Source organism: Variovorax nitratireducens (assembly GCF_051216545.1).
GTDB lineage: Bacteria > Pseudomonadota > Gammaproteobacteria > Burkholderiales > Burkholderiaceae_C > Variovorax.
Window position 1 is genome coordinate 1,008,541 of record NZ_JBPJZO010000001.1, and the last position, 96,022, is coordinate 1,104,562.

The window sequence follows — 96,022 nt, forward strand, 5'->3', positions numbered from 1 at the left end:
AAGTCGACTACTGCAGCTTTTTCGGGCCGAGCACCAAGGGCTTCGCCAAGCGCGTCGAGCGCATCGACGATGCCAATCGCATTCCCGAGTACGTGGCACGCGCCTTCGCAACCGCGATGAACGGCCGGCCCGGCCCGGTGGTGCTGGTGCTGCCCGAGGACATGTTGCGTTCGCTGACCGACGCGCAACCGCTGCCGCGCGTCGAGGCCGTGCAGCCGTGGAGCGATCCGGGCGCCCTGCGCACGCTGCGCGAACTGCTGCTCAAGGCGCAGCGCCCTTTCGTGATCGCGGGAGGTGGCGGCTGGACGCCGCAGGCCGCACAGGCGCTGCAGCGCTTCGCGGAGAACTGGCGCCTGCCGGTCGGCAATGCCTTTCGCTACCAGGACACGTTCGACAACCACCACCCGCTCTATGCAGGCGACGTGGGCATCGCGATCAATCCGAAGCTGGCCCGGCGCGTGAAGGAGAGCGACCTGATCATCGCGATCGGCCCGCGCCTCGGCGAAATGACCACGGGCGGCTACACGCTGCTCGAAGCGCCGAAAGCAAAGCAGACACTGGTGCACATCCATGCGAGCGCGGAAGAGCTCAACCGCGTCTACCAGGCGGATCTTGCGATCAATGCCGGCATGAGCGCCGCGGCGCGCAGCCTCGAGGTGCTGACCGCGCCGCCCGAGCTGCCATGGGAAGCCTGGACGGCCGCCGCGAACGCCGACTACCTCGACAACCTCCAGCCGCAACCACTGCCCGGCCTGCCCGCCGACGCGCCGCGCGGCGCGGTCGACATGGCCGAGGTGGTGGCTTTGCTGCAGAAGCATCTGCCGCACGACGCGGCCATCACCAACGGGGCCGGCAACTTCGCGAGCTGGGTGCATCGCTTCTTCCGCTACCACGGCCTCGCCAAGGGCCACAAGACGCAGCTGGCACCGACCAGTGGCGCGATGGGCTATGGCGTGCCGGCCGGCATTGCAGCCAACATCGTGAGCGGGCGCGTCGCGTTCACGATCGCCGGCGACGGCGACTTCCTCATGAACGGCCAGGAACTCGCAACGGCCGCGCAGCATGGCGGCAAGAGCATCATCGTGCTGCTCAACAACGGCATGTTCGGCACCATCCGCATGCACCAGGAGCGCGAATATCCGAACAACGTGAGCGGCACTTCATTGCGCAATCCGGACTTCTGCGCGCTGGCCCAGGCGTATGGCTACGCGGCCGAGCGCGTGACGGCCACTGCGCAGTTCGAAGCGGCGCTGCTGCGCGCGCTGGCGGCCGATACCGGCACGCTGATCGAGATTCCGTTGGACCCCGAGGTGATCACCACGCGCGGCACGCTGGCGTCGATCACACGTGCGGCGCAGCAGGCGCGCGGCTGAGCTTTCAGCAAGCGACGGCTTTGCAGCGGACAAAAAAAAGCCGGCGACAGCCGGCTTTCCGAGCGGGTGCGCGAGGCGCCCGAATGCTTACTTGACGTGCTTGCCGATCAGCGAAGCGAGCTCGAACATCGACACTTGCGGCTTGCCGAAGATTTCCTTCAGCTTGGCGTCGGCGTTGATGTTGCGCTTGTTGGCCTTGTCTTGAAGGTTGTGCTTCTTGATGTAGTCCCACAGCTTGCTCACCACAGCCGTGCGCGGCAGCGGCGTCGAGCCGACCACGGCAGCCAGTGCCGGGCTCGGCGTCAGGGCCTTCATGAACGCAGCGTTGGGGGTGCGCTTCTTGGCGGGCGCAGCCTTCTTCGCAGCAGCCTTCTTGGCCGGAGCAGCCTTCTTTGCGGGAGCGGCCTTCTTCGCCGGTGCAGCCTTCTTTGCCGGAGCTGCCGCCTTCTTGGCCGGAGCGGCCTTCTTCGCGGGAGCCTTTTTGGCCGGAGCCTTCTTTGCAGTTGCCATGATTGATTTCCTTTTTTTGGATTGGACATTCACCAATGAAAAACCGCGTCTCCACTGGCACTGCGGATGCTAAAGGAGAAAAAACGCGTTTCCAAGGGAAAAAGAGACTTTTTCATTGGGAGTTGTTGTTTTTTCAGAGGGAAGAAGCGCCTCTTTTCAGGTGCGGCGCGCGGGCCACGTCGCAAGCACGACACCGAGCAGCGCCAGAGCGAAGGCCAACACCTGCATGCCGGAGAGCGATTCGCCGAGCACGAGCACGCCCACCAATGCCGCGCTGACCGGCAGCATCACGGTGAATACGCCCGCTTGCGCAGCCGGCACATGGCGCAAACCGGTCATCCAGAGCCACACCGTCCAGATGCTCGCGGCCATCGCGTAAACCACCAGCAGCAGCCAGATGCCGCCATGCACCGCGCCAAAGTCGAACTGCAGGGCAAACCAGATGCCGAAGGGCGTCGAGAGCACGAAGCCCCAGAGGTTGATCAGCGACGAAATGCGCTTGGGCCCCAGCCGGCCCGTGAGCGATTTGCCGATCACTGCGTAAGCCGCTTCGCAAAGCACCGCGCAGAACACCAGCAGGTTGCCGAGCCATGGCATCGCCACGCGCGGCGTGCCGGGTGCTGCCGCATGCGCGGGCACGAGGGCGAGCAGTCCGATGCCGAGCGCAGCACAGCCTATGGCCATCGCTATGCGCAGGGTGATCCGCTCGCGCAGAAAAAGCCAGCTCATCACTGCGACCACCGCGGGGATCGACGCCATGATCACGCCGGCCGAGACCGCGCTGGTCATGCTCACGCCGAACAGCATGCAGACCGAGAACATGAAGTTGCCGAGAAAGGATTCGAGGAACACCAGGCCGCGCGTACGCGGCGTCATGGCCGGCTCGTCGACCGGGCGCTTGAGCCAGTGCGGCATCGCGAGCGCCGCAATGCCGAAGCGCAGCCAGGCCAGCAGCAGCACCGGAAAGGTTGCGACGAGCGGTTTGGAGAGAGCCACATAGCTGCCCACGAGCGACATGCTGAGGGCGAGGCAACCATAGGCCAGCATGCGCTGGGTGGTGGTGCGGACGGGGTTCAATAGACTGCGAGCCGTTCAAACAAAACGGATTCGATGATGCCGCATCACGCCAGCGCACCGCGTCATGTGTTCGTCTACGGCACCCTGCGCGCGGGCGGCAGCAACGACATCGCGCGCTTCCGGCCGCCGCCCGAGCGCGTCGGCGATGGTGCGATTGCGGGCACTCTCTACGACCTGGGCGCCTATCCGGGCGCGGTGCTCGGCGGCGCGGGACGGGTGCACGGCGAGATCTATCGCATCACGCCGGAAGTCGAGGACGCACTCGATCGGCTCGAAGAGGTGGCGGACGACGGCAGCGGGGAATACATCAAGCGCGAGCTGCTGGTCGCGGTGAATGCAGTTCAGTTGCGATGCCTTGTGTATGAAGTCCATCCTGACCGCGTGCACGACCGGCCCGTGATCGCCAGCGGCGATTGGTTCCGGCGCGAGTTTCATGGCTGAGAAGTGCATTGCGCATCATGAAAAACGCCTCTGCTGCGGCGCAATATTTTTTCTCAATATAAGAAAAATAATTTCGCATTGAGAAAATATCACGTAAGTCGTTGATTTTGTTCAGCGAAAAATATGTCTTCTATAAGACATAAGAGTTCGGGATTTGGCTACAGTAAAGACCAAGGCCGCAGCGCCTAACCCTCAACCAACTCCGGAGTGACCATGCCCCAAGACTTCACCGAACAGCTCAGCCGTGAACAACAAATCGCAGCCCTTGAAAAGGACTGGGCCACCAACCCGCGCTGGAAGGGCATCAAGCGTGGCTACAGCGCGGCCGACGTCGTGCGGCTGCGCGGCTCGTTCCCGATCGAGCACACCCTGGCCCGCCGCGGCGCCGAAAAGCTGTGGAGCCTCGTGAACACCGAGCCCTACGTCAACTGCCTCGGCGCGCTGACTGGCGGCCAGGCAATGCAGCAGGTCAAGGCCGGCGTCAAGGCGATCTACCTGTCGGGCTGGCAAGTCGCTGCCGACAACAACAGCTACGCATCGATGTACCCCGACCAGTCGCTGTACCCGGTGGACTCGGTGCCGACCGTTGTCGAGCGCATCAACAACACCTTCCGCCGTGCCGACGAGATCCAGTGGTCGAAGGGCACCAACCCCGGCGACAAGGGCTACATCGACTATTTCGCTCCGATCGTGGCCGATGCCGAAGCCGGCTTCGGCGGCGTGCTGAACGCCTTCGAGCTGATGAAGGCCATGATCAACGCCGGCGCGGGCGGCGTGCACTTCGAAGACCAGCTCGCTTCGGTCAAGAAGTGCGGCCACATGGGCGGCAAGGTGCTGGTGCCCACCACCGAAGCCGTGCAGAAGCTCATCGCCGCGCGCATGGCAGCCGACGTCTGCGGCACGCCGACGCTCGTGATCGCCCGCACCGATGCGGAAGCTGCTGACCTGATCACCAGCGACTACGACGAGAACGACAAGCCCTTCATCACCGGCGAGCGCACCGCCGAAGGCTTCTATCGCACGAAGAAGGGCATCGACCAGGCCATCAGCCGCGCCATCGCCTATGCCCACTATGCCGACCTGGTGTGGTGCGAAACCGGCACGCCGGATCTCGCGTTCGCCAAGAAGTTCGCCGATGCCGTGCACAAGGTGCACCCGGGCAAGATGCTCGCGTACAACTGCTCGCCTTCATTCAACTGGAAGAAGAACCTCGACGACGCGACCATTGCCAAGTTCCAGAAGGAACTCGGTGCCATGGGCTACAAGTACCAGTTCATCACGCTGGCCGGCATCCACTCGATGTGGTTCAACATGTTCGACCTCGCGCAGGACTATGTGGCCCGCGGCATGTCGGCCTATGTCGAGAAGGTGCAGGAGCCCGAGTTCGCTGCGCGCGACCGCGGCTACACCTTCGTGTCGCATCAGCAGGAAGTCGGCACCGGCTACTTCGACGAAGTGACCACGGTGATCCAGGGCGGCAAGTCCAGCGTCACGGCGCTGACCGGCTCGACCGAAGAAGAACAGTTCCACTGAACGGTTTCGCTGTCACTTTCAGCCCGGCCGCGTGCCGGGCTTTTTTGTGGGCGCCTGATTCCCCGGCCGGGTGGAGCGCCATGGCCGCGGTGACTGCGCGGCTAGAATCCAGGCTTCCACCGTCAACAAGGGCGAGAAAGGCAATCTGGTTATGACACCGCGAACTACACCGCAAGGATTTCAGGGCCGAATCGGCCGGTAGCGCGCGTGGGCTGGACCTATCCAGCTATCAAAACCATTGCAAAGCGCGGTACCGACCGCGCTTTTTGTTTTTCTCCCGAGGTTTTTCCCATGATCCAGATCACGCTCCCCGACAACTCGCAGCGCGAGTTTCCCGGCCCGGTTTCGGTGGCCGAAGTGGCCCAGTCCATCGGCCCCGGCCTGGCCAAGATGACGCTGGCCGGCAAGGTCGATGGCGTCCTGGTCGATGCCAGCGACATCATCGACCGAAGCGCCAGGCTGCAGATCATCACGCCGCGCGACGATGAGGGGCTGGAGATCATTCGCCACTCGACGGCGCATCTGGTCGGCCACGCGGTGAAACAGCTCTACCCGACGGCCCGGATGGTGATCGGCCCGGTGATCGAGGAGGGCTTCTACTACGACATCGCGTACGAGCGCCCGTTCACGCCGGAAGACATGGCGGCCATCGAGGCGCGCATGCGCGAGCTGATCGCGCAGGACTACGACGTGGTCAAGAAGATGACGCCGCGCGCCGAAGTAATCGAGGTGTTCAAGTCACGCGGCGAAGAGTACAAGCTGCGTTTGGTCGAGGACATGCCCGACGAGCAGGCCATGGGTCTCTACTACCACCAGGAATACGTCGACATGTGCCGCGGCCCGCACGTGCCGAACACACGCTTCCTGAAGGTGTTCAAGCTCACCAAGCTGGCGGGCGCCTACTGGCGCGGCGATGCCAAGAACGAGCAACTGCAGCGCGTCTACGGCACGGCCTGGGCCGACAAGAAGCAGCTCGACCAGTACATCCAGCGCATCGAGGAAGCGGAAAAGCGCGACCACCGCAAGCTCGGCAAGGAACTCGACCTGTTCCACATCGACGAGGTGGCGCCCGGCATGGTGTTCTGGCACCCCAAGGGGTGGGCCATCTGGCAGGCGGTCGAGCAGTACATGCGTGGCGTCTACCGCGACACGGGCTACGAGGAAGTAAAGGGCCCGCAGATTCTGGACCGGAGCCTCTGGGAGAAAACGGGCCACTGGCAGAACTACCGGGAAAGCATGTTCACGACGGAGTCGGAAAAGCGCGACTACGCGATCAAGCCGATGAACTGCCCCGGCCACGTGCTGATCTTCAAGAGCGATCTGCGCAGCTATCGCGACCTGCCGATCCGCTATGGAGAGTTTGGCCAGTGCCATCGCAACGAGCCTTCGGGCGCACTGCACGGCATCATGCGCGTGCGTGGTTTCACGCAGGACGACGGGCATGTGTTCTGCACCGAAGACCAGATCCTCGACGAGTGCGTTGCCTACACGACCAAATTGCAGAAGGTCTACGCCGACTTCGGCTTTGCCGACATCCTCTACAAGGTGGCAACGCGGCCCGACAACCGGGTCGGCTCCGACGCCTTCTGGGACAAGGCCGAGCACGCCTGCATGGAGGCACTGCGCCGCTCCGGCGTCGACTTCGTGGTCTCGCCGGGCGACGGCGCGTTCTACGGCCCGAAGATCGAATACACGCTGCGCGATGCCATCGGCCGGCAGTGGCAGTGCGGCACCATGCAGGTCGACTTCAACACGGCCGAGCGCCTGGGCGGCGAATACGTGACAGAAACCAGTGGCCGCGCCTACCCGGTGATGCTGCACCGCGCGATCGTCGGCAGCCTGGAGCGATTTATCGGCATGCTGATCGAACATCACGCCGGCGCCATGCCCGCTTGGCTCGCGCCGGTGCACGTGGCGGTGCTCAATATCAGCGAAGGACAGGCCGATTACGCTGCTGAAGTTGCAAAAACGCTGCGGAATCAAGGGCTTAGGGTTCAGCTCGACCTTCACAACGAGAAGATTACGTATAAAATACGGAAGCATTCGTTGCAAAAGCTCCCTTACATCCTCGTCGTAGGCGACAAGGAAAAGGAAGCAGGTGCCGTCGCAGTGCGCGCCCGGGGCAATCAAGACCTCGGTGCAATGTCCCTCGAATCGTTCGTGCAACGGCTCGTCCAGGATATTGCTGACAAGCGTTGATTTGTCTCCGGAACACCCCCATATGTTTCCTTGCCAAATCACACCGCTTGTCCGCGAGGACTGCCCGGCGTTCGCTACAGATTTTGTAGCAAGTTTTGAAGGATTCTGACCATCGCTACTGCATTTCGCGACCGCCGCCACCGCGAGGAACGCCAACACCGCCTGAACCGGGAAATCATGGCCCCGGAAGTCCGCCTAGTCGGCCCGGAAAACGAGCCGTTGGGTGTCATGAGTCTCTCCGAGGCCCTGCGCCTGGCAGGTGAGGCCGACGTGGATCTGGTGGAGGTCGTTGCGGCGGCAAATCCTCCGGTCTGCCGCCTGATCGAGTACGGCAAGTTCAAGTACCACGAGCAGAAGAAGGCAGCCGAGGCGAAGTCGAAGCAGAAGGTCATCGAGGTCAAGGAAATCAAGTTCCGGCCCGGTACCGACGATGGCGACTACAACATCAAGATGCGCAACATCAAGCGCTTTCTTGAAGAGGGCGACAAATGCAAGATCACGCTGCGCTTTCGCGGCCGCGAGATCACGCACCAGGAGCTCGGTCTGGCACTGCTGCAGCGCATTCGCGACGAGTTGGTCGACCTGATCGTCGTCGAGCAGTTTCCGAAGCTCGAAGGCCGGCAAATGATCATGATGATCGCGCCGGGCCGCAAGAAGGCCGGCGGGGCGGCGCCGAAGCCGACGACGGAGCCGGCAGCGGCCTGATCCGGCGGTAGTAGAAGGTTTTGAAGGGATTTCGCGGCGGCTTGCAAAAGCCGCCGCGGGATAAAGAAGTGTCTCGGGGCCAACAAGCCCGTGGAACATCCGCGGCGCCTCACGAGCACAATTTAAAGGAGCATGTACATGCCCAAAATGAAGACCAAGAGCAGCGCGAAAAAACGTTTCCGCGTTCGTCCCGGTGGCACCGTCAAGCGCGGTCAAGCCTTCAAGCGTCACATCCTGACCAAGAAGACCACCAAGAACAAGCGCCATCTGCGCGGTGCAGTGACGGTTCACGAAACCAACATGGTTTCGATGGCCGCCATGATGCCCGGCCGTGGCATTTAATCCCGACGAACAAGGAGTACACACATGCCTCGCGTCAAACGTGGTGTAACGGCTCGCGCCCGCCACAAGAAAGTTCTCGCACTCGCCAAGGGTTTCCGCGGTCGCCGCGGCAATGTCTTCCGCGTCGCCAAACAGGCGGTGATGAAGGCAGGCCAATATGCCTACCGTGACCGCCGCACCAAGAAGCGTGTTTTCCGTCAACTGTGGATCGCGCGTATCAACGCAGCCTCGCGTGAACTGGGCCTGACCTACAGCCAGTTCGCCAACGGCATCCGCAAGGCGGGCATCGAGATCGACCGCAAGATGCTTGCGGACATCGCGGTGCACGACAAGGCCGCTTTTGCCGGCATCGTGGAGCAGGTCAAGGCCAAGCTGGCTGCTTGATCCCGCAGAGCAGGCCGCTGTCTTCTGGATGGCTGCCTGCGCCCACGGCATGAGGGCTGGCGCTTGAAAAGGCTCCAGCCCTTTTTTATTTCTCTCTCCGAATTCCTATGAACGAGTTGGACTCCCTGATCGACACCGCACGCGCTGACTTCGCCCTCGCGAAAGCGCCCGCGGATCTGGAGAACGCCAAGGCCCGGTTCCTCGGCAAGGCCGGTCGCATCACCGAGCTCATGAAGGGTATGGCGGCCCTCAGCGTCGACGAGAAGAAGTCGCGTGGCGCCGCCATCAACGTTGCCAAGCAGGCGATCGAGGCCGCGCTCAACCATCGCCGCCAGGCACTGGCCGACGAAGAGCTCGAAGTGCAGCTGCGCGCCGAGGCGCTCGACGTCACGCTGCCCGGCCGCCGCCGCGTGGGTGGTGGCCTGCATCCGGTCAGCCGCACGATGGAGCGCATCGAAGCGATCTTCTCGAGCATGGGCTTCGACGTGGCCGATGGCCCCGAGGTCGAGAGCGACTGGCACAGCTTCACCTCGCTCAACAACCCGCCGAACCATCCGGCGCGTTCGATGCAGGACACCTTCTACGTCGACATCGACGGCGAGGACGGCATCCCCTACAACCTGCGCCCGCACACCAGCCCGATGCAGGTGCGCTATGCGCATCAGCACATCAAGAAGCACGCGGCCGCGTTCGAGGCCGCAGCGGCCGATGCCACCGGCGCCACGCGCGCACCCGAGATCCGCGTGATCGCCCCGGGCCGCACCTACCGCGTCGACAGCGACGCCACGCATTCGCCGATGTTCCACCAGTGCGAGGGCCTGTGGCTGGGCGAGAACGTGAGCTTCAAGGACCTGAAGGTCGTCTTCACCGATTTCTGCCGCACCTTCTTCGAAAGCGACGACCTGGTGCTGCGCTTTCGCCCGAGCTTCTTTCCGTTTACCGAGCCAAGTGCCGAGATCGACATCCAGTTCCAGAGCGGCCCGCTGGCCGGCCGCTGGCTCGAAGTCGCGGGCTCGGGCCAGGTGCATCCGAACGTGGTGCGCAACATGGGCCTCGACCCCGAGCGCTACATTGGCTTCGCGTTCGGCATGGGCCCGGATCGGCTCACCATGCTGCGCTATGGCGTGAACGATCTGCGCCTGTTCTTCGACGGCGACCTTCGCTTTCTGAGCCAGTTCCAGTAATCCGACAAGAACGAGAACAACGAGATGCAATTCCCCGAGTCCTGGTTGCGAGAGTTCTGCAACCCGCCGCTGTCGAGCGAACAACTGGCCGAAACGCTCACCATGGGCGGTTTCGAGGTCGAAGAACGCCGCCCCGTGGCGCCGCCCTTCAGCAAGATCGTGGTCGGCGAAATCAAGGAAGCCGTGCAGCACCCGAACGCCGATCGCCTGCGCGTGTGCCTGGTCGATGCGGGGCAGGGCGCCTTGCTCAACATCGTCTGCGGTGCGCCCAACGCGCGCGTCGGCATGAAGGTGCCTTGCGCATTGGTCGGCGCAGAACTCCCGCCCGGCGAAGACGGAAAACCCTTCCTCATCAAACTCGGCAAGCTGCGCGGCGTCGAGAGCCAGGGCATGCTTTGCTCGGCGCGCGAACTGCAACTCAGCGAAGACCACGGCGGCCTGCTCGAACTCGCGGCCGATGTGCCGGTGGGTGCCGACGTGCGGGATGTGCTCAAGCTCGACGACGCACTGCTCACGCTCAAGCTCACGCCGAACCTGGCCCATGGCCTGAGCGTCTACGGCATTGCACGCGAACTGGCCGCCTTGACGGGTGCGCCCCTCAAGACACCGCCCGCGCCGGCGATCACTGCATCGTTTGCCGACGTGCTGCCTGTCAAGGTCGACGCGCCCGAACTCTGCGGCCGTTTCTCGGGCCGCATCGTGCGTGGCGTGAACACGCAGGCGGCTACGCCGGCCTGGATGGTCGAGCGTCTGTCGCGCTGCGGGCAGCGCAGCGTGACGGCGCTGGTCGACATCTCGAACTACGTGATGTTCGAGCTGGGCCAGCCTTCGCACATCTTCGACCTTGACAAGCTCCACGGCGGCCTCACGGTGCGTTGGGGCAAGGCGGGCGAGCAGCTCAAGCTGCTGAATGGCAACATCGTCACGGTCGATGAAAAAGTCGGCGTGATCTCGGACGAGCGCGAGGTCGAGTCGCTCGCCGGCATCATGGGCGGCGACGCCACTTCGGTGACCGACGACACGAAAAACATCTATGTCGAGGCCGCGTTCTGGTGGCCCGAAGCGATCCAGGGGCGCTCGCGCCGTTTCAACTTCTCGACCGATGCGGGCCACCGCTTCGAGCGCGGCGTCGATCCGAGCCGCACCGTCGAGGTCATCGAACGCATCACGCAACTGGTGCTCGAGATCTGTGGCGGCGAGGCGGGTGCGATGGACGACCAGACGCTGAAGCTGCCCGAGGCCAAGCCTGTCACCTTGCGTGTGGCCCGTGCCGCGCGCGTGATCGGCATGCCGTTGACCCAGGCCCAGTGCGTCGATGCCCTGGGCCGGCTCGGCCTGCCGATCGAGGAGGGCGATGGCACGCTGCGCGTGACTCCGCCGCCGCACCGCTTCGACCTCTTGATTGAGGAAGACCTGATCGAAGAAGTTGCACGCCTCGTCGGCTACAACAACCTGCCGACCACGCCGCCGCTCGCGCCGATCACCGCACGCGTGAGGCCCGAAGTGCAACGCGGCTCTTTCGCGCTGCGCCATCGCGTCGCCGCGCTCGGCTACCAGGAAACCATCAACTTCAGCTTTGTCGAAGCGCACTGGGAGCAAGACCTTGCAGGCAATGCCAACCCGGTCAAGCTGCTGAACCCGATTGCGAGCCAGATGAGCGTGATGCGCTCGTCGCTGCTCGGCTCGCTGTTGCAGGTGCTCAAGTTCAACCTCGACCGCAAGGCGCCGCGCGTGCGTGTGTTCGAGGTGGGCCGCGTGTTCGTGCGCGACGACAGCGTGGTCACGACCGACAGCACCGTCAAGGGCGTCCGCCAGCCGATGCGCGTGGCCGGCCTTGCGTGGGGCGACGCCGACGAGTCCCGCTGGGACGGCAAGCCACAGCGCACCGACTTCTTCGACATCAAGGGCGATGTCGAGGCGCTGCTGGCGCCGCTGCTGCCCACATTCGAGCCGACCGACCACCCCGCGCTGCACCCGGGACGTGCGGCGCGCGTGCGTGTCGACGGCTGCGACATCGGCGTGGTCGGCGAGCTGCACCCGCGCTGGCGCCAGAAGTGGGAGCTGGCGCAGGCGCCGGTACTGTTCGAGCTGGATCTCGATGCGGTCAATGCGCGGCCCGTGCCGGTCGCGCAGCCGGTGCCGCGCCACCAGGCCGTCGAGCGCGACATTGCCGTGGTGGTGGCCGAAGCGGTCACGCACGACGCGTTGATGGAAACGATCGAGGCCGCCTCGGCCGATGCCGGCCTGCTTCAGGGCGCGACCCTGTTCGACATCTACCGCCCGCAGCCGGCGCGCGATGGCGCTGCGGCTTCATCGGCAGGTTTGGCGCAGGGCGAGAAGAGCATGGCGGTGCGCCTGAGCTTTCAGAGCGAAGCCGCCACGCTGACCGACGAGCAGATCGAACCGGCCGTGCGCGCCATCATCGACCAGCTCGGTGCCCGGCTCGGCGCCCGGCTGCGTGGATAACAGAGGACGATGACCATGGAATTCACGCTCGAAGCCCTCGAAACGCCGGCCCTCACCAAGGCGCATCTGGCCGACCTGCTGTTCGAGCAGATCGGCCTGAACAAGCGCGAGTCCAAAGACATGGTCGAAGCGTTCTTCGACCTTATCGCCACCAGCCTGATCGAAGGCACCGACGTCAAGATCTCGGGCTTCGGCAATTTCCAGATCCGCACCAAGGCCCCGCGTCCGGGGCGCAATCCGCGCACTGGCGAAGCCATTCCGATCGGTGCACGCCGCGTTGCCACGTTCCATGCAAGCGCCAAGCTTAAGGAACAGATTCACGGAAACATCACCGAAGATGGCTCGCAAGAGGTCGAGTGGAGCATTGGCGCTGAATAGTGCTTGGCGCCCGGAAGGTGCGTAGAGTAACCTCTCAGGTTTCGCGCGCACTGTCTTGATTTCAATGGAGAAAACGCTCCCCCCGATTCCCGTCAAACGCTACTTCACCATCGGTGAGGTGGGCGAGCTTTGCGGCGTCAAGCCGCATGTGCTGCGCTACTGGGAGCAGGAGTTCACACAACTGCGCCCGATGAAGCGGCGCGGCAACCGGCGCTACTACCAGCACCATGAAGTGCTCATGATCCGCCGCATCCGCGACCTGCTGTACGACCAGGGCTTCACCATCAGCGGCGCGCGCAACAAGCTGCAGGAACTGGTGCAGCACGAACGCGACCGCCGCAAGGCCGGCGAGGTGCCGCTGGAAGGCGTCGAGGCCATCGAGATCGATCAGGAAGAGTTCGACGCGGCGGTGCAGGACGAAGAACTGCACATGCATGCCGCATCGTCGCAACGCCTCGACCCATCGCTGCTGGCCCAGCTGCGCCGCGAACTCTTCGAAATCCGCGAGCTGCTCGGCGCAGGACACTGAAATCTGCCCGCTATAATTGCGGGCTTCGGTGTGTGGCGCAGCCTGGTAGCGCACTTGCATGGGGTGCAAGGGGTCGAAGGTTCGAATCCTTTCACACCGACCAGAGATAGTTCCGACAACAGCCAAGGTTGTCCAGAAAGCCCTAAGTGAATCAACCACTTAGGGCTTTTTTGTTTCCTACATCTTCCAGCGTTGAGGCTACGGGAGGGATCGCTGGGGCAATTCGATTGCGGCTATTCCGAGGGGGCGCGTGCGCCGAACTCCGCGGGTTTCGGCCAACGGATGGAAGGGCCTGCGAACATCGATTTGCGGCTCTGGTTCATGCCGAAGGACGGCGGTGCGTTGGGACCGAGCCGAAAAGGTGTGGCGATCGATGCCGTGAAGGTCGATGCTTTACTTGATGCCCTCACCGTCGCAAAGAACACCTTCGCTAGCCGGCCGGGACTCCTGGGAGCTAGCGCGGCTACAGTCGCCCAATGCTGAAATCGCTTGCCAAAACCATACTTCGTCCGCTTTGGGAGCCAATTCGTCGTCGCGTTGAGTTCGTTGTTCGGAATGAACTTGATCGCCGGCCCATGCCAGCAGTCACTTCTACGCTGTGCAAGCAGAGTGACTTTTCGACGGAGTGGTACTTGAGGTGGAAGCAGATCATTGCTGATGCCGCACCGGAGCTAGATGTCTCGCAAGCTGCGGTCTGGGGAAAGGTCTGGGATGGAATGGAGGGGAAATGGCTGCACCGCAAACTCTGGGAGTGGTGTGCCGTCGCTCAGGCCCTAGAAGAACGCGGGATGCTCGAACCCAGACGTACCGGTATCGGTTTTGCCGTGGGACAGGAGCCACTGCCATCCCTGTTCGCGAAGCGCGGCGTCGATCTCGTAGCTTCTGATTTTCATGGGGACGGCGCAGAGCCAACTTGGGCAACGACAGGCCAACTTGGACAGTCGCTGGACGCTATCCACTGGCCCGGCGTGCTCTCCGCTGCGGAATTTGGTGCCCGCGCGACCTATCAAAACATCGACATGCGGAATCTGAGCGCGCTCCCGAGATCAGCGTTCGACTTCAGCTGGAGCTCTTGCTCTTTCGAGCACCTCGGCAGCCTCGATGCAGGCTTGCAGTTTCTGGTTGACTCCCTCGAATGTCTCAAGCCCGGCGGCATTGCAGTGCACACGACCGAGTTCAACATCTCCTCGAACGACACGACAGTAGAGGAGGGGAGCAGCGTCATCTACAGGCGCAAGGACATCGAGTCGTTCGAGATGAGGCTGCGCAACCTTAGTTGCGCGATCGAAGCGCTGAACTTTGACGCAGGATCGGAGCAACATGACATTGCCTACGACTACCCACCGTACTACACCCACGGGCGGCAGCATCTGAAGCTTCAGCTAGACGGCTACATCAGTACGTCGTTGCTTTTGATTATTCGCAAGGCGGCCTAGCCGAAAGGCGCTTCCCCGCGCCCTCGCGCATTTACGGATCAGCCAGGCCGAGGCGTCGAGCATGCATGGATTGCCGCTGCGACCGGATCGGCGACACTTGGCCAGATGCCTAGACTGCTACTCGAACATCGAGGCGTCGCCAGATATTTGGCGTCCCTCAGCGTAACTCACGATGGTTCCATCAAGCTCGTGCTGGTACGCGATGGAATCAGCACCGAGGGATTTAGCTGGATGGGCGGGCCAAGTTTGGGCCCGCTCCAGGAGCGTGACGAACACCAGCCCCGGTCGAAATCCATTTCGATTCACACCAGCGGTCGCGTGAACTATTACTTTGGGAACCGGGACGCCTATTACTTGCCTTGCCTCCTTGATCTGGAGCGTTCGGAGCCTATAGTCCTCTACACAGTGCCGAGCGTTGATCGGCTGGACGAGGTTGTTGCCTTGCGGCAAGACGACAATGTTGCCAAGGTGGCCGACGAGTGGGAGGGCCCGATCACCTTCAGGTTCGACGTACTTCCAGCCGTTCTCCCCGCTGAGCCATGGGAGATTGGTCGCTTTGGCGTTGAGGGGTTGTACGCGCTCGCGTGGGGCGGCGAGTTCGGCAATGCTGGACTCACTCGAGATGGAGTTCCAGCGGAGGCCTTCGTTACCACGCGTCCACACGGAGGCGCAGGGAAACAAAGCATTCCTGAAGAGATTGCATATCTGCGCTTCAGGCGGGCGATGTATGCAAACGACGTGGCTAGGGCTGCAGCCAGCTTACCGAACTCTGCGGAGATTCCGGCCGCCGAGATCGAAGCCGCAATTGCTGTTGGGCCCGGCCTGTTCCCGCCCAACGTCGATGGTGTTTGGCTGATCGTGACCTCTGTCCCTATGCGCATAGCACCTGAATTGGTCGTTGAGTTCGAGGACGGCCGATACCGCGCGGAGACGGTTGATCTGAGCCCCGGCGACACTCGCCTCTCAACTGTTCGAGTGCGCTTCAAGGTCTTCGACACAATCAGGAATGCCTATGTGAAGAAGCGCGTCGCGATCCGCAAGTGGGCGCTCCCCGCTGAACTTTGACGCAATAGGTCGCGCTCCCTTGCGCCCGCGCGCGCATTTTCACATGTAAGGCGGGAGTGCCAGCAGATTGGTGGCAAGCACCGCACATGGCACGCACAATGCGCCTATGGAACACGATGCGTTGAATCGCGAAGGCACCGATCTGGCTGGGCGTGCCTGCGCCCTTCTCGCGCAAGTTTTGCAGGTACAGGAAGTGCGATCTGACGACAAGTTGCGTGTCGCCATGCTCGCGCATGCCATGCGCATGCTGCGGTATGGCCAAGCGGTTGTCACGTTGGCCAATGCAGGGCTCTGGGAGCCGATGTGTGCGGTTGGTCGCACGGTTCTCGAAATGGGATGGGTGATGACAGCTGTGCAGACCGATCCCCGAAAACTGCAAGAGTGGGTTGCCCAGGCCAAGGGCGAAGCAATTAAATCCATCCGCAGATTGAAGATGCTTGGAGAGCACGAGCGGCCGGCAACGATGAGCAACGCGGAAATCGACGCTGCGATTGCGACTATGCCGCCTGGCAAGAACTTCAATCTGAGGGAGTGGGCCGAAAGTGCGGGCGTCCCTGCGTCTTATCCCACCCTCTATCAGCAGCTCTCAGAATGCGCGCACGCTGAGTTCCAAGCCTCGATGGCCTACACGCATTGGGATGTTGTGGCAGACGCGCCGGCAGGCTTTCGGGATGCTGATCTTGCCGAACTTCCTGCCGACTGCCTGAACGTTACTACGGCCTTGCTGCTCGACGCTATTCGCTTCGTTGCTGCTGATTCGATGTCAGCAGATCAGCTGCGCGAGGTGCGTAGGCTGGAATCGCAACGACTTGTCAATACACGGCAAGTGGATGAAGCTCGCATCGCGAATTGCACTTAGTGGTCAGTTGGTCTGCACGCAGGGCAACAGCCTCCCCCGATAGCCGTCGATCTGCGTTCTGCCAATGCCGGATGCTCGCGGCTGGCATGACGAAGTCCCTCACTGAGTTTCAATATCTAGGGCGAAGTGGGCAGCTATTTCGCTCAGGGTTCCCTCGAACTCGCCAGATACGACTTCAGAGCGAGTCGCGGCCACAACCTTGCGCTGGTGCAGCCGCCCCATGACACGAGCAAGGCTTTCTCGTGAGAGGTTATCTACTGTCAGTCGCACTACTGAGTCATGCTTCAGAAGGGCCGACTGGGGGAGGACAGTTCCGGGTGCAAAAACGCGTGTAAGCGTTTTTCCATCCTTTCCAAGAGCTGTCATCGTGATGGTCTCAGATTCCTCTGCACTTCGGTCTGATTCCCTAAGCGGGACGTCGGCGGTGCCGCACCACATCCATTGCTCCGTGCAATCGCTCGAACAAACTGCCCCGCAAGCCCCAGCGCACTCGATACTGGCTCCACAACAACCACATCTCGACATGATCGGCTCCGATATTTCGAAGGCGCCAGACTAACGGGGACGTTTGGTGGGTGCAATCGAGCAAACGGAGTACGGCCGGCAGGCCTCCTGCTATCCAACGCCGCGATGCAAAAGCGCCGCCTGCGCCTGCCGGCGGAGGCTCCAGCCGCTGGCAAGCAGCACGCCGAACATCTGAAGCCATGCGGCCCACTCGCCCAACTGGTCGCTTGGAGACCCATCCGCCCGCTACGAGGCCAATTTGGCGACGGTGAGCGCCCGCCTGACCAGCAACTTGAGTAGACAACGGCCGGAGACGCCGGTAGCCGAGGCAGAAGAATCTACGCTTTGCCCTTTCCGATGAGCCCACTCCTTGCGACCAGCGATAAGTCCTTCTGGCATGGATTTACCAGCTTCTATGACAAGCACTTTCCGGAGCGTGTGGACGGCGCCATCATTGAGTTTGGGGTGTTCAAGGGCAACTCGATCCGCTGGCTGCTGACGCAGTTTCCCGATGCAAGGATCTTCGGCGCAGACATCCTGCCGACTCAGCCTGAGTGGCCCATCGATCCTCGTGTCATCTATGTTGAACTCGATCAGGGGCGCGACGAGCAGGTCGCCGCCCTTGTCAATGGCGTCGATCGGCTGCAGTTGATCATTGAGGACGGTTCGCACATCCCGCGGCATCAGTCGAACTGCCTGAAGCACGGCCTTTCCGCTTTGCAGCCGGGTGGCATGTACGTAAGGGGCGACCCGGACAATTCGGCGGAAGCGGAGCCTGTTCGTGGATGCCTAGTACATGCACTACACTCGTCTGCTGATGGTATATTTGCTGGTATGTGGGGCGTCGAATGGAGACAAAAGTGAGCAACCATGCGGGTTGCAGCCGATCATTCGGATGCTTTCACAATAAAGACAAGGGCCGCTAGGAACATACACCTAGCGGCCTTTTTCATTGGCGAAATCAGTGAGTTAGCGTACAAGGGTGGACAGGGCGCTGCATTGACTGCGAGCGCCTCGCGGGGGTTCAGACGGGGGTACAGGGGGTAGTTTGAAAAGCAACTGGCGCTGGGCCGGTACCCGGATGTGAGCCTGACTGCTGCGCGCAAGGCCCGTGACGTCGCCAAGCTGCAAGAAGCCGAAGGCCGCGACCCGGTGCAGGCGCGCAAGATGGCGAAGCTCAAGGCCAAGGTGGTGGAATCCGACACCTTTAGGGCTACCGTGCTCGAATGGTTTGGTAAGCACCTGTCGCGCTGGAGCACCCACTACGCCATCCGCGAAAAGCGCAACCTGGAGGCATGTGAGGCTGGTCAGTTCGTTCCTTACGGTGCCTCGGCCGCCGGCAGTAGCGGAGATCTGGAAGCGATCATCTCTACTGCTTCGCGCGGAATGATTCGAGCACGCTGCAACTGCGCGTCGAAGATCGCGATGTGCGAAGGCGAGCTGTCCAGCAGAAACCCTGAGCCGAGTGCCTCGCCGCCCTTCTTCAACTCGACGCACATGTACTTGGACTTCGCGCAGCCCTTCTTGAACTCGGTAGCCTCGCGCTCAGCGTGCGCTTTGCCATCGGCCTCACCCATCGCGGCCGGAGTCACCATCACTGCCGTCCATACGAGGAGGAGGACCGGGACGACCGTCGCGACCAGGAAGGCGCCCACCATGGAACGCGCGAGGCGCTGACACCACCGAGCCCGTTGGGCCAACCATTTCGGCAGAGCGCCCGAACCAGCGCCCGCTGGCGATAGCAAGACGAAGAGATAGAGCGCCATTGCGACGGCAGCCGCAGCTCACCAGCCGAGTTGCCACCGATCGCGCGGAGGATGAGGGCCGACCGATTCACCAACCCGTAATAGCCGTTGATCAGCAACCAGTCGGTGGACCTCGGAAACGCACCTGTGTCGACGTGATGTGCACAACCCGTCGGGCGAATAAATCCACAGAACGTGCAGATTCATCCTTTGTTCTGCGGTGCGGCGATGCTGATGAAATACGGCAAGGTTCCTTGATCCGGTCCACCAGCGAATCGCTCCCGCGCTCCTGCTCTTCGGTCCGGTGCGTCTGCTTATCGGTTCTGTGCTCCCCCTCTTCAAGCACGCGCAACGTCTGCGCCCAAAACCGGATCGCGTCGCAGCGCAATTTTTCACATTCTTCGATACGTTCTTCCCCAGTTTGCCGATTACATCCCATTACGATCCTTCAGCTTGGCGCGCAAGGCGCGGGCGTTTCACAATAACGAAGGATCAGATATGAAGTGGTTCGTGATGGCGGTGGGAACGGTGGCACTCGCCAGTAGTCTGGTGGGTTGCGGCGGCGGTGGGGGAGGATCGGGGGGGGGCTTCTTGCCGATCGCACCTGTCGCCCCGACAACCCCGGCCGCCCCATTGACGGTCAGCGTCTCGGTCAACGGCGCCGCAGCCACAGCCGATGCAAATGGGCAATACAGCGTCAAGGCAGGCGACACCATTGCGATCACGCCAAGCCAGGCAGCAGAGTGGACAACCAGTCCGGCGGCCAGTGCCGCCAGCGCCATCACCCCGATCAGCGCGGACGTCAGTTCGGCTAAATGGTCGGCGCAGTTGATTAACACGACCACGGCGGCCAGTACCTACACGGTCAGCGCCAAGGCAACTTCCAACAGTGCGCTAACCAAGGACACCGTGCTCAACGTCGCTGGGGGGGATGCACGCAACGGCACCTACAAAGTGTTTGCCACCAACGGAACTAAACAGACGCTCGCCATCAACTTTGACACGATGTCGTACACCATGACGGACTCTGCAGGTGTCGCGATCTCGGATGCCATCAAGGCGGACCCTACGCGCGCCGGCAGCTATCTGTTCGCGAGCGCCCGCAACATCGCCGTAACGAACAATGCGCGATTCCGAGTGACGACCGATGCCATCGTCGGCTCGTTCCCGTTTGCCCTATCGAGTTCGCCATCGAATTTTGGCGTACAGGCGTTCGTGGCAGCACGTACGTTCATCACCACGCAAGCCCAGCTCGACGGAACCTTTACCCGGCTGGGCATCAACCTGACCGCGACAACACGCGACTCCAACATCCGTCAGGCCAAGATCACGGGGGGTGGCACGGTGTTCCTGTTGTGCAATGAGGTCGCGATTACTGCCGTTGACTCCTGCCCGACTGTGTCGCTGCTGACCTACAACGTAACCCCGGGCGCCTCGTCCGACCTGTGGCGCATCGAGAACGTCATCGACCCGTCCGACACAGGCAGCTTTTCCATTGCGCAGATAGGTGGCCAGCCCGCCTATTTTGCAGCCGGCCCTGTTGCCAACACGCCCACCATGAATGTCTTTCGGATCGGTCTGGCTGCTTCCGCCACCTGGGCGATCACCGCCTCCACAGGCGGTGATACCAGCGGAACTTGGGGCTCCGTGAATTTCGATGCAACGACGTACGGATCCACGGTCACGAGGGGCGACGGCACTATTGGGAGCCTGGCATATCCACTGAACTTCTCGACCCTTCCGCCAGGACTGGCAGGAATCAACTTTGCTGGACCGGACAGGTACTTTGGTGCGCAGAACGGAGTGCTCTCCGCCGTTGTTGGAGCACGCACAGGTCCGGTCGCCGGCTACATGCAGATTGGACTGGTGGACTGACAGGGTAGCGCTTGAAGGGACTGCAAGACTGCGATCAGGCTTTGGCCATGGAAGTAGTTGCGGCTCCTTTGAGCGTGTAGTTTTAGCGCGAGGTTAAATCTGAGTCACTGCACTGAAGCGGAGCTACATCTTCAGCAAACGGGCCAAAAGCTGAAACTCGATATAGGCGCAAGGTTCTCGGACTTCAGCATGAGGAGGATCAGGTATGACCCTCCCCAACGTCGGCTGGCGGCGCATGATCCTACCCGAAAAGAATCGCTCAGAAGTGCGTCGATTCGACCAAGACCTGCTCGCCCGGCGGGGTGCTACGTGCAACTCGTTCGGCGACTGGCGCAATGGTGTTCAGGTTGCTCAGGAGAACCGCCACTGCCGTGTCTTTCGTAGCGCCGAAGTGATCCTCGAGCGCCTCTCGGCTAATCCCGCAGATCTTCTTTCCGCCCTCCATTTCGATGGAGAACTCAATGATGTCGTAGGTGTCGAGGAACTTCGCCGTTGCCATGTCTTACTCCGTGGTTTGGGGAGGCGCGGGGTTCGCAGCTTGGTAGTTGCTAACCACTTTGTCATTTCTGAGGCGGAGGTTCAGGCCCCCTGCACTGCGGCATTCGCATGACACTGCCGTCGCAGCGCACGGCCAGCCTTTCAGCCCCCCGGCATATGGGGCGGGCGCAGCTCCACCGGCTTGGCCGACTTCTTACGCATCCTGATGTTGAGCATCTCCACTGCCACGGAGAAGGCCATGGCGAAGTACACATAGCCCTTGGGCACGTGATGGTCGAAGCCCTCCGCGACCAGAACCACGCCCACCACCACCAGGAAGGCCAGGGCCAGCATCTTGATGGTGGGGTGGTTGGAGACGAAGCGGCCGATCGGGCCGGCGAACAGCATCATCAGGAGCACCGAGGTGATCACCGCAGCGATCATGACCCGCACGTCATCCACCATCCCGACGGCCGTGATGATCGAGTCCAGCGAGAACACGAGGTCGATCAGCATGATCTGGAGGATGACGGAAGAGAAGCTGGCCTTGACGGCACTGGACTTCTGCTCGTGCCCGCCTTCCAGCGATTGGTGAACCTCGCTCGTGCTCTTCCAGATCAGGAACAGTCCACCCAGGATCAGGATCAAGTCGCGGCCGGAGATCTCCTGGTCGAGCACCGAGAAGAGCGGGGCCACCAGGCCGACGATCCAGGCCAGTACCAGCAGCAGGCCGATGCGCATGAACATGGCCATGAACAGCCCGATCCGGCGTGCGAATTCGCGCCGGTCAGGAGGCAGCTTGTCGACCAGGATGGCGATGAAGATGATGTTGTCGATGCCCAGGACGAGCTCCAGCGCGGTCAGCGTGGCGAAGGCGATCCAGACTTGAGGATCGGTCAGGAGTTCGAGCATTGAAGTTCTTTCAGCAGGGAAGAGTCGAGAAGGGCCGGTCAGAAGGAGGCGCAGAGAATGCCGCACGACTTCTTGATGAGCTTCTCCAACTCCGGTGCTGCATCGCGTGTGCGATACAGGACTTCATTCTTCCGTCCCGCCATGAATGCCGCCTGACGCACACATGAATATTGGATGAATCGAGCCGCCTTGGCCCGGCGCGGCATTGGCGCCGCTGGGCGCGCTTGCGCTACAGCAACTCTTCGGCCACGAACGGGGAGAGCAGCCAGTTCTTGCTCTTGATGAACCAACTGGTCTCCGGTTCGTCCTCGTGAACGGCCGTCGTCGTGCCGTTGCTGTCCTGCTCGACCCACTCAACGCCACCCGTAGCCCCTATTCGCACCAGGTACGCGCTGGTATATCGATCGATCGATATGATGCGATTGATGTCTGCGGCGATCTCGGGACTGTCTATCACCAGGCCGATCTCGGTGTTAAGGCTGGCAGAGCGCCCATCCAGGTTCATCGATCCTACGAATACCCGCTTGTCGTCGATAACGGCCGTCTTGCCATGCAGACGTCCCGTGGTTTTGCCGAATTCGCCCAATCGTCCCGAGCGCTGACTCAGCATGGGACTGAGTTCGTAGATGACGACCCCCAGCTTCAATATTTCCTTGCGATAGCGGGCGTAACCGGCATCACCTGCTCGCTGTTCCAGTAGAGGTCGAATGCGGCGGACTGCTCGAGCACCACCGGCCCACTGGCCAGCACATCCATGTCGATAAAGTTGGCCTGCCCGTCCTGCATGAAGTATTCGTCGGCTATGTTGCGGCCACCCGAGACGGAAAAGCTGTTGTCGACGATGAACAGCTTGTTATGCATGCGATGGTTGATGCGGCCAAACTCGTGCAGCGAGAAAACGATGCGCGACAGCAATGAACCCGATCGCGCCGGCAATGGATTGAACAGGCGCACCTCCACGTTGGGGTAAGCCGCCAGCGAGCTGAACAGCTCATCTGCGTCAGACATGTGCAGGTCATCCACCAGCAGTCGCACCCGCACGCCACGCAGCGAGGCATCGCGCAGATCACGCAGGAACTGCCGGCCCACGCCATCGTTGCGCAGTTCGTAGTACTGCGCGTCTATCGACTTCTCAGCACGGCTTGCCAGGGCAATGCGTGCATTGAACGAGAAGGGCGCCTCCGGCAGCAAGCGGAACCCCGAAAGCTCTGCAGCACCAGGGAGAGTGTTTTGCTTTGCGATGCGCGCAAGCCGTGTTGAAGCTACATCCTGAACGGCATAGGTGGGTGGCACCGGCCTGGGCGCCTGCAGCGACGCGCAACCTCCCAGAAGCGCCGCCACAATCAACAGGCAACAAAGTCCGAAGAAGCTGGCGTGCCTCTTCAGGACCACGGCGCACAGCGTGGTGTGAGCGCGTGGATCGGGCCGCAGCAGTGCGCGGGTGCCGGCCTTGACGATCTGCACCTGAGCACCTCGCGGGAAGAGCCTTCCCTCGGCCTGCGTGTCCTGAAGAAGCTGCATCATCGAACGCGGAGCGCCGCGAACTCATGCGCGATTGCCGCGCCCAATGCCGCTGGATGCGCCGGTCACCATGCTTAACCGGCGAGCGCCGGATAGTCCGTGTAGCCCTTGGCGCCGGGCGTGTAGAACGTGTCCGTGGCAGGAGCGTTCAAGGGCGCATCCTGGCGCATGCGATCGACCAGGTCAGGGTTGGCGATGAAAGGCCTGCCCATGGCGGTCAGGTCCGCCCGGCCTTCGCTCAGCGCCTGTTGTGCGCTGGCTTTGTTGAGCCCGCCGGCGAGGATGAAGGGGCCGTGAAACGCAGCTTTCAAATCGGTCTTCAGCTTTGCGGGGACGGGCGGGGCACCCATGGCCGAATGGTCCAGGACGTGAACGTACATGAGGCCGAGCGCGGAGAGTTCCTTGACCAGAGCCAGGTACTGCTCGTCCACGCCTTCGAATGCGCCGGTGCTGTTGACCACGCCGTGAGGCGAAAGGCGGATGCCGACCCGCTCAGCGCCGATTTCCTTCACTGCAGCACGGGCGACCTCGAGCACCAGCCGGTTGCGCCCTTCGGCCGTGCCGCCGTAGCCATCAGTGCGGCGGTTGACGTTGGCGTTCAGGAACTGCTCGAGCAAGTAACCGTTGGCCGCGTGCAATTCGACGCCATCGAAGCCGGCTTGGATGGCAAGGCGCGCGGCCGTTGCGTACTCGCCAATCGCGACCTGGATGTCGGCCTCGGTCATGGCGCGCGGCGGCGTGTGCGGCTGGCTGCCTTGCGTATCGGTCCACATCTCGCCAGGGCAGGTCTCTGATGAAGAGCTAAGCACTTCGGCGCCGGCCGGCAGGTTGGCCTGGTGGGACACCCGGCCGGTATGCATCAGCTGCACGACGATCTTGCCGCCCTTGGCATGCACTGCGTCGGTCACCAGCTTCCAGCCTTGCACCTGGGCGTCATTGAACAGACCCGGGATGCGGGCATAGCCCAAGCCGTTGGGCGACGGCGAGGTTCCTTCCGTGATGATGAGGCCGGCGCTCGCGCGCTGGGCGTAGTAGGTGGCCATCAGGCTGTTGGCCGTGTTGTTGTCGCTCGCGCGGCTGCGCGTGAGCGGCGACATTACGGTGCGGTTCTTGAGCGGGGTGGCGCGCAGGGAGAAGGCGTCGAAAAGCATTGAGCTGTCCTGGAGGAATTGGAAGAGGAAAGAGAAGAAGAGAGAGCCGGGATCGTGGCCTGAGGGCTCAGCCGATGCGGTAGCGCGGGGCCGGCGTTCCAACCTGGGTGGCGGCGAACAGTGCGGAGCGCGCTGCCTCGTACTTCTCCCACAGCGTTGCATCGGCGACCGACGGCCAGGTGATCGCTTCGCCCTGATCCAAGCCCGCAAGCGCCGCATCGACCATGTGCTCGGTCGTCATCAAGGCGTCCTTGTTGAGGGCCGCCAGCGGGACGCCCGACAGGTCCCAGATCTCGGTTGCCGTCGAGGCCGGCAGGATCAGCTGAACCTTCACCCCGGTGCCGGCCAGTTCTGCCTGCAGGCCTCGGCTGTATTGCAGTACGAAGGCCTTGGTGCCGCTGTAGACGGCGCTGATGGGCAGCGCATGGATGCCCAGCGCCGAAGCGATGTTGATGATCACTCCGTCGTTTCTTGCGATGAAGGCCGGCACGACCGCCTGGGTCAGGCGAGTCAGCGCCGTGACGTTGAGGGCGATCTGCGACAGCGCGTCACCTGCGGATCTCTGGGCCAACGGACCCAGTCGCGCAATGCCGGCGTTGTTGATCAGGACGCGCACGTCGGCGTTGGTGGACAGAATTGTCTCGATCAGCGCCAGATCCTCGTCCTTGGTCAGATCGGCCGTGATCGGCTCGGCCTTGATACCGTGCGCCTTCGTGACCTGCGCGCAGAGGGCTTCGAGGCGGTCGGCGCGCCGGGCGACAAGAATGAGGTCGTAGCCGCGCGCAGCGAGGCGGTCCGCATACACGGCTCCGATGCCGGAGGAAGCCCCGGTGACAAGGGCGACTTTTCGGGAACTGGGATTTGTCATTGATAGCTTTCCAATAAAATTGAGTGCTCAACCAAAAAGGTTGAGGGCTCAAATGTAGGGTTGACCAGCCGCCGGTTGTGGATGGTGCAGCCCTCAACCATTTTCAATGTATGGGAATTTCCACAAAATTCGTTGCCCCGGAAAACAGCCTGGATAAGCCGGCCGCAGATGAGCAGGGCATCTTGGGCGGGCGTGTCTGCACGAACACAGCGCTGCGCCTCGCGGCTCGCAGGCTTGGCCAGCTGTACGACGAAGCGCTGGCGCCGTTGAACCTCAAAGCGACGCAGCTCGCGCTCATTGCAGAAATAGCAAAGCTCATGGGTGCCGATCAACAAGGACCGACGCTGCAGGATCTGGCGACCCGGCTCGCTATCCAGCTTTCGGCACTTACCCATGCGCTCAGGCCGCTGGTGCGCGATGGAATCGTTGAGTTGCATCCGGACGCCAAAGACCGGCGGACCAAACACGGCGTTCTGACCCCGCTTGGCAAGACACGGCTTTCAGAAGCAGCGGTGCGCTGGGCCGCAGCAAACGACCAAGTGGAGGCCGTTCTGGGCCCCGCTTCGGCTGCGAGCTTGAGGGCCCTGGCTGATCAGGTGGCTTCCGACGCGTTTCTGGTTGCCTATAAGGCGGAGAGTCGCCCGCCGGCCCAATTGGCTGCCCTCGGCACTGAGCAAGCTGGCGAGGATCGTTCTGATCACCGCGCAGATGAGCCAACAGTGCGTTGACTCGCGCTTTGAAGTTTAAAGGTCAGTGCTTTCATATCGTCCTTGCTTTTGACCTATTTGGCCGGTTGCAAAAATTCGGTGAAGCCCTGAAACCACATCACCTCGACGAAGTCGCCCCTGATGACCAGGTCTTCGTCACGCAAGGCCGCCAGAAAGGCTTCCTTGCCATCCTTGGCAGACAGAACCTCGAACCCCTTCGCGGCACTCCTGAAGGTCATGGTGAACCTGGGTGCCCTGGACAGGCCCGCGGCGGAACTCACTTTGCCGTCCTCGATGCGGTAGTGCCGCCCAACACCATCACGCGTTTGAATCTGGAATTCCAGTCGCTTGCCCGCCACGTATTTGGCGCAGGTGGCTTGGGTATTGATGGCCCTCTGCATGAGCTTCGACATCACCCAGAGGAGAAACTTGAACTTCAGCATCGCGTACTGTCTTTCTTGTCTGGCCGGCTCATTCGCCGAGGAACTGGGTCGCGTGCTTCAGGAAGCGCTCGGGGCATTGAAATTGAGCCGCGTGGCCAGCATCCGGATAGATGAAGAGCTGCGCATTGGGGATGTTCTGGGCCATGGTCCAGGAGTTAATGGTTGGAATCATCACGTCGTCAACGCCATTCAGGACGAACGTCGGTTGCTTGATCTCTCGCAGGTGAGCAAACGGGGCCTTGGGATCGAGCTTCGGCAGATAGTGCATGTTGGCCTCGATCTGGGCCTGGATCACTGCTGGTGAACTCGGTGGATCTTGATCCACGCGCTGGTGACGGCGTTCCCAGAACGCTCGGCCAGCTTGTTGCGCGGCCTCGGAGCGGCCGAAGAACAGGAACAGGAAATCGTCCAAGACCGGGACCGGGCGCGGTGCCCGCTCCAGCACGCCAGGATCAGAATCGGGATTTCCGCCACGCGGCCCGGTGCCCAGGAGCATGAGCTTGCGCACCAGGTCAGGATGGCGCCGGGTCAGATCCTGGGCCACAAAGCCTCCGATCGAGAAGCCCAGGACATCGACCGTCTGCAGTCCCAGTGCGCGTATCACGGCAGCTGCGTCGTCGGCCCACAGTTCAATCCGCGCGCGAGGCTGGCCCGAGGACGACGCAATGCCGCGCCCGTTGTAAAGAATGACCTCGCGGCCTGCAGCAAGGCCATCCGTCATGAGCGGATCCCAGTGATCCATGCCGCCACGGAAGTGCTGGATGAAGAACAGCGGCGGCTGGCCAGCCGTACTGTTGCCCCAGCGGCGATAAGCAAATTTGTCGCCATCGACTTCCACGAAGCGGGTTGGTGCAGTGAGGTGTGTATCGATCATGTTGTGACTTTTCTATGGGAGTTCGCTTGGCTTCGCTGCCAGTTGCAACGGCGAGGCTGATGGGTGGTTTGGTCGCCTTAACGCGCCAGGAATTCAAGTGCCAGTGGCACAAAGGCGGCATGGAACTGGAAGACGCCGCCGTGCCCGGCATCGGGATAGATGGCGAGGGCAGTGTTCGGCAGGCGCCGCGCCAAATCGTGCGAGTTCGGCGTGGGCACCATGCGATCCTGATCTCCGTTGGCAACGAGAACAGGCTGCCTGACCACCGAAAGATCTGCAGGCTTCTTCTGACCCCAGGCGTTCAATGCCTGCAGCTGCGCGACGTACGCCGCCACAGTGATCTCCTTGTCGCGGCTTTCGGAACGTTCGTTCAGACGGGCAAGAAAGTCCTTTCCGGCCGAGATGCCACCGGGCGTACGCGTGAAGAACAGGAACTGCTTGGGATCCTGGCCCGTGAGAGAAGCCCGGATCAGGTCGTAGTTCGCAACGCCAGCCACCCTGCTGATGCCCTCGCCGCCGGCCGGGCCCGTGCCCGCGAGAATCATCTTGCGAACCAGTTGCGGCTCCTTCAGCACGATCTCCTGCGCGATCATTCCCCCCATGGAGAAACCGAAGAGGTCGACCTGCTTGAATCCCTTGGCTCTGATAAAGGTGATCGCGTCGGCTGCCATCTGCTCCATTGAATTGGACGGCGTACCGGTTGATGCGCCGATACCGCGGTTGTCAAAGGCGATGACGTGATGCTTCGCCGCAAAGCCGTCGACGACACGAGGATCCCAGTTGTCCAGCACGGCGGCCAGATGGGTGAGAAACACCACGGGCGTGCCACCGTTCTGTTGTCCAAGTTCTCGGTAGGCGAAGTCGATGCCTCCAGCGGAAATGGATCGCGTTGGCACGTTCTTCCAAGTGACCTGTTTTTGGGGTGCTGTCGCTGAAGCCGAGGCATCGCTGGCCACTGCATTCATCGAGACGAATGGCGCGGTTAGCGCAAAGAGCAGGGCTGAAGCCTTCAGCAGATGGCGGATGGTGGAGACGCCCACGGCCGGGGTGACGCGTTGGGATTGAGGTGAGAACGTATTTCGAAGGATGACCATCATATGTAAAGCTAAAAAGAAACAGCATGTGCCGGTAGATTCAGGTGGGCGCCATGGGTCAGGCCGGTCTCCTTCATGATGTCGGCGACTCCGGTGCCGTCGAAGCCGCTGCGACGAATGGCCGGCGCAGCTGCAGACACAATGCGCTCGTGCGAGGCTTCCTTGGCAAGTGTTCTTGCGTTCGATTTCGACATGATGAGCATCATACAGGAGTCGCGAAACGTGCGCTGTGATGTCTTGCAACGCCGTGGGTTGCCAGGGCGAAGAAACTCAGCGCGATCAGAATCGCGACCTTTCGCAAGTTCAGTTTCATGGCATTGCCTGCCCAGTTGCAGTGGGGTCAGTTGTTCACGTCGACGAGCGTCCGGCAACGGACGGCGCCCTTGAGAACCTGGACAGAGTGGCCTGCTGCTTCTTGCAGCGGAATCATCCGGACGAAGGTGGCGAAGGCTGAAGAGCCGTTCCGGGACTTCAACGCGCTAGTCTTCGACGTGCTTTTGGCGTGAAGAACTGAGACTAGGCACTGCGGCGGCAGGCCAAAGCCGCCCAGTGCTGGCTGCCCTGGGTCTGGGCATCATGCGGTCTAACAAGACTGTGCCGAGCGTCAGGCCGTGACGTTCGGTCAGCTTCTCGCAGGCGGACAGGGAGGTGACTTGAACTTGCAAACCATCGCTCCCGCGATGACGCCTCCCGAGTTGTGGCCGCGATTCAAGTCAAAAAGGCTTCGCGTTCTGCGAAGCCCTTGAGTTCGGACAAACTGATCCGCCTTCCTTGACCGACCGGCCCAGAAGCTACTTCGCTTGAGCGCGTGCGTCCGCAGGGCTAGAGATCGTCGAGATGACCTTGCTGTTGACGCGCGAGCCCGAAGCGACATTCTGGTCGGGAGCCGAAGCAGTACGAATTGCTTCCGCTTCGACGATAGATCGATCCTTCGAGATGGCGACCGTTTCCGGGCCACGGGAACCACGGGCTACGTTCTGATTCGGAGCCGATGCGGTGCGCACCGCTTCAGCGTTGACGTCTTCACGCATCCTGGCCGAGACGGCAGGGTGGACGCCGTCATACGGTTCGGCTTGAACGCCAGTTGCAACCACGAGAGTCAGTGCAGCGGCGAAAAGAATGTTCATGGTCTTCATGGCGGTTTTCCAAGTGTTGGTAATACGGTGCTTAGCAGGCGTTCTTTTCGATCCGCCTGCGCTGATTTTCACAGTTGAACTGTCTATCGGATCACGCATTTAGGACACACCGTGTTTCTAACAATGAAACAATCGCCTTGCCACGTGAATGCTAGCTTCGTGCTACCGCTAACTCAAGCCATCTCACACGCAAAGGCGGATTGAATTCACTATTGGCTCCGTGAATGACCTCTTGCGTTGAGTGCTAGGAAGTCAAGATGCTTAGCTTTTCAGCGAAAACGGTTGATTTTCTGGCCGAGCAAAAATGATGGGAAAAAAGGACGCTGACGGGCCGCTAAAGGGAGCGGCTGCCAGAACACGAGGGGCTTATCGGCGGCCTCGTTCTTGGCAAAGCTCGACAAGCCGTTGAGGCCGAGCAAGGAAGCGATGGCGCTAGACACCAGCAGAGCGCGCAGCGTCGGTAACCTTGATCGTTAGGCATGAGCAATGCTCGCGGAGCAACGCATGCGCACCCGCTGGGCAGGCGAGCCGTGCACCGACTCACCCATTCCCTCAGCAACCGGACGGCACCGCGCACTCGGGATCGGCCAGAATCAACGCCGCGCGATACGCAGATCGCCCCGCTTCCTTCGTGAGTTCACTCAGATCGTTCCACTCTTGAAAGCGCTCCTTCGGGGACGGTGATGCCGAGCGGTTCAGAAGCAGCTGCGTCACGCGCAGCAAGGCACTCGCAGCGGCCAGGCTAGAGAGCGCTGCAGTTTGTTCGGGTTGTGCGTGGTACCAGCGCTCCTCAAGATGGATCCGTCTTGCTCGCTCGTCGGGCGAGATTGGAGCAAGATTCGTGGATCGCAAGCGAGGAACCTTTGCTGCAGGAGTCTCGAGCTCGACAAGCAGTTGGTCGACAGCATCCAGAATGTGCTGGATCAAGGAATTCTGCGAAGGGGCTGGCCTCATGGGAGTATCGGGTTGTTGTGTTCAGCGCCACGTCGGCGGTTCGAGCGTGGCATTCAGTGGTTGATGGCGACAAAGTCAATCGCGGCCGCGATGACTGCCGGGTTGCCCAGGAGGCGCCGCCAGCCCCGCGTGCAGCGCTTCCGCCAGCACCGCCGAGCCGATCGAGTGCGCGATCACCGCCTGCAGCGGACCCACCGCTTCGCCCACCGCGCGCAACGCTCGGGCGGACTGTGGGATCGACGTTTGCCGTCCGGCAGAGTCACCGTGTGCCGGAAGATCCATTGCAAGGACGCTGAAGCCGGCGTCGAGCAGCGGGGGGGCGAAGGCAGCCAGATCGGAAGCCTGCCCCTCCCAGCCGTGAAGAAGCAGCACCGCAGGACCACTACCGGCGCGCTGCAGTGCAACCTCGCCATCCGGCGTCGCGATGCGCAGCGCCTCACCGCTTTCGAGCATTAGCGGCTGGCGCTGCGGCGGACGTCGCGGCGTCAGAAAGGCTCGTGCGACCTGTTCGGGATGCGGGCGCACAACATTGGCGTCAATCATCGTACCTATATGCATGATATTCATCATATTTGTGTTCAGGCTGTGCGCCGCTATGGCTCACGGGATGTCAGTCGCTAGCCGGGACGAGGTGGTTCAGCACGGCCTCGCGCAGCCCGTCGGAAAGGCGCGGGTCATCGACAGCGCGCGCCAGCAACAGGGCGCCGACCATCGTGGCCACCATGACGAGTGCGCGCTCGTGGGCACCCGGCTCTCCCCAGTCGGGCGCCTGGCGGCCGACGAGATCGATCAACTCCTTGATACGGCGAGTGGCGGCTCGCCGCACCTCGGGCGCCTGGCGCGGCATCTCCGAGCCCAGTGCGGCAGCTGGACAACCCCGCTCGATGCCTTCGAGATGTTCCCTTGAGAGATACGCGCGCACCAGCGACTCCAGCGCATGCTGCGGCGGCGCGCCGGCCGCGATGCGCGCCGACGTAGCGACAGCTTCGGCGCCAGCGCGATCCGCCGCCTCGGCAAGCATCGCCTCGCGCGACGCGAAGTGGGCGTAGAAGCCGCCGTGAGTCAGGCCAGCAGCCTTCATGATGTCGGCGACACCGGTTCCGCTGTAGCCGCTGCGCCGAATGGCACGCGCGGCCGCCTCGACGATGCGTTCGTGCGACGCTTCCTTGCGACTAGGTAGGGCTCGTTTCATGGCTGAATGTTGTTTTATGATTTTCATCATATCGACTTTCAGCATGCCAGGCAACCTGAGCACCAGCTAGCCGGGGCGGGTACAAATGATTCTTGGAAGAATCCTTGACGAGTCCAGATGTTGATCGTAATATATGATGTATATCATCTTAATCGGCTGGCGTTGGCTTCATGCAGATCGCGAACACCCTCTGGGCGCGCGGAGAGCCTGAGGCGAGCCCTTGGATCACGGAGACAGCCATGCCCGCTACCTGCGAGCGTGCGCGTTGGAACTATCTGTTCGCGTGCGCAATGATCGGGCGCGAATACCGAAAGCCCAGCGTATACGCGGGTGAGCCTCGAAAACAGTCAACAACCCTCGAAGGATTCCCATGAGCAAGGATGTCGTCATCTGTTCGCCCGTTCGCAGCGCAATCGGCAGCTTCGGCGGTGCGTTAAGAGATACGCCGACGAGCACACTAGGTGCTCACGCCATCGCCGCTACCTTGCGTCGCTCCAGGTTAGATCCCACACTGATTGATTCAGTGGTGATGGGCAATGTCATACAGGCTGGCAACGGCATGAACGTCGCGCGGCAGGCCGCGATCCACGGTGGGCTACCGGTGGCTGTGCCAGCGATGACGGTCAATCGCGTGTGCGGCTCAGGCGCACAAGCCGTGGCCACGGCCTATGCAGAAGTCGCCGCGGGACTGTCGCGCATGGTGATCGCGGGCGGCGTCGAGAACATGAACCGGGCACCCTACTTGCTGCCCGGCATGCGGTTCGGCGCGCGGATGGGCAACGCGGAAGCGGTCGACTCGCTGTTGCTGGACGGTTTGCACGATGCCTTCTCGACGCGGCATTCAGGATGGCACACCGAAGACCTCGTGCAAAAGCACGGCCTCACGCGAGAGGAGCAGGATGCGTTCGCGGCGCAAAGTCAGAAGCGCTTTGCCACCGCTCAAGCAGCCGGGTGGTTCAAGGACGAAATCGAGCCGCTGTCCCTCGAAGGCAAGAAAGCCCCGATCTCATTTGCCGCGGATGAATCGAATCGTCCCGACACGACGGCGGAAACGCTCGCCCGGCTGAAGCCGGTGTTCCGCCCCGATGGCACGATCACCGCCGGCAACGCGCCAGGTGTCAACGCGGGCGCCGCAGCGATGATCGTCTGCGACAGCGCGATGGCACGCGATGCCGGGCTCGAGCCGATGCTTGTCGTCCGCGGCATCGGTGTTGCCGGCGTCGAACCCGGCTTCTTTGGTTTGGGTCCCTTGCCGGCGATCCGCCAAGCCCTGGATCGCGCCGGCTGGAATATCGGCGAGGTCGACCGCTTCGAAGTGAACGAGGCTTTCGCTGCCATTGCCATCGTTGTGCGCGACGAGTTGGACATCGATCCGTCGCGTTTCAATGTCGACGGCGGCGCGATTGCGCACGGGCATCCGATCGGCGCAACTGGGGCGATCCTGATCACCAAGGTGGCCCATGCGCTGCATCGCACCGGGGGCAGCAAAGCCGTGGTGTCGCTTTGCATCGGCGGCGGTCAAGGCATCGCCTTGTGTCTGGAGCGCGCTTGATCACAGCGCGGCGGCATCCGTCTGCAGGAGCATTGGAGCCCCAAGGCGTTCACGTCGATCGGTCAGCGCGAAAGGAACTTAAGCGCCTTGGCACGAAGTCAGCATGGAACTGGAACACTGCACCGTGTCCGGAATCGGGATAGATGATGAGTTCGCTGTTCGGAAGGCGCTGCGCCAGATCGTACGTGTTCTTGCTCGGAACCATGCGATCACCGTCGCCGTTCGCAACGAGAACAGGGTGTTGCATCTTTGACAGGTCCGCGGGACTCTTCGCCCCACCGGCGAATTGCTTTCAACTGCGCCTGCCGTGATGATCATCTTGCGCACGAGTTGTGGCTTCATCAGCACGATCTCCTGCGCAATCATCCCGCCCATGGAGAACCCGAAGAGGTCTACCTGGTCAAGACCCATGGCCTCAATGAAGGTGATGTCGTCCCTGGCCATCTCCTCCATCGATGTCGCCGGGTGATCTCAGGACGCCTGCGGAAGGTAGCTCGGCCGCGCCGCCGTCATCCCTCGCTTGACCTGCAGGGTGAGTTCATCGGCCAGCACCTCATCGAAGCCCGATTCGAGTCCGTCGAGCGCACGCTTGACGATGTCTTCAGGGCTGGACTTCGGGACATCGAACCCGCGCGTGAGATCGGTATCAACGTAGGCCATGTGCAGCCCCAGCACTTGCGTCTTCTGCGCTGCCAGTTCGTTGCGCAGGGCATTGGTGAGCGACCAGGCTGCGGACTTGCTCGCCGAATAGGCCGCCAACTCGCCGCCGTTCACCCATGAGGCGACCGACAAGACGTTGAGCAACGCGCCACCGCCGTTGCCTTTGAGAATCGGCGCGAAGGCCTTGCTCATACGCAATACGGCGAAGAAATTGGTCTCGAAGATGCGCCGTGCGACGTCTTCGCTATCGGCTGCGAGAAAACCTCCCGGCTGCGCAATGCCGGCGTTGTTGATCACCAGCGTCACATCCGACGCCAGCGCTGCCGCGGCCGCCACGTCTTCCGGCTTGGTGACGTCGAGCCGCAGGGCCTCCACACCGGATTGTGTGATGGTTGCAGGGTCGCGCGCGCCGGCGTAGACCTTGCGGGCACCGCGGGCGAGCAGTTCGCGCGCGAACGTCAATCCGATGCCGCGATTGGCGCCCGTGACGAGGACAACAGCGTTTTCAATCTTCATGGGAATCTCCAAAAGTTGGGGTTAAAAAGCCAGGCTCACTTGATCTTGACGACGACCTTGCCCTTGGCACGGCCTGCTTCGACATAGGCCAGGGCCTCGTTGGTTGATTCGAACGGGAAGACCCGGTCCATTACGGGGCGGATAACGCCAGCATCGAAGAGGCGGGTAATCTCGCGCAGCTGGCTCCCGTTCGCCTTCATGAAAAGGAAGGAGTAGTTGACCCCGCGGCGCTTTGCCCTGCGTCTGATTCCCGAGCTCAGCAGCCGCATGACCAGTTTCACGAAGCCGGGTGCCCCGCTTTCCTTGCCGAATTCGGGATCGGGCGGTCCGGAGATGGAGATGAGCCTGCCGCCGCTCTTGAGCACGCGGAGGGATTTCTCGAGCGTCTTGCTGTCCTGGCTGTTCAGCACAACGTCGTAGTCACGCAAGACATCCTCGAAGTCCTGCGTCTTGTAGTCGATGACGATGTCTGCGCCCAGACTCTTCACGAGCGCGACATTGGTCGTGCCCGTTGTCGTGGCAACGGTTGCGCCCAGATGCTTGGCCAGCTGGATGGCAAAAGTGCCCACGCCACCGGAGCCAGCCTGAATGAAGACCTGCTGCCCCTTCTTCAGGTTGGCCTTCTCGATCAGCGCCTGCCAAGCCGTCAATGCCACCAGAGGGATGGAAGCGGCTTCTTCCATCGTCAGACTCTTGGGCTTGAGCGCCAGGGAAGCTTCCTTGACGGGGACGAATTCGGCGAACGTGCCGATCCGGAAATCATCCGGCCGCGCGTAGACCTGATCGCCCAGCTTGAACTGCCGCACGCGTGATCCAACCTTGACCACGACGCCTGCCACGTCGTGGCCCAGGATGCGCGGCAGGCGATACGGCAGGATGAGCTTGAACTCACCGTCCCTGATCTTGGAGTCCAGCAAGTTCACGCCAGCGGCATGAACCTCGACCAAGACCTCGTCATCGCGCAACTCCGGGGTCGGCATGTCCGCCGACCGCAATGCGCGCTTCTTGCCATATCGCTCGAGAACAAATGCTTTCATGTCTTCCCCTTAATCTTGGCGAAACCAGGTTTGTGAACGGCCCAGCACTGGCACACCGATGTAGCCACGCACGCTGAGCTTCTTGCCGTTTTCGGTCACACGCACCTTGCTGCGATAGACCTTGCCGTTGTCCGGATCGAGAATCTGGCCGCCGACATACTCATCGCCCTCTTTGGTCAGGCCGCTGAGCATCACCAGACCGATGACCGGCGCGTTCTTGTTCGCGCCTTCGCACTTGTCGCACTTCGGATTCGCGTCTTCATTCGGGGCGGGGAACACCTTCTCGATCTTGCCCTGCAAGGCTCCATTCGATTCGGTGATGCGGATCAGTGCCCGCGGCTTGCCGCTGACGTCGTCGACGTTCTTCCACAGGCCTATGGGCGATGCCTCATCTGCCCAGACTGGCAGCGTCGTGAGCGCTGCGGCCGCGATGAAGGCTTTGAACGCGAGCGCGGACAGGAGCGGGAGAGAGCGAGATACAGGGTTCATGGTCGTGAATGAATTGGGTTTCGTTGCGTTGGGTGCGCTGTGGCCTGAATGAGAGCAGGTGATGTCACGCGGATCCGCTGGCGCACCGTCACGCATTGACATCGACGACCGTGCGGCCGCGCACCTTTCCTATTCGAGCCCATGCGCCGAGTTCGCTGGCGGCCAGAAGCTTGTGGGGGCGCCACGCTCATTTCGCATGATGTTTGTCATATTTATAGGCGCGCAAAAAGGCAGCGTGTCCCCGTGGATCAGGCGGGGGCCAGGTATTTCAGTGCGGCCTCGCGCAGGCTGTCCGACAGCGCGGGCTCGTCGACCGCACGCGCCAACAGCAATGTGCCCACCATGGCGGCGACGGTCAAGAGTGCCCGTTCGTGCGCAGCGGGCTGCCCCCAGTCAGGCGACTGGCGGGCGACAAGATCAATCAGTTCCTTGATGTGCCGGGTGGTCACCCGGCGGACGTCGGGTGCCTGGCGCGGCGTCTCCGAGCCCAGCGCGGCCAGGGGGCATCCCATTTCAACCTGCTCCAGGTGCTCCCGCGAAAGATACGAGCGAAGCATGGACGCCAACGCCTGTTCGGAAGGCACCCCGGCCACAACGCCTGCCGCTACGGCGGCCGAATCGGCGCACGCCCGAGTCGCTGCTTCTGCCAGCATGGCCTCGCGCGACGCGAAATGGGCGTAGAAGGCGCCATGCGTCAGGCCGGCTTCCTTCATGATGTCGGCGACGCCGGTGCCGTCGTAGCCACTGCGACGGATCGCCCGCGCAGCGACGGACACGATGCGCTCGTGCGAGGCTTCCTTGGCCGCTGTCCTGACATTGGGCTTTGTTTGTCGCATGATGCGCATCATACATTATTTGCGCGGTGCGGTATGAACCTCGGCCCCGCGGACATGAACCGTGCCGCTGACACCCGACTGCGAAAGGCGCAGCGCTACAGTCCCCACCATGCGCAAACACCTCTCCACCACCACCGGCCCCCAGCGTCTGCTCTACGGCGGCGCGGTCGGCCTTGCGGTCGGGCTGCTGCCTCTGCCGCTGAACGGCATGACGCGCGGGCTGCTGGGCTGGTGCTGTGGCGTGGTGGTGTACCTGGCGCTGGCATGGTGGCTCACGGCCGCCTTTACGGCGCAGCAGACGCGTGAGCGGGCGCAGTCGCTCGACCAGCCCAACGTGATGATCCTTTGCAGCATGCTGGTGGTGGTCGGCGTGAGCGTGGCGGCCATTGCCATGCTGCTGCAGCAGGTCAAGCAGCTCGATGGGGTGGATCGGGCCGGGCACATCACGCTGGCGCTGGTGGCGCTGGCGGGCTCGTGGCTCATGATCCACACCATCTACGCGTTCCACTACGCGCACAGCTACTACATCCTCGAAAAAGGCCGCAAGGCGGACGAGCATGGGCTGGACTTTCCCGGCACGGCGCCGCCCGACTACTTCGACTTTCTGTACTACTCGCTGGTGGTCGGCATGACCTCGCAGGTGTCCGACGTGCAGATCCTCTCGCCCGACATGCGCCGCATCACGCTGGTGCACAGCGTGCTGTCGTTCGGCTTCAACATGCTGGTGCTGGCCCTGAGCATCAACGTGGTCGCGGGCGCGATGCAGTAGCGAGCCGGCGCAGCTTGACGATGCCGGTCGACAGCGCCACGCCGCACACGATCACCGCTGCGCAGATCAGCATCCACGGCGTGATCGGTTCGTGCAGAAACACGGCGCCGTAGAACACAGCGAACACCGGCACCAGAAAGGTCACTGTCAGCGCGCGCGCCGGGCCGGCCTGTTCGATCAGGCGAAAGAACAGGATGTAGGCGACGCCTGTGCAGGCCACGCCCAGCACCGTGAGCGCAAGCCACGCCTGCAGGCTCGGCATGTGCGTGGGCCAGAACCAGATGGCCGGCAGCGCGAGGAACAACGTGGCACCGATCTGGCTGCCGGTGGCCGTTGCCAGCGACGGAATGCCGCCCAGATAGCGCCGCGCGGCGCTCGCCGAAATGCCGTAGCTCAGGCAGGCGCCAAGGCACGCCAGCACGGCCCACAGCGGCGCCGAGCCTGCGTCGCCGGGGTGCGGCCCGGCGCTGCGGCTCGCCAGCATCGCCACACCCGCAAAGCCGATAACCAGGCCGACCAGCCGCGAGCCGTCGGGCCGATCGCGAAACCAGGCCCATGCCACCAGCGCACCGAACATCGGCACCGTGGCATTGATCACCGCCGCGAGCCCGGTGGGCACGACCAGCAGCGCAAAGCAGAACAGCGCGAACGGCAGGCCCGAATTGAACACGCCGATGACCGTGGTCGCCTTCCAGTGCTGCCGCAGCGCCGGGCCCTGGCCACTGATGAAGAGGCAGGGCAGCAGGAACAGCATGGCGATCGCCACGCGCACGGCCGCGGTCGGCAGCGCGCCGAACTCGGCCGCGCCGATGCGCATGAACAGGAACGACGCGCCCCACAGCGCGGCCAGCAGGAGCAGGTCGATGATCCAGCGGCGCGGCGGTATGAGCGGCGCAGCGATGGTGGGGATGGCGGCTTCGACGTTCTCGCTCACAGGGCCCCCTCGAGCGTGAGCAGCGCGCTCTTGCGCTCGAGCCCACCCGCGTAGCCGGTGAGGCCGCCGTCGGCGCCGAGCACACGGTGGCACGGCACGATCACGCTGATCGGGTTGCGCCCAACCGCCGCACCCACCGCGCGCACGGCGGCCGGCTTGCCGATGCCGGCGCTTAGGGCGCCGTAGCTGGTGGTGCTGCCGGGCGCAATGGCGCAGAGCGCCTGCCACACGGCCTGCTGGAACGCGGTGCCGTGCGACAGGTCAAGCGGCAGATCGAACGCGGCGCGCGTGCCGGCGAAATAGTCGCGCACCTGCCGGGCGGCTTCGCGCAACACCGGGTGGTCGGCGTCGGCTTGCCAGCCGGTCATGTCCGGCGCGTGGCGCTGCGCGTCGAACCAGAGGCCGACCAGGCCGTCGTCGGTGGCGGCGAGCGTGATGCCCCCGAGGGGGCTGGCGACGCGGGTGCTGCGGATCGCAGTGGGGTTCTTGAACTTCATGGCGTCTCAGGGGGCTTAGGGGGTTGGAGGGGTGGAATGCCAGGCGCGCAGCACGGCATAGCTGCGCCAGGGGCGCCAGCCGAGCGAAGCCTCGTGCGCAGCCTTGGCGCTGCTGGCGCCCAGCGCTTTCTGCAGCGCGACGTCGCCGGCCGGGAAGGCATCGGGCCAGCGCAATGCGCGCATCGCGATGTATTGCGCCGTCCAGTCGCCGATGCCGGGCAAGGCCTGCAGAGCGGCGAGCGTGGCCGGTACGTCGGCCCCGGCATGCAGCGCGAGCCGGCTGGCCATGACCTCGCGCGCGATGGCCTGCAACGCGGCCTGGCGCTGCCGCACGATGCCGAGCTGACCGAGCGCATCGCCGCTGGCGGCAGCAAGGGCGGCCGGTGCGGGAAAGAGGCGGGTCAAGCCCGTGACCGGTGTCTCGATCGCCTCGCCGAAGGCGGCCACCAGCCGCGTGCCCAGCGTGCGTGCCGCCGCCACCGTGATCTGCTGGCCCAGCACGGCGCGCACCGCGAGCTCGAAGCCGTCGAGCGTGCCGGGCACACGCAGCCCGTCGCCCAGCGGAAAGTGCGCGTGCAGCGCGGCATTGATCGCGATCGGCTCGGCATCGAGGTCGAGCATCGCCCGCACGCGGCTGATGACGACCGGCAGCACGGCCGCGAGCGAATCGCTCACCGACAGCAGCAGTTGCTCGCGCCCGGCATCGAAGCGCAACTGCAGCCAGCCCGCGTGGCTCCGTGCGCCTTGCGCAATGCGCAGCGTGCGCGCCAGCGTGCCGTTGTTCGCCACTTCGACGCCCCCCAACGCCCGACGCTCGAAGAAGCCGAGCATGGCCGCGCTGTCGTAGGGTGGCCGAAAGCCGAGCCGCACTTCGATCGGCTGGCCCTCGCGGCGTGCGCCGGCGCGTCGCAACGCGCTCGGGTTGAGCTTGTAATGCGCGACGAAGGCCGCGTTGAAGCGCCGCACGCTCGCAAAGCCGCTGGCCAGCGCCACCTGCGTCATGGGCAGGCGCGTGTCGGCGATGAGTTGCTTGGCCGCCAGCAGCCGGCGCGTTTGCAGGTACTGCAGCGGCGACACACCGAACTGCGTTTCGAAGATGCGGCGCAGGTGCCGGTCGCTCACGCCCATTCGGGCCGCCAGCTGGGCGACCGACGGGCCATCGGTTTTGCCGCCGGGCCGCCCCAAGGCAAAACGCGCCCCCTCGGGGGGCAGCGAGGACACGCCAGTGCCGAGCGTGGGGGCCATGTTCGCCCAGGCGTCAGGCTCGTCGATGAGCCGTGCCGCCTGCAGCGCCAGGATGCGCGAGGCATCCTCGATCGACCAGCTGGCAGCGCGCGGCGCCAGCTCGGGCCGGCAACGCAGGCAGGGGCGAAAGCCCTCGGCTTCGCATTGCGCCGCATGGCGGAAGAAGCGGCAGTTCTCGCGCCGCGGCAGCTTCACCCGGCACACCGGGCGGCAGTAGATGCCGGTAGACGTGACGGCGGTGAAGAAGGTGCCGTCGAAGCGGGCGTCGTGCGTCTTCATCGCGAGGTAGCAGGCATCGCTTTCGAGGCTCGGCGCGGCGGCGTTGGACATGGCTGGATGATAGGTCTGCGCCATTCTGCAACTAGCCGTTTCCGGACATCTGGCTGATATATGCGCCGCCTACAATGCCTTTCGCTTTTTCCGACTCAGAAGGAACCCTTCATGCAGCTCAGCGCATCGATTTTCAAGGCTTATGACATTCGCGGCGTGGTGCCCACCACGCTCGACATCGACGTTGCCGAGGCGCTCGGCCGGGCCTTCGGCAGCGCCGCGCGCGCGGCCGGCGAAAAGACGGTGGCAGTGGGGCGCGACGGACGCCTGTCGGGCCCCTCGCTGGCTGCTGCGCTGATCAAGGGCCTGGTGGCCACTGGCGTCGAGGTGATCGACATTGGCGCGGTCACCACGCCCATGCTCTATTTCGCGGCCCACACGCTGTGCCGCAGCGGCATCCAGGTCACGGGCAGCCACAACCCGAAGGACTACAACGGCTTCAAGATGGTGTTGGGCGGCCGTGCCATCTACGGCGACGAGATCCAGGGCCTGCGCCATGTGATGGAGGCCGGCAGCGCCACGCTGGCCGAGGGCGGCAGCGTGCGCCAGGTCGACGTGCTGCCGGAGTACGTGAAACGCATCGTCGGCGACATCAAGCTGTCACGCCCCATGAAGATCGTGGTCGATTCGGGCAACGGCATCGCCGGTGCGTCGGCGCCGGCCATCTTCCGCGCGATCGGCTGCGAAGTGACCGAACTCTTCAGCGAGGTCGACGGCAACTTTCCCAACCACCATCCCGACCCGAGCAAGCCCGACAACCTGAAAGACCTGATCGCCGCACTGCAGAAGGGCGATGCCGAACTCGGCCTGGCCTTCGACGGCGATGGCGACCGCCTCGGCATCGTCACCAAGGACGGCCAGAACATCTTTCCGGACCGCCAGATGCAACTGTTCGCGCAGGACGTGCTGTCGCGCGTGCCGGGCGGCACCATCATCTACGACGTGAAGTGCTCCCAGCGCCTCGGCCCGGCAATCGAAGCGGCCGGCGGCGTGGCCATGATCTACAAGACCGGCCATTCGCTGATCAAGGCGAAGATGAAGGAACTCGATTCGCCGCTCGGCGGCGAGATGAGCGGCCACATCTTCTTCAAGGAGCGCTGGTTCGGCTTCGACGACGGCACCTACGCCGGTTGCCGCCTGCTCGAAATCCTCAGCAAGAGCCCCGACGGCAACGTGGTGCTCAACGGCCTGCCCACCAGCTTCTCGACGCCCGAGCTCAACGTGCAGTGCGCCGAAGGCGAGCCGCACGGGCTGGTCGATACGCTGGTCAAGACCGCGCGCTTCGACGCGCCGGCCCAGGTCTCGACCATCGATGGCCTGCGTGTCGACTGGCCCGATGGTTTCGGCCTGATCCGTGCGTCGAACACCACGCCGGTGCTGGTGATGCGCTTCGAAGGACAGACCGACGCCGCGCTGCACCGCATCCAGGACCGGATGCTGACGCTTCTCAAGACCGTCAAACCCGACGCCACGCTCGCAGAGGCCGCCCACTGAGCCGCATGCGTTCGCTGTCCCTGCGCCTCTACGGCGCGGCCACCTGGTTGATGCAGCCGCTCGTTCGCCGCAAGCTGCGGCGCCGCGCCGTGGTCGAGCCCGGCTATGCGATGGCGATGGAAGAGCGATTCGGCCACTACCCGACCACGCCGGCCGGCACCGACTGGTGCTGGATCCATGCGGTGTCGCTTGGCGAGGCACGCGCTGCCGCGATCCTCATCGACGAACTGCGGCGCCAGGCACCCGGCATCCGCCTGCTGCTCACACACGGCACTGCCACCGGCCGCGAGGAGGGCGCCAAGCTGCTCCAGACCGGCGACATCCAGGTCTGGCAGCCGTGGGACACGCCTTCGGCCGTCGCGCGTTTTCTGGATCGCTTTGCGCCGCGCATCGGCGTGCTGATGGAAACCGAGGTCTGGCCCGAGATGACGGCCGCCTGCGCCGAGCGCGGCATTCCGCTGGTGCTGGCCAACGCGCGGCTGAACGAAAAGTCGCTCGCGTCCGCCGAGCGACTCGGCTGGCTCGCGCGGCCGGCCTACTCGGCGCTCGCCGCCGTGTGGGCGCAGACCGAAGCCGATTCGCACCGCCTGGTGTCGCTCGGCGCCAAGGTTGCAGGCGTGTTCGGCAACATGAAGTTCGACGCTGCGCCCGAGACGCGCCAGCTCGTGGCCGCCGCCACCCTTCGTGCCAGGCTTCCCAAGCCGGTGGTGGTGTTCGCGAGTTCGCGCGATGGGGAGGAGCGGCAGTTCCTCGAGGTGCTCAAGCGCTTCGGCGCCACCGCGCCCGTGCCACCGGTGCAGGCGGCCGTCAACTCGATCGCCAAGCGGGTGCACGACGTGCAATGGATGATCGTGCCGCGCCACCCGCAGCGCTTCGACGAGGTGGCCGCGCTGGTCGAGGCCCACGGCTTCGCGGTGGCGCGCCGCAGCACGGCGGGCGAAGAGCCCGGCGACGCCGAAATCTGGCTCGGCGATTCGCTGGGCGAGATGGCGCTGTACTACGGCCTGGCCCACGTCGCGTTGCTCGGCGGCAGCTTCGAGCCGCTCGGTGGCCAGAACCTGATCGAAGCGGCCGCCTGCGGCTGCCCGGTGGTGATGGGCCCGTCGACCTTCAACTTCGCCGAAGCCGCCGAGCTATCGCTCGCGGCCGGTGCCGCGCAACGCGTGCCCGACATGGAACATGCCGTGAAGGTTGCGCTTGCGCTGGTGGCCGACCCGGCGCGTCACGACGCCATGGTGCAGGCCGCGCTCGCGTTCTCGTCGTCCAATCGCGGTGCTGCGCAGCGCACGGCGGCTGCGCTGCTGGCGATTGCGGTGCCGGCCCGGCAGGTGCAGTAGGTCAGCGCTTGCGCGGGATCGTCCGCGTCAGCGCACCGGCGGATTCACGATCACCGGCGGTGGAGGCGGCGAGGGCATCACCGGCGGTGTGGGGTTGAACGGCTGCTGGGGCACGGGTGGCACGGTCGGAATGGTGGTGGGTGCCACGGGCACCGGGCTCTGCGTCGCGGCCGACGGGGCATTGGCCGAGGCCGCCGCCGCCGCGCTGCCGGGTGCGGCCAGGGTGGCGTTGATGGCCTGCAGGTCGTTCTCGGTCAGCGTGCCGTTGGCCTGGCGCAGCTTCAGATTGCCCAATAGCACGTTGTAGCGCGCCTGTGCCAGGTCGCGCTTGGTCTGGAACAGCTGGCTCTGCGAATTGAGCACGTCGATGTTGATGCGCACGCCGACCTGGTAGCCGAGCCGGTTGGCGTCGAGCGCGCTCTGGCTCGACGACTCGGCCGCTTCCAGCGCCTTGACCTGGCCGGCACCCGACACGAGGCCGAGGTAGGCGGCGCGCGTGGCCTGCGTCACGCTGCGGCGCGTGGATTCGAGCACCTGCTTCGACTGCTCTTCGAGCGCCAGCGTTTCCTTGATGCGGTTTTCAGTCGCGAAGCCGGCGAACAGCGGCATGCTGAACACCACGCCCACGCTGGCGGCGCCGATGCGCGATTTGCCGGTGCTGGTGCTGGTCCCCTGCGGGTTGTTGCTGACGTTGTAGCCGAGCTGTGCATCGATGGTTGGCTTGTGGCCGGCCTCGGCCTTCTGCACTTCGAGCCCGGCCACGTCGACCGCGAGCCGCGCCTGCTGGATCGAGGGGTGCGCGGCGTCGGCCTGCGCCACCCAGGCGTTGATGTCGGCCGGCAGCAGTACCGGCAGCGCGACCGGCGCGGCCAGTGGCGTCGGCACGGTGCCGATGCGGCCGACCAGCTGGTCGAGCACGATCTTCTTTACCTGCAGGTCGTTCTCGGCCGCGATCTCCTGCGCGATCACGAGGTCGTAGCGGGCCTGGGCTTCGCGCGAATCGGTGATGGTGGAGGTGCCGACCTCGAAGTTGCGCTTGGCCGAAGCAAGCTGCTCGGCCACCGCGACTTTCTGCGCCCGCACCAGGGCCAGGCTGTCCTGGCTGGCCAGCACGTCGAAGTAGGCCTGGCTCACGCGCACCACGATGTCCTGGTCGGCGGCGATCAGCACGGCCTGCGCGATGTCTGCCTGGCGCTTGCCCTGTTCATAGGTCGCCCAGTTGGCCGGGCGGTAGAGCGGCTGGGTGGCGTTGACGCCGGCCGTCTGCGTGTTGAGCTTGCGCGAGATATCGGCCGACGGCGTGTCGATGTCGAGGTTGGTGTGCGTGGCGCCGGCCGAGAGGCCGACCGCCGGAAGGATGCCCGCCTTGGCCTGGGCCGCCCGCGCCACGCTCGCGTCGTACTGCGCGCGCGCGGCCTGGTAGGTGGCGTCGTAGCCACGCGCCGCTTCGTACAGCTCAATCAGGCTCTGGCCGTGGGCCGGCAGGGCCAGCGCCATCGAAAGCGCTGCCGCAAGGGGGAGAAGCCGGAACACGGTCATGAAAAGAGTCCTTGAAAAATTCAATAGCGCGGCACGGCGGGGTCGTGCTGCATCGACCAGGCGTCGATGCCGCCGGCCACATTGGCCAGTGCATCGAATCCGTTCTGGTTCAGGAACATGGCCACGCGCTGGCTGCGCGCGCCGTGATGGCAGAGGCAGGCCACGCGCTGGCCGGCGTCGAGTTCGGCCAGGCGGGCCGGAACTTCGTTCATGGGAATAGCCAGCAGCGTGAAGCCGGCCGGCGTGACGCTGGCGGTCTGCCGTTCCCACGGCTCGCGCACGTCCAGCAGCACCGGTGGGGCGGCTGGGTCGACCGCGAACCATGCAGCCAGGTCAGCAGGAAGAACCTGATCGATCACGGCGTTATTCCTCCATGAATGCACGTACGCGGGACACCGCGGAACCGGCTCTGCCGGGCCGCTGGTGTCGCCCCCGGAGAGGGGGTTGGCGAAGCGACACGAAGTGCGCGAAGGCTGGGGGTGAACATCAAAACGTGAAGCGCGACGGCTCGGGGAAGTTCAGCAGACGCGGCGCCACGGTGTCCCAGGGCTGGGCGGTCGACCACTGACCTTCGCCGGTGCGGGTGACGATGTGGGTGCGCATCATGGGTTCCTCGCCGACGATCGCTACCAGGCGGCCACCGATGTTGAGCGAGCCCAGCAGGCCTTGCGGAATCTTCGCGACCGAGCCGCTGAGCACGATCACGTCGAAGCTCGGGCCGCTCGGCAGCGGCTTCGAGCCGTCGGCGTTGCGCACCTCGACATTGCCCACGCCGTTGCGGCGCAGCGTTTCGGCGGCGCTGGCGGCCAGCGCGGGGTTGATTTCGAGCGTCAGCACGCGGGCGGCGCGGTGCGCGAGCAGGGCGGCCATGAAGCCGGAGCCGGTGCCGATTTCGAGCACAGTTTCATGCTTTTGCACATGCAGGTCGTGCAGCGTGCGGGCCTCGATCTTGGGCGCCAGCATGGTTTCGCCGGGCACGCTGCCGTCGCCCAGTGGCAGTTCCATGTCGAAGAAGGCCAGCGCGCGATGGGCCTGGGGCACGTAGTCCTCGCGCCGGATCTCGGCCAGCAGCGCGAGGATGGCCGGATCGTGCACGTCCCAGGGACGGATCTGCTGCTCGATCATGTTGAAGCGCAGGTGCGCGAGGGTGGGGTTGGCGTTGGGGTTCATGGTCTTTCTCCGTCGGGTCAGGACAAACCCTTGATTTTAGGTGGCGCGCCCAGCGGCAGCGCCGGCGCACGGTGCCAATGCCGTTTGGCCCAGGCGCCCAGGTCGTCGAGGTAGCAGTACACGACCGGCACCACCACCAGCGTCAGCAGGGACGAGGTGATCACCCCGCCGATCACGGCCTGGCCCATCGGTGCGCGCTGCTCGGCGCCTTCGCTGAGCGCAAACGCTAGCGGCACCATGCCGAAAATCATCGCCAGCGTAGTCATCAGGATCGGGCGCAGCCGCACGCGCGCGGCCAGCAGCAGGGCCTCGGCGCGCGGCAGGCCGGGCACGCTGCTGCCGTCCGGCGCGGTGCCCGGCTCGCGCGCACGGATCGCAAAGTCCACCAGCAGGATCGCGTTCTTGGTGACCAGGCCCATCAGCATCACGATGCCGATGATCGAGAACATCGACAGCGTCGAGCGGAACATCAGCAGCGCCAGCACCACGCCGATCAGCGTGAGCGGCAGGGCGGTCATCAGCGCCAGTGGCTGCAGGAAGCTCTTGAACTGGCTGGCCAGGATCATGTAGATGAAGATGATCGCCAGCGCCAGCGCCGAGACCGCATAGCCGAACGACTCCTGCATGTTCTTGGTGGCGCCGCTGAACTGCCAGCCGTAGCCGGGCGGAAAGGCGATGCCTTCGAGCGCGGCGCGGATGTCGGCCGACACTTCACCAGCCGAGCGGCCGCCGGTGTTGGCATTGATCGAGACTTCGCGCGCCAGCGCGCGGCGGTTGATCTGATTCGGGCCGGTAGCTTCGCGCACGTCGGCCACCTGCTGCAGGCGCACGATGCGGCTGCTGCCGTCGGCGTTGGCGCCCATCGTGGTGCTCACGAAGGGCAGCCGCGCCAGGTCGGCCGGTGCGTTGCGCACTTCGGGCGCGAGCCGCACGTTGACGTCGTAGGTCTGGTCGTCGGGCGCGCGCCAGTTGCCGACCGTGGTACCGGCCACCAGCGTGCGCAGCGCGCTCGCGATCGGCGCCACGCCGAGGCCGAGGTCGGACGCCGCATCGCGCCGCACCACGATGTTGACCGTCGGCTTGTTCGGCTTGAGGCTGGAGTCCAGGTCGACCAGGCCGGGCACGCCGCGGATGCGCTCGGTCACCAGCTGCGTGAGGCGTTCCAGCTCTTTCAGGTCGGGGCCCTGCAGCGAGAACTCGATCGCCTTGTTGCCGCCGACCGAATCGCGCAGGCCCACGTGGGTGACGGTGATGCCCGGCACCGTGCGCAAGCGTTCGCGCAGCACGGCCGACATCGCATCGACGCTGCGGCTGCGATCCTTCCGGTCGACCAGCCGCACGTAGATGCTCGCGTACATCTTGCCCTGCGCGTCGCCGGTGTTGAGGGTGGTGAGCGTGTACCGCACCTCGGGCATCTCGCGCAGGATGCCTTCGACCTGGCGCGCCTTGGCTTCGGTTACTTCGAGCGACGAGCCGACCGGCGTGTAGAAGTTGATGGCGGTTTCGGAGAAGTCGGCCTTGGGCACGAACTCGGTGCCGAGCAGCGGCACCATGAACACGCTCCCGACGAAGATGCCGAGCGCGGCCAGCACCGTGGCGAGCTTGTGGCCGAGCGACCAGCGCAGGATGCCCTGGTAGGCCGCACCCAGCTTCTCGGTGGCGTCGTCGAACCAGCCGGTGACGCGGCCGATGGTCTTGTCGTAGAAGCTCACGGGCGCTTCGCGCTTGCCCTGCTTGTCGATCGCGGGGTCGTGCCAGATGCTCGAGAGCATCGGGTCGAGCGTGAAGCTCACGAACATCGAGATCAGCACGGCCGCCACGATGGTGATGCCGAACTCGTGGAAGAACTTGCCGATGATGCCGCCCATGAAACCGATCGGCAGGAACACCGCCACGATCGAGAGCGTGGTGGCCAGCACGGCGAGGCCGATTTCCTGGGTGCCGTCGAGCGCGGCCTGGAACGGCGCCTTGCCCATCTGCACATGGCGCACGATGTTTTCGCGCACCACGATCGCGTCGTCGATCAGCAGGCCGACGCACAGCGACAGCGCCATCAGCGTCACCATGTTGATGGTGAAGCCGAACATCTGCATGAACCAGAAAGTGCCAATCAGCGCGATCGGCAGGGTCAGCCCGGTGATCACGGTCGAGCGCCACGAATTGAGGAACAGGAACACGATCAGCACGGTGAGCAGCGCGCCTTCGATCAGCGTCTGCCGCACGTTCTTCACGCCGACGCGGATCTGGCGCGAAGCGTCGCCGATCGGCTCCAGCAGCACGCCCGGCGGCAGTTGCGGCCGGATCTCTGCGATGGCCTTGACCAGCCCGTCGACCACGCCGATGGTGTTCTCGTCCTGCGCCTTCTGCACCGACAGCAGCAGCGTGCGCTGGCCGTTGTAGAGCGCGAGGCTGTCGATTTCCTGCGCGCCGTCGGCCACGCGCGCAACCTGCTCGACGCGGATCGGTGCGCCACCCTTGCGCGTGACGATGATCTTGCCGAAGTCTTCCGGCCGCTCCATCCGGGCATCGATCTGCACCACGCGATCCTGTTCGAGCGAGCGCACCGAGCCCACCGGCAGCGCCTGGTTCTCGCTGCGCACCGCGTTCACCACCTGGTCGGCACTGACACCGAGCGCTTCCATCGCCTGCGGGTTCAGGTAGAGGTTGATCTCGCGTTTGGTGCCGCCCACCAGCGTGACGGAGCCGACGCCGCGTACGTTTTCAAGCCGCTTCTTCAGCACCTGGTCGGCCCAGTTGGTGAGCTCTACCGCACTCGGCTGCTGCTTCACCGCCGGATCGGGCAGCACGGCGACCGACCACACGGGACGCGACGCCGGGTCGAAGCGCAGTACGCGCGGGTCTTTCACCTCGTCGCGGAACAGCGGACGCACTGCGGCCACCTTTTCGCGCACGTCGTCGGCCGCCTTGCGCCCGTCGACGTACAACTGGAATTCGATGATGACGACCGACTGGCCTTCGTAGCTGCGCGAGGTGAGGGCGTTGATGCCGGCGATCGAGTTGACGCCTTCCTCAACCTTCTTCGTGACCTCGCTCTCGACGATTTCGGGTGACGCACCGGGGTATTCCGTGATGACCACCACCACCGGAAAGTCGATGTTCGGAAACTGGTCGACCTGCAGCCGCTGGTACGAAAAGATGCCGAGCACCACCAGCGCCAGCATCAGCATGGTCGCGAACACCGGGTTGCGGAGGCTGACGCGGGTGAACCACATGGGGGTGTCGCTCAGGGCGCGGCGCGCGCCGGCGCGGGCGCAGCGGCCGCTGCCGCTGCCGCGGCCAGTTTCACCCGCGTGCCTTCGCGCAGCGGGCCGATGCTGCCGGCCACGACCAGCGTGCCGTCCTCGATGCCGCTCACCGCCACGAAGGTCTGGCCGTCGAGCTGGCCGCGCTGCCCGGTCTGCACCGGCCGGTGCACGACGCGGCCATCGACCAGGGCCTGCACATAGGGCGCCGGCTTGTCGATGCGCACTGCGGTCAGCGGCAGGGCCAGCGCCGTGCTGCGCCCCACGTCGATGCTGCCCTGCGCGAACAGGCCCTGGCGAAATCCGGCGGCGCTGTCGAGCCGCAGGTAGACCAGCACGCTGCGGCTGCCGGCCTGCGCGCTCGGGTTCACGCGCACCACGCTGGCGTCGACGCGGCGCTCGCCGGGCGTCGCAGCAAGGGCACTGCCTTCAATCTGCAGCGTGGCGCGCTGGCCGACCCGCACCGCGACAGAGTCGGCCGCGGCCAGCGTGGCCTCGACCTCGATGCGGCTCAGGTCGACCACCTCGATCACGCGGCCCTCGACGGCGATGCGCTCGCCCGGCTGCGCCAGGCGTTGCGCCACCTGGCCGGTGATCGGGCTCTTGAGCACCGTGTCGTTCAGCGACTTGCGCGCCACCTCCACGGCCGCGAGCGCAGCGCGGTGCGTCGAGCGCGCGGCGTTGAGGTTGGACTGCGAAGTGTCGAGCGCGGTGCGCGAGATGAAGCCCTGGTCCACCAGCGCCTGGTTGTTGTCGAAGGTGCGCTGCGCCACGTCGGCCTGGGCGGCAGCAGAATCAGCCTGTTCCTGCGCCTGGCGCACGCGCGAGGTGTATTCGACCGGGTCGATGCGCGCGATCACCTGTCCGGCAGTGACGGTGTCGCCCTCGCGCACCGTGAGATCCATGAGCTCGCCGGCAACGCGTGCCTTGACCACGGCCCAGTCGACCGCCCGCAGCGTGCCCGACACTGGCAGCGTTTGCGCCAGCGCGCGCGGCCCCGCGCGCACGACCTCGGCCGCGCTCAACACCACTTCGGTTTCTGCCGGCTTCGCGGCAGCGGTGGCCACTGCAGCCTGTTGGGCCTTGCGCGCCGACACAGCGCGCAGCACCGCGCCGGCAATCAGCAGTAGCACCAGCGCCGCCAGCGTCCAGCGCCACCAGGCTCGTTTCATGCGCGGCTCCCGTCCGGGGTGCAAAGGCCGCCCAGCAGGGTTTCGGCCTGCAGGGTGATGTACTTTTCGGGATCCAGCTCGACCCCGGGATCCATGCAGATGTTGCCCGAGTGTTTGGACAGCATGAGAAAGATCATCGGTGCCAGCACGGTGTAGATCGCGAGGTCGACGTCGACCCCCTTGAACTCGCCGCGCTCGATGCCGCGTCGGATCACGCGGCGCAGCAGTTCATGGCCGGGTTGCACCACTTCGGTCTGGTAGAACCTGGCCAGTTCCGGGAAGTTGCCACCCTCGCTCATCATGAGCTTGGTGATGCCCGACACCTTGGTCGAGCCGACCCGCTCCCACCAGACGCGCATCACGTAGCGCAGCATGTCGGGCGTGCTGCCTTCGAAGGCCTCGAACTCCTGGTTCCACTCACCAAAGCGACCCGAGAGGTTCTCGCGGATCACGGCCTTGAAGAGTTCTTCCTTGCTCGGGAAGTAGAGAAACAGCGTGCCCTTGGAAACCCCGGCCCGCGCCGCCACCTCTTCGGAGCGCGTGGCGGCAAAGCCCTTCTCGACGAACAGGTCGAGCGCCGCTTCCAGCAGCTCGCCGGGACGCGCCTCCTTGCGGCGTTCGCGCTTGGCGCGCACGGGGCACAGCTTGTCGGCAAGAAAGCGGGGAGTGGGCATGGAAAGTTAATGACTGACGGGTTAGTAATGTAGTGAGCGCCATGCCAGCCGTCAAGCCGCCACAATACCGGGCTCGCGCTTTTTACCCTCTCCGGAGTTTTGTCATGTCGTCTCCTGTTCCCGCCACTGAAACCATCGTCCTTGGCGGCGGCTGCTTCTGGTGCACTGAGGCCGTGTTCGACCGGGTGCAGGGCGTGACCGATGTGGAATCGGGCTATTGCAATGGCCAGGTGCCGAACCCGACCTACGAGCAGGTTTGCAGCGGCCGCACCGGTGCGGTGGAAGTGGTCAAGGTTCAGTTCGATACTGCCCAGATCACCTTGCGCGAGATTCTCGAGATCTTTTTCGTCGTGCACGACCCCACCACCCTGAACCGCCAGGGCAACGACACCGGCACGCAGTACCGCAGCGGCATCTACACCACCAGCGAGGCGCAGCGCGAGGTGGCGCAGTCGGTGATCCGCGAGATGGTCGAGAGCAAGACCTACCATTCACCGATCGTCACCGAGGTGGTGCCACTCGCCGGTTACTCGACCGCCGAGGCCTACCACCAGGACTACTTCCTGAACAATCCGAACCAGGGCTACTGCGCCTTCGTGGTCGGGCCCAAGGTCGAGAAGTTCAGGAAGACTTTCGCCGCCCGGGTCAAAGACTGAGCGTTCCCTTGCAAGCCAGCCCCTTCATGTCCCGCAGCCGCCAGGCCGCACTGCTCGTCGCGCTCGCGGTGGCGCTGTGGGTGGCCGGCACGCTGGGGTTGGTGCACCGCGCAGTGCATGTGCCCGGTGCGCCGCATGCGACGGTGCAGCAGGCTTCTGCCGCCGCCCAGACGCACAGTCACGGCAATTGGATCGCCGCGCTGTTCGGCCCGCATCATGAAGACGCCGACTGCCGGCTCTACGATCAACTGGCCCACGGCCCGGCCGCTCTCGGCGTGCCGATGATGGTGTTGCCGCTGGTGCTGCCAGTGGCCGTTTTCGACTTTCTCGAGGGCCAGGCACTGGCCCGATGGGTTGCGCTGTTCGACGCGCGCGGCCCGCCTTCTTCTCGCTGAATCCCCTCTGACTTTCCGGTTGTTGCGCCCTCTTGCCCGGGGCCGCGGCCGGCAGCGTATTGATTCAACGAGTTTTCACCATGACCCCCTTTGTCTTCCATCGCAACGCCGTGGGCGTTGCCATCCTGTCCCTCGCCTCGCTGGTCGCCAGCGCCCAGCAAACCGAACCCGCACCGGCCGATGCGGCACCCACCCTGAAGGAAATCACCGTCACCGGCAACCCGCTCGGTGGCGCCGAACTGATCGCGCCGACCACCTCGCTGTCGGGCGATGCGCTGCTGCTGCGCTCGCAATCCACGCTCGGCGAGACGCTGGACGGACTGCCCGGCGTGAGCAGCAGCTACTTCGGCCCGAACGCGAGCCGGCCCATCGTTCGCGGACAGGACGGCGATCGCATCCGCATCCTGCAGAACGGCGGGGGTGCGCCCGATGCCTCGGCGCTGAGCTACGACCACGCGGTGCCGGTCGATGCGCTGGTCACGGAACGCGTCGAGGTGCTGCGCGGCCCGTCGGCGCTGCAGTACGGCGGCAGCGCGGTCGGCGGTGTGGTCAACATCATCGACAACCGCATTCCGAGCGAGCCGATCAACGGCTTCGGCGGCCGTGCTGACCTGGGCTATGCCACCGGCAACAAGGAGAAGAGCGGCGGCGTGGTGCTCGAGGGCGGCAATGACCGCTATGCACTGCATGTGGATGCGTTCGACCGCCGTTCGGACGATGTGGCCGTGCCGATCGAGCTCGGCTGCAGCAAGCCCGGCTCGCCCTGGCTGGCGCGCCGCATCTGCAATTCGGCGAACGAGGCGCGCGGCGGTGCGGTCGGCGGCTCGCTGTTCTTCGATCGGGGCTACATCGGCGCCTCGGCCAGCACCTACCGCAGCACCTACGGCACCGTGGCCGAGGACGATGTGACGATCGGCATGAAGTCGGATCGCTATGCGCTCGAAGGCGAGTGGCGCCCGGGCGGCTTCTTCACGAGCGTGCATGCCAAGCTCAGCAGCACCGACTACCGCCACACCGAATACGAAGGCGGCACCGCCGGCACCACCTTCGCCAACAAGAGCAGCGACCTTCGCATCGAGGCGCGGCACCAGAAGATCGGCAACCTCGAAGGGTTGATCGGTTTCACGAGCGAACGCAACCGCTTTTCGGCCGATGGTGAAGAAGCCTTTGCGCCGCACAGCCGCACGCGGGCCAACGCGCTGTTCGTGCACGAGGAACTCGGCATGCCGTGGGGCAAGCTGAGCTTTGGCGCCCGCACCGAGCAGGTCAAGGTCAGGTCGCTCGGCTATCCGGACGATCCGGAGATCACGCGCTTCGCGGTGGGCGAGCGCAGCTTCAACCCGCACAGCGCGGCACTCGGCGCCCTGGTCAACCTCACGCCGCAGTGGCAACTGACGTCCAACCTGGCCTACACCGAGCGTGCGCCGAAGGACTACGAGCTGTTCGCCAACGGCCCGCACGTCGCGACAGCGGCGTGGGAGGTTGGCGACCCGTCGCTGCAGAAGGAGAAGTCGGTCGGCTTCGATCTGGGCGCGCAGTGGAAGTCGGGCGCCAACCGCGCCGGCGTCAACGCGTATGTCACGCGTTTTCGCAACTACATCGGCCTGACCGCGAGCGGCAACCAGCGCGACGAGGAAGGCAATGTCGTGACCGACCCTGCGGCCACCGATACGCTGGCCGAATATGTCTACAGCGGGGTGCGGGCGCGCTTCACCGGCATCGAGGCCAGCGGCAACCTGCAGTTGCTCGGCCGTGATGGTTTCGCCCGCGCCGACGATGGCTCGACGCTCGACCTCGAATGGCGCGGCGACCTGGTGCGAGCGACCAACACCGACACGGGCGAGCCGCTGCCACGCATCGCGCCGGTGCGGGTGGGCGCCACGCTGGTCTACGGCAACGGGCCGTGGAGTGCGCGCCTCGGTTTCGACCACAACGCCGCGCAACGTCGAGTGCCGTTGGTCGGCGCACGCGAGACGGATGCGTACACGCTGTGGAACGCATCGATCAGCTATCGCATGAAGGTGCAGCGCGCGGCGCTGACCTGGTATGCGCGCGTCGACAACATCACCAACAAGCTGGCTTACACGGCGACGTCGATCCTGACGACGACGGTGTATCCGGATGCGCCGCTGCCGGGGCGGACTTTGAAGGTCGGGTTGCGGGTGAATTTCTAGTCTCCGGCGTTTTTCGGGGCGCGTCGGTGGGCGGCATGCGCTGGGGCGGCCGACGTCACCGGCCCTTCGGGCTGCCCTGCGCTGCTCGCGGCAGGCGGGGTCCGCGTGAACTCGCCTGCGGCTCAAATAGCACGCGGCCCTGATCCGCCTGCCGCTGCGCTGCTCGGCGGTGCCTCAACGGCCGCCCCAGCGCATGCCACCCACCGACGTGGACACCTTGGGGTTGCATCCGGAATGCGCGACCTTCGCACCACCCGAAGCCCGGTGTGCGGTACGGGCTGGCCGATCCCTTCTGCGCCGCCGAGGAGCGCAGCGTTTTGCGGATCAGGGCTCGCAGCTGTTTGAGCGAAGCGAGTTCTGCGAGACCCCGCAAAGCGCGAGCACCGCAGGGCAGCCGCGAAGCGGCCGGCGCAGCAGGGTCGGACGGCCCGTACCGCACACCGGGCGTGCTTCCAGAGGAAAACAACCCTGGGCTATCCTCAAAGCAGTGAACGCCTCCGTCATCTCCTCGCTGCTCCCCGTCGTTCTCCTGATCGCAGCGGGTTACTTGGCAGGCCGGCGCCGCTGGATCGGTGGCGCATCGGTCAAGGATCTGTCGAACCTGATCTTTCTGCTGCTCGCGCCCGCGCTGTTGTTCCGCGCGATGAGCACGGTGCATGTCGAGCAGCTCAGCCTGCGGCCCGTGGCGGCGTACTTCATCGCGGCCGGCCTGATCTTCGCGGCCACGCTGCTCTGGCGCGGCTTCAACCGTACGGCCGCCGTGCTGGCGCTGGCCAACACCTACAGCAACACCGTGATGATCGGCATCGCGCTGGTCGGACTGGCCTACGGGCCCGAGGGCACGGTCGTGCTGCTGACGCTCATCTCGCTGCATTCGCTGGTGCTGCTCACCAGTGCCACCGTGGTGCTCGAACTCGCGGTTGCGCACGAGCACGCGACCCGCAGCGGCGCCGGCGGGCAAGACCGCAAGGCCATGGCCCGCACCGTCGGCAAGGCCTTGCGCAACGCCATCGTCCATCCGGTGCCACTGCCAATCCTCGCCGGGCTGCTGTTCGCGCAAACCGGCTGGACGATGCCTGAGGCCATCGATACCCCGATCCGCCTGATGGGCCAGGCCTTCAGTCCGGTCGCGTTGGTGATGGTCGGCATCACGCTCGCGCTGACGCCCGTCGGGTTGCACTGGCGCGGCGCACTGGTGCAGGCGGTGATCAAGAACCTCGTGCATCCGCTACTCACGGCAGCCCTCGGATGGGCCTTCGGCCTGCGCGGCCTGCCGCTAACCGTGATGGTGGTGGCCGCAGCGTTGCCGATCGGTGCCAACGTGTTCCTGTTCTCGCAGCGCTACCGCACCGCAGAGGAACTGGTCACCGCCAGCGTCGTGGTGTCGACCGTGCTGGCATTGGTCACGCTTTCACTGGTCATGGCATTGGCCGGCTACCTCTGACCACGTGTTCCAGTGAACACCGCGGAACCGGCTTCGCCGGGCCGCTGGTGTTGCCCCCGGCAGGGGGAAGGCGCGCGCGACACGAAGTGCGCGAAGCCTGGGGGCGAGCAACTATTACGGCGCTAGCCGCTCGCGCCGCCAGGCGTTGTCTTCGCGGCGATAGCGCAGCCGATCGTGCAGCCGGCTCGCGCGGCCCTGCCAGAACTCCCAGCGATCCGGCACCAGCCGATAGCCGCCCCAGTGCGGCGGCCGCGGCGGCGAGAGCAGGAATCTGGCCGCCGCGATGGCTGCGTTCTTCACCAGCACCTGACGGCCGTCGATCACTTCGCTCTGCGGGCTGGCCCAGGCGCCGATGCGCGAGTCAAGCGGGCGGCTTGCAAAGTAGGCGTCGCTTTCCGCGGCATCGACCTGTTCCACGCGGCCCTCGATGCGCACCACGCGCTCGAGCTCGACCCAGTGGAACTGCAGCGCCGCGAATGGGTTGCCGGCCAGTTCCTGGCCCTTGCGGCTCTGGTAGTTGGTGAACCAGACGATGCCGCGCGCGTCGTAGCCCTTGATCAGCACGATGCGGGTCGAGGGCCGCAGGTCGCCGGCCACGGTGGCCAGTGTCATCGCATTGGGTTCGGGCACCTTCGCGTCGATGGCTTCGGTGAGCCAGCGTTCGAACTGCTGCAGCGGGTCTTCGGCACTGCGGGTTTCGTCGAGTTCCGCGCGCTCGTAGCTCTTGCGCAGCGCGGCCAGGGAATCGTTCGGTGAGCTCATGCCGGCATTGTCGGTGGATACTGGATTCATGACCGACCTGCCGCTCCCCACCGTCATCGTGCTGGCCTCCGGCCGTGGCGATCGCTTTCGCGCGTCGGGCGGCAGCGGCGCCAAGCTGCAGGCGCTGCTGGCCGGCAGGCCGGTGCTGGCGCACACGCTCGCCGCCGTGCAGGCCAGCGGACTGCCCTGGCACCTGGAAGACGCAGGCCACCCGGGCATGGGCGATTCGATCGCGGCGGCGGTGCGCCATACCGCCGAGGCGAACGGCTGGCTGATCCTGCCGGGGGATCTGCCACTGGTTCAGCCGGCCACCTTGCGGCAAGTGGCGGCGGCATTGGGCGGGGCGATCCAGGCGGCGCAGCCGCACTACCGCGGCGAGCGCGGTCATCCGGTGGGCTTCGCGCGCGAATGCCGGGACGGCTTGCTGGCGCTGGAGGGAAGCAAGGGCGCAGCGCCCGTCCTTCAGGCGCTGCGCGCTGCCGATGCAGTTGCAGACATCGCGGTCGACGACATCGGCGTGGTCACCGATATCGACACCGTCGAGGCACTCGCGCGCGCCGAAGCGCTGCTGCTGCTGCGCCTCAACCCTTCGTGATCACGGCGCAGGCCGTGCGCGGGCCGGAGTTGCCGGCCGGCTGCGTCTTGAAGTCGTCCGGATCCTTGTGCACCACGAGCGCACGGCCCAGCACGCTGTTGGCGGCGCCTTCGGTCAGCGAGATCGAATGGTCGTCCACGCTGAAGCGCGCCACGCCGTTCGCGTCGGCCACCAGGCTCGGCAGCTCGCCCGCGTGGCTGCCCGGCGCGCCGAACTTGCCGTGGGTGCCGCCCGTCGGGTTGAAGTGGCCGCCCGAGGCCATCGCGTTGTCGCTGCAGTCGCCTTTTTCGTGGATGTGGAAACCGTGCTCGCTGCCCGGTGCAAAGCCGCGCACCTCGCCAGCAACCCGCACGCCGTGGTCGAGCGCGGTGAAGGTCACCCGGCCCATCGTGGGATTGGGCGAGATCGCCGCGGTGGGCGCCAGGGCGGCGACCGCGCTGGCTTTGCCCATGCTCATGCTGCCGCAGCCGGCAAGCAAGGCGGTGGTGAGCAGGGCGGCAGTGGATGCAGCGGTAGTGAAGCGGATGGTCATGGTTTCTCCAGGAAGTTTTGGCAAGTATCGGGCGGCGCGTCCGAAGGGGATAGCCCGGGGGCCGCAGTGTCGCTGTCGGCAGCGGCCGCAAGATCGGCTGCGGCCAGCCGAACCAGTCGCGCCAGCGCGGCGTCGTGGATCGCATGGCGCTGCAGTTCGAGCAGGGTTTGGCGCGCGTAGTCGATCGAAGTTCCGAAGCGGCCGGTGGCGCTCGCAAATATTTCGCGATAGCGCGCCTCGCTCAGTTCGCCGGTGAAGTTGGGGCTGCGGCGCGACAGAGTGAATGCCAGCGCACGCACCGTGCCGCCGGGCGTGATGCAGTCGAGCCAGCGCGGGTCGTACACGCCCGTGGGCATCTCGCGCAGCCAGAGCCGGCCCAAGGCTTCGAGCCCGTCGGCGGCCGGAATGCGAAACACCATGCCCTGCACGCTGCCGCCCGAGAGCAGCCCGAACACCAGCCCCGGGTTCTGCGGCGTGCCGCGGTTGACCCGGCTCCACATCTTGAGCGCACGGTGCCAGCCATGCACGCGGGCCGGGCGCCGCTCGGTATGGTCGAACTCCGGCCGCCAGATCAGCGAGCCGTAGCCGAACACCCAGAGATCATCGTGCCCGCCCCATTCCTCGATCACGCGGTCGAGCATGGGCTTGGGGTCGCGCAGCGGCCGGGGCAGCGGATCCAGTCCGGGCGGGCCGGGGCCTTTTTCTGCACCACCTACAATTTGAGACTCATGGTTCACCGCACCATTATTTACCGACCCCTTACCGACGGAGTTCGCCCGATGGCTTCCCCCAGCGACGACGACAGTCAGCAAAACCTCATTCTCGGCATCGCTGTCGGTGTGATCGCACTCGTGATCTTCTTCGTGGTCGGCATCGCGCTCTACAAGAGCGGCGCTGCCCGCGCACCCGCAAAACCGGTGGTTGCCGCAGCGGTACCGCTGGTGGCCGTGGTGACCGAGACGGTGTCGGTCACCATTCCCGATGGCGCCGCCATCCGCGTCGTGAACGGCATCGTGAACTTCTACTTCGCCACCGGCAGTGCCGACCTCGCACCGGGCGCCGCAGAGGCGCTGGCCGCAGTGATCAAGGGCGTCGAAGGCGGCCGCAAGGCGGTGGTCTCGGGCTTCCACGACACCACGGGCGACGCGGCCATCAACGAGCAGCTCGCCAAGAAGCGGGCCGAAATGGTGCGCGACGTGCTGACCGGCCTCGGTGTGCCGGCCGCCAAGGTCGACCTGCAGAAGCCGGCCGTGACCACCGGCACGGGCAACAACGCCGAAGCCCGCCGGGTCGAGGTCAAGCTGCTCGACTGAGCGCAAATCCGTATCGCCCGCAAGCCCGGTTCTGCCGGGCTTTTTCATTTTCGCTTGGTACGATGCTCGGGCATGACCACACACCCCACTGTCCACCAGGTCACCGACCGGATCCGCCGGCGCAGCGCGCCGACGCGCAGCGCCTACCTGCAGCAGCTTGCCGAGATCGCCGACCGTGACCGCGGCTCCGATCGCATGGGTTGCGCCAACGTGGCGCACGCCGTGGCAGGCGTGCCGGCCAACGACAAGCTGAAGATTGTTGCCGAGCGTGCGCCGAACATCGGCCTGGTGACCGCGTACAACGACATGCTGTCGGCCCACGCGCCGTACCAGCACTACCCCGACATCATCAAGAACGAGGCCCGCAAGCTCGGCGCTACCGCGCAGGTCGCGGGCGGCGTGCCCGCCATGTGCGACGGCGTGACGCAGGGCACGCCGGGCATGGAGCTGAGCCTGTTCAGCCGCGACCTGATCGCGATGAGCACCGCCGTCGCGCTCACGCACGACATGTTCGACGCGGCGCTGCTGCTCGGCGTTTGCGACAAGATCGTGCCCGGCCTCCTGATCGGCGCGCTGCACTTCGGCCATTTGCCCACCGTGTTCGTGCCGGCCGGGCCGATGTCGTCGGGCCTGTCGAACACTGCCAAGTCCAAGGTGCGCGAGCAGGCGGCGCAAGGGCTGGTCGGCCGCAAGGGTCTGCTCGATGCCGAGATGGCGGCCTACCACGGCCAGGGCACCTGCACCTTCTACGGCACCGCCAACAGCAACCAGATGCTGCTCGAAGCCATGGGCCTGCATGTGCCGGGCAGCGCGTTCATCCAGCCCGGCGACGTGATGCGCGAGGCGCTCACGCGCGAAGCGGTGCGAACGGTGCTGGGGCGCGCTTCGACGCAAGCCTTCCAGTGCCCGCCGATCGGCGTCATGGTGGACGAGCGCGCCATCGTGAATGCGATGTCTGCGCTGCTGGCCACCGGCGGCTCGACCAACCATCTGATCCACTGGGTCGCTGTGGCGCGCGCGGCCGGCATCGTCATCGACTGGGACGATTTCTCGCACCTGTCCGACGTGGTGCCGCTGCTGGCGCGCGTCTATCCGAACGGCAGTGCCGACGTCAACGCATTCCAGCAGGCCGGTGGCCCCGGCTTCGTGATCGGTGAACTGGTAGACGCAGGCCTCATGCATGCCGACGTGCTGACGGTGCGTGCAGGCGGCATCCGCGAGTTCGCAAGCATCCCGACGCTGGCCGATGCCGCAGCGGCCACCCTGCACTGGAGTCCGGCTGCACCGCTGGCCGATGAAGCGATCACGCGCCCGGTCGCCAAACCGTTCAGCGCCACGGGCGGCCTCAAGCTGCTCGGCGGCAATCTGGGCCGCAGCGTGATCAAGGTGTCGTCGGTGCCCGACGACCGCCATGTGATCGAGGCACCGGCCCGCGTGTTCGATTCGCAGATGGCGCTGCACAAGGCCTTCACCGCCGGTGAGCTCGATCGCGACGTGGTCTGCGTGGTGCGCTGGCAAGGCCCGCAGGCCAACGGCATGCCCGAGCTGCACAAGCTCACGCCGCCGCTGTCAGTGCTGCAAGGCAAGGGCTTTCGCGTGGCGCTGGTCACCGACGGCCGCATGAGCGGCGCGTCGGGCAAGGTGCCGGCCGCGATCCATGTCTCGCCCGAAGCTGCGGCCGGCGGCCCGCTGGCCAAGGTGCGCGACGGCGACCTGATTCGTCTCGACGCCGTGGCCGGCACGCTGGCCGTGTTGCTGCCCGAGGACGAATGGGCCGCGCGCGAGAATGCGGTGCAACCCGAATCCCAACGCGCCGCCGACGGCCGCGGCCTTGGCCGCGAACTGTTCGCCGGCATGCGCCGCAACGCGCTCACTGCGGAAGAGGGCGCCTGCTCCTGGCTGTAACAGCGCCGCCGATCTTCGACAGAACTGAATGGAGCCATGAAATGAGAGACAAACTGACCGCACTGGACGTCATGCAAGACGCCCCGGTGATCCCGGTGATCGTGCTGCACGACGTGGCCCATGCCGTGCCCTTGGCGCGTGCGCTGGTGGCCGGCGGCATCCGCATGCTCGAGGTGACGCTGCGCACGCCGCAGGCGCTGCAATGCATCGAAGCGATCGCCCGGGACGTGCCCGAAGCCGTGGCCGGTGCCGGCACGATCCGCAGCGCGTCCGATGCCCAGGCCGCCGCGCTGGCCGGCGCCAGGTTCGGCGTGAGCCCGGGCTACACGCGCTCGGTCGGCAAGGCCTGCCACGACATCGGCCTGCCGCTGTTGCCCGGGGTGGCAACCGGCAGTGAAATCATGATGGCGCAGGAAGACGGCTACACGCAGCTCAAATTCTTCCCGGCTATGCAGGCCGGCGGCCTGCCGATGCTCAAGGCATGGCAGGGCCCGTTCGGGGACGTCACCTTCTGCCCGACCGGCGGCATCAGCCTGGCCAACGCGCACGAGTTCCTGGCGCTGTCGAACGTGGCCTGCGTCGGCGGCTCATGGATCGTGCCGACCGACGCGATCGCCAAGGGCGACTGGGCCCGCATCGAAACGCTCGCACGCGAGGCGAGCCAGCTCGCCCGATGAGCGAAGGCTTCGACAGCAGCACGCTGAAGGTCATCGCCTTCGACGTATTCGGCACCGTGGTCGATTGGCATGGCGGCATCGCGGCCGAGGTGGCGCAGGCGCTGCCCGAGGTTGATGCCGATGCCTTCGCCACTGCCTGGCGCGCCGGCTACCAGCCGGCCATGCGCCGCGTGATGGAGCGGCTGGCGGCGGGCGAGGGCGGCTTCACGCTGATCGACGAACTGCACCTGGCGATCCTCGAAGACGTGCTGCACGACTTCGGCATCGACCGGCTCGACAAGACGCAAAAGCGCGAGCTCAACCGTGCATGGCACCGGCTGCCGGCCTGGCCCGATGCGGTCGACGGCTTGCGCCGGCTCAAGACCCGCTTCACGATCTGCACGCTGTCGAACGGCAACATCGGCCTGCTCACCGAAATGGCCAAGCGGGCCGGCCTGCCCTGGGACTGCATCCTGTCGGCCGAAGTGTTCAAGGCCTACAAGCCCGATCCGCGCACCTACCTCGGCGTGGCGGGCGTGTTCGACCTGAGCCCTTTGGAAGTGATGCTGGCGGCTGCGCACCACGACGACCTCGAAGCAGCGCGCCAATGCGGATTGCAGACCGGCTACATCGAGCGTGCGACCGAGTTCGGTGCGAGCCGGCCGAAGGACGTGTCGCCGCGCGCGGACAACACGCTGCATGTGCGCGACATCGGCGCGCTGGCGGATGCGCTGGGCTGCTAGATCAGCTCCTCGACCGTGCGCAGGTTGCGCGTGGTGATGTGGGCCTTGTCGCGGATGGAACTCGCCCTCGATGCACTCGAACGGCGACGCAGCGCATCAGGGGCCTCGGCTCAGCGCAGCCCGCCGCCGGCGCCGCCTTCGGCGCGCTGGATCAGCTCGATCTTGTAGCCATCGGGATCCGTCACGAAGGCGATCACGGTGCTGCCGCCCTTGACCGGCCCGGCCTCGCGCGTGACGTTGCCGCCCGCCGCCTTGATCTTGTCGCAGGCCGCGTAGGCATCGGGCACGCCCAGCGCGATGTGGCCGTAGGCCGTGCCGAGTTCGTAGCTGTCGGTGTCCCAGTTGTAGGTGAGCTCGATCTCGGCCTGCGCGGGGTTGCCCTCGTAGCCGACGAAGGCCAGGCTGTACTTGTACTCGGGGTTTTCGGAAGTGCGCAGCAATTGCATGCCGAGCACCTGGGTGTAGAAGTCGATCGAACGCTGAAGGTTGCCGACGCGCAGCATCGTGTGGAGGAGTCTCATAAAAAGATTATTGCTCGCCCCCGAGGCTGCGCGGAGGGGCCGCAGACCCTAAGCGGTCGTTGTAGTCCAGCGCGAGAGCCGGCCGTTGTGCATCGTGCCGATGTGGTCGGCCATGGCATGGGCCTCGGCCTCGTTGTGGGTGACCAGCACGGCGGTCTGGCCGGCGGCGCGCAGGATCGCGCCGACCTCGGCCACCAGCCGCTCGCGCGTGGCGCCATCGAGATTGGAGAACGGTTCGTCGAGCAGCAGCAGGTCGGGCGAGGGGGCCAGCGCACGCGCCAGTGCAATGCGCTGCTGCTGGCCGCCCGAGAGTTCGTGGGGAAAGCGCGCCGACGCATCGCCCAGCCCCACCAGCGCGAGCATCTCGGCGACCCGCGCGTCGCGCGCCGGCCGTGCGAGGCGGCGCAGCCCGAAAGCCACGTTGTCGCGCGCCGACAGGTGCGGGAACAGCGCGTACTCCTGAAACATCATGCCGACGCGGCGCTGCTCGGGTGGCAGATGCACGGTCGGCGACGAGAGCAGCGTGGTGCCGAGCCGGATGCTGCCGGCGCGCGCCGGCTCGAATCCGGCGATGGCGCGCAGCACGGTGGTCTTGCCGCAGCCCGAAGGGCCGAGCAGGCAGCCGACCTGGCCCTGCGCCAGCGCCAGCGAGAAGCCGTCCACCACGGTGTGGAGCCCGCGCGCGCCGTCGTAGGCGAGGCGCAGTCCTTCGATCTGCAGGGGTGCTGTCATGACGTGGGGTGTTCGTGTGCGCGCAGTTGCGTGCGCGCGAGCAGTGCGATGGGAAGCAGCCCGGCCAGCACGATGCCCAGCGCGGCGATCGCGCCTTCCTCATACGTGCCGCGCGCCGCCTCGGCATAGAGCCAGGTTGCCAGCGTGTCGAAGTTCGCAGGCCGCAGCAGCAGCGTCGCGGGCAGTTCCTTCATCGCATCGACGAACACCAGCAGCGCGCTGGTGGCCAGTGCCGGCGCCAGCAGCGGCAGGTGCACGCGGCGCAGCGTGCCACCGGCCGTTTCACCCAGCAGGCGCGCGGCCTGTTCGAGCGTGGGCGGGATGCGGCTGAGGCCGGCCTCGATGCCGCCGACCGGCATCGCGAGAAAGCGGATGGTGCAGGCGGTGACCAGCACGATGCCGGCGCCCATCAGCGGAAGGTGGCGCAGGCCGAAGACATCGGCCAGCGCGTTGTCGAATGCGAGGGCCGGTGTCAGCAACCCGATGGCGAGCACCGTGCCCGGCACCGCATAACCCAGTGTCGCGAGCCGGGCCGGGCCGGCGCCGAGGCGGGGGGCGCTGGCGGCGCGCAGTGCACGGGCGCTCCAGGCCACCACGAGTCCGGCCACGACCGCCGCGACGGTGACGCCGCCCGCCAGCGCCAGCGTGTTTCCGAAGCTCGTGACCAGTGCAGCCGAAACGCCCTGGCCCAGCCGCAATCGCTTTGCGGTTTCCCACACCAGGTAGAGCGCGGGGGCGGCGAAGCCGATCAGCACGGGTGTGGCGGCAGTCACGGTCGCGGCCCAGGCCGCGGCGCCGTGCAGCCGGCGGGGTTGCATCGGCCGCATGCGTTGGCCCGATGCGAAGCGCTGGTGGCGGCGGCCGTGCCGCTCGAGCAACACCAGCAGCACCACCGCCAGCAGCATCGCGCAGGCGATCTGCGCGGCGCCGGCCAGGTCGGAGCGCGTGATCCATGTGGTGTAGACCGCCACGGTGAGCGTGTTCACGCCAAGAAATTCAGAGGCGCCGATGTCGTTGAGCGTTTCGAGCAGCGCAAGGCTCAGCCCCACGGCCAGCGCAGGGCGTGCCAGCGGCAGCGCGACGCGGAAGAAGGCCCCGCTGCGGCTCGCGCCCAGCGTGCGCGCGGCTTCGAGCAGGTGCGCCGGCTGGGTCATGAACATGGCGCGCGCCGTCATGTAGACGTAGGGATACAGCACGAAGCCGAGTACGAAGATCGCGCCCGGCAGCGAGCGCAGATCGGGCAGGCGGAACTCGCGCGGGCTGTCGTAGCCGAGCAGCCAGCGGATCGCGCCCTGCAGCGGGCCGATCGGGTGCAGCAGGTCGAGGTAGGCGAAGGCCACGATGTAGGTCGGCATGGCGAGCGGCAGCAGCAGCGCCCAGTGCAGCACCTTGCGGCCCGGAAAGTCGCACGCCGACACCAGCCAGGCGCAGCCGGTGCCGATCACCAGCACCAGCACGCCCACACCCGCGAGCAGCAGGGCGGTTTGCAGCGCCGCCGTGGGCAGCACGTACTGCGCGAGGTGGGCCCAGTGCGCGATGTCACCGCCAAGCGCGAGCCAGAACAGCGTGGCGACGGGTGCGAGCACGCCCAGGGCGATGAGCCAGGCGGCCGACCGCCAGACCACGCCAACGGGCCGCAGGCCCGCGAGCGGGCGTGCGAAGAGACTCAGCGCGGCCCACGCAGGCAGGGGGCGCTGCAGCGTGGTCACTGGTCGAATCCGACCTTGTCGACCAGCGCGCTGGCCTGTTTGCGGTGCTTGGCAATCTCGGTCAGCGGCAGCGGGTCGACCTTGAGTTCACCGATGGCGTTGGCGATGATCGGATCCAGCGCCACGCCCTTGCGCACGGGGTATTCGTAGTTGGTTTGCGCGTAGAGCACCTGGGCCGGCTCCGACACCAGGAACTCGATCAGCTTGATGGCGTTGGCCTTGTTCGGCGCACTTTTTGCCACGGCCGCACCGCTGATGTTGACGTGCGTGCCGCCACTCTTCGCGTTGGCGAAGGTCGGGCGGATCACCTTGATCGCGTCGCCCCACTTGCGGCCATCGCTGCCTTCTTTCGAGCTCTTCATCTGGCCGACGTAGTACGAATTGGCCAGGCCAACGTCGCAGATGCCGCCGAGGATGTCGCGCGCCACGTCGCGATCGCCGCCGGTGGCCTTGCGCGCGAGGTTGCTCTTGACACCGCGCAGCCATTGTTCGGCTTTGGCCTCGCCGTCGTGCGCGATCATCGCGGCGACCAGTGCGGTGTTGTAGGGGTGCTGGCCGGCGCGGATGCAGACCTTGCCCTTGTATTTGGCATTGGCCAGGTCTTCGTAGCGGAACGTCGTCAGCGGCAGGTTCTTGTCGGCATACAGCACGCGCGCGCGCAGCGAGAGTGCGTACCACTGGCCATCGGCGCCGCGCAGGTTGGCCGGGATGGCCGACTCGAGCGCCGCCGACTTCACCGGCTGGGTCACGCCGCCGTCGACCAGTTCGAGCAGGTTGCCGATGTCCACTGTCATCAGCACGTCGGCCGGCGAGCGGGCACCTTCGGCCTTGACGCGCTCGAGCAGGCCGTCTTTCACGAACACGGTGTTGACGTTGATCTTTGTCTGCGCGGTGAAGGCCGAGATCAGCGGCTGGATCAGGCCGGCCTCGCGCGTGGTGTAGAGCGTGAGCTCGTCGGCCGCCAAGGCCGGGGCGGCAAGCCACGCGCCCGAAACGGCGAGGGCAAGGCAGGTCAACGCACGCGAGCGGCGCAGAGAAGTGGTCATCGGATCCTCCGGGGGAAGCGGTTGTTGTGAAAGGCATCGGCGCCGCAGTCAGCGCTGATGCGAATCATTATCAGCCGTGTTGCACCCCGGAATGGGTCATCGGCCCACGAGGGCCAGGGATTTCTGCGTCGCGCGTGATCTCGCTCAGCGCTTCGGCATCTCGAACACGAAGCAGGTCGTGGTGGCATGCGCGTAGAGCGTGCCGTCGGGGCCGACCAGCCGCGCTTCGGCCGTGGCAAGCTGGCGGCCGCAGTGAATGACCTTGCCCTCGGCTCGCACGCGGGTGACCCTCGGCGTCAGGCCTCTCACATAGTTCACGCTCAGTTCTACGGTGGTGTAGCCGCGGCCGGGCGGCATCATGGTGTGTACCGAGCAGCCCAGCGCCGAGTCGAGCATGGTCGCGACCCAGCCGCCGTGGATGGTGCCGAGCGGGTTCAGATGCTGCGGCAGCGGCTGGCCCTGGAAGATTGCGACGCCCGGGCTGACTTCGATGATCGTGAAATCGAGCGTCTTGGCGATCGCCGCATAGGGAATTTCGGCGGCCAGCATCATCTGCATCATTTCGAGCCCAGTCTTGCCTTCGAGCTGTTCGGGCCGCGCGAGGCCGGGGCCGGGGCCGGCGTCGAGACGGGCAGCGATTTCGCTTTCTTGCGCCAGCCAGCGTTCGAGCAGGGAGTTTTGTGTCACGGGAATGCCCTTTATGGTTGCATATGCAATGATTGTAGCTACAATCTTGTGCATGACAACACTCGCCACGCCGCAAGGCTGTACCAACCTGAGGCTGCGCCGGCTCAGCCGGCTGGTCTCGCGCCACTACGACGCCCATGTGGCGGCGAGCGGGCTCAAGACGACGCAGTATTCGCTGCTCTCGCATGTGCTGCACCTCGGGCCGCTGCGCCCGGTGGATCTGGCGCGCGCCATGAACGTCGAGGCGTCCACGCTCACGCGCAACCTCAAGCCCATGGTCGCAGCCGGGTGGCTCACGCAGGGCGAAGGGCCCGACGCCCGCAGCCGCCTCATCGCGGTCACCGACGCCGGTCGGGCGAAGCGCGCAGAGGCACAAGCCCACTGGCGCGATGCGCAACTGGGCCTCAACGATTTGCTGGGTGTCGAGCGGGTGCTGGCGCTGCACGCGCTGCTCGACGAAAGCCTCGAAGTCTTGCAACGCGCCGGCCTGGCGGAGGACCAAGGAGCAAGCCATGAGTGAATCCGGAGCCGCCAAGGCGGCTGGCGCGCCCGCCTACCGTGCGCTCTGGCTGGTTCTGCTCGGTGCCGCCGGCGCATTCGCGCTCACGATGGGTGTGCGGCAGACCATGGGCCTGTTTCTGTCGGCGCTGAACACATCGACCGCGCTCGGCGTCGGCAGCATCAGCCTGGCCTTTGCGTTCGGCCAGCTCTGGTGGGGGCTGACGCAGCCTTTTGCCGGTGCGGTGGCCGACCGCATCGGCACGGGCCGGGTGATCCTTCTCGGCGTGCTGCTGGTCGCCATCGGCACCGTGATCACGCCGTTCATGACCAGCACGGCTGGCCTGATCTTCGCGATCGGCGTGCTCGCCGCCGGCGGCGCCGGCATGGCCGGCCCCTCGGTGCTGATGGGGGCTACAACACGCCTGGTGCCACCGGAGAAGCGCGGCCTCGCGACCGGCATCGTGAACGCGGGTGGCTCCTTCGGCCAGTTCGCGATGGCGCCGATCGCCATCGGCCTCACCGCGGCCATCGGCTGGGTTGGCGCCATGCAGTGGCTCGGCGTGCTGGTGCTGCTGGCACTGCCGGCCGCGTTCCTGCTCAAGGGCAACTCCAACGCGATCGCGGCGCAGGCCGCCGCGGCATCGGGCAAGAAAGCGCTCACCGCACGCGAGGCCATCCGCCAGGCGCTGGCCACGCCGAGCTACCGCTACCTGAGCCTGGGCTTCCTGGTCTGCGGCTTCCACGTTGCGTTTCTTGCGACCCACCTGCCGAGCGTGGTCGCGGCCTGCGGGCTGCCGGCCGAAGTCGGCGGCTGGTCGCTCGCGATGATCGGGCTGTTCAACATCGTCGGCAGCCTTGCGATGGGCTGGGCCGTGGGCCGCTGGCGCATGAAGTCGCTGCTGTCGCTGCTCTACGCCACGCGGGGCGTCGCCGTGCTGATCTTCCTGCTGGCGCCCAAGACCACGGGCGTGATGCTGGTGTTCGCGGCGGTCATGGGCGTGACGTTTCTGTCGACCGTGCCGCCTACCGCGGGCCTGGTCGCCAAGATGTTCGGCACGGCCAACATGGCCATGCTGTTCGGCATCGTGATGCTGGCGCACCAGGTCGGCGGCTTTCTCGGCGCGTTTCTCGGCGGCTACATCTTCCAGGTGACCGGCAGCTACGACTGGGTCTGGTACATCGACATCATGCTGGCCGTCGGCGCCGCGCTGGTCAACCTGCCGATCCGCGAGGCGCTGTTGCCGTCGCGCACCGCGAAGGTGGGCGCATGAGCCGGGAACTGGATCCCCGCACGCAGCTTCTGCTGGAGGCGCCGATCGTGCCCACGCTGCTGCGTCTGGCCGCACCCAACGTGATCGTGATGGTGGCGCAGGCCGCGGTCGGGCTGATCGAAACCTACTTCGTCGGCAAGCTCGGTCTCGATGCGTTGGCCGGCATGGCGCTGGCGTTCCCGATCGTCATGCTGATGCAGATGACCTCGGCCGGCGCGATGGGCGGCGGCATCGCCTCGGCCATTGCGCGCGCGCTCGGTGCGGGCCGGCGTGCCGATGCCGATGCGCTAGTGCTGCATGCGATCGTGATCGCGCTTGGCTTCGGTGTCGTGTTCTCGCTCGCGCTGCTGTTCGGCGGGCGCTGGCTCTACACGCTGATGGGCGGCAGCGGGGCTGCGCTTGAGGCGGCACTGACGTACTCGCACTGGGTGTTCGCAGGCGCCATCCTCGTGTGGCTGTTCAACTCGCTGGCGGCCGTGATCCGCGGCACCGGCAACATGGCGGTGCCGGCCAATGTCACCGTCGTCGGCGTGCTCTTCCTGATCCCGGTGTCGCCGCTGCTGATCTTCGGCTGGGGGCCGATCCCGGGCATGGGCATCGCGGGCGGCGCGATCGCCCTGTTGCTGTACTACCTGCTCGGCACGCTCGCACTGCTGGCGTACCTGCGCTCCACCCGCAGCTTGCTCAAGCTGAAGTTCGGGGGCGTCGCGCTGCGCTGGCCGCTGTTCCGGAACATCCTGCGGATCGGGCTGGTCGGCTCGATCGCGACCGTGTCGACCAATCTGTCGATCGGCGTCGCGACCGCGCTGTCCGGGCATTTCGGTGCCGGCGCCATTGCCGGCTACGGCACGGCGTCGCGGCTCGAGTACCTGCTGGTGCCGCTGGTGTTCGGTCTCGGCGCACCGCTGGTCGCGATGGTCGGCACTTGCATCGGCGCAGGGCAACGCGAGCGCGCGCTGCGAGCCACCTGGGTCGGTGCGGCGATGGCTTTCACATTGACCGAAATCATCGGCGTCGCCGCCGCGCTGTTTCCGCGGCCGTGGCTCAGCCTGTTCGGCAGCGATCCGGCCATGCTCGAGACCGGCACGCGCTACCTGCAGGCGGTCGGCCCGTTTTACGGCTTTTTCGGGGTCGGCCTGGTGCTGTACTTCGCGTCGCAAGGGGCAGGGCGGCTGCTCTGGCCGGTGATCGGCAACCTGGCGCGCCTCGCGGTGGCGGCCATCGGCGGTTGGCTCGCGCTGCGCTGGGGCGGGCAACTGGGCCATGTGTTTGCGGCGCAGGGCGTGGCCATGGTGGTCTATGGCCTGGTCATCGCATCGGCCATCGCCGGCGGCGCCTGGTTCGGACGGGTCGGCTGGCCGCGCACGACGACCGGCTTGCTGCGCCGCTTGCAACCCGGCTGACGCGCCCGCTCAGTAGCGGTACGGATTGTTGGGACGACGGTCGTAGCGGTTCGGCACCCCGTCGCCGTCGCTGTCGCGGCGGTAGCCACCGCGGCGGTCGTCCCATCGGCGGTCGTGGCGGTCATGCCGGTAGTGGCGGTCATGCCGGTAGTGGTGCGGCGGCGGGGGCGGCGCATAGTAGTGGCGCTCCGGGGCCCGGTAGTGGTGGGGCGGGGCCGGCACCACATACACCTGGGCGTGAACCGAGGGCCCGAAGGGCTGCGCTTGCGCGTTGGTGCCAAGGGCGCCGAGCGAGAGCAGGGCGGCTGCGGCGATTGCGAAAGAGAGCTTTTTCATGGCAACTCCAGGTGGGTGAATGGAGCCTCCATCGTCACGGGCCCACGTGAAGCCTGTGTCAACGGCGAGCGAAGTGTCATGAAGAACTGTAAGCCGTCAGGCGCTGCTCAGCCAGCGGCGGGAAGCAATCGTCGCAAGGCGTCGAAGAAGAGGTCGGATTGCTCGCGTTCGCCCTGGATCTGCACCGCCACGCGGGCGGCCAGCGCGGCATCCACCGGAACCAGCGGCCGGCCGGTCGACTGGGCAATGACCTGGTGCAGGCAAGCCCGCTCCAGGTAGTAGAGATCGTCGTACGCATGGGCGATGGTGGCGCCCGCCACCACCACGCCATGGTTCGCGAGGAAGGCGATGTCCTTGCCGGCCATGGCGTTGGCGATGCGCTCGCCCTCGGCATCGTCGAGTGCAAGCCCGTTGTACGTGGCGTCGATGGCGATGCGGTTCATGTAGCGCATTGCGTTCTGGCTCAGCGTCGGATCCAGCGCCCGGTCGGCGGTGAGCGTGAGCGCGGTGGCGTAGGGCATGTGGCAATGCAGCACCACCGCATGGCCCGTAATGCGGTGAATGGCGCCGTGGATGAAGAGGGCGGTCGGCTCCACGCGATGCCGGCCTGCGAGCACGTTGCCGTGCACGTCGATCAGCACGATGTCGTTCGGGCCGATCTCGCTCCAGTGCAGGCCCCGCGGGTTGATCAGGTAGCGGTCTTGCGCGCCTGGCAACAGCACGCTGAAGTGGTTGCAAACGCCTTCCGAAAGGCCGTGATGCGCGGCCGCGCGCAGTGCCAGTGCAAGGTCTTCACGCAGGCGCCGAACGCGCGGGCTCGCGTACTCGGCATCGGGCGTGGCTGTGCTGCGCGGCGAGGTCATCTGTTCAAGCATTTCAGCCTCCAGCAATCGAACCGTGGTTGTAAGCGGCGATGAACGCCATGGCCGCTTCACGAACGGCCTGCGCACTCTTGCCGGGCTTGTAGAGCGCCGAACCAATGCCGAAGCCGGCGGCGCCGGCGGCCCGCCATTCGGCCATGTTGTGCGGGGCGATGCCGCCGACCGGCATCAACGGCGTGCCTTTCGGCAACACCGCGAGCAACGCCTTCACGACGGCAGGCGAAGCCAGTTCGGCCGGGAACAGCTTGAGGCCGGTGGCGCCGGCGGCCAGCGCGCCGAAGGCCTCGGTCGGCGTCATCACGCCGGGCAGGCTCACGAGGCCGAGGCGCGCCGCTTCGGCAATCACTTCGGCATTGAAATTCGGTGACACGATCAGTTGTCCACCGGCCGCCTCAACCTCGCGCACCTGCTGCACGCTCAGCACCGTGCCGGCGCCGACCAGCGCCTGCGGAAAGCGCGCACGCAGCAGCGCGATGCTCTCCAGCGGCTGCGGTGAATTGAGCGGCACCTCGAGCAGGCGAAAGCCGGGCTCGACGATCGCATCGCCGACGGCGTGCGCCTCGGCCGGCGTGAGGCCGCGCAGGATGGCGACCAGGGGGAGCTGCTGCATTGCAGCGTGAAAGGTGGAGATCGGTGTCATGGTGTGCGGGTGGTGGCCAGGGCATGCAGCCCGGCCCAGGTTGCTTCGGCGCCCAGTGTGCGCGTGGTGGCGCCGGCCGCGCCGAGCGCGAGTGCGTAGCGCCGGGTGAGGGCGGGGGCGCCAATCAGCACCACCTCGCTGGCGGCCTGCAGCGACTGGGTGCGGAGTTCCTCGCCGATCAGCAGGCCCGAAAGATAGCTTGCGAGCTCGGCCTTCGACATGCGGCCGAACAATGCCAGCGTGCGCGTGCCGAACGCGTTGTGCAGCAGGCCATGGCCGTTGTCGGCCTGCGCCACGCCGGTCAGGAAGGCAGCTTCGTCCAGCGGCGCGCTGGCGTCGATCGTGCGCGCAAGGATCGAGTGCTGGCTCAGCAGTGCGTAGAACTCACCCGTCATGAAGGTGCGAAAGCCGATGACGCGGCCGAACTGCGTGCGGGCCCATTTGTTGTGGGTGCCAGGCAGCACGAACAGTCCGTCGCGCCGGCCGGTCAGCGCCATCGCGCCGAGGATCTGCACCTCTTCGCCGCGCATCACGTCGGGCACGCCGTCGTGCTCGACGCAAAGGCCGGGCACGATTGCGATGCGGTGCTGCGAGCCAGGCTCGATGTCGATTATCTGGCTGGCCACTTCGTCAAGCCCGGCCGGGCAGACGCAATAGGGAGCTTCGACCCAGCCTTGCTGGCTGCCCGCCATGCCCGAGATCAGGCAGCGCGTGCCCGCAGGCCGCATCCACTCGGCGAAAAGCGATGCGAACACCTCGCCGAAACCGCCCGGCGCAACGCTCAGGATGCCGCGAGGATGGCTCTGCTCTTCGAGCACCTTGCCATCTGCGTCGAGCAGCGCGCCGCGCAGCGAGCTGGTGCCCCAATCCACTGCGACCAAACGCATCGGAAATTGTCTCCGCAGTTATCGTTTTCGGACGTCGGTCATCAGGGTTTGTCCTGCAGGGCCGACGAATTCAATCATCATATGATAGCCCGACGCGAACGCCCTGCGATCAGGGTTTTCGCCTGAATTCATCTGGAGACATCCCCATGCAAGACATCCCCCGGGCGCAGCGTCGCCTGGTACTCCAGGGACTCGGCGCCATGCTGTTGCCGTTGCCCTGCGCCGTTTTCGCCGAGCACCATGCGACCAAGCGCAGGCTGGCAAGCTTCAAGCAGCCCATGCAGAAAGTGAGAATCGAATCGTGAGCGACAAGGCCGAAGTCCTTGCTGTGGCGCCGCTGATGCCTTTCCTGATGGAATCGTTGCGTGCCGAGTACACCGTGCACGACCGCATCCACGTCAGCGACCCGGCGGCGTTCGCTGCGGTGGCGCCGCGCGTCCGTGCGGTCGTCGCCAACGGCGAAGCAAAGGTGCCGCGCGAGTTGATGGTCCAGCTGCCGGCACTCGAAATGATCTCGGTGTTCGGCGTCGGCTACGACGGCGTCGACGTGCCTGCAGCGCATGAGCGCGGCGTTCCCGTCACCAACACGCCCGAAGTGCTGAACGACGATGTGGCCGATCTCGCGCTGGGGCTGCTGCTCTCGATTGCACGGCGAATCCCGCAGGCCGATCGTTTCGTGCGTGCGGGCGAGTGGACGAACGGGCCGTTCGCGTTGTCGCGCAAGGTCACTGGCGCGCGCCTCGGCATCGTCGGCATGGGCCGCATCGGCCAGGCCATCGCCCACCGCGCGCTGGCCTTCCAGATGGACGTTTCGTACACCGCGCGTTCGCCCCGCACCAACGTGCCGTACACCTACTACCCCGATGCCGCGGCGCTGGCCGCAGCGGTCGATTTCCTGGTCGTCATAACGCCCGGCGGCGCCGCGACGCGGGGGATGATCGATGCCAAGGTTCTGCAGGCGCTGGGCCCACAGGGCTATCTCGTGAACGTGGCGCGCGGCAGCGTGGTCGACCAGCCCGCACTGGTGGCGGCGCTGCAGAACGGTGTGATCGCCGGCGCCGCACTCGATGTGTTCGTCGACGAACCCAACGTGCCGGCCGAACTGCGCAACATGCCCAACGTGGTGCTCACACCGCACGTCGGCAGCGGCACCCGGCAGACGCGCGAGGCCATGGCCATGCTGACCTTCAACAATCTGCGTGCGCACTTCGCCGGCCAGCCGCTGCTGACCCCGGTAGCTGCCTGAGCGCCCCATGATCAAGAACGCCCACGGCCACACCGTCGATCTGCTGGGCGGCGCCATCATTTCCGGCCGCTATGGCGAGGGCGCGATCATTCCGCCAGAGCCGATCCTGGGCGAAGAGCTCGGTGTCAGCCGCACCGTGGTGCGCGAGGCGATCAAGGCGCTGGCGGCCAAGGGGCTGATCGTCACCGGCCCCAAGGTCGGCAGCCGCGTGCTGCCACAGGACGTGTGGAACTGGTTCGATCCCGACGTGATTGCGTGGCAGGCGAAAGCAGGGCTCACGCCGGACTTTCTGCGCGATCTTCAGGACTTGCGTCGCGTGGTCGAGCCCGCTGCGGTGCGGCTCGCGGCCGAGCGCGCGAGTGCCGAGGACATCGCCGAAATCGAGGCTGCGTATGCCGGCATGAAGAACGCCATCGAGCATGGCGGCGACTACGTGACGAGCGACCTTCGCTTTCACCACGCGTTGCTGCGTGCGGCGCGCAATCGCATGCTGACGCAGATGAGCAAGGCGCTGAACGCGCTGCTGCGCACCAGCTTCGAACTTTCAACCGCCATCAAGGACGGCCCGGCGCGTTCGCTGCCGTTGCACCGCGCGGTGCTCGATGCCGTGGCCGCGCACAAGCCCGACAAGGCCGAGCGCGCCATCATCGTGCTGATCGACGGCGCGCGCGAAGACATCGAGGCCGTGCTCGGTTCCCGGCGGCGGCTGCCCCGGCTCAGCCGGCCGCCGCCGCGTATCGCCCGCCCTGCCTCGCCGCTCAAAACGGCTTGAAGCCCGCCCTAGCCAGTTCCCGGTTCCCACCAAGCCCCAAGAGGAGACAACCCATGAAAGTCAGATTGCTCATCGCCCCGACGCTGGTCGCGCTCGGTCTCGTCGCCGCCTTTCCTGCCGCGGCGCAGGAAAAGCTCACCGTCTGGTGGGGCAAGGGCTTCTACAAGGCCGAAGACGACGCTCTCTACGCCACCATCAAGAAGTTCGAGGCCAAGTACCCCAAGGTCAAGGTCGAGCTGTCGCTCTACGCACCGCAGGAAATGGTGCCGAAGTCGGTGGCCGCGCTCGACGCCGGAAACCCGCCCGACGTGGCCTATGGCGACGTGTACGACTTCCAGGTCACGGCCAAGTGGGCCTACGAAAACAAGCTGGAAGACGTGACCAGCATCCTCGATCCGATGCGCGCCAAGTTCGAGCCCGCGGCGCTGTCGACCACCTTCCTCTACAACGACGCCACCAAGAGCCGCGCCTACTACGCCTATCCGATCAAGCAGCAGACCATGCACATCCAGTACTGGAAGGACATGCTGGTCGAGGCGGGCTTCCAGGAGAGCGATATCCCGAAGGACTGGAAAGGCTACTGGAGCTTCTGGTGCGACAAGGTGCAACCAGCACATCGCCAGAAGAGCGGCGCCCGTACCTTCGGCATCGGGCAGCCGCTGGGCGTGGACTCGAGCGACGCGTTCTTCTCGTTCCTGACCTTCATGGACGCCTACAACGTCAAGCTGGTCAATGACGCGGGCAAGCTGCTGGTCGACGATCCGGCGGTGCGCCAGGGGCTCATCAACGCGTTGACCGACTACACCCAGATCTACTCCAAGGGTTGCGCGCCGCCGTCCGCCACCAACTGGAAGGACCCGGACAACAACGTCGCCTTCGCTAACAAGACCACCATCCTGACCCACAACGCCACGATCTCGATCGCTGCGACGCAACTCGACGCGTCGAACAATCAATCGCTGACCCAGGCGCAACGCGACACCGCCAAGTTGAACTACACCGAGAAGATCGCGACGGCAGGCTTCCCGAGCAAGCCTGACGGTTCCAAGATGGTGTACCGCGCGGCCGTCAAGACTGGCGTGATCTTCAAGGACGCCAAGAACAAGGCGGCCGCCAAGCAGTTCGTCGCCTTCCTGCTCGAAGACGCCAACCTTACGCCGTATGTCGAAGGCTCGCTCGGGCGCTGGTTCCCGGTGACCAAGGCGGCGCAGCAAAGCGCCTTCTGGAAGGCCGACCCACACCGCACGGCGGTCTACAACCAGTTCATGGCCGGCACCTCGCCCTTCGAATTTACCAAGAACTACAAGTTCACGGTGCTGAACAACGAGAACGTGTGGGCCAAGGCCGCCAACCGCATCCTCAACGAGAAGGTGCCGGTCGACAAGGCTGCCGACGAGATGATCGCGCGAATCAAGGCAGTGGCAGGCTGACACCTGCCCCCCGTTCCTCGCTCACTTTGTAGCTCGATTCCCCCTCGAGGGGGCAACACCAGCGGACCGGCTAAGCCGGTTCCGCGGTGTTTTTGAAACTAGCAACAATCTTCTTAGGGGCAATGTGCCATGAGTCAAGCCGCAGCAACCGCACTGCCGCGCGCCGGGATCGCGGCGCCCAAGTCGCTGTCCCGGTACGAGTTCTGGGGCCGGCTGTTCGTCGTGCCCTATCTGCTGGTGTTCGTGGTGTTCGTGCTGTATCCGGTGGGCTACGGCCTGTGGCTGGCACGGCATCCATCGAGCTACACCAAGCTGTTCGACGACCCGATCTTCTTTCGCAGTGCCGTCAACACCCTCGTGTTCCTGGTGGTGGCGATCAATCTCAAGATGATCGCTGCGCTGGTGCTGTCGGGCTTTTTCATCAAGACACGCTGGTGGATCAAGGCGCTGTCGGTGATCTTTATCCTGCCCTGGGCCGTGCCGTCGATTCCGACCATCCTGTCGGTGCGCTTCATGCTCAACCCGGAGTGGGGTGTCATCAATTCACTGATCTTCCGCATGACGGGTATGGATGGGCCGAACTGGCTCAACGATCCGACGCTGGCGCTGTCGCTGTCGATGGTGATGCACATCTGGAAGTCGCTGCCATTCTGGACGCTGATCCTGGTTGCCGGGCGGTTGGCGATCCCCGCCGAGCAGTACGAAGCCGCATCGGTCGATGGCGCCAGCAACTGGCAGAAGTTCCGCTTCATCACCTGGCCCGCGATGCGCACGCTCTATGTCACGTCGCTGATCCTGTCCATGATCTGGACGCTGGGCGACTTCAACAGCGTCTACCTGCTCACCGGCGGCGGGCCGGCCGACCTGACGCATGTGCTGGCAACGCTCGGCATCCGCTATCTGCGACTGGATCAGATGGACGTGGCGATGGCCTCGATCGTGGTGGCGTTGCCGATGGTGCTGCCCCTTGTGTATTTCATGATGAAGAGGTTGTCAAAATGAGCAAAGGGTGGACACTCAAGAAAGTCAGCACCGAAGCCAAGCTACTGCTGATCGGCATCCCGGTGTTCCTGTGGACCATCATCCCGGTCTATCACATGTTCCTATTCGCGATATCGGAGCGCGAGACGGCCACCTCTGGCCGGCTGTGGCCTAAGAATCCGACGCTGCAGAACTTCGAGACGGTGTTCTTCCAGAAGCACTTCTATCTTTCGCATTTCTGGCAGCAACTAGGCAACTCGCTGTTCATCGCCATCGCGGTGGGCCTGATCACGCTGCTGGTCGCCACCACGGCCGCCTTTGCGATCAGCCGGCTGCGGGTGCGCGGTGGCCGCACGGTGCTCAACTTGGCCCTGTTCACGTACTTCATCCCGGCTGCGTTTCTGGCGGTGCCGATGTACAAGACGATGGCCAACTACGGCCTGCTCAACAACCAGTGGTCGCTGATCCTGGCGATGGTCACCATCGCCTCGCCGTACTGCATCTGGGTGCTCAAGCAGGCCTCCGACAAGTTGCCCTACGAGCTGGACGAGGCGGCGCGCATGGACGGCGCCTCGCCGCTGCAACTGTTCCGGTTGGTGTACCTGCCGCTGATGGTGCCATCGATGGTGGCGGTGGGCACCTACGCGCTGCTGCTGGCCTGGAACGAGTACCTCTACGCGTTCCTGCTGCTGTCCAACGAAACCGACATCACGCTCGGCGTGGCGCTGGGCAACTTTCTGGCGGCCGACGATTCGCCCTGGGAGCTGTTGATGGCCACCGGCTTCGTCTACGCGCTGCCGCCGGCCGCGATTTACTACGCATTCAAGCGCTACATGGTCGGCGGGCTCACCGCCGGCGCAGTCAAGAGCTAAGGGGATCAAGAAAATGGCATCCGTATCGTTCAAGAACATCAAGAAATCCTACGGCAAGGTCGACATCCTGCACGGGCTGGGCTTCGACATCGCCGATGGCGAATTCGTGGTGCTGGTCGGGCCTTCGGGTTGCGGCAAGTCGACGCTGCTGCGCATGCTGGCGGGCCTGGAAGAAATCACCGGCGGCGAAATCCTGATCGACGATCGGGTCGTCAACGACCTGGAGAGCAAGGACCGCGACATCGCGATGGTGTTCCAGAGCTACGCCCTCTATCCGCACATGACGGTGGGCGAGAACATGGCGTTCAGCCTGCGCCTGCGCGACGCCGACAAGGGCGTGACGGCAGAGCGCGTGGACAAGGCCGCCAAGATCCTCAACCTTGACAAGCTGCTGGCGCGCTACCCGCGCGAACTCTCAGGCGGCCAGCGCCAGCGCGTGGCCATGGGCCGCGCGATCGTGCGCGACCCGAAGGTGTTCCTGTTCGACGAACCCTTGTCCAATCTCGATGCCAAGCTGCGCGTGGCGATGCGCGCCGAGATCAAGGCGCTGCACCAGCGCCTGAAGACCACCACGGTGTACGTGACGCACGACCAGATCGAGGCCATGACCATGGCCGATCGCATCGTGGTGATGCACGACGGCATCATCGAGCAGATCGGCACGCCGCTCGAACTGTTCGACCGCCCCGGCAATCTGTTCGTCGCTCAGTTCATCGGCTCGCCGTCGATGAACGTGCTGGCCGGCACCGCGCGGCGGGCCGATGGCCAGCAATGGGTCGAGGCACAGGGCGCGCGCTGGCCGTTGCCATCTGACGCAAAGATTGTCGATGGCCAGGCCGTTCACTACGGTGTGCGGCCCACCGACCTGCTGTTGTCGGCCACCGGGCAGGGCATTCCGGCCCAGGTGGTGGTGGTGGAGCCGACCGGCGCCGAGACCGAACTGCTGCTGCAGGTGGGCGAGGAAAAACTGGTTCTGGTGATGCATGGCCGTGCCGACGTCGGGCCCGACGACACGGTGCACCTCACGCTCGATCCGGCCAAGGCCCACGTGTTCGACGGTGCCAGCACCGAGCGCCTGGTCTAGGGGGTGGGCATGACGTCGTTCACCCAGGTCGTCCTGTTCACCGACGCCGACGGAAAGGCGCGCTTCCGGGAGACTGCCATCGCGCTGCCCGAGGGCACGCCGGCCGCGCAGCTGTCGAAACTGTTCGCCTCGCCCGGCTGCCAGCTGCGGCACAGCCCGGTGGGCTTTCGCAGCGAGTTCCATTGCACCACCACGCCTCAGTGGGTTGTCATCCTGCAGGGGCAAATGGAGATCGGCCTGCAGGACGGCAGCTCGCGCGTGTTCAAGCCGGGCGATCATTTCTATTCGGACGACACCTTGCCCGCAGGCGCCAGTTTCGACGCCGCGGTGCATGGCCACTGGAGCCGGCAAATCGGCGACGCGCCGCTGGTGACCATGTTCGTGCGGGGCTGACCGCGCCAGAATCCGACTCGCCAACGATTGAAGGAAATTTTGTCTTGAACCCCGTCCTTGAAAGCTTCAACCTCAGCGGGCGCACGGCGCTCATCACCGGCTCCAGCGCCGGCATCGGATTCGCACTCGCGCGCGGGCTGGCCCAGGCCGGCGCGCGCGTGATCCTGAACGCGCGCAACGCCACCAAGCTCGAAGCCGCTGCCGAGGTGTTGCGCGCCGAAGGCCTGCAGGTGCTCACCGCAGCGTTCGATGTCACCTCCGGCGAGGCCGTGACTGCCGCCGTGGCCCGCATCGAGGCCGAGGTCGGCGCCATCGACATCCTGGTCAACAACGCCGGCATGCAGCGCCGCGCGCCGCTCGATCAGTTCGCCGAGGCCGACTGGCACGAACTCATGAAGACCAACGTCGACAGCGTGTTCCTGGTCGGCCAGGCTGTGGCGCGCCACATGATCCCGCGCAAGCAGGGCAAGATTGTCAACATCTGCTCGGTTCAAAGCGAACTGGGCCGCCCCGGCATCGCGCCCTACACCGCCAGCAAGGGGGCAGTGAAGATGCTCACCAAGGGCATGGCGATCGACTGGGGCCAGCACGGCATCCAGGTCAACGGCCTGGGCCCGGGCTACTTCAAGACCGAACTCACCCAGACCCTGGTCGACAACGCCGAGTTCACGGCCTGGCTCGTCGGGCGCACGCCCTCGCGGCGCTGGGGCGATGTGCAGGACCTGGTCGGCGCGGCCGTGTTCCTGGCCAGCAACGCATCCAACTTCGTCAACGGCCACATCCTCTACGTGGATGGCGGCGTGACCGCAACCCTCTGAGATAGAGAGAGACACTCCCCATGGAAGCCCTCGTCATCCATGCCCCTGGCGACCTGCGCGTCGAAGAGGTGGCAACGCCCCCGCTCGGGCCCGACCAACTGCAGGTGCGCGTGCGCTGCGGCGGCATCTGCGGCTCCGACCTGCACTACTACCAGCACGGCGGCTTCGGCACCATCCGCATCAAGGAACCGATGGTGCTGGGCCACGAGGTGGCGGGCGTGATCGAAGCGGTTGGCGCCAACGTGAGCGGCTTTGCGGCCGGCGAGCGTGTGGCGATCAGCCCGAGTCGGCCCTGTGGCCTGTGCAAGTTCTGCCAGCAGGGCCTGCAGAACCACTGCCTGGACATGCGCTACTACGGCAGTGCGATGCGCACGCCGCACGTGCAGGGGGCCTTCCGCCAGCAGATCGTGGTCGAGACGCACCAGGCGCACCGGCTGGCCGATTCGGTGAGCGACGGCGAGGGCTCGATGGCCGAGCCGCTGTCGGTGGCGCTGCACGCGGTGCGCCGGGCCGGCTCGCTGCTGGGCAAGCGCGTGCTGGTGACGGGCTGCGGGCCGATCGGGGCGCTGGCGATCATTGCGGCGCGGCGCGCCGGTGCCGCGCACATCGTGGCCACCGACGTCGGCGCCCACACGCTGGGCAAGGCGCTCAAGGTCGGCGCCGACGAGGTGGTCAACGTGGCCGAGACGCCCGAAGGGCTTGGCCGCTTCACCGCGGACAAGGGCAGCTTCGACGTGCTGTTCGAAGCCAGCGGCAATGCGCGTGCGCTGGTGGGCGCCTTCGATGCGCTGCGCCCGCGCGGCATCATCGTCCAGCTCGGCCTGGGCGGGGAGATGACGCTGCCGATCAACACCATCGTGGCCAAGGAGTTCGAGCTGCGCGGCGCGTTCCGCTTCCACGAGGAGTTCGCGGTCGCGGTCGAGTTGCTGAACAAGGGGCTGGTGGACGTGAAGCCACTGATCTCGGCCACGCTGTCGTACCGCGATTCGGCGCGCGCCTTCGCCCTGGCCGCCGACCGCTCGCAGGCCATGAAGGTGATCCTCAACTTCGACTGAATCGCTGCGGCCCTCAGGCCGTGCGCAATCGCAGCAGCGCCCGCACGAAGCCGTGGTCCGAGCGCGACCGGTCGCGGCCCTCGTGCAGGTGGTCGTTGAAGTAGTCGACGCGTCGCACGTCGCCCAGGCTGTGGCGGCTGCCGGGCACGAACTCCTCGCTCACGAAGATCTGGTCCAGCACCTCGGGGTAGCCCTGATGGATGTGCGAGTACGCCACGTCCTTCTTGAGCGCCGACTCGCCCTGCATCTCGTAGGCATTGAACAGCGCGACATCGCGCGCCGACTTGTCGTAGGCCACGTCAGAGGTGGCGGCGATGAGCTGCGTCGTCACGCTGTGGGGGTTGTCGTTGAAGTCGCCCATGACCACCAGCGGTGTTCCCGAGCCGCGCAGCAGGTCGATCACGATGCAACGCAACGCAGCCGCCTCGGCGCCGCGCATCAGCAGCGAGCGCAGCGATGCGCGCACCGCCACCTTGCGGTCATCACGCTCTTCGATGGCATTGCCGTGGGCGTCCTGCAGAAACTTGGGCCGTTTCGACTTGAGGTGCACCGTCAGCACGTGCACCGGTTGCCCGTGCTTCATGCGCAGCGTGACCAGCATCGGCGGGCGCTCGAAGCGCGTGTGGGCCCCGAGGCCCGGCACCTCGACGCCAAAGCCCGGCGCAAATTCGGTGAACGACTGCACGTCGTCCACCTTGAGCCGCGTCGCAAAGCCGACGCGCGGCGTGCCCCGTGCGCCTTGCGCGGGCGGGGTGTTTTCTGCGCCCGGCACCGAAACGAAGTCGTAACGCACGCCGCTCGCCGCAATGGCGTCCCTGAGTGCGGCCTCGTCCCACACCTCCTGCACCGCCAGCACATCGGCATTGAGCGTCTGGATGCGTTCGCCCGTCCAGGCGATCTTGCGGTCGTACTCGCGCTGCGAGTAGCCGTCCTGGTTCTCGTAGTAGATGCGGTTCGGCAGCGCCAGGTTCAGCAGGTTGGCGGTGGCGAGGAACAGCGTGGCGTAGTTGGGTGGAATGTCGGGCATGCCTGCAATCTACCGCGGCCACGAAAAAGGGCGCCGAAGCGCCCTGGATTCGATGTCGGCTGCGCTCAGAACGAGCGGCCGCCGCCAGAGCGGTTGCCACCACCACCACCGCCACCGCCACCGCCCGAGCGCCTGCCGCCGTAGCCGCCACCGCCGCCGCCGCCGCCGCCGCCGCCGCCGCCGCCGCCGCCGCCATTCGGACGCCGGCCGCGGCCGGCGCTCATGCTGTCGACGCTGGTGCGCAACGGATCGGGTTGGCCCGCCACGCCGCCGCCAGTGCCCGCGGCTTCGGCACGCAGGTGCGCGACCTGGTTGGCCTGGGTCGGGCTGTGGCTGTTGCCGTGGTGGCGCGGTTGGCGTTCGTCATGCAGTGCATGGCCGCCGCCCTGCACATGGCCCTGGCCGTGATGGGCCGGGGCACGCTGATCACGCTGGCCTTGCGGGGCGCGCGGTGCACCGCCGCCACCGCCACCAGGTGCGCGCTGGCCACGCGGGCCTGTGCCGCCGTTGCCGTTGCCCTTGAAGCCGCCGCCGTTGCTGGCACCGGCACCGCCGCCGCCACCGCCGCGACGTGCACCGCCGCCGCCATTGGCAGATCGACCACCACCGCCGCCGCCCCCACCGCCACCGCCCTGGCCCGCCTTGTTCTCGCGAACGCGCTGCAGCATCTCGGTGCGCGCGGCCTTGGCCGCGGCCTGCATGACTTCACGGCTCGGCGGACGGCCGGCGCCGCCCCAGATGGTCTGGCGACCCATGGCGATCGGCTCGGCGCGTTCGCCTTCTTCGGGGCCGAAGCCGTCGACGATCTTGACCGGGATCTGCTGCTTGGTGAAGCGTTCGATCTCGAGCATGAAGCCTTCTTCGTCCAGGCACACCAGGCTCACGGCTTCGCCGCTGTTGCCGGCGCGGCCGGTGCGGCCGATGCGGTGGACGTAGTCTTCGCTGACGTTCGGAATTTCGTAGTTCACGACGTGCGGCAGCTCGTCGATGTCGATGCCGCGGGCCGCGATGTCGGTGGCCACCAGTGCGCGGATGTCGCCGCTCTTGAAGCCGGCCAGCGCCTGCGTGCGTGCGCTCTGGCTCTTGTTGCCGTGCAGCGCCATCGCCTCGATGCCGTTCTTGGTCAGGAACTCGGCCACGCTGTTGGCGCCGAACTTGGTGCGCGTGAACACGAGCACCTGGCTCCAGTTGTTCTCGTTGACGATGTGCGCCAGCAGCGCCTTCTTCTTGCCGCGGCCCACGGGGTGGATCACCTGCGTGATGCGCTGCACCGTGGTGTTGCGCGGCGTGACCTGCACGCTCTGCGGGTTCTTCAGCAGGTTGGCGGCCAGGTCGCGAATCTCGTCGCTGAAGGTGGCCGAGAACAGCAGGCTCTGCTTGTCCCTGGGCACCAGCGCGAGGATTTTCTTCACGTCATGGATGAAGCCCATGTCGAGCATGCGGTCGGCTTCGTCGAGCACCAGGATCTGCACCTGGGCCAGGTCGAGCATGCCCTGCTGCTGCAGGTCGAGCAGGCGGCCGGGCGTGGCCACGAGGATGTCGACACCCTTCTTGAGCTTGCTGATCTGGGGGTTCATGCCGACGCCGCCGAAGATCACGGTCGAGTCGAGCTCGAGGTACTTGCCGTACGTGCGCACGGATTCTTCGACCTGGGCCGCGAGTTCGCGGGTGGGGGTGAGCACCAGGGCACGGATGCCGATGCCGCCGAACTTGTTTGTGGCGGAGGGGGTGGTGCTGAGCTTGTGCAGCATCGGCAACGTGAACGCTGCCGTCTTGCCGGTGCCGGTCTGTGCGCCGCCCAGCAGGTCGTGGCCGTCGAGCACCACGGGGATCGCCTGGGCCTGGATCGGCGTGGGCGTGTCGTAGCCGTGCTCGTGCACAGCCTTCAGGATGGCCGGAGCCAACTTCAGTTCATCAAAGTTCATTGGGAGCAAATAGCGCCTTCCATGGCGCAGTGGCATCGGCCCGCCGCGGTGCTCTTTTGTTTGGGAGCAACTCGGCCAGTCAAAGGCAGATGAGATCAGGGGTGGGAGGCGAGAGCTTGTGTAGAAGCCATCTTGTCCCCGGCAGAAGAGCCGCTGTTGCGGGCAACCGGACCCGGCAACGGGGTGAATTGTCGCACGAGACGATAATCGACGGTTTGCCGCCGCCGATTTCGGTTGTGCGCGCACCACTCCCACTCCCTACCAGCAGGCAGACCCACAGATGGCCCAATACGTCTATTCGATGAACCGCGTCAGCAAGACCGTGCCGCCCAAGCGGCAGCTCTTGAAAGACATTTCGCTCTCGTTTTTCCCTGGCGCCAAGATTGGCGTGCTTGGTCTCAATGGCTCGGGCAAGTCCACCCTGCTCAAGATCATGGCCGGCGTCGACAAGGAGTTCGAGGGCGAGGCGCTGCCGATGCCCGGCATGACCATCGGCTACCTGGAGCAGGAGCCCAAGCTCAACCCCGAGCACACGGTCCGGGAATCCGTCGAGGAAGCCATGGGTGCCGTGTTTGCGGCCAAGGCGCGGCTCGAAGAGGTCTACGTCGCCTACGGTGCCGAAGACGCCGATTTCGACGCGCTGGCGGCCGAGCAGGCCGAGCTCGAGGCCATCATCGCCACCGCCGGCACCGACTCCGAACATCAATTGGAGATTGCCGCCGACGCGCTGCGCCTGCCGTCCTGGGACGCCACGATCGGCCTGCTCTCGGGCGGTGAAAAGCGCCGCGTGGCGCTGTGCCGACTGCTGCTGTCCAAGCCCGACATGCTGCTGCTCGACGAGCCGACCAACCACCTGGACGCCGAGTCGGTCGAGTGGCTGGAAGTGTTCCTCCAACGCTTTACCGGCACCGTGGTCGCCATCACCCACGATCGCTACTTCCTGGACAACGCGGCCGAATGGATCCTGGAAATGGACCGCGGTCGCGGCATTCCGTGGAAGGGCAACTACAGCACCTGGCTGGAGCAAAAGGGCGAACGCCTGGCGCAGGAGCAAAAGGGCGAAGAAGCCCATGCCAAGGCGCTGAAGAAAGAACTGGAATGGTCGCGCCAGAACCCGAAGGCGCGCCAGGCCAAGAGCAAGTCGCGCCTGGCGCGCTTCGAAGAGCTGAGCGACATGGAGTACCAGAAGCGCAACGAAACACAGGAAATCTTCATCCCTGTGGCGGAGCGGCTGGGCCAGCAGGTGTTCGAGTTCCACAACGTCAGCAAGTCCTTCGGCGACCGGATGCTGATCGACAACCTGAGCTTCACCGTACCGCCGGGCGCGATCGTCGGCATCATCGGCCCGAACGGCGCCGGCAAGTCGACGCTTTTCAAGCTGATTGCGGGGAAGGAACAGCCCGACAGCGGCGAAGTTGTCATCGGGTCGACCGTCCGTGCGGCTTTTGTCGACCAGCACCGCGACGAACTGGCGAACCAGAAGACCGTGTGGGAAGACATCTCCAACGGCCTGGACATCATCAACGTCGGCAAGTTCCAGATGGCCAGCCGCGCGTATGCAGGTCGCTTCAACTTCAACGGTGCCGACCAGCAGAAGAAGGTCGGCACGCTGTCGGGCGGTGAGCGTGGTCGCCTGCACCTGGCCAAGACCCTGATCGCAGGCGGCAACGTGCTGATGCTCGATGAACCGTCGAACGACCTCGACGTGGAAACCCTGCGCGCCCTCGAAGACGCGCTGCTCGAGTTTGCAGGCACCGTCATGGTCATCAGCCATGACCGCTGGTTCCTCGACCGTATCGCAACCCACATCCTCGCCGCCGAAGGCGACAGCCAGTGGACCTTCTTCAACGGCAACTACCAGGAGTACGAGGCCGACAAGCGCAAGCGCCTGGGTGAAGAAGGCGCGAAGCCGAAACGCATGCGCTACAAGGCGCTCAAGTAACGCTGCCGCGGCGCTTACCAAATGAAACCGCCTCCGGGCGGTTTTTCTTTGCGCCGCCGGATCTCGATGTCACCATGTGCCGTTCATTCTGTCGAAAGGGCTGGACATGACGATGTCGACGCGCATCCTCTGGTTCACCGCACCGGTATGGCTGGCCAGTTGCGGAGGAGGGGGTGGCGGCGGCGGCGCCAACTTTTCGCTCGCCGCGCTGGGCACCTCGGCCGCGGTCACGACCACATCGCCGGCTCCAGCACCGGCTCCGGCCCCCGCGCCGCCCCCGGTGGGTGCAGCGCCGCCGGCGCCCGCACCCGTTCCCGGCGCCGCGCCTGCACCGCCGTCCGGACCGCTGAGCGTGACTGAGCTGGCCACCGACCTGTCGAACCCCTGGGGCATGGCCTTCCTGCCCGATGGTCGGATGCTCGTTACGCAGCGCGGCGGTCAACTGAGGCTGCGCAACGCCAATGGCACGCCCGTCAATGGTGGTGCCGACACAGTGTGTTGTGCGCCGGTGGTCGATACCGACGGCCAGGGCGGCCTGCTGGACGTGGCGCTCGATCCGGCCTTCGCCAGCAACGGGCGCATCTACCTGAGCTTTGCCGAGCGCGACAGCGCCAACGCCGCGCTCAACGGCACGGCCGTGGCACGCGCCCAACTCGATACCACCAATCGCACGTTGAGCAACGTCACGGTGATCTACCGGCAGACGCCCAAGGTGAGCGGCAGCAGCGCGCACTACGGCTCACGCCTGGCCTTCGACCGCCTGGGCTATCTGTTCGTGACCATGGGCGACCGCCAGATCGACGCGCAGCGCGGATTCGCGCAAGACCTGTCGCGTGGCAACGGCAAGGTGGCACGCATCACGACGGATGGCGCCCCGGCGCCGGGCAATCCGGACTTCGGCATCGCTGGCGCGCAGCCAGGGCTCTGGAGCTACGGCCACCGCAACCCGCAGGGCGCCACGATGCGGCCGGGCACGGATCAGCTCTGGACCAGCGAGCACGGCCCGCAGGGCGGCGACGAGATCAACCTCACACAGGCCGGCCGCAACTACGGCTGGCCTGTGATCAGCTATGGCCAGGAATACGGCACCCTCACCCAGGTGGGCGAGGGCACCAGCAAGGCGGGCATGGAGCAGCCCGCGACCTGGTGGGAAAAGATCGACGGCTCGGTCTGGACGGCAGGCACGCAGAAATCGTCGATCGCGCCGAGCGGCATGGCCTTCTACACCGCGACGAACATCCCCGAGTGGCAGGGCAACCTGTTCGTCGGCGCATTGGCCGGTACCGCGCTCTGGCGGCTCACGCTGAGCGGCGACACCGTCACCGGCCGCGAGCGCCTGCTCGCAAACCGCGGCGAGCGCGTGCGCGATGTGCGCCAGGGCCCGGACGGCTGGCTCTACGTGCTGACCGACAACGGCAAGCTGCTGCGCCTTCAGCGCTGACGGCCCGGCAGCCGCTTTCTCAAAAAATCAATTTGTGCCCGTGGAATGGGCGCAGCGTGTGGGCCTTGAGGCCGGTACGCTGGGCGACTTCCGCAATGGGCAAACCGGTTCCCATGGCGTTGATTCTCGAAGTTTGAGCGCGCTCTAAGCCGAACACTGACCGGCGCCGAGACGTAAGTGCCCGTCCTGCTTGAACTTTGCGTTCGTAGGAGTGGCCGTTACTGGGTACCGTGACTCCGGTTCGACGACGACGTTTTGATTGCAGCCTAAGTTCGCGCAGCCTCAAGCCGAACTTCCACTTCGCGCTCCACGAATTGCCATTCGGGTGTAGCGCGAAGCTTCCCCAGTAGTTCGGAGAACGCGGAAGCGTCGGAGGGCGCGAACTCGAACCAGGTAAGAAAATCGAACGGTTGCACGGTAGCCAGGTCGCGGCAGTGGTGGAGCCTACGCGCTACTGCCGGCAGATACCGCAATCCGATTTCAATGTGACGTGACTGGGCTTCAAGTACACCGCGTCGCTCATCCTGAGTCATGGCCCACCAGGCATCCGTCTTCTTGATGGGTATGAGTACGGCGAGCGTCGAACCGATCCGGCCCAGTCCTTCCTGCTTCTGCACCAACGAGGTTTTCTCTTCGCGGGTTACGTAACGTTCATTGCTGGTGGCCCCGCTCAAGACCCACGCGGTTGCGGCGGTATCAGATGGCGACCCCATTCTCAAGCGAGGAGCAATCGACAAGCTCTCGCCTTTGATTTGCAAAATGTTGGCGATTTTCCAATCGCCAACGTCCCCGGCAGAGAAGTGAAACAGTCGTGGTGATGCGGGTGGAAGCATGGCGTCGGCTAGTGCTTGAATAAAGCAGAATTGTGAGCCAGAGCTCCATTCTCCGGGCGCATCCGAGCTGAAAAACTCTGCCTGCGTCCACGCCGGCATCATCTCGATTGCCAGCGGTGGGGCAACAGCTCTTTCACGCGCCGCGCGGGCTGTCGGTAAGCGCGCTAGAACATCCTCAGATAGGCATACGGATCCAGCTCGTTGAGCCGGGCGGACTGCACCAGGCTCATGACTGCAGCCTGCCCCACTCCAGGCGAAGCGACCTTGATGCAGGCGGCAGCCGCTTTCTCAAAAGATCAATTTGTGCCCGTGAAGCGGGTCGCAACCTCGGCTTCCGCGAACACATCCCTGGCCGCGGTCAATCCGTTCAGGGCCGCGGGGAATCCGGCGTACACCGCCATCTGCATGATGGTTTCGACGATCTCCGTGCGCGTCACACCCACGTTCAACGCCCCCTGGATGTGCACCTTGAGCTGCGGCGCTGCATTGCCCATTGCCGTGAGCGCCGCCACCACCGCAATCTCGCGTGAACGCAGGTCGAGGCCGGGGCGCGAGTAGATGTCACCGAAGGGAAACTCGATCAGCAGGCGGGCAAAGTCGGGCGCGATGTCGGCCAGGCTCTCGACCACCTTGACGCCGCCTTCACCGTCGATTTCCCGGAGCTTGGCCAGGCCGCGCTCGTAGCGCAGGTTGTCGTTGTTGCTGTTGCTTGGGCTTTGCTGTGTGTTCGTCATCGCTCGTCTTTCTTTCCGGGGCAGTGCCCAATAGCGGAGTACGCGAGGGACGCTTCGCCTTGGCTTCGATCGCACGGTAGTGCCTGATCTTGAGTGAAAGCGCCTGCATGGATTGCTGCAGTGCCTCCACCCTGGCCTGAACTTCGGCAAAGTGCTGTTCGAGCATTTCGCGCCGTTCGCTGACGCTGGCGTCCCCCTGGCTTCGAAGCCTGGCGAAGGCCTGCATGCCTTGAATCGGCATGCCGGTCTCGCGCAGGCGCAACAGGAAAGCCAGCCAGTCCATGTCGGCGCCCGCATAGCGGCGCTGGCCGCCCGGTGCACGGGACACCGCGGCGATCAGTCCGATGCGCTCGTAGTAGCGCAGCGTGTGGGCCGTGAGGCCGGTGCGCTGAGCGACTTCCGCAATGGTCAAACCGGTTTCCATGGCGTTGATTCTCGAAGTTGGAGCGCGCTCTAAGTCAAGCGCCTTGTTGAACTATTTTTGCGGGTCGCAAAGATCGGCGTCGAGCCAGCCGCGCAGGCTGTTGACGAAGGCCAGCGCCTGCACGCGGGGCAGATCGTCCACCCGCACGACGGCTTCGGCAAGCTGCCCTTCGCGCAGGCGGTTGGCCCGGCCAATGCCATTCAGCAGGCCGCAGCGCAGCGGCGGCGTGACCCAGCAGCCGTCGAGCAGCAGGGCGATGTTGCCGCGCGTGCATTCGGTGATCTCGCCGCGGCGGTTCCACAGCAGGGTGTCGAACACGCCTCGCGCGATGGGTGCGAAGGCCTCGTAGTGCGCCCGGCGCGTGGTCTTGAAGCGCGAGAACTCGCTGTCGGCTTCGTCGAATGCGCGAGTGGCCAGTTGCAGCCGCACGCGCGCCGGCGCGGCGTCCATGGCAAAGGCTTCCGCACGCGGCTGCCCTTGCGCATCGAGCAGCAGGCGCACGCGCCACACGCTCGTTGAATGGACGGTGCTCAGGCGCTTCAGGCACGCCGTCAAAAGCGCTTCGTTCCACGGGTAGCCGAAGTGTGCGGCTGCGTTCCGCATGCGCGACAGGTGCGCCGGCGCATCGCGCATCGCGCCGTCGACCAGCGCCAGGGTTTCGAGCAGTTCGAAGGGACTCATGGCAGCGGACGATACAAGCGTGTTGCCTGGCCGAGAAACGCCCGCTTGTGGCGCCACTCTTCCCACTCCGCGTCGGCGCCCGCGTCGGCCGTGATGCCGCTCCCGATGCCGCATCGCGCCTCGGTACCGCGCAGCGTCACGGTGCGGATCGGCACATTGGAGGTCGCGTGCCCGCCCGGCCGCACCACGCCCACGGCGCCGCAGTACACGCCGCGGGCCTCGGGCTCCAGTTCACGGATCATGCGCATCGCATTGACCTTGGGCGCACCGGTGATGGAACCGCACGGAAACAGCGCCGCGAACACATCCGCCAGCGAGACGCCGTCGCGCACGGCCGCTTCGACGTCGGAGGTCATCTGCCACACGGTGGGCAGTGCTTCGGTGTGAAAGAGCCGGGGCACGCGCACCGAGAAGGGCTGCGCCACGCGCGAGAGATCGTTGCGGATCAGGTCGACGATCATCACGTTCTCGGCCCGCTCCTTGGGCGCGGTGCGCAGCCGCAGTGCCAGTGCTGCGTCTTCGGCGGCCGTGGCGCCACGCGGCGCGGTGCCTTTCATCGGGCGGGCCAGTATCCGGTCGCCGTGCCAGTCGAAGAACAGCTCGGGCGACACCGACAGCACCTGCTCTTCGCCGGTGTCGATGAAGGCGGCGTAGCCGTCGGGTTGCGCCTTTCGCAAGGCCCTGAACCAGGCGCATGCGTCGCCATGGAATTCGGCCTGCAGCGGCGCCGTGTAGTTCAGTTGGTAGAGCTCGCCGTTCCCGATGGCACGGTGGATGGCCTGCATGTTCCGGTCGAACGCGGCACGCGAGAGGCCGGCTTGCCAATCGACAGGGGGCACGCGGTCGCCAGGCGTGTCCGCTTCGGGCCAGGGCTGTGGGGCGTCGTGCACGCCGAACCACGCGAGCGGCCCTTCGCCAGCGTGTACCGCGAATGCAGGGTCGAAGGCCGCTGCCGCCTCGTAGCGCAGGTAGCCCACGCACCAACGCCCTTCATGGGCCAGCGCCTCGACAGCCTCCAGCACCGGCCGCACTTCGTCGGCGGTGCGCGCAACGAGCACGCGCGAAGGCGCTCCGAAAGCCACGCGCAGCCGTGTGGCTCCGTCGCCTCGCGGTTCGGCGAAATCGATCAGCGTCTGCAAGACCGAACCGTCAGGCCGACCCTGCCGGCCGGGCCGCCGCCGAGCCCGCCAGCACCCGCTTGCGCACCGAGTAGATGTTGTTGCGCAGGGCATAGAGCTCGTCGGCATACGACAGCGGCACGGCCACCTTGTTGACCACGCGATCGAGCTCGTCGAGCTCCTTGAGCAGCGCGTCGCGCTCGCCCTGCTTGCTGTCCACCTTGCCCTCGATGTCGCGCAGCCGCGCATACCAGCGGAACACGCGCCGCCGCACACGGAACTGGTAGAGCGGCGGAATCACGCGGCTCAGTGGCAGCATCAGCACCAGCAGGCCGCCCAGCACCAGCCACATGCGCTCGACCAGGTTGCTGGCCCAGAAGGGCAGGTAGCGCTGCCAGAAGGGCGGCGTGCCGTTGATCGCACGGTCGCCCTCGGGGCTCACTGGCAGTTCGCTGGTGCGGGTGTTCGGAAAGTCGCGCGCGCGGTTGAACCAGCCCGCGTCGCTGTGCACCGTTTGCGCCGCCTGCGCGAACAGCTGCCGCAGGGCAGGGTGGGTTTCCTCTCGCGACAGCAGCGAGGTGGTGGCCGCGAGCAGCGACACCTCGGCCGGCGGCACATCCTTCGACAGTTCGACCACGCCGCGCGGCAGCGTTACGGCCGAGAGGAACGGAAAGCGCCGCGTGTAGGCATCGGCCTGACCGAAGTCCATCAGCTTGATGTCGCCGGTGCGCAGCAGGCGCTGCACCTGCGGTGACTGAGGCGCCGACGACAGCACGATGGCATCGAGCAGACCGGCCTGCAGCGCCTCGGCCGCGGCGGCCTGCTCGAGGTTCGACAACTGCACCTCGTCGGGGCCGAGCCGGTTGGCCTTGAACAGCCGTTCCATGATTTCCGGCAGGCCGCTGCCCGGCATGTCGACGTTTACGCGCAAGCCGCGCAGTTGGGCGAGCGAGGTCAGCGTGCCGGTCTTGCGGTCGATCTTGTGCGCCGTGTCTGCGCGGTAGAACAGCCACAGCGGCTCGAAAAAGAGACTGCCGAGCGAACTGAGGCCCGCTTCTTCGTCTGCCACCGGGTCGGCGCTGCCGCCGCGCACGAAGCCCACATCGGCGCCGCCGCTGCGCAGCAGTTGCAGATTTTCGAAAGAGCCCGAGGTGGCCTTCAATTCGACCTCGATGCCGTTGGCCTTGAGCGCAGTCGCATAGCGCTTGCCGAACTGCGCATAGGCGCTGCCCGTGGGGCCGGTGGCCAGCGTCACATGCTTGGGCGGTTGCGGCTGCAGCCACCAGTAGGCGGCAACCAGGAGGCCGATCACGAGGAAGACGATCGGTCCGGCCGAGACGATCAGATCCCGGATCGACAGCAGGATCAGCTTCAGGGTTCTTGGGAACGCCATGGGGACTTTCTTGAGTTTCAGCCGCGTGGCGCCGCCAGGTCGGTCGCCGAGGGGATGTGCAGGTCGCCCACCGTCACGGAACGCGCCGCACGCACTGCGCGCACAGTAGCAATGGCCACGGCCTCGGCCGCCATCGCGCTCAGCACCGTCATGCCAGGCGTGTCGTCGGTCGGCGGTACGCGGCAGGTGGCGAGCGCGAACAGCGTGTCGCCGTCGCTCATGGTGTGCACCGGGTTGATGCTGCGCGCCAGGCCGTCGTGCGCCACCATCGCGAGCCGGTTCGCTTGCACCTTGGTGAGCACCGCGTCGGTCGCGACCACGCCGATGGTTGTGTTGGTGCCTGCCAGCAGGGGCTTGGGCGCCTCGCCGCGCATAAGCGCCCGGCGCGTGTCGAGCAGGGCCTTGCCGTCCGCCGTGCGCGCGCCGGCCACCACCTGCGCCGTATCGGGGTCGATCACATCGCCCAGCGCGTTGCAGGCGATTAGCGCGCCGACCGTGACGCCGCCGACCGTGACGGAGGCGGTGCCGATGCCGCCCTTCATCGCGCGATCGACGCCGAACAGTTTGCCCACCAGCGCGCCGCTGCCGGCGCCGACATTGCCCTCGGCAGGGGGGCGGCTCGACGCTGCTTCGCAGGCCGCGTAGCCGGACTGTGCATCGGGCCGGAAGCGCGCATCACCCATCGGCAGATCGAACAGCACGGCGGCGGGCACGATGGGCAGCGTGCCGAAGCGCACGTCCATGCCGATGCCGCGTTCTTCCAGCCAGCGCATCGCGCCGTCGGTCGCGGCCAGGCCCCAGGCGCTGCCGCCGGCCAGCATGATGCCGTGGACTCGCTCCACGAGGTTGCCAGGAGAGAGCAGATCGGTTTCGCGCGTGCCGGGCGCGGCGCCGCGCACATCGACGCCACCCACGGCGCCTTCGCGCGTGAGGATGACGGTGCAGCCTGTCGGGCGGCGCGTGTCGTTGAAGTGGCCGACTTCGATGCCGGAAACATCGGTGATGGCACCGTCGGAAGCGGTGCCGTGCAAGGGGGTAGGAGACATCGGCGGCCATGATACGGCCCGCCCGGCTTGCGCCCGAAAAATGCGCAAGGCCCACAGCGCCAGCAACTGCAACTGCAACTGGTGGGCGGGATCAATGCAGGAAGTGCGCTGTTCAGTGGAAAGTCGTCGTCGACCGACGCGGACTCTGCGCGTGAGGCGGGCTGAGGGCCCAACGGCAGTTTCAGGTGCCGAAGCGGCCTGCGGGCACTTCTGCGGCGGCCAGGCCTTGCAGCACATCGCCCACCACGATCACCGAGGGGCTCGCAAGACCGGCTTCGGCGATGCCGGCCTGCAGCCGGGCCAGCGTGGTCACGATGTGGCGCTGGTGCGGCAGGCTCGCATGCTGGATCACGGCCACGGGCGTTGCGCCCGGCAGGCCGTGCAGCAGTTCGGCCTGGATGTGGCCGGCGCCGGCCACGCCCATGTAGATCACCAGCGTGAGCCGTGCGTCGCGCGCGGTGGCGGCCAGCGCGCGCCAGTCGGTCGGGTCTTCGGCCGCGCCGGCGCCGGTCTTGGCATGGCCGGTGACGAACACCACGCCCTGTGCGTGGTCGCGGTGCGTGAGCGGCACGCCGAGCGAGGTGACGGCGGCGAGGCCGGCGGTGATGCCGTTGACCACGGTGCATTCGATGCCCGCTTCGCGCAGGTGCTCCACCTCTTCGCCGCCACGGCCGAAGATGAACGGGTCGCCACCCTTCAGGCGCACCACGGTTTCGCCTTCGCGCACGGCCGTGATCATGAGTTTTTCGATGAAGGCCTGCGGCGTGCTCCTGCAGCCGCCGCGCTTGCCCACGTGCACGATGCGCGCATCCGGACGGGCGTAGCCGAGGATCGCGTCGTTCACCAGGTCGTCGACGAACAGCACGGTGGCCGCGTGGATCGCCTTGACGGCCTTCAGCGTCAGAAGCTCCGGGTCGCCGGGGCCGGCACCTACCAACGTGCAGTTTCCGAGGGTATCGAGGTGGTGCTTCATCGGGCGAAGTGAGTGTCGAAGTGAGTGTCGAAGTTTTTCATGGCACGGCGACCAGCGTGCCGGCCGTGCTGGCGCGCACCATGCGTTTGAGTTCCGGAATGCAGGAGCCGCAGTTGGTGCCGCATTTCAGCGTGCCCTGAAGCTCGGCGAGACGCTCGTCTTCGGAGCCCGAGCAGCCGGCAAGGCGCTCGCCGATGGCGGTCTGCGTCACGCCGAAGCAACTGCAGACAACCTTGCCGCGTGCGGCAATGCCGACCGGTGGGGTTGCCCCCGGGCGCAGCAACTGGCGGCCGTAGGCCTGCGCGGGCAACTGATCCTGCAGCAAGGCCTTGATCCATGCCTCGGCGCGCGTGTCGCCGCCCAGCAGGAAGGCTTCGAGCAGGGCGTTCTCGCCATCGCGCACGAGTCGAACCGCGCGGCGCTGGCCACGCTTCGGGTCGGCATAGCGCAAGGCGTCGGCGCCGTCGAGTGCCAGCAAGCCCTCGATCTGCTGCAGCAGCGCGTCGGGCACTGCTTCGTGCGCCGCAGCCCTGAACAGCACCCCGGTGCGCTCGACCGCCCCACTGGCCAGCGCCGCCCCGGTGCCGAAGGGCACGC

97 protein-coding genes, 1 tRNA gene and 4 pseudogenes (1 of these 102 cut by a window edge) are annotated in these 96,022 nt (G+C 65.6%); 47 read left to right on the forward strand and 55 right to left on the reverse strand.

All coding sequences use genetic code 11. From position 1 onward, the window contains the following. Positions 1–1,373 carry the 3' portion of a thiamine pyrophosphate-binding protein gene (locus tag ACSFA8_RS04755; protein WP_435478341.1) on the forward strand. It extends 346 nt beyond the left edge of the window, so 1,373 of the gene's 1,719 nt are visible here — the last part of the coding sequence; its start codon lies off the left edge, out of view; it ends in the stop codon at positions 1,371–1,373. Positions 1,374–1,460: 87 nt separating this feature from the next. Here the strand turns inward: ACSFA8_RS04755 and ACSFA8_RS04760 are convergent, their stop codons facing one another. Both ACSFA8_RS04760 and ACSFA8_RS04765 read right to left on the reverse strand, forming a co-directional pair. Further along, positions 1,461–1,883: an SWIB/MDM2 domain-containing protein gene (locus ACSFA8_RS04760; RefSeq protein WP_286546101.1), complete on the reverse strand. Its 423-nt coding sequence runs from the start codon at positions 1,881–1,883 to the stop codon at positions 1,461–1,463. Positions 1,884–2,039: 156 nt separating this feature from the next. Beyond that, a complete protein-coding gene (locus ACSFA8_RS04765; protein ID WP_435478459.1) occupies positions 2,040–2,930 on the reverse strand; it encodes a DMT family transporter in 891 nt (296 codons plus the stop codon). A 63-nt stretch (positions 2,931–2,993) separates the two neighbouring features. On the opposite strand from ACSFA8_RS04765, the gene ACSFA8_RS04770 reads away from it, so the two are divergent. The 17 genes from ACSFA8_RS04770 to ACSFA8_RS04850 all read left to right on the forward strand — a co-directional run bounded on the left by ACSFA8_RS04770 (position 2,994) and on the right by ACSFA8_RS04850 (position 20,605). After that, positions 2,994–3,401 (forward strand): gamma-glutamylcyclotransferase family protein, encoded by a 408-nt coding sequence (locus ACSFA8_RS04770; protein ID WP_435478342.1) that lies wholly within the window; start codon positions 2,994–2,996, stop codon positions 3,399–3,401. 213 nt (positions 3,402–3,614) lie between these two features. Next, a complete protein-coding gene (gene aceA / locus ACSFA8_RS04775) occupies positions 3,615–4,934 on the forward strand; it encodes an isocitrate lyase (RefSeq protein WP_435478343.1) in 1,320 nt (439 codons plus the stop codon). A gap of 291 nt (positions 4,935–5,225) precedes the next feature. Beyond that, positions 5,226–7,133, forward strand: coding sequence for a threonine--tRNA ligase (gene thrS / locus ACSFA8_RS04780; protein WP_435478344.1), 1,908 nt, complete (start codon positions 5,226–5,228; stop codon positions 7,131–7,133). Between the two features lie 102 nt (positions 7,134–7,235). Then, positions 7,236–7,838 carry a translation initiation factor IF-3 gene (gene infC / locus ACSFA8_RS04785; protein WP_435478460.1) on the forward strand — a complete coding sequence of 201 codons (603 nt, stop codon included), beginning with the start codon at positions 7,236–7,238 and terminating at the stop codon, positions 7,836–7,838. Positions 7,839–7,976: 138 nt separating this feature from the next. After that, complete coding sequence (rpmI, locus tag ACSFA8_RS04790; protein ID WP_286546105.1) at positions 7,977–8,180, forward strand: 50S ribosomal protein L35; 204 nt, start codon at positions 7,977–7,979, stop codon at positions 8,178–8,180. A 24-nt stretch (positions 8,181–8,204) separates the two neighbouring features. Next, positions 8,205–8,564, forward strand: coding sequence for a 50S ribosomal protein L20 (gene rplT, locus ACSFA8_RS04795; RefSeq protein WP_007832499.1), 360 nt, complete (start codon positions 8,205–8,207; stop codon positions 8,562–8,564). 107 nt (positions 8,565–8,671) lie between these two features. After that, positions 8,672–9,748, forward strand: coding sequence for a phenylalanine--tRNA ligase subunit alpha (gene pheS / locus ACSFA8_RS04800; protein ID WP_435478345.1), 1,077 nt, complete (start codon positions 8,672–8,674; stop codon positions 9,746–9,748). 24 nt (positions 9,749–9,772) lie between these two features. Beyond that, a complete protein-coding gene (gene pheT / locus ACSFA8_RS04805; RefSeq protein WP_435478346.1) occupies positions 9,773–12,214 on the forward strand; it encodes a phenylalanine--tRNA ligase subunit beta in 2,442 nt (813 codons plus the stop codon). Between the two features lie 15 nt (positions 12,215–12,229). Next, positions 12,230–12,592 (forward strand): integration host factor subunit alpha, encoded by a 363-nt coding sequence (locus ACSFA8_RS04810; RefSeq protein ID WP_435478347.1) that lies wholly within the window; start codon positions 12,230–12,232, stop codon positions 12,590–12,592. Between the two features lie 64 nt (positions 12,593–12,656). Beyond that, on the forward strand, positions 12,657–13,121 hold the full coding sequence (locus tag ACSFA8_RS04815; RefSeq protein WP_435478348.1) for a MerR family transcriptional regulator: 465 nt from the start codon (positions 12,657–12,659) through the stop codon (positions 13,119–13,121). 26 nt (positions 13,122–13,147) lie between these two features. After that, positions 13,148–13,224 (forward strand) — tRNA-Pro (locus ACSFA8_RS04820). A gap of 373 nt (positions 13,225–13,597) precedes the next feature. Then, on the forward strand, positions 13,598–14,557 hold the full coding sequence (locus ACSFA8_RS04825; protein WP_435478349.1) for a class I SAM-dependent methyltransferase: 960 nt from the start codon (positions 13,598–13,600) through the stop codon (positions 14,555–14,557). 318 nt (positions 14,558–14,875) lie between these two features. Beyond that, on the forward strand, positions 14,876–15,622 hold the full coding sequence (locus ACSFA8_RS04830) for a hypothetical protein (RefSeq protein ID WP_435478350.1): 747 nt from the start codon (positions 14,876–14,878) through the stop codon (positions 15,620–15,622). Positions 15,623–15,728: 106 nt separating this feature from the next. Then, positions 15,729–16,481, forward strand: coding sequence for a DUF5677 domain-containing protein (locus ACSFA8_RS04835; protein ID WP_435478351.1), 753 nt, complete (start codon positions 15,729–15,731; stop codon positions 16,479–16,481). Positions 16,482–17,342: 861 nt separating this feature from the next. Further along, the gene (locus ACSFA8_RS04840) at positions 17,343–17,849 is read left to right on the forward strand and encodes a class I SAM-dependent methyltransferase (protein WP_435478352.1); all 507 of its coding nucleotides are present in this window, start codon (positions 17,343–17,345) and stop codon (positions 17,847–17,849) included. A gap of 219 nt (positions 17,850–18,068) precedes the next feature. Next, complete coding sequence (locus ACSFA8_RS04845) at positions 18,069–18,662, forward strand: hypothetical protein (protein ID WP_435478353.1); 594 nt, start codon at positions 18,069–18,071, stop codon at positions 18,660–18,662. A 521-nt stretch (positions 18,663–19,183) separates the two neighbouring features. Further along, a complete protein-coding gene (locus ACSFA8_RS04850) occupies positions 19,184–20,605 on the forward strand; it encodes a hypothetical protein (protein ID WP_435478354.1) in 1,422 nt (473 codons plus the stop codon). 259 nt (positions 20,606–20,864) lie between these two features. On the opposite strand, the gene ACSFA8_RS04855 is transcribed toward ACSFA8_RS04850, so the two are convergent. The 6 genes from ACSFA8_RS04855 to ACSFA8_RS04880 form a co-directional block, all read right to left on the reverse strand. Further along, positions 20,865–21,104 carry a hypothetical protein gene (locus tag ACSFA8_RS04855; RefSeq protein ID WP_435478355.1) on the reverse strand — a complete coding sequence of 80 codons (240 nt, stop codon included), beginning with the start codon at positions 21,102–21,104 and terminating at the stop codon, positions 20,865–20,867. A 140-nt stretch (positions 21,105–21,244) separates the two neighbouring features. Continuing rightward, positions 21,245–21,994 (reverse strand): TerC family protein, encoded by a 750-nt coding sequence (locus ACSFA8_RS04860; RefSeq protein WP_435478356.1) that lies wholly within the window; start codon positions 21,992–21,994, stop codon positions 21,245–21,247. Positions 21,995–22,223: 229 nt separating this feature from the next. Then, on the reverse strand, positions 22,224–22,604 hold the full coding sequence (locus tag ACSFA8_RS04865; protein WP_435478357.1) for a phospholipase D-like domain-containing protein: 381 nt from the start codon (positions 22,602–22,604) through the stop codon (positions 22,224–22,226). A 32-nt stretch (positions 22,605–22,636) separates the two neighbouring features. Then, positions 22,637–23,518, reverse strand: a complete 882-nt coding sequence (locus ACSFA8_RS04870) for a phospholipase D-like domain-containing protein (RefSeq protein WP_435478358.1) — start codon at positions 23,516–23,518, stop codon at positions 22,637–22,639. Positions 23,519–23,589: 71 nt separating this feature from the next. Further along, the gene (locus tag ACSFA8_RS04875) at positions 23,590–24,666 is read right to left on the reverse strand and encodes an alkene reductase (RefSeq protein WP_435478359.1); all 1,077 of its coding nucleotides are present in this window, start codon (positions 24,664–24,666) and stop codon (positions 23,590–23,592) included. 67 nt (positions 24,667–24,733) lie between these two features. Beyond that, on the reverse strand, positions 24,734–25,534 hold the full coding sequence (locus ACSFA8_RS04880; RefSeq protein WP_435478360.1) for an SDR family NAD(P)-dependent oxidoreductase: 801 nt from the start codon (positions 25,532–25,534) through the stop codon (positions 24,734–24,736). Between the two features lie 110 nt (positions 25,535–25,644). On the opposite strand from ACSFA8_RS04880, the gene ACSFA8_RS04885 reads away from it, so the two are divergent. Next, on the forward strand, positions 25,645–26,262 hold the full coding sequence (locus ACSFA8_RS04885) for a MarR family winged helix-turn-helix transcriptional regulator (RefSeq protein ID WP_435478361.1): 618 nt from the start codon (positions 25,645–25,647) through the stop codon (positions 26,260–26,262). Positions 26,263–26,315: 53 nt separating this feature from the next. Here ACSFA8_RS04885 and ACSFA8_RS04890 read toward each other — a convergent pair whose 3' ends face one another. From ACSFA8_RS04890 to ACSFA8_RS04930, 9 genes and pseudogenes are all read right to left on the reverse strand, one after another. Beyond that, positions 26,316–26,684: a helicase gene (locus ACSFA8_RS04890; protein WP_435478362.1), complete on the reverse strand. Its 369-nt coding sequence runs from the start codon at positions 26,682–26,684 to the stop codon at positions 26,316–26,318. A gap of 28 nt (positions 26,685–26,712) precedes the next feature. After that, positions 26,713–27,558, reverse strand: coding sequence for an alpha/beta fold hydrolase (locus ACSFA8_RS04895; RefSeq protein ID WP_435478363.1), 846 nt, complete (start codon positions 27,556–27,558; stop codon positions 26,713–26,715). Positions 27,559–27,635: 77 nt separating this feature from the next. After that, positions 27,636–28,523, reverse strand: coding sequence for an alpha/beta fold hydrolase (locus ACSFA8_RS04900; RefSeq protein ID WP_435478461.1), 888 nt, complete (start codon positions 28,521–28,523; stop codon positions 27,636–27,638). 176 nt (positions 28,524–28,699) lie between these two features. Further along, positions 28,700–28,858: pseudogene (locus tag ACSFA8_RS04905) on the reverse strand (TetR/AcrR family transcriptional regulator); the annotation flags it as partial. 585 nt (positions 28,859–29,443) lie between these two features. Then, positions 29,444–29,788 (reverse strand): DUF4148 domain-containing protein, encoded by a 345-nt coding sequence (locus ACSFA8_RS04910; protein ID WP_435478364.1) that lies wholly within the window; start codon positions 29,786–29,788, stop codon positions 29,444–29,446. 269 nt (positions 29,789–30,057) lie between these two features. Next, positions 30,058–30,228, reverse strand: coding sequence for a hypothetical protein (locus tag ACSFA8_RS04915; protein WP_435478365.1), 171 nt, complete (start codon positions 30,226–30,228; stop codon positions 30,058–30,060). 112 nt (positions 30,229–30,340) lie between these two features. Beyond that, complete coding sequence (locus ACSFA8_RS04920) at positions 30,341–30,715, reverse strand: hypothetical protein (RefSeq protein ID WP_435478366.1); 375 nt, start codon at positions 30,713–30,715, stop codon at positions 30,341–30,343. Between the two features lie 102 nt (positions 30,716–30,817). Continuing rightward, positions 30,818–31,312: an alpha/beta hydrolase gene (locus tag ACSFA8_RS04925; protein WP_435478367.1), complete on the reverse strand. Its 495-nt coding sequence runs from the start codon at positions 31,310–31,312 to the stop codon at positions 30,818–30,820. A gap of 40 nt (positions 31,313–31,352) precedes the next feature. Further along, positions 31,353–31,934: a TetR/AcrR family transcriptional regulator gene (locus ACSFA8_RS04930; protein ID WP_435478462.1), complete on the reverse strand. Its 582-nt coding sequence runs from the start codon at positions 31,932–31,934 to the stop codon at positions 31,353–31,355. A 370-nt stretch (positions 31,935–32,304) separates the two neighbouring features. On the opposite strand from ACSFA8_RS04930, the gene ACSFA8_RS04935 reads away from it, so the two are divergent. After that, entirely contained in the window at positions 32,305–33,486 is a 1,182-nt protein-coding gene (locus ACSFA8_RS04935) for a thiolase family protein (protein WP_435478368.1), read from the forward strand. A gap of 49 nt (positions 33,487–33,535) precedes the next feature. On the opposite strand, the gene ACSFA8_RS04940 is transcribed toward ACSFA8_RS04935, so the two are convergent. The 6 genes and pseudogenes from ACSFA8_RS04940 to ACSFA8_RS04965 form a co-directional block, all read right to left on the reverse strand. Continuing rightward, entirely contained in the window at positions 33,536–33,733 is a 198-nt protein-coding gene (locus ACSFA8_RS04940; protein ID WP_435478369.1) for an alpha/beta fold hydrolase, read from the reverse strand. 62 nt (positions 33,734–33,795) lie between these two features. Continuing rightward, positions 33,796–33,939, reverse strand: a pseudogene (locus tag ACSFA8_RS04945) (alpha/beta fold hydrolase); the annotation flags it as partial. Between the two features lie 18 nt (positions 33,940–33,957). Next, complete coding sequence (locus ACSFA8_RS04950) at positions 33,958–34,662, reverse strand: SDR family oxidoreductase (protein ID WP_435478370.1); 705 nt, start codon at positions 34,660–34,662, stop codon at positions 33,958–33,960. A 35-nt stretch (positions 34,663–34,697) separates the two neighbouring features. Then, complete coding sequence (locus tag ACSFA8_RS04955) at positions 34,698–35,699, reverse strand: NADP-dependent oxidoreductase (protein ID WP_435478371.1); 1,002 nt, start codon at positions 35,697–35,699, stop codon at positions 34,698–34,700. 9 nt (positions 35,700–35,708) lie between these two features. Next, a complete protein-coding gene (locus tag ACSFA8_RS04960) occupies positions 35,709–36,188 on the reverse strand; it encodes a DUF2147 domain-containing protein (RefSeq protein WP_435478463.1) in 480 nt (159 codons plus the stop codon). 248 nt (positions 36,189–36,436) lie between these two features. Further along, on the reverse strand, positions 36,437–37,036 hold the full coding sequence (locus ACSFA8_RS04965) for a TetR/AcrR family transcriptional regulator (protein WP_435478372.1): 600 nt from the start codon (positions 37,034–37,036) through the stop codon (positions 36,437–36,439). 97 nt (positions 37,037–37,133) lie between these two features. On the opposite strand from ACSFA8_RS04965, the gene ACSFA8_RS04970 reads away from it, so the two are divergent. Beyond that, entirely contained in the window at positions 37,134–37,793 is a 660-nt protein-coding gene (locus ACSFA8_RS04970; protein WP_435478373.1) for a DUF1345 domain-containing protein, read from the forward strand. Here ACSFA8_RS04970 and ACSFA8_RS04975 read toward each other — a convergent pair. Genes ACSFA8_RS04975 through ACSFA8_RS04985 form a run of 3 tightly spaced genes read right to left on the reverse strand, consistent with a single transcriptional unit; the run spans position 37,765 to position 40,799 of the window. Next, positions 37,765–38,703, reverse strand: a complete 939-nt coding sequence (locus tag ACSFA8_RS04975) for a DMT family transporter (protein WP_435478464.1) — start codon at positions 38,701–38,703, stop codon at positions 37,765–37,767. The genes ACSFA8_RS04970 and ACSFA8_RS04975 overlap by 29 nt on opposite strands. A gap of 20 nt (positions 38,704–38,723) precedes the next feature. Beyond that, positions 38,724–39,224, reverse strand: a complete 501-nt coding sequence (locus ACSFA8_RS04980) for a methylated-DNA--[protein]-cysteine S-methyltransferase (protein WP_435478374.1) — start codon at positions 39,222–39,224, stop codon at positions 38,724–38,726. 15 nt (positions 39,225–39,239) lie between these two features. Next, positions 39,240–40,799, reverse strand: a complete 1,560-nt coding sequence (locus ACSFA8_RS04985; protein WP_435478375.1) for a DNA-3-methyladenine glycosylase 2 family protein — start codon at positions 40,797–40,799, stop codon at positions 39,240–39,242. Positions 40,800–40,910: 111 nt separating this feature from the next. Between ACSFA8_RS04985 and ACSFA8_RS04990 the strand changes: the two genes are divergently transcribed. Both ACSFA8_RS04990 and ACSFA8_RS04995 read left to right on the forward strand, forming a co-directional pair. Then, entirely contained in the window at positions 40,911–42,293 is a 1,383-nt protein-coding gene (locus ACSFA8_RS04990) for a phosphomannomutase/phosphoglucomutase (RefSeq protein WP_435478376.1), read from the forward strand. 5 nt (positions 42,294–42,298) lie between these two features. Then, positions 42,299–43,630 carry a 3-deoxy-D-manno-octulosonic acid transferase gene (locus tag ACSFA8_RS04995; RefSeq protein WP_435478377.1) on the forward strand — a complete coding sequence of 444 codons (1,332 nt, stop codon included), beginning with the start codon at positions 42,299–42,301 and terminating at the stop codon, positions 43,628–43,630. Between the two features lie 27 nt (positions 43,631–43,657). Here the strand turns inward: ACSFA8_RS04995 and ACSFA8_RS05000 are convergent, their stop codons facing one another. From ACSFA8_RS05000 to ACSFA8_RS05025, 6 genes are all read right to left on the reverse strand, one after another. Continuing rightward, on the reverse strand, positions 43,658–45,169 hold the full coding sequence (locus tag ACSFA8_RS05000; RefSeq protein ID WP_435478378.1) for a TolC family outer membrane protein: 1,512 nt from the start codon (positions 45,167–45,169) through the stop codon (positions 43,658–43,660). 20 nt (positions 45,170–45,189) lie between these two features. After that, the gene (locus ACSFA8_RS05005) at positions 45,190–45,528 is read right to left on the reverse strand and encodes a rhodanese-like domain-containing protein (protein WP_435478379.1); all 339 of its coding nucleotides are present in this window, start codon (positions 45,526–45,528) and stop codon (positions 45,190–45,192) included. A gap of 127 nt (positions 45,529–45,655) precedes the next feature. After that, positions 45,656–46,339 carry a protein-L-isoaspartate O-methyltransferase family protein gene (locus ACSFA8_RS05010; RefSeq protein ID WP_435478380.1) on the reverse strand — a complete coding sequence of 228 codons (684 nt, stop codon included), beginning with the start codon at positions 46,337–46,339 and terminating at the stop codon, positions 45,656–45,658. A 17-nt stretch (positions 46,340–46,356) separates the two neighbouring features. Beyond that, a complete protein-coding gene (locus ACSFA8_RS05015; RefSeq protein WP_435478381.1) occupies positions 46,357–49,572 on the reverse strand; it encodes an efflux RND transporter permease subunit in 3,216 nt (1,071 codons plus the stop codon). An 11-nt stretch (positions 49,573–49,583) separates the two neighbouring features. Then, positions 49,584–50,774, reverse strand: a complete 1,191-nt coding sequence (locus ACSFA8_RS05020) for an efflux RND transporter periplasmic adaptor subunit (RefSeq protein WP_435478382.1) — start codon at positions 50,772–50,774, stop codon at positions 49,584–49,586. After that, positions 50,771–51,448: a TetR/AcrR family transcriptional regulator gene (locus tag ACSFA8_RS05025; protein WP_435478383.1), complete on the reverse strand. Its 678-nt coding sequence runs from the start codon at positions 51,446–51,448 to the stop codon at positions 50,771–50,773. The genes ACSFA8_RS05020 and ACSFA8_RS05025 overlap by 4 nt, the downstream gene beginning before the upstream one ends. A gap of 104 nt (positions 51,449–51,552) precedes the next feature. Between ACSFA8_RS05025 and msrA the strand changes: the two genes are divergently transcribed. The 4 genes from msrA to ACSFA8_RS05045 all read left to right on the forward strand — a co-directional run bounded on the left by msrA (position 51,553) and on the right by ACSFA8_RS05045 (position 56,117). After that, positions 51,553–52,104, forward strand: a complete 552-nt coding sequence (gene msrA / locus ACSFA8_RS05030) for a peptide-methionine (S)-S-oxide reductase MsrA (RefSeq protein WP_435478384.1) — start codon at positions 51,553–51,555, stop codon at positions 52,102–52,104. A gap of 26 nt (positions 52,105–52,130) precedes the next feature. Continuing rightward, the gene (locus tag ACSFA8_RS05035) at positions 52,131–52,499 is read left to right on the forward strand and encodes a hypothetical protein (protein ID WP_435478385.1); all 369 of its coding nucleotides are present in this window, start codon (positions 52,131–52,133) and stop codon (positions 52,497–52,499) included. A gap of 80 nt (positions 52,500–52,579) precedes the next feature. Then, positions 52,580–54,673: a TonB-dependent receptor gene (locus tag ACSFA8_RS05040; protein ID WP_435478386.1), complete on the forward strand. Its 2,094-nt coding sequence runs from the start codon at positions 52,580–52,582 to the stop codon at positions 54,671–54,673. 487 nt (positions 54,674–55,160) lie between these two features. Beyond that, positions 55,161–56,117 (forward strand): AEC family transporter, encoded by a 957-nt coding sequence (locus tag ACSFA8_RS05045; RefSeq protein WP_435478387.1) that lies wholly within the window; start codon positions 55,161–55,163, stop codon positions 56,115–56,117. 114 nt (positions 56,118–56,231) lie between these two features. On the opposite strand, the gene pdxH is transcribed toward ACSFA8_RS05045, so the two are convergent. Continuing rightward, positions 56,232–56,879: a pyridoxamine 5'-phosphate oxidase gene (gene pdxH, locus ACSFA8_RS05050; protein ID WP_435478388.1), complete on the reverse strand. Its 648-nt coding sequence runs from the start codon at positions 56,877–56,879 to the stop codon at positions 56,232–56,234. 28 nt (positions 56,880–56,907) lie between these two features. Between pdxH and ACSFA8_RS05055 the strand changes: the two genes are divergently transcribed. After that, a complete protein-coding gene (locus tag ACSFA8_RS05055) occupies positions 56,908–57,474 on the forward strand; it encodes an NTP transferase domain-containing protein (protein WP_435478389.1) in 567 nt (188 codons plus the stop codon). On the opposite strand, the gene ACSFA8_RS05060 is transcribed toward ACSFA8_RS05055, so the two are convergent. Together ACSFA8_RS05060 and ACSFA8_RS05065 are read right to left on the reverse strand one after the other, a co-directional pair. Beyond that, positions 57,461–58,006, reverse strand: coding sequence for a superoxide dismutase family protein (locus ACSFA8_RS05060; protein ID WP_435478390.1), 546 nt, complete (start codon positions 58,004–58,006; stop codon positions 57,461–57,463). The two genes, ACSFA8_RS05055 and ACSFA8_RS05060, sit on opposite strands and share 14 nt — an antisense overlap. Continuing rightward, on the reverse strand, positions 58,003–58,743 hold the full coding sequence (locus tag ACSFA8_RS05065) for a gamma-glutamylcyclotransferase (protein ID WP_435478391.1): 741 nt from the start codon (positions 58,741–58,743) through the stop codon (positions 58,003–58,005). Before ACSFA8_RS05065 ends, ACSFA8_RS05060 begins: the two co-directional genes overlap by 4 nt. 42 nt (positions 58,744–58,785) lie before the next feature. Here ACSFA8_RS05065 and ACSFA8_RS05070 point away from each other — a divergent pair, with 42 nt between their 5' ends. From ACSFA8_RS05070 to ACSFA8_RS05085, 4 genes are all read left to right on the forward strand, one after another. Then, entirely contained in the window at positions 58,786–59,319 is a 534-nt protein-coding gene (locus ACSFA8_RS05070) for an OmpA family protein (RefSeq protein ID WP_435478392.1), read from the forward strand. A gap of 72 nt (positions 59,320–59,391) precedes the next feature. Further along, positions 59,392–61,224, forward strand: coding sequence for a phosphogluconate dehydratase (gene edd, locus ACSFA8_RS05075; RefSeq protein ID WP_435478393.1), 1,833 nt, complete (start codon positions 59,392–59,394; stop codon positions 61,222–61,224). 41 nt (positions 61,225–61,265) lie between these two features. Further along, the gene (eda, locus tag ACSFA8_RS05080; RefSeq protein WP_435478394.1) at positions 61,266–61,901 is read left to right on the forward strand and encodes a bifunctional 4-hydroxy-2-oxoglutarate aldolase/2-dehydro-3-deoxy-phosphogluconate aldolase; all 636 of its coding nucleotides are present in this window, start codon (positions 61,266–61,268) and stop codon (positions 61,899–61,901) included. After that, positions 61,898–62,623, forward strand: coding sequence for a haloacid dehalogenase type II (locus tag ACSFA8_RS05085; RefSeq protein ID WP_435478395.1), 726 nt, complete (start codon positions 61,898–61,900; stop codon positions 62,621–62,623). Before eda ends, ACSFA8_RS05085 begins: the two co-directional genes overlap by 4 nt. Positions 62,624–62,733: 110 nt before the next feature. On the opposite strand, the gene gloA is transcribed toward ACSFA8_RS05085, so the two are convergent. From gloA to ACSFA8_RS05110, 5 genes are all read right to left on the reverse strand, one after another. Then, positions 62,734–63,144 carry a lactoylglutathione lyase gene (gene gloA / locus ACSFA8_RS05090; protein WP_435478396.1) on the reverse strand — a complete coding sequence of 137 codons (411 nt, stop codon included), beginning with the start codon at positions 63,142–63,144 and terminating at the stop codon, positions 62,734–62,736. Between the two features lie 48 nt (positions 63,145–63,192). Then, positions 63,193–63,876 (reverse strand): ABC transporter ATP-binding protein, encoded by a 684-nt coding sequence (locus tag ACSFA8_RS05095; RefSeq protein ID WP_435478397.1) that lies wholly within the window; start codon positions 63,874–63,876, stop codon positions 63,193–63,195. After that, positions 63,873–65,564 carry an ABC transporter permease gene (locus tag ACSFA8_RS05100; RefSeq protein ID WP_435478465.1) on the reverse strand — a complete coding sequence of 564 codons (1,692 nt, stop codon included), beginning with the start codon at positions 65,562–65,564 and terminating at the stop codon, positions 63,873–63,875. The genes ACSFA8_RS05095 and ACSFA8_RS05100 overlap by 4 nt, the downstream gene beginning before the upstream one ends. 17 nt (positions 65,565–65,581) lie before the next feature. Further along, a complete protein-coding gene (locus tag ACSFA8_RS05105) occupies positions 65,582–66,631 on the reverse strand; it encodes a Fe(3+) ABC transporter substrate-binding protein (RefSeq protein ID WP_435478398.1) in 1,050 nt (349 codons plus the stop codon). A 144-nt stretch (positions 66,632–66,775) separates the two neighbouring features. After that, positions 66,776–67,318: a PaaI family thioesterase gene (locus ACSFA8_RS05110; protein WP_435478399.1), complete on the reverse strand. Its 543-nt coding sequence runs from the start codon at positions 67,316–67,318 to the stop codon at positions 66,776–66,778. Positions 67,319–67,370: 52 nt separating this feature from the next. Here ACSFA8_RS05110 and ACSFA8_RS05115 point away from each other — a divergent pair, with 52 nt between their 5' ends. The 3 genes from ACSFA8_RS05115 to ACSFA8_RS05125 are packed head-to-tail and all read left to right on the forward strand — an operon-like array spanning position 67,371 to position 70,493. Further along, positions 67,371–67,838, forward strand: coding sequence for a MarR family winged helix-turn-helix transcriptional regulator (locus ACSFA8_RS05115; RefSeq protein ID WP_435478400.1), 468 nt, complete (start codon positions 67,371–67,373; stop codon positions 67,836–67,838). After that, on the forward strand, positions 67,831–69,090 hold the full coding sequence (locus ACSFA8_RS05120) for an MFS transporter (RefSeq protein ID WP_435478401.1): 1,260 nt from the start codon (positions 67,831–67,833) through the stop codon (positions 69,088–69,090). The genes ACSFA8_RS05115 and ACSFA8_RS05120 overlap by 8 nt, the downstream gene beginning before the upstream one ends. After that, entirely contained in the window at positions 69,087–70,493 is a 1,407-nt protein-coding gene (locus ACSFA8_RS05125; protein ID WP_435478402.1) for an MATE family efflux transporter, read from the forward strand. Before ACSFA8_RS05120 ends, ACSFA8_RS05125 begins: the two co-directional genes overlap by 4 nt. A 9-nt stretch (positions 70,494–70,502) precedes the next feature. Here ACSFA8_RS05125 and ACSFA8_RS05130 read toward each other — a convergent pair whose 3' ends face one another. The 4 genes from ACSFA8_RS05130 to ACSFA8_RS05145 form a co-directional block, all read right to left on the reverse strand. Next, positions 70,503–70,829 (reverse strand): hypothetical protein, encoded by a 327-nt coding sequence (locus ACSFA8_RS05130; protein WP_435478403.1) that lies wholly within the window; start codon positions 70,827–70,829, stop codon positions 70,503–70,505. A 107-nt stretch (positions 70,830–70,936) separates the two neighbouring features. Beyond that, positions 70,937–71,692 carry an aldolase gene (locus tag ACSFA8_RS05135; protein WP_435478466.1) on the reverse strand — a complete coding sequence of 252 codons (756 nt, stop codon included), beginning with the start codon at positions 71,690–71,692 and terminating at the stop codon, positions 70,937–70,939. 13 nt (positions 71,693–71,705) lie between these two features. Then, positions 71,706–72,350, reverse strand: coding sequence for a 2-dehydro-3-deoxy-6-phosphogalactonate aldolase (locus ACSFA8_RS05140; protein WP_435478404.1), 645 nt, complete (start codon positions 72,348–72,350; stop codon positions 71,706–71,708). Further along, positions 72,347–73,237 (reverse strand): 2-dehydro-3-deoxygalactonokinase, encoded by an 891-nt coding sequence (locus ACSFA8_RS05145; RefSeq protein WP_435478405.1) that lies wholly within the window; start codon positions 73,235–73,237, stop codon positions 72,347–72,349. The genes ACSFA8_RS05140 and ACSFA8_RS05145 overlap by 4 nt, the downstream gene beginning before the upstream one ends. Before the next feature lie 146 nt (positions 73,238–73,383). Here ACSFA8_RS05145 and ACSFA8_RS05150 point away from each other — a divergent pair, with 146 nt between their 5' ends. The 10 genes from ACSFA8_RS05150 (at position 73,384) to ACSFA8_RS05195 (ending at position 81,888) form a co-directional block, all read left to right on the forward strand. Next, positions 73,384–73,542: a hypothetical protein gene (locus ACSFA8_RS05150; protein ID WP_435478406.1), complete on the forward strand. Its 159-nt coding sequence runs from the start codon at positions 73,384–73,386 to the stop codon at positions 73,540–73,542. 35 nt (positions 73,543–73,577) lie between these two features. Then, positions 73,578–74,483 carry a 2-hydroxyacid dehydrogenase gene (locus ACSFA8_RS05155; RefSeq protein WP_435478467.1) on the forward strand — a complete coding sequence of 302 codons (906 nt, stop codon included), beginning with the start codon at positions 73,578–73,580 and terminating at the stop codon, positions 74,481–74,483. A gap of 7 nt (positions 74,484–74,490) precedes the next feature. Beyond that, positions 74,491–75,255 carry a FadR/GntR family transcriptional regulator gene (locus ACSFA8_RS05160; protein WP_435478407.1) on the forward strand — a complete coding sequence of 255 codons (765 nt, stop codon included), beginning with the start codon at positions 74,491–74,493 and terminating at the stop codon, positions 75,253–75,255. 53 nt (positions 75,256–75,308) lie between these two features. Next, complete coding sequence (locus ACSFA8_RS05165) at positions 75,309–76,685, forward strand: ABC transporter substrate-binding protein (protein ID WP_435478408.1); 1,377 nt, start codon at positions 75,309–75,311, stop codon at positions 76,683–76,685. 129 nt (positions 76,686–76,814) lie between these two features. Then, positions 76,815–77,687 (forward strand): carbohydrate ABC transporter permease, encoded by an 873-nt coding sequence (locus ACSFA8_RS05170; protein ID WP_435478409.1) that lies wholly within the window; start codon positions 76,815–76,817, stop codon positions 77,685–77,687. Next, the gene (locus ACSFA8_RS05175; protein ID WP_435478410.1) at positions 77,684–78,538 is read left to right on the forward strand and encodes a carbohydrate ABC transporter permease; all 855 of its coding nucleotides are present in this window, start codon (positions 77,684–77,686) and stop codon (positions 78,536–78,538) included. Before ACSFA8_RS05170 ends, ACSFA8_RS05175 begins: the two co-directional genes overlap by 4 nt. A 13-nt stretch (positions 78,539–78,551) precedes the next feature. Beyond that, positions 78,552–79,622 carry an ABC transporter ATP-binding protein gene (locus tag ACSFA8_RS05180; RefSeq protein WP_435478411.1) on the forward strand — a complete coding sequence of 357 codons (1,071 nt, stop codon included), beginning with the start codon at positions 78,552–78,554 and terminating at the stop codon, positions 79,620–79,622. A 9-nt stretch (positions 79,623–79,631) separates the two neighbouring features. Next, positions 79,632–80,015, forward strand: coding sequence for a cupin domain-containing protein (locus ACSFA8_RS05185; RefSeq protein WP_435478412.1), 384 nt, complete (start codon positions 79,632–79,634; stop codon positions 80,013–80,015). A gap of 44 nt (positions 80,016–80,059) precedes the next feature. Beyond that, positions 80,060–80,833, forward strand: a complete 774-nt coding sequence (locus ACSFA8_RS05190) for an SDR family NAD(P)-dependent oxidoreductase (protein WP_435478413.1) — start codon at positions 80,060–80,062, stop codon at positions 80,831–80,833. 20 nt (positions 80,834–80,853) lie between these two features. After that, complete coding sequence (locus ACSFA8_RS05195; protein ID WP_435478414.1) at positions 80,854–81,888, forward strand: L-idonate 5-dehydrogenase; 1,035 nt, start codon at positions 80,854–80,856, stop codon at positions 81,886–81,888. A gap of 13 nt (positions 81,889–81,901) precedes the next feature. Here the strand turns inward: ACSFA8_RS05195 and ACSFA8_RS05200 are convergent, their stop codons facing one another. Together ACSFA8_RS05200 and ACSFA8_RS05205 are read right to left on the reverse strand one after the other, a co-directional pair. Then, positions 81,902–82,915, reverse strand: coding sequence for an endonuclease/exonuclease/phosphatase family protein (locus ACSFA8_RS05200; protein WP_435478415.1), 1,014 nt, complete (start codon positions 82,913–82,915; stop codon positions 81,902–81,904). 65 nt (positions 82,916–82,980) lie between these two features. Continuing rightward, complete coding sequence (locus tag ACSFA8_RS05205; protein WP_435478416.1) at positions 82,981–84,840, reverse strand: DEAD/DEAH box helicase; 1,860 nt, start codon at positions 84,838–84,840, stop codon at positions 82,981–82,983. A gap of 280 nt (positions 84,841–85,120) precedes the next feature. Between ACSFA8_RS05205 and ettA the strand changes: the two genes are divergently transcribed. Together ettA and ACSFA8_RS05215 are read left to right on the forward strand one after the other, a co-directional pair. Then, positions 85,121–86,782, forward strand: coding sequence for an energy-dependent translational throttle protein EttA (gene ettA / locus ACSFA8_RS05210; RefSeq protein WP_435478417.1), 1,662 nt, complete (start codon positions 85,121–85,123; stop codon positions 86,780–86,782). A 106-nt stretch (positions 86,783–86,888) separates the two neighbouring features. Next, positions 86,889–88,223, forward strand: a complete 1,335-nt coding sequence (locus ACSFA8_RS05215; RefSeq protein ID WP_435478418.1) for a PQQ-dependent sugar dehydrogenase — start codon at positions 86,889–86,891, stop codon at positions 88,221–88,223. A gap of 266 nt (positions 88,224–88,489) precedes the next feature. On the opposite strand, the gene ACSFA8_RS05220 is transcribed toward ACSFA8_RS05215, so the two are convergent. From ACSFA8_RS05220 to ACSFA8_RS05260, 9 genes and pseudogenes are all read right to left on the reverse strand, one after another. Continuing rightward, positions 88,490–89,158, reverse strand: a complete 669-nt coding sequence (locus ACSFA8_RS05220) for a chlorite dismutase family protein (protein WP_435478419.1) — start codon at positions 89,156–89,158, stop codon at positions 88,490–88,492. Continuing rightward, positions 89,155–89,307 (reverse strand): annotated as a pseudogene (locus ACSFA8_RS05225) (transposase domain-containing protein); the annotation flags it as partial. The pseudogene ACSFA8_RS05225 and the gene ACSFA8_RS05220, both read right to left, overlap by 4 nt. A 45-nt stretch (positions 89,308–89,352) precedes the next feature. Then, a complete protein-coding gene (locus tag ACSFA8_RS05230) occupies positions 89,353–89,790 on the reverse strand; it encodes a carboxymuconolactone decarboxylase family protein (protein ID WP_435478420.1) in 438 nt (145 codons plus the stop codon). Beyond that, positions 89,699–90,214, reverse strand: a complete 516-nt coding sequence (locus ACSFA8_RS05235) for a MerR family transcriptional regulator (RefSeq protein WP_435478421.1) — start codon at positions 90,212–90,214, stop codon at positions 89,699–89,701. Before ACSFA8_RS05235 ends, ACSFA8_RS05230 begins: the two co-directional genes overlap by 92 nt. Positions 90,215–90,265: 51 nt before the next feature. Continuing rightward, positions 90,266–92,034, reverse strand: a pseudogene (gene pabB / locus ACSFA8_RS05240) (aminodeoxychorismate synthase component I). Positions 92,035–92,044: 10 nt separating this feature from the next. After that, positions 92,045–93,406 (reverse strand): TAXI family TRAP transporter solute-binding subunit, encoded by a 1,362-nt coding sequence (locus ACSFA8_RS05245; protein ID WP_435478422.1) that lies wholly within the window; start codon positions 93,404–93,406, stop codon positions 92,045–92,047. 17 nt (positions 93,407–93,423) lie between these two features. After that, complete coding sequence (locus tag ACSFA8_RS05250; protein WP_435478423.1) at positions 93,424–94,452, reverse strand: P1 family peptidase; 1,029 nt, start codon at positions 94,450–94,452, stop codon at positions 93,424–93,426. 181 nt (positions 94,453–94,633) lie between these two features. Beyond that, entirely contained in the window at positions 94,634–95,425 is a 792-nt protein-coding gene (gene cobA / locus ACSFA8_RS05255) for a uroporphyrinogen-III C-methyltransferase (RefSeq protein ID WP_435478424.1), read from the reverse strand. A 37-nt stretch (positions 95,426–95,462) separates the two neighbouring features. Beyond that, a partial coding sequence (locus tag ACSFA8_RS05260; protein WP_435478425.1) for a (2Fe-2S)-binding protein occupies positions 95,463–96,022 on the reverse strand: 560 nt, incomplete at its 5' end.

Bases quoted from the DNA above. Each gene is read 5' to 3' on its own strand.
- ACSFA8_RS04760 (WP_286546101.1), bottom strand. From the start codon at position 1,883: ATGGCAACTGCAAAGAAGGCTCCGGCCAAAAAGGCTCCCGCGAAGAAG.
- ACSFA8_RS04765 (WP_435478459.1), bottom strand. From the start codon at position 2,930: ATGCTGGCCTATGGTTGCCTCGCCCTCAGCATGTCGCTCGTGGGCAGC.
- ACSFA8_RS04770 (WP_435478342.1), top strand. From the start codon at position 2,994: ATGATGCCGCATCACGCCAGCGCACCGCGTCATGTGTTCGTCTACGGC.
- aceA (WP_435478343.1), top strand. From the start codon at position 3,615: ATGCCCCAAGACTTCACCGAACAGCTCAGCCGTGAACAACAAATCGCA.
- thrS (WP_435478344.1), top strand. From the start codon at position 5,226: ATGATCCAGATCACGCTCCCCGACAACTCGCAGCGCGAGTTTCCCGGC.
- rpmI (WP_286546105.1), top strand. From the start codon at position 7,977: ATGCCCAAAATGAAGACCAAGAGCAGCGCGAAAAAACGTTTCCGCGTT.
- rplT (WP_007832499.1), top strand. From the start codon at position 8,205: ATGCCTCGCGTCAAACGTGGTGTAACGGCTCGCGCCCGCCACAAGAAA.
- pheS (WP_435478345.1), top strand. From the start codon at position 8,672: ATGAACGAGTTGGACTCCCTGATCGACACCGCACGCGCTGACTTCGCC.
- pheT (WP_435478346.1), top strand. From the start codon at position 9,773: ATGCAATTCCCCGAGTCCTGGTTGCGAGAGTTCTGCAACCCGCCGCTG.
- ACSFA8_RS04810 (WP_435478347.1), top strand. From the start codon at position 12,230: ATGGAATTCACGCTCGAAGCCCTCGAAACGCCGGCCCTCACCAAGGCG.
- ACSFA8_RS04815 (WP_435478348.1), top strand. From the start codon at position 12,657: ATGGAGAAAACGCTCCCCCCGATTCCCGTCAAACGCTACTTCACCATC.
- ACSFA8_RS04825 (WP_435478349.1), top strand. From the start codon at position 13,598: ATGCTGAAATCGCTTGCCAAAACCATACTTCGTCCGCTTTGGGAGCCA.
- ACSFA8_RS04835 (WP_435478351.1), top strand. From the start codon at position 15,729: ATGGAACACGATGCGTTGAATCGCGAAGGCACCGATCTGGCTGGGCGT.
- ACSFA8_RS04840 (WP_435478352.1), top strand. From the start codon at position 17,343: ATGAGCCCACTCCTTGCGACCAGCGATAAGTCCTTCTGGCATGGATTT.
- ACSFA8_RS04855 (WP_435478355.1), bottom strand. From the start codon at position 21,104: ATGGCAACGGCGAAGTTCCTCGACACCTACGACATCATTGAGTTCTCC.
- ACSFA8_RS04860 (WP_435478356.1), bottom strand. From the start codon at position 21,994: ATGCTCGAACTCCTGACCGATCCTCAAGTCTGGATCGCCTTCGCCACG.
- ACSFA8_RS04865 (WP_435478357.1), bottom strand. From the start codon at position 22,604: ATGCTGAGTCAGCGCTCGGGACGATTGGGCGAATTCGGCAAAACCACG.
- ACSFA8_RS04870 (WP_435478358.1), bottom strand. From the start codon at position 23,518: ATGATGCAGCTTCTTCAGGACACGCAGGCCGAGGGAAGGCTCTTCCCG.
- ACSFA8_RS04875 (WP_435478359.1), bottom strand. From the start codon at position 24,666: ATGCTTTTCGACGCCTTCTCCCTGCGCGCCACCCCGCTCAAGAACCGC.
- ACSFA8_RS04880 (WP_435478360.1), bottom strand. From the start codon at position 25,534: ATGACAAATCCCAGTTCCCGAAAAGTCGCCCTTGTCACCGGGGCTTCC.
- ACSFA8_RS04885 (WP_435478361.1), top strand. From the start codon at position 25,645: ATGGGAATTTCCACAAAATTCGTTGCCCCGGAAAACAGCCTGGATAAG.
- ACSFA8_RS04890 (WP_435478362.1), bottom strand. From the start codon at position 26,684: ATGCTGAAGTTCAAGTTTCTCCTCTGGGTGATGTCGAAGCTCATGCAG.
- ACSFA8_RS04895 (WP_435478363.1), bottom strand. From the start codon at position 27,558: ATGATCGATACACACCTCACTGCACCAACCCGCTTCGTGGAAGTCGAT.
- ACSFA8_RS04900 (WP_435478461.1), bottom strand. From the start codon at position 28,523: ATGAATGCAGTGGCCAGCGATGCCTCGGCTTCAGCGACAGCACCCCAA.
- ACSFA8_RS04910 (WP_435478364.1), bottom strand. From the start codon at position 29,788: ATGAAGACCATGAACATTCTTTTCGCCGCTGCACTGACTCTCGTGGTT.
- ACSFA8_RS04925 (WP_435478367.1), bottom strand. From the start codon at position 31,312: ATGATGAATATCATGCATATAGGTACGATGATTGACGCCAATGTTGTG.
- ACSFA8_RS04930 (WP_435478462.1), bottom strand. From the start codon at position 31,934: ATGAAACGAGCCCTACCTAGTCGCAAGGAAGCGTCGCACGAACGCATC.
- ACSFA8_RS04935 (WP_435478368.1), top strand. From the start codon at position 32,305: ATGAGCAAGGATGTCGTCATCTGTTCGCCCGTTCGCAGCGCAATCGGC.
- ACSFA8_RS04940 (WP_435478369.1), bottom strand. From the start codon at position 33,733: ATGCAACACCCTGTTCTCGTTGCGAACGGCGACGGTGATCGCATGGTT.
- ACSFA8_RS04950 (WP_435478370.1), bottom strand. From the start codon at position 34,662: ATGAAGATTGAAAACGCTGTTGTCCTCGTCACGGGCGCCAATCGCGGC.
- ACSFA8_RS04955 (WP_435478371.1), bottom strand. From the start codon at position 35,699: ATGAAAGCATTTGTTCTCGAGCGATATGGCAAGAAGCGCGCATTGCGG.
- ACSFA8_RS04960 (WP_435478463.1), bottom strand. From the start codon at position 36,188: ATGAACCCTGTATCTCGCTCTCTCCCGCTCCTGTCCGCGCTCGCGTTC.
- ACSFA8_RS04965 (WP_435478372.1), bottom strand. From the start codon at position 37,036: ATGATGCGCATCATGCGACAAACAAAGCCCAATGTCAGGACAGCGGCC.
- ACSFA8_RS04970 (WP_435478373.1), top strand. From the start codon at position 37,134: ATGCGCAAACACCTCTCCACCACCACCGGCCCCCAGCGTCTGCTCTAC.
- ACSFA8_RS04980 (WP_435478374.1), bottom strand. From the start codon at position 39,224: ATGAAGTTCAAGAACCCCACTGCGATCCGCAGCACCCGCGTCGCCAGC.
- ACSFA8_RS04985 (WP_435478375.1), bottom strand. From the start codon at position 40,799: ATGTCCAACGCCGCCGCGCCGAGCCTCGAAAGCGATGCCTGCTACCTC.
- ACSFA8_RS04990 (WP_435478376.1), top strand. From the start codon at position 40,911: ATGCAGCTCAGCGCATCGATTTTCAAGGCTTATGACATTCGCGGCGTG.
- ACSFA8_RS04995 (WP_435478377.1), top strand. From the start codon at position 42,299: ATGCGTTCGCTGTCCCTGCGCCTCTACGGCGCGGCCACCTGGTTGATG.
- ACSFA8_RS05000 (WP_435478378.1), bottom strand. From the start codon at position 45,169: ATGACCGTGTTCCGGCTTCTCCCCCTTGCGGCAGCGCTTTCGATGGCG.
- ACSFA8_RS05010 (WP_435478380.1), bottom strand. From the start codon at position 46,339: ATGAACCCCAACGCCAACCCCACCCTCGCGCACCTGCGCTTCAACATG.
- ACSFA8_RS05015 (WP_435478381.1), bottom strand. From the start codon at position 49,572: ATGTGGTTCACCCGCGTCAGCCTCCGCAACCCGGTGTTCGCGACCATG.
- ACSFA8_RS05020 (WP_435478382.1), bottom strand. From the start codon at position 50,774: ATGAAACGAGCCTGGTGGCGCTGGACGCTGGCGGCGCTGGTGCTACTG.
- ACSFA8_RS05025 (WP_435478383.1), bottom strand. From the start codon at position 51,448: ATGCCCACTCCCCGCTTTCTTGCCGACAAGCTGTGCCCCGTGCGCGCC.
- msrA (WP_435478384.1), top strand. From the start codon at position 51,553: ATGTCGTCTCCTGTTCCCGCCACTGAAACCATCGTCCTTGGCGGCGGC.
- ACSFA8_RS05035 (WP_435478385.1), top strand. From the start codon at position 52,131: ATGTCCCGCAGCCGCCAGGCCGCACTGCTCGTCGCGCTCGCGGTGGCG.
- ACSFA8_RS05040 (WP_435478386.1), top strand. From the start codon at position 52,580: ATGACCCCCTTTGTCTTCCATCGCAACGCCGTGGGCGTTGCCATCCTG.
- pdxH (WP_435478388.1), bottom strand. From the start codon at position 56,879: ATGAGCTCACCGAACGATTCCCTGGCCGCGCTGCGCAAGAGCTACGAG.
- ACSFA8_RS05055 (WP_435478389.1), top strand. From the start codon at position 56,908: ATGACCGACCTGCCGCTCCCCACCGTCATCGTGCTGGCCTCCGGCCGT.
- ACSFA8_RS05060 (WP_435478390.1), bottom strand. From the start codon at position 58,006: ATGACCATCCGCTTCACTACCGCTGCATCCACTGCCGCCCTGCTCACC.
- ACSFA8_RS05070 (WP_435478392.1), top strand. From the start codon at position 58,786: ATGGCTTCCCCCAGCGACGACGACAGTCAGCAAAACCTCATTCTCGGC.
- edd (WP_435478393.1), top strand. From the start codon at position 59,392: ATGACCACACACCCCACTGTCCACCAGGTCACCGACCGGATCCGCCGG.
- eda (WP_435478394.1), top strand. From the start codon at position 61,266: ATGAGAGACAAACTGACCGCACTGGACGTCATGCAAGACGCCCCGGTG.
- ACSFA8_RS05085 (WP_435478395.1), top strand. From the start codon at position 61,898: ATGAGCGAAGGCTTCGACAGCAGCACGCTGAAGGTCATCGCCTTCGAC.
- gloA (WP_435478396.1), bottom strand. From the start codon at position 63,144: ATGAGACTCCTCCACACGATGCTGCGCGTCGGCAACCTTCAGCGTTCG.
- ACSFA8_RS05095 (WP_435478397.1), bottom strand. From the start codon at position 63,876: ATGACAGCACCCCTGCAGATCGAAGGACTGCGCCTCGCCTACGACGGC.
- ACSFA8_RS05105 (WP_435478398.1), bottom strand. From the start codon at position 66,631: ATGACCACTTCTCTGCGCCGCTCGCGTGCGTTGACCTGCCTTGCCCTC.
- ACSFA8_RS05115 (WP_435478400.1), top strand. From the start codon at position 67,371: ATGACAACACTCGCCACGCCGCAAGGCTGTACCAACCTGAGGCTGCGC.
- ACSFA8_RS05120 (WP_435478401.1), top strand. From the start codon at position 67,831: ATGAGTGAATCCGGAGCCGCCAAGGCGGCTGGCGCGCCCGCCTACCGT.
- ACSFA8_RS05125 (WP_435478402.1), top strand. From the start codon at position 69,087: ATGAGCCGGGAACTGGATCCCCGCACGCAGCTTCTGCTGGAGGCGCCG.
- ACSFA8_RS05130 (WP_435478403.1), bottom strand. From the start codon at position 70,829: ATGAAAAAGCTCTCTTTCGCAATCGCCGCAGCCGCCCTGCTCTCGCTC.
- ACSFA8_RS05135 (WP_435478466.1), bottom strand. From the start codon at position 71,692: ATGACCTCGCCGCGCAGCACAGCCACGCCCGATGCCGAGTACGCGAGC.
- ACSFA8_RS05140 (WP_435478404.1), bottom strand. From the start codon at position 72,350: ATGACACCGATCTCCACCTTTCACGCTGCAATGCAGCAGCTCCCCCTG.
- ACSFA8_RS05145 (WP_435478405.1), bottom strand. From the start codon at position 73,237: ATGCGTTTGGTCGCAGTGGATTGGGGCACCAGCTCGCTGCGCGGCGCG.
- ACSFA8_RS05150 (WP_435478406.1), top strand. From the start codon at position 73,384: ATGCAAGACATCCCCCGGGCGCAGCGTCGCCTGGTACTCCAGGGACTC.
- ACSFA8_RS05155 (WP_435478467.1), top strand. From the start codon at position 73,578: ATGCCTTTCCTGATGGAATCGTTGCGTGCCGAGTACACCGTGCACGAC.
- ACSFA8_RS05160 (WP_435478407.1), top strand. From the start codon at position 74,491: ATGATCAAGAACGCCCACGGCCACACCGTCGATCTGCTGGGCGGCGCC.
- ACSFA8_RS05165 (WP_435478408.1), top strand. From the start codon at position 75,309: ATGAAAGTCAGATTGCTCATCGCCCCGACGCTGGTCGCGCTCGGTCTC.
- ACSFA8_RS05170 (WP_435478409.1), top strand. From the start codon at position 76,815: ATGAGTCAAGCCGCAGCAACCGCACTGCCGCGCGCCGGGATCGCGGCG.
- ACSFA8_RS05175 (WP_435478410.1), top strand. From the start codon at position 77,684: ATGAGCAAAGGGTGGACACTCAAGAAAGTCAGCACCGAAGCCAAGCTA.
- ACSFA8_RS05180 (WP_435478411.1), top strand. From the start codon at position 78,552: ATGGCATCCGTATCGTTCAAGAACATCAAGAAATCCTACGGCAAGGTC.
- ACSFA8_RS05185 (WP_435478412.1), top strand. From the start codon at position 79,632: ATGACGTCGTTCACCCAGGTCGTCCTGTTCACCGACGCCGACGGAAAG.
- ACSFA8_RS05195 (WP_435478414.1), top strand. From the start codon at position 80,854: ATGGAAGCCCTCGTCATCCATGCCCCTGGCGACCTGCGCGTCGAAGAG.
- ACSFA8_RS05200 (WP_435478415.1), bottom strand. From the start codon at position 82,915: ATGCCCGACATTCCACCCAACTACGCCACGCTGTTCCTCGCCACCGCC.
- ACSFA8_RS05205 (WP_435478416.1), bottom strand. From the start codon at position 84,840: ATGAACTTTGATGAACTGAAGTTGGCTCCGGCCATCCTGAAGGCTGTG.
- ettA (WP_435478417.1), top strand. From the start codon at position 85,121: ATGGCCCAATACGTCTATTCGATGAACCGCGTCAGCAAGACCGTGCCG.
- ACSFA8_RS05215 (WP_435478418.1), top strand. From the start codon at position 86,889: ATGACGATGTCGACGCGCATCCTCTGGTTCACCGCACCGGTATGGCTG.
- ACSFA8_RS05220 (WP_435478419.1), bottom strand. From the start codon at position 89,158: ATGATGCCGGCGTGGACGCAGGCAGAGTTTTTCAGCTCGGATGCGCCC.
- ACSFA8_RS05230 (WP_435478420.1), bottom strand. From the start codon at position 89,790: ATGACGAACACACAGCAAAGCCCAAGCAACAGCAACAACGACAACCTG.
- ACSFA8_RS05235 (WP_435478421.1), bottom strand. From the start codon at position 90,214: ATGGAAACCGGTTTGACCATTGCGGAAGTCGCTCAGCGCACCGGCCTC.
- ACSFA8_RS05245 (WP_435478422.1), bottom strand. From the start codon at position 93,406: ATGGCGTTCCCAAGAACCCTGAAGCTGATCCTGCTGTCGATCCGGGAT.
- ACSFA8_RS05250 (WP_435478423.1), bottom strand. From the start codon at position 94,452: ATGTCTCCTACCCCCTTGCACGGCACCGCTTCCGACGGTGCCATCACC.
- cobA (WP_435478424.1), bottom strand. From the start codon at position 95,425: ATGAAGCACCACCTCGATACCCTCGGAAACTGCACGTTGGTAGGTGCC.